Here is a 115,343-nt window from a genome sequence, read left to right on the forward strand (position 1 = left end):
ACAAACGTATTTAGATAAACCATCATTTTGCAGAATCAATTTTTTATTTGATTAATATTAGATTTATACAATTTTAAAGAAAATTGATTTGCCCGAATAATTCCATTATTTTTGCGCATGAATTCCCAAAAAGCTAGGGGAAACGGAAACGACATAAAGACATTAAATTAATTCCAAGATGGTTGAATTAAATGAACAAGAAGCACAAAAAACATTCTCAGCATTCAATACTATAGCTGAAATGGGGCATGAACAAGTGGTTTATTGCTACGACAAACCAACTGGCTTGAAAGCCATTATTGCTATTCACAACACCATTTTAGGGCCTGCGCTAGGAGGAACAAGAATGTGGACTTACCAAAATGATCAAGAAGCTTTGATCGATGTGCTCCGTTTATCAAGAGGGATGACTTATAAAGCTGCTATCTCTGGTTTAAATCTAGGAGGAGGAAAAGCAGTCATCATCGGAGATCCTAAAAAATTAAAGAATGAAGCTTTCTTAAGAAGATTCGGACGATTTGTGGACAGCTTAAGCGGCAGATATATCACTGCTGAAGATATGAACATGAATACTTCCGACATGGTGCACATCTCATACGAGACCAAAAACGTGATGGGCTTGCCTGAATCTATGAAAGGAAGTGGTGACCCATCCCCTGTTACTGCTTTTGGTGTTTACATGGGATTAAAAGCAACTGTTAACAAAGCCTTTGGGATTGACAGCTTGCAAGGGAAGAAAATTGCCGTTCAAGGCGTTGGTCAGGTTGGTCATTATTTAGTTGATCATTTAATTGAAGAAGGTGCAGAAGTTACTATTACCGATATAAATGAAAGCAATATTAAAAGGGTAACTGACAAGCACAACGTTAAAGTGGTGCAACCTGAAATGATTTACGATGTAGATGCTGATATTTATGCACCATGTGCAATGGGTGCAACCATAAATGATGACACCATTCAAAGATTAAAGGCCAAAGTAATTGTGGGTGCTGCCAATAATCAATTAGCTGATGAAACAAGACACGGCAAAATGCTAATGGATAAAGGCATTTATTATGCACCAGATTTCTTGGTAAATGCAGGTGGAATTATCAATATTTTCCCTGAATTGATGAAAAATTACAATAAACCTCTGGCTTTAGAGCAAACTGAAAAAATCTATGACAAATGCTTAGAAATTTTGAATAAAGCTGAAGCAGAAGGTATCTCATCGCACCAAGCAGCTATTGAAATTGCTGACAAGCGAATGGCAGACATGGGAAAAGTTAAATTAGCTTACTAAAATCTGAATTACTAATTTTACAGGGAAGGCAAGAGTTTGCCTTCCCATTTTATTTTATTACCGTTCTTTTTATTACTGAATTATGCTGAACAGAAGGTCCTTAAGAATTAAAGTTATGCAAGCGCTTTATGCCGTTCAAAAGTGCGAAGACGCCAACTTCGAACTGGCAAAAGATTATATAGATGAAATCTTCACTCCTGACCTTAATTCTATGGAAGTGCAAGACAAAGCACTGCTCAAACAAAATGCAAAAACCGCTAAGAAAATCTTTCAAAGCAATTATCGGGCTCATCAAATAAAAGAAGAACAGGACACCAATCCTGAAGTGCGTTCGGCTGTTAGTAATGCCATTGATTATTTTCGAAATAACGTTAAGAAAGACATGTCTTTTATTAAAAAAGATATGCTAGAAGCTGTAAACAAGCTTTTGGAAAATTATTACCTAAGTTTAAAGCTTCTAGTTGAATTTTCTGAGCTCACCAAAGAGGACATCGAGAAAAGACATAAGAGATTAGCCGAAAGCGGGAATCAAATTTTCGAAAGTGAGCTTAATCTTTATAAAAATAAAGCCATCAAAATCATCAATGAAGACGATGCACTACAAAATGAATTTATCCGATTTGGCACTAGCTGGAAGGATGATGAGCTTGATGTTCAAGAGTGGTATAGAGATACACTGAGAAAAGCAGATTTTTATAAAGAATATACGCAGAAGAACAATCCAACTTTTGAAGATGATGTTGCGGTATTAGACCAAATCTGCAGGCAAATAATTTTAAAAAACGAAGCCATTACAAACTTTATGGCTGAGCGTGATTTATATTGGGAAGAAAATAAATCCGCCTTAAAATCAATGCTGAAAAAAACCATCAAATCAATTGATGAAGATACTCAGCATTTGGAATTAATTGAATTATCAGCCAATTGGGAAGATGACAGTGAATTCTTTAAAGACCTCTTCACCAATACGATCAACAATGACGATGAATATGAAAAAATTGTCTCAGATTTTGCAAAAAATTGGGCTTCAGAACGAATAGCCATAGTTGATATGATCATTCTGAAAATGGCGGTTAGCGAAATGTTGAATTTCCCGAGCATCCCTGTTAAAGTGACTATTAATGAGTATATTGAGCTCTCGAAAAACTATAGTACACAAAAAAGTAAGATTTTTGTAAACGGAATGCTAGATAAAATTTCTGCAAAACTTGAAAAGGACGGCAAAATCAAAAAAAGCGGAAGAGGCTTAATTGATAATAAATAACCATGCATTCCATTATTCGTAAGACTAAAAAACTTTTGCAGGACATTTGAATCGTTTTTAATGTACTGTATATTTACAGCTAAAGTAAAAAATCATGAGCAAAGGAAGTAATTTATTCGCATTCATAGCCGGGGCAGCAGCCGGAGCCATTGCAGGTATCTTGTATGCCCCCGATACCGGTGTGAACACTAGAGACAAGCTAACATACCGCTTGGGCAAATACAAAGAAATGCTAGAAGACCTATTGAATGACATTTCAAATGGAGAAGAGATAGGCTTAAGTGCTGCCCGCAGTGATGGAGAAAAGGTAGTCAACTCTGCTAAAGAAAAAGCAGAACAACTCCTAACTGATGTTGACGATCTATTAGGTCAAATTAAGAAAAAAGAAAAATAATAAAATCAGTTTTTAATCTAAATATATAATCAAATTATGAAAAGTGTATTATATGCATTTTCTGCAGCAGCTTTGCTTACATTAGCATCTTGCTCTGGAGATCTTGAAAAAAGAGTTACTGACCTTGAAAGAAGAGTAGCCGCTCTTGAAGGAAATGGAGGGAGTACAGCAAGTAAAAACACTGCATTAGAATCAGCTATTGAAGCAAAACCACAGGCTCAAAACAAAACCCCAAATCAAAAACCTGAGGGTCCTTTACCAAGTATGGAGTTTGAAGAAAAAACACATGACTTCGGCACAATTACTGAAGGTGAGGTAGTTACAAAAGTGTTTAAATTCAAGAATACTGGCGAAGCTCCTTTAATTATTTCAAATGCTACTTCTTCTTGCGGATGTACAGTACCATCTTATCCTAAAGATAAGCCAATAGCACCAGGAGAAGAAGGTGAAATTGAAGTTAAATATAACTCAAGAGGAAAGAAAAACCAGGATAATAAAGTAGTAAGAATTACTGCTAACACTTGGCCAGCAACAAATAACATAACAATCAAAGCGTTTGTTGAGCCGAAGGCCAATGCTTCTGGTTCTGGACCCGTAAAACAATAATAATTAATGATACAATTTATTTTAGCACAAGCTACTACAGGTGATGATAGCGCTTGGATGAGCCAATTACTTTTATTTGGCGGTATAATTTTAGTCTTTTATTTCTTTATGATCCGTCCGCAGCAAAAAAAGCAAAAGGATCAAAAGAAATTTATTGCTGAAATCAAAAAAGGAGATGCCGTAGTTACTATTGGCGGCTTACATGGAAAAGTTTACCAAGTAGAAGAGGACAAAATTATTTTAGAAGTTGATAAAGGCACTAAAATGATTTTTGAAAAGTCTGCAGTATCTTTAGAACAAAGTAAAAAACTTCAAGAAAAATAAGTTATTGAAGCAATTTGAAAAAATATGGGATTGGTTGAGCAATTATCTGTTGCCTCAATCAAATGAAACTATAAAAGTGGTAGTCTTGTGCATAGTCACAGCTACCACTTTTTGGTTTTTCAATGCGCTTAATGACAATTATTCTACAAGAATTACCTATCCCATAAAATTCACATACCCTGATTCTGCTCTAGTACAAGTAAAGGAAACACCTAAAAAGGTGAGTATTAATGTCAGCGGAGGAGGATGGAATTTATTGAGAAAAACGTTCTGGTTTACTATTACTCCTGTTGAAGTTCCCTTAGAAGACCCAGTAGAAACAAAATATATACTAGGCAATTCTCTATACAGCCTCATTGCGGATCAAATGACAGAAATTCAACTGAATTTTGTAGAAAATGACACCCTTAAAATAGATATTGATTCGCTAAAATCTACCAAATCTAAATTAACAGTTGATAGCACAAAGATCAACTTGGCTGAAGGTTATCAATTTACCTCAGAAATCAAACTATCACATGATTCCGCTGGCTTTACTGGCCCAGCTAGATTCATTAAAGACATTCCAAATACTATCGCTTTAGATATTGAAGAGGAGAATATTACAAGTGATTACTCAAAAGAACTATACCTCCCAACCTTTGGCTCTAGCCTTGTAAGCAGAAATCCAGTAGAAGTGGAAATTAGTTTTTCAGTTGCGAAGTTTATCAAACAAGAATTAATGCTTCCTTTCGAAAAAATCAATGCTCCGAATGATTCCAACTTATTCATTTTTAAGGATAGCTTAGCTCGGATTAGTTTTGAAATCAGAGAAGAATTAGCTGGAAACTATGACTTAGATAGTATTAAATTAATTGTTGATTACAATGATATTCAATCTTCCGATTCTACAGTTTTACCAAAAGCTAAAATTCTACCATCTCAATTGAAAAACAGAGAAATTGCTTTTGATAGCATCCATTTTGAGTATTTAGACCGATGAAAAAAGTAGGGATCACAGGTGGGATTGGAGCTGGTAAAAGTCTTATCTGCGAGGTTTTTCAACTCTTAGGCATCCCTAATTATCCAGCGGATTTCAGAGCGAAATGGCTCCAATCAAACGACCCAGACCTTAAAGCTAAAATAGCTCATCACTTTGGAGAAGAAGCCTATTTCGAAAATGGAGACCTCAATAGAGATTATCTGAGCAAAGAAGTCTTTGGTGATGATGAAAAATTAAAATTACTCAATAGCTTAGTGCACCCAGCAGTAGGTGAAGATTTTGAAAATTGGTGTGCCCTGCATGCTGACAAACCCTATACCTTAAAAGAAGCGGCTTTATTGTTTGAAACGGGTTCTTATAAACAATTAGATGCCACTATCAACGTCCATGCCAGTCAAGACCTCAGACTAAAAAGAACATTAGAAAGAGATCCGCAAAGAACTAAAGAAAGTGTTTTGGCTATCATGAAAAAACAATTTTCGGATGAGAAGAGAATGGGTTTGGCGGATTATGTGATTTATAATGATGAGAGTAAGTCTGTTATTAAGCAGGTGATGGCTTTGCATGAGCAATTGGCGGGGTGATTTGTGGGTTCTCTTTGCTTATTAAGCACAAGCGGACGCTTGCGCTATTTGATGGTTACTTAATTTAAAATCTATAATTTTAGCTTCTCTGGATTCTGACGATTGTCCCAAAATATCAAAAGCTCAACCTCATTAGATTGAATTTTATAATACAAACTCACCTGCTTTGTGACAACTGCTCGATATCAATCTTTCTTTTTTGAATAGAAATACAGTTCTGGGTTCTGACTTATAAAGTTTATCACTTCATCAGTTCTATCAATAAACTTTTCAATTTCCTTTGAAGTCCAATTTTCCTCTAAATACTCTAATACTAAAGCATAAGTCAATTCAGCTTCAGGTAACCATTTAACAGTGTAATTCACTTTAGGTATTTTGATTTGATTTCACTCATTACCTCGTCATGTGGACGTCCCTCCCCTTTTTTTGATTGTTCCAAAGCTCTATCTAAAGAAACTTTTAAATTAGGATGCAGTTCATCCCACCAATCACCGCTTTTGTCTGCTTCTATCATGCCAGTGATTAATGTCAAAAATCTATCATCAGCTTGATCTACATATTCATGAATTTTTTTTCTTAGTTGTACTGTATCCATAGGATTCCATTTTCTACAAATTAACAATTTTTAAGGATTATTTGGTTCAGGTTTCTAGAACACCTGTTGTAAATAACTGATGTTAGTTGTTTTTTTATTCTCTAACAAAGCAGAGAGATTAGTTATCACCTTTTAAAAGGTTTTCAAAGACTTCTTTTTCATCAAAGGAAAGTAATAATGTATGAGATTTTTTCATAGGTTTCAAAATTGTAAAATCCCAAATCTGCTTACCTTCAATCTTATCATTACTTTTAAAACTAAGCTCATATTCTATATTACCTAAATAAATAGACTCCTCCCCAAAACTGAACTTATCTGAATCGATTTCAATTTTATGCTTCTTCACATTCTTAGGAAACCTAACAATGGAAAGAACTACTAAGAGTAATAAAAGAAATATCACAAAAATAGAAATTGGATAAGCTATACTTGGTAAATTAAGTCTTTCAATAAAATTAGTTGAAGAATTTTTTGGGTTTAAAGGAAAGCCAAGAGCAATTGCAAATAAAACTATAAGTGCATATCTATTGTATTTTTTTAAACTATATTCTGACCAATTTATTGAAGTTACAATCATTTTGAAATTAAATTTCTCCACTAATCTAAAAACTAAACCTCAATTAGCCTTGTAATTGCTTCAATTTAAGTCAAGATCCGAGCAAGGATGCTCGAACCAAAACGGTAAAATAGCATCACAAAATTATTAAATCATCAACATTCATATCCACAATTCACCTTAACCCACACTACCATTTCATTTTAGCCTAAATCTTACTAAATTAAGTTCAAAATAATTTAGAGAAACAGCTAATTGATATAATATGAGTGATAGAATTCATACCCTTAGTGGGTACATACACGAATACCAAAGAAGTGTGCACCAACCAGAGCAGTTTTGGTCGAGAATTGCCGATTCGTTTCACTGGAAAAAAAGATGGGAAAAGATAGTGGAATGGAATTTTGAGGAACCAAAAATTGAATGGTTTAAAGGTGCCAAACTGAATATCACAGAAAACATCTTGGAAAAACATCTCTTTACGATGGGCGATAAACCTGCTATCATTTGGGAACCCAATGAACCTGGTGATGAAAATCAAACCATCACCTTCCGACAGCTCTACGAAAAAGTAAACCAATTTGCCAATGCCATGAAAGCAAAAGGCATCAAAAAAGGCGATAGAGTCATTATTTATATGCCAATGGTGCCAGAAGCAGCCATTGCCATGCTAGCTTGCGCTAGAATTGGAGCAGTCCATTCCGTGGTTTTTGCAGGCTTTTCCTCAAATGCATTAGCTGATCGAATTAATGACTGTCAAGCTAAAATGGTCTTGACTTCAGATGGAAATTTCAGAGGTGCAAAATCAATTCCTGTGAAAGCAGTGGTGGATGAAGCTTTAGTAAAGACCAAAACCATAGAAAATGTCATCGTTTTTAAAAGAACTGGTGAAGGGGTTGAAATGAAAGCGGGAAGAGATATTTGGTGGGAAGATGCCATTAAAGGTCAATCAACCGAATGCTCGGCAGAAGTAATGGACGCTGAAGATATGCTATTCATTCTCTACACTTCAGGATCAACAGGAAAACCAAAAGGTGTGGTGCATACTTGTGGTGGTTACATGGTATATACCAAATATTCCTTTGAAAATGTATTTCAATACGACCAAGGCGATGTGTATTGGTGTACCGCTGATGTAGGCTGGATTACCGGTCATTCCTACATTGTGTATGGCCCACTTTTAGCGGGAGCCACCACGGTGATGTTTGAAGGTGTTCCTACCTATCCTGATGCTGGTCGCTTTTGGGATGTGGTGGATAAATATAAAGTAAATCAATTTTACACAGCCCCTACTGCAATACGAGCTTTGCAGGCTTACGGCACGGAGCCAGTTGACAAAAGAGATTTAAGCTCGTTAAAAGTATTAGGAACGGTGGGTGAGCCTATCAATGAAGAGGCTTGGCATTGGTATCATTCCCATGTGGGGAAAGGCAAATGCCCTGTAGTAGATACTTGGTGGCAAACAGAAACTGGTGGCATCATGATTTCTCCTTTAGCTGGAATTACGCCTACAAAACCTTCTTATGCTACCCTCCCACTTCCAGGTATTCAGCCTGTGATTGTAGATGCGGATGGGAATGAACTAAAAGGAAATTCAGTAGAAGGAAATCTATGTATGAAATTTCCATGGCCAGGCATGCTGAGAACCACTTATGGCGACCATGAAAGATGCAAAAATACATATTTCGCTACTTATAAAAATATGTATTTCACTGGTGATGGAGTCAAACGGGATGAAGACGGTTATTACAGAATTTTAGGTAGAGTAGATGATGTAATCAATGTTTCCGGACATAGAATGGGAACTGCTGAGGTGGAGAACGCCATTAACGAGCACCCTAAAGTAATTGAATCAGCAGTAGTTGGTTATCCGCATGAAGTAAAAGGACAGGGCATTTATGCTTATGTGATTTGTGATTTAGAAAACAGAACAGAAGAAAACCTAATCAATGAAATAAGTGAAACAGTTCGAAACATAATCGGAGCTATTGCTAAACCAGATAAGATTCAGGTGGTTTCCGGATTGCCTAAAACACGATCTGGTAAAATTATGCGTAGAATATTAAGAAAAATTGCTGAAGGGGACACAAGTAATTTGGGTGATACTTCTACATTATTAAACCCTGAAATAGTGGATGAGATAAAAGCAGGAGCTAAATAAACTAAAATACAGCTCCTGCTTTTTTCAGGAGCTGTATTTCAATTCCCTTTTGAATAGTACTTATTTTATACAAATAAAAGTAATTATTATTATATTGGAGTTTCTATGAAAACTCTAATCCCCCTATTCATATTTCTTATCCTGAGCAATGCTTCATTAGCTCAAAATCCTGATAGTTTAGAGAATTTATTATCAACAGAATTATCTAAAGCTGACAAACAAAATGTATTAATAGCACTTTGTAAAAGCTACCGAAATTCAAACCCCAATGCTATGAGGCTGTACGCTGAAGAACTAATAGCATTATCAGACACTGATACATTAAGTAATAGCTATGGGTGGGGTCAATATTATTTGGGTGATTATTATTATTTAGTAGATGATTTTGCAAATACAGAAAACCATTTACTAACAGCTTATGAAATTTTTAATAATAATGACAATAAGCTGGGAGAGCTTGAATCGTCTACTTCCTTAGCCAATATATATTTTTATCGGGATCGCTATAAAACAGCATTAAGTTTTGCTGAATCTTCATTGGACTTAGCTTATAGCTTAGAGAACAAATCTCAACAAGCAAATCTATTAGCTTTAATTTGTGATATATATACCTATATGGAGCGCTATAATTTAGCTATCCAGCACTGCATTCAGTCCTTAAAAATAAAAGAGGAATTGCAAATTAGTCAAGGTAAAGAAATAACGCTAAATTCAATAGGTCTCATTTATCAAGAAATGGGAACTTATGAAAAATCTAAGGAATATCTCCTAGAAGCATTGGCATTAGCTCAAGAAAATGGAGAGCCTTACAATATTGCTACCACCCACAGTAATATTGGTAATTTCTACCTTGCCACAGGTAAAATTGACAGTGCATTGCAAAGCTTTAAAAGAGCAATGGAAATTGATTCCGCAGCCAATGACAAAACTGGTTTGGCTTATTCTTATTTTGATATAGGGAAAATTTATCAAAGCAAAAATGAATTTGACATGGCAAAACAGTATTTCAGAAATGCCAAAACCCTAGCAAAGGAGCAAAATATGGCTGAATTAGAAGCTCGAATAGGATTAGAAACAGGTGACATTCACATCAATGAAGAAAATTACCAACAAGCTATAGCAGAACTAAAGAACAGTTCCACTATTGCACAAAAAATAAACTCATCAAGCATACTAAAGGATACCTATCAAAAATTGTCTCGCCTATATGATAAAATGGGAGATAAAGATAATGCCTTAATCTACATGAAATTATACATGTTGGAATCTGAAAGAAAATTCAAAGAAGAAAATATTAGGGCAATAGCAGAAATTGAAGCACTCTATAAAATTGAGAAAAAGGAAAAGGAAATTGGGCTATTACAAAGAGACAACAACATCAAAGAATTACAAGCAGAGCAAAGAAGCTTTTTCATTATAGCTCTAAGTGCTGGCTTAGTGCTTCTGATAATTTTAATCCTTATACTTTACAATAGAAACAAACTAAAAAACAGGGCAAACCAAGCATTAAACGAACAAAATATAGCCATACAAGAACAAAAAGAGGAAATCGAATCCCAAAAAGAAGAATTGGCTGAGAAAGGAAATTCACTTGCAGCTAAAAACCAACAAATTACCGATAGTATAACTTACGCAAAACAAATTCAAGATTCTCTTCTGCCTCAAATATCAACAATCAAAGAGGTATTACCTGATTCTTTTATATTGTTTAAGCCTCGAGATATAGTAAGTGGTGATTTTTACTGGTTCACGGAAATAGAAAATAAAATTGCCATTGCCTTAGTAGATTGCACTGGTCATGGAGTTCCAGGTGCTTTTATGACCGTATTGGCCAATTCCCTTTTAAATCAAATAGTTATTGAAACGGGCATTACCTCACCCGATTTAATTGTCTCCTTACTTGACCAAAAAATACAGCAAAATTTACATCAGAAACAATTAGAAAATGCCAATACTGATGGTCTGGACATCAGTTTAGTAATGCTAGATAAAAAGAATAAGAGATTAGAATACACAGGGGCTAAAATCCCACTGTACCTACGCAGAAATGATGAAATTGAAGTCATTAAACCAGATAGATATAGCGTGGGAAGCAGTCAACAAAAAAATAAGGTATTCTTAAAAAAAGAAATTGATTATAAACCTGGCAATACTATTTATCTAAGTTCGGATGGTTTTCAAGATCAATTTGGAGGGTCTAAAAACAAGAAATTCATGAAAAAGAAGTTTCGCGACTTACTCCAAGAAATTGGTGAATTAGGCATTAACGAGCAAAAAGATCATCTTGAGGAATCTTTTATCCGTTGGCGTGGAAGCAATCCGCAAACAGATGACATATTAGTTATTGGATTTAAACTACAATAATGGGTTTTAGAAGTTATAAAAGACTAATTTATTATCTACTCGCCTTTGTTGCAGTATTCCTTTTTTTAGTATTTAATCTACTTGAATTCGAATTGCTTTCAGAAGATGGCAAAATAGATAATTTATCAGATGCCTTCTGGTATTCAATAGTAACCTTAACCACTGTTGGTTATGGCGATTTGGTGCCTACATCGACAGGAGGAAGAGCAATTGGTTACATTCTGATCCTTTTAAGTTTAGGAGTATATGGTTTATTAATAGGTCAGGTATCTTCAATTATTGCGAAAATAAAGGAAAATAAAAAAATTGGTATGTACGGAACAGATTTTAAAAACCACATTGTGGTTATCGGTTGGACAAATTTTGGGAAAACCGTGATTGATCAGCTCATTAAAGCTGGAAGAAAAGTAGCTATTGTTACTAAAAACAGGGAAAATATAGACCTATTAAAAGAGCTTTATCAGGATAAAAACTTATTCATTTTATATAGCGACTATGAAAATTTTGAGTTACTGGAAAAAGTCAATATCAAAAAATCCAGTACTGTTTTTATCAATTTAGATGATGACACAGAGAAATTGGTTTATATTTTAAATCTCAAAAAAGAATATGAGGGCTTAAATTATACTGTTACACTCGAAAATTCTAACTTAAAACAGACCTTTATGAGTGCCGGAGTAACTCATGCGATTTCACGAAATGAAATTGCTAGCCGATTATTAGCCAGCTATATGTTTGAGCCTGATGTAGCATTATTTTCAGAAGAAATTTTAGCCTTCCCCACCACAGATTCTGATTATGACATGAAACAATACAAAGTATTAGAATCAAACCCCTATAACGGACAACAATACGACAAAGCCTTTTACGATTTAAAGAAAAATGAGAATGTAATCCTATTAGGCTTGGTAAGGATTGAAAACGGTAAAAGAATAGTATACAAAAACCCTTCTGATAATTTCAATATCAAAGAAGGTGATTATTTGCTTATGTTAATGAATCAAAAAACTGAAAAAATTATAAGGAAAGTATTCCAATTACATGAAGGGGTTTAGTCTTCTAGGCCATAAAATTCGAAATCCTTGCCTTTCCCGTATGCTGTTAATTCACTTAGATTAAATTCTTCCAGAGTGGTTAAGTCTTTGCATACGAAATCCTTGTGACCTGTGGCTTTGGTTACTCTAAACTCATGGACTTCTCCATAATTAATTAGATAATAATCCTTTCCTACCCTTACCGTTTCTATTGAAATCGACATTAATAATCTTCTTAATTTCTAAACCTCTTTTAAATATTCAGTTCATTGAACTTGCAAAATTATATTAAGTTTCGATAAAATTCAGAAATGCATTTAACTAATCAGATGAATTTGATTTTTTTTAGACCAAAAAAAATAAGATCAGAATTTCAGCGAATGGTAAATCAATCAAAGAGGATATTTTAAGAAAATAACAGATGAGCAGAAAAATTAAATAGGGCTTGCTAAAAAACAGCTAACATAAAAAATATAATGAATATAGTATATTAGAGATGATTATTGGAACATCGTTTTTAAGCAGGCCCTAAATAGAATGTCTACTTGATTTCAACTACCTCAAAAGGTGTTATCATACTATGCATTGGGATATCAAATTCCCCTGCAAAAGCATCACCCTCTAGCAATGGCCCTAAAGTAACCCCTACAAATTGCGTTGTGTCTTTGCAACTTTGCAAAAACCTATCGTAATATCCTTTGCCATAGCCAATCCTATGTCCAGTTTTACTTCCGACCACCATGGGTACTAGTACACAATCAATTTTATTAATAGGATAAGGGGCACTATTTTGTGGCTCTGGAATCCCCCACTTATTTTCTAAAAAAGTAGTGCCTTCTGTGATTTGTACATGATTTAGTATTGGGCTATTCAAATCAGAAATAGCGGTAATGACCTCCACATTGCTTTCGTTACTCCATAAATACTGAATGAAAGGAAAAGTATCGGGCTCCTTGTTTTCTTTGATAGGAATAAAGGTATGGATACAATGAAACTGATGTATTTGCTGAAATTCAATTAGCCGATGGTAGAGCAAGTGATTTCTTCTTTCGTATTCAGATTGACTTAAAAATCTCCTTTTTTCTAGATAAACTTTTCTTAAGGTATTTTTATCCATCCCATCTCATTATATGGAATTGCAAGTTAAAAGGATCAAAAGCTTTTGTCAATTTCTTAATAAACTTATCATCCGCTTTATAAAAGCTTAGAAAATTCTCCTTACGCTCTTGAAGCCCATTCCCTGGAAATAGAAAATCCTTTATCTCATCAATTTGACGCATTTTATCAGAATGTTTCCTTTTCTCTGCAGCCATCATCTTCTTCTCAATCTTATCAAGGGCATTGCTCACTTTCTCTGTTTCGGCCTCTGTCATTTGAGATAAGCTCCCATCTACTTCTCCTGCAAAGTGCTTAATTTTTTCCAAAATCACATTTAGCTCTTGACGCTCTTCATTCAAATTCAACTTTTGGGCAGTGATTCTCTTGGTCACCTGCTTTTTCAACAACTCCCTTTCAGTAAAAAAATCAAGCTCATTTAATTTTAATTTCTTAACCTTATGACGAATCCTATTAGGAATGATCATTCCAAAATTTCGAGGCAGCAAAATTGGGAAAGGGATTTGAAAATCTTCAAAAACAGACTTCAGCTGCATCCAATAAGCTACTTCAGCTGGCCCTCCGGTATAAGCCAAATTGGGTAAAATAGCTTCTTGATATAAGGGTCTTAAAACAACATTAGGACTAAACCTTTCTGGATGATTATCAATTTCTGATTTTATTTCTGCTTCAGTAAATTGAATTTCGGTATTTAATACTGCATACTGACCGTTTTCCTTTACAATTCTTTCCCTTAGATTATCTTTCAAATAAAAGAAATTGATCTCTCGAGGGAAAGACTGGGTCTTATATCCAATTCCATCCAATGATTTAGAGCAGTTTTCTACCAGTTCGTTTGCAGTATTATGAACCACATCCTTATGAATCACATTTTTAAATTCTGCCTTTAAATTAGTATTATCAGCATCTAACACTATCAAGCCATATTTCCCATAAATGGCATTCACATATTCCCTAACTGCATCTGCTAAGTTATCTGCTTGTGAGTAAGCTTTGTAAAAAATGCTGCTTTCTCCAGTAATTTCTTTCGCTAACTCGTCTAAGCCCTCAGTTTTCATCCTTCCAACTGCACCGGTCTGCTCAGTATTCCATTTAAACTTTTTACCCTCAAGTTGAACACTCTTTATCTCCTCCAAATCATGGTCTTCTGATGCCATCCAATAAACGGGTACAAAATTATAATCAGGATATTTCGTCTTTAATTGCTTTGCAGCATTGATTACTGTGATGATTTTAAAATGAAAATAAAGTGGACCCGTAAATATATTAAGCTGATGTCCGGTAGTAAGTGTAAAGGTTTTATCAGCGCCCAAACTCTCCATGTTCCGCTTTACAGCCTCCTCAACCATAGAAACTTCAGCATATTGAGCTTCCAATACCTGAACAAGTCCTGATCGATTAATCTTATGTTGTGATTTCTCCTGAATTTGCTCTTGAAAAGCTTCAAGGCTTGGGTAGCGATGGTAGAATTTTCTGAGTTCTTCTTTTTGTTGAATAAAATCATTAAAAATAGGAGCAAAAAGCCCTGTTTCAGCAAAATCAATACACGCTACCTTCATATTTAATTGTTATTTCAAATTACCGTATAAATCAAACTCAGTGGCATCCGTGATCTCCACATCAACGAAATCACCAATTCTTACATAGTTTTCAGTGGCATCAATAAGTACCTCATTATCCACTTCTGGTGAGTCATGTTCTGTTCTGCCTACAAAAAATCCACCTTCTTTTTTATCGATCAACACCTTAAAAGTTTTGCCAATTTTCTCCTGATTCAACTCGTGAGAAATTTGAGTTTGTAATTCCATTACGGCATCTGCTCTTTCTTGTTTGATTTCTTCTGGCACATCGTCTTCAAAACTGTAGGCATGTGTATTTTCCTCATGGGAATATGGGAAAATCCCTAAGCGATCAAATCTTGTATCCCTTACAAAATCCATCATTTCCTGAAAATCTTCTTCCGTTTCACCAGGATGCCCCGCTATTAAGGTAGTTCGTAAGGCAATTCCAGGAACCTTTTCTCTAATTCTTTTAATTAAAGCGGCTTGCTTTTCATGGGTAGTACCTCTACGCATCATTTTCAACATTTTGGTAGAACCATGTTGAAGCGGCATATCTAGGTAATTGCAAATATTATCTCGCTCTGCCATTACATCCAGAATATCTTCAGGGAAACCCGTAGGGAAAGCATAATGCAATCGAATCCATTCAATACCTTCAACATCGGAAAGTTGCCTTAACAACTCAGCTAGATTTCTTTTTTTGTATATGTCCAAACCATAGTAAGTGGAATCTTGAGCAATAAGCAAAATCTCTTTAGTACCATTTCTAGCCATATTTTTAGCTTCTTTCACTAATTCCTCAATTGGACGTGAAACGTGCTTACCACGCATAATGGGAATCGCACAAAAGGAACACGGACGATCACAACCCTCCGCAATTTTCATGTAAGCAAAATGATTGGCAGTGGTAGTTATTCTCTCCCCTACTAATTCATGCTTATAATCAGCATTAAATTTTTTCAATAACATGGGCAATTCCATAGTACCAAAAAAAGCATCCACCTGTGGAATTTCCTTTTCTAAATCATCTTTATATCGCTGTGAAAGACATCCCGTTACATATAATTTCTCAATTATACCCTCTTCCTTTGCATCAGCATAGCGCAAAATAGTATCAATAGATTCTTGTTTTGCATTATCTATAAAACCGCATGTATTCACCACAATAATGTTAGAATCGTCCTTATCTGATTCATGGGTAACATCAATGCTGTTTCCTCTTAATTGTGTGATCATCACTTCAGAATCCACCAAGTTTTTGGAACATCCCAATGTGACTACATTCACTTTGTCTTTCTTTAATCCTTTCGTCTTCAAAATTTTCTCCTCTTTTAAAAATATATCAGTAACAGACTACACTTCATCGTGCGAATTAATTTATAAATACAATTGAGATTGTTGTTCAAGCATTTACAAATCGCATTAAGCCTGTTTCAAGATGCAAAGTTAATCAAATATTAGAGGAATTGTTTTCTGATGTGATGAATTACAATCAATTCCTTTATAAGTCGTTTAGCTTGTCAGAATATATAATATCTTTGCACCCTCATGGAGTCAATTATCAAAAAAAGCGTAGTTTTGTTGTTAATCACCGTCATCTTTGCTTGCGATGTGGATAGCAACTGTGGAAGTATAAATGTAGATTATGTTACTTTCAGCACAGTAACTCTAAATGCAAATCTTGAAGAAAGACCAAAGGAAGTTAGATTTGACAGTATATTTAGTCCACAGACCGATAGTATTTTCATTCTTAATGACACCGTTACCATTTCTAACTTCAGGCTGCCTTTGAGCCCAGTAGAAAATCAAACAGATTTCTATTTTTATTATTCTATAAATAATGCTGGCGACACTATTAGTTATGGTGATACCATTCAATTCACTTATGAGAAAAGAAATAGAGTTGATTCACCAGAATGTGGAATTGATATGGAATTTTTTGGCATGGATACTGCTTTTCAAACTTTTGATTCACTTGTTATAGTAAATGATACATTAAAAAGGACTGTAAATGCGCCTAATATTAAGTTGTTTATTTTTTAGTCTTATCAGCATTTCGCTATTTGGTCAAGTGCCAGATAGCAGCGAGGAAATCGATTCTGTTGAGCAAAACGTAAAAAGACCTGAAAGTTCTAAGGTACCTAAGTCTTTTTTTATTCCAACTGGAATTCGCTTAGGCACTGATTTAGTTGCCTTAGGAGTGAATGCATTTGGTAATAATAGAATGCGATATGAATTTCAGGCTGACATTGATTTTCATAGAATCTACCTTATCGGGTCTTATGGAATAAATACCTACCAAATAAGCACTGATGAATTTGATTATAAAAATAATGGAAGTTACTATAGAGTAGGCTTAGAAGCAGATTTCCTAAAATTTGATCCTGATCATAATACTTTAACATTTGGCCTCCGATACGCTAGAGCAAATTTTTCCGAATCACTCAATACTACTTTAAACAGTCCAGTTTATGGTCCATATGAAGAATCACTCAATAACGATGCTGTAAGTGCAAGATGGTTTGAAATGACAACAGGCTTGAGGGTAATGGTTTTGAAAAATCTTTATATGGGATATACTTTTAGGATTCAATTAAACAGAAAGATTTTTGATGCAACTGAGTTCCGTACCTATGACATTCCTGGTTTTGGCAGAGCGGAGTTTAAGAACAGGTGGACATTCAATTACTATCTGACCTACAGAATCCCTTGGAAAGAAAAACAAGTTATGGAAAGGTCTAGGTAAAATTAATTTACATGACCTTCCCTATCTTTTTCATTTAACACTAAATCCCTTTACAGCCTCTATAAAATATTTAACATGATCCGGGTTTATATCCGGGTAAACACCATGTCCTAAATTGGCAATATGTCTGCCTGCACCAAATTCTTCAAGCATTTTTTTGGTATGCTTACGAATTGAGGCTTTATCGGCATACAAAACACAAGGATCAAGATTACCTTGCAAAGTCTTATTTGCTCCAACAATATCTCTTACCTCAACAGGGTTCATTGTCCAATCTAATCCGATGGTTTGATAATCAAGCTTGCTTAAATCTGAAAATGCTGCATGTGCATCCTTTGCAAAAACAGTTTTAGGAACATTCTGGATCGCATCAGCAATTTTCTTCAAATATGGAATGGAGAATTCCTTATACTGCTGATGAGATAAAATTCCTGCCCAGCTATCGAAAACTTGCACTAAATCGGCTCCCGCTGCAATTTGAGCTTTCAAATAAGCTATAGTACTATCTGTAATTTTTTGTAACAGTTGGTGTGATAATTCTGGATCGGTATAAAGCATTGCCTTTGCTTTAGAAAATGTTTTGCTTCCTGAACCTTCCACCATGTAAGCAAAAATAGTCCATGGCGCGCCAGCAAAACCAATTAAAGGCACTCTCCCATTTAATTCCTTTTTAGTGATCTGGATGGCTTTAGTCACATAAGAAAGACTTTCTTCAACATTTGCCACCGATAATTTTTCAACATCAGCTTTTGACTTAATCGTTTCCGGAAAGCGTGGCCCTCTTTTTTCTATCATTTCATAAGGCAATCCCATTGCTTCAGGAATGACCAGTATGTCAGAAAATATAATAGCGGCATCCACATCTAGAATATCAACCGGCTGGATGGTAACTTCAGCTGCAAGCTCAGGAGTTTGAGCCAGTTCAATAAATCCACTTACACTTGCTCTTACTTTTCTATATTCAGGAAGTATTCTCCCGGCTTGTCTCATAAGCCAAACAGGGGTTCTTTCTACTTTTTCACCTTTTGCTGCCCGCAGCAGCAGATCATTTTTTAATTCCATGCTGCAAATATACATTGATATTATGCTTCTGAATTATAATAATGCTAAACTTTTATGTTTCTTTGCCGATTAAAGTACTAGGTTAAATCTATACTGCTATGTCAATACTTTTTAGTGCATTTAAGGAATGGAAAGAATACTGTGAAGAGAAAGGTGTTAAACTTTTTGAGCCAGTATTAGAATATGAAAAAGATCAGAAGGGCAAGGATGCTGATTTCGTATGGGAAAACCTTCAAAAGGCATATGATGTGATGCGCGATGCGGTAAAAACCGGATTGGAAGAAGACATGCAGTCTCGCTCAGGAATGATCAATAATGGCGCTAAGAAAGTATATCAAAATCCATTGACTGTTTTAGATCCCAATTTTCAGAAACTGATTGCTCGGGCTTTAGCCGCAAAAGAAGTGAATTCATGTATGGGGCGAGTTGTAGCTGCACCTACTGCAGGAGCAAGTGGAATTTTGCCTGGCACCATGTTCACGCTACAAGAAATTCACGGATTGGAAGACAGAAAGATATTAGAAGGGCTCTTAGTAGGAGCTGGAATCGCTCTAATCATTGAGCAAAAAGCTTCTTTAGCTGGTGCAGTTGGAGGTTGCCAAGCCGAAACAGGAAGTGCTGCAGCCATGGCATCTGGCGCTATAGTTTACTGCCTTGGAGGAGATATTGACCAAGTTTTTAATGCTGTTGCCATTACTATTCAATGCATGCTAGGCTTGGTTTGCGATCCTGTTGCAGGACTTGTGGAGGTGCCCTGTGTGGTTAGAAATGCTAGTGCAGCAGCTATTGCGAATTCTTCGGCTCAAATTGCATTATCAAATGTGAGCGGTGTAATCCCAGTAGATGAATGCGTGGATGCGTTAGGTGAGGTAGGACAAAGCATGGAGACCAAATATAAAGAAACTGCAATGGGTGGTTTAGCAGCTACATTAACTGGGCAAAATATTTCTAAAAGAGTATTAATTCAGGATATAGAAATGCTTCCTGATGAAGAAGAAAATGATTGATTTCTTGATCTAAGATTAGGAGATAACAGAAATAGTGTAGTAGAGGTATATCCCAACTAATATCAAACCTTCATAACGATCAACAATTTTATTTAAAGCCATAAATGGCAATATTATCAAGGTAATTCCCATCATCCATATCATATCTGAATTAATAATTACCTCACTTACCTCTATTTCCGAGATTAAGCTAGTAATTCCTAATATAGATAGGATATTGAAAATATTGGATCCCATTAAATTGCCTAAGGCCATATCGGTTTCCTTCTTAAATGCGGCTACAACAGAGGTTACCAATTCCGGCAAACTAGTCCCTAATGCAACTACTGTAATTCCTACTATTCGCTCACTAACTCCCATATAAATAGCTAAGTCCTTTGCACTATTAACAAACCAATCAGAGCCAAAATAAAGCCCAGCTCCGCCTATTGCTATCAGGGATAAATCTTTTATCATATTCTTTTTAGAGCTTGGGGTTGGGGCTTCCACCTCAATGCCAAGATCTTCCGGACTCATATGATTTTTCCTTGATCTTCTTATTATAAAAAATAAATACAAAGCCAATAGTAAAACAAACCCTATCCCCTCGTAATCATTTACATAACCTTCCTGAACAAGGAAATACAACAATAATGAACAGCCCATTGTCATAGGCCAGTCAATTTTTATAGAATCGGAGTTAACTGGAATGGGTGCAATCAATGAAGTAACTCCCAATACTAGTGCAAGATTGCAAATATTGGAGCCAATCACATTTCCCATAGTAATGTCCGGGCTTCCCGCTAATGCGGCCTGAATGCTAATCAACAACTCCGGAGCAGAGGTACCAAAAGCTACTATGGTAACCCCAACAACTAAAGGGGACATTTTCAATCTCAAAGCAATTCTGGATGCACCTCTAACCAACAACTCTCCACCTAAAATTAGGACAGCCAAACCAACTACGAGCAATATGGTGTTTGTAAGAGGCATATCTTAATGTGTGTGTTTTGGTCCGTAACTTAAGTCTCCAGCATCTCCCAAGCCTGGTAAGATGTAGGCCTTTTCATTCAGCTCTCTATCAAGGGAGCCTAAATATAGCTCATAACTCTGATTAAGATTTTTATCGATATATCCCACACCTTCTGGAGTACCAATTGCAGCAGCAATTATGATCTTTTCTGGTTTTGCAATTTGCGTAATGTGATCAATTGCTTTAACTATGGATTGTCCAGTAGCCAACATAGGATCGGCTAATATTAAACTTCTTCCATCTAAAGGAGGTAGTGCTTCATAGCCCATTTCGATGGTGAAATTATTATCATCTATGTGCTTTCTGTAAGCTCCAATAAAACCAGAATCTGAATGATCGAAGATATTTAGAAACCCCTGGTGAAAAGGTAAACCAGCCCTTAAAACACTCACTATTACTGGAAAATCATGCATTAAAGCTACAGAGGTTTTCTCCAATGGGGTTTGGATTTCTTTATATTGGAAATATAAAGATTTCGAGATTTCATAAGCAAGTATTTCAGCAACTCGCTCAAGATTTCTCCTAAATCTATAGCGATCTTTTTGAATATCGACTTCTCTCAATTCAGCCAAAAAGTGGTTCGCAATGCTATTTTCTTTATCTAAAATATACATTTATGGTAGTAGGTTGACATTAATTGGTGTCAGAACCTAAATATAATTTTATTTTTTAAGAAAAAAATTAAAAAATGGAAATATCCTGAGAGTAATTTCTATTCTCCTCTGAAAAGATTTTAACTTTGCCCCAATGAATAATTACAAACTACTTCAGCAATTGTGCAATATTCATGCTCCTTCAGGAGAAGAATATATGATGAAAAATTTCTTGCTTCAATACATAAAGCAAAATCAGTCGAACTGGAAAGTGCAGCCCAAGCTTCATCATGGTGAAGATTTTCAAGACTGCCTGGTATTGGTTTTCGGTGAGCCTACAACTGCAGTTTTTGCTCATATGGATTCGGTGGGTTTTACCGTCCGTTATGAAAACCAATTAATCCCTATTGGCGGCCCGGAAGCAAAAAATGGTTACAGATTGAAAGGAGAAGACTCTTTAGGGCCAATAGCATGCGAATTGGAATTGAATGAAGAAAATCAAACCTTCTATAAATTCGGAAGAGGAATTGACAGAGGTGCCAGTCTAACTTTTGACTGTGATTTCAGGGAAACGGAAGATTATGTTCAATCTTGCTACCTGGATAACAGGCTAGGAGTTTTTAATTGCCTCAAATTGGCTGAAACCTTAGAAAATGGCATGATTGTGTTTTCAGCTTATGAAGAACATGGTGGTGGCACTGTTCCTTTTTTAGCCAAATTTATGGTTGAACAATACGGCATTCATCAAGCCTTAATTTCAGATATCACTTGGGTGACTGAAGGAGTTCAGCATGGAAAAGGAGTAGCTATTTCAATGCGAGATCGAAATGTTCCCCGTCAATCCTTCGTACAAATGATTCAGAACTTGGCAGAGAATTCAAACATCCCTTATCAATTGGAAGTTGAAGCAAGTGGTGGAAGTGATGGCCGGGAATTACAAGAATCGCCTTACCCCATTGATTGGTGCTTTATTGGTGCTCCAGAAGATAATGTACATTCCCCTGATGAAAAAGTGCATAAGAAAGATATTGAGGCTATGATAGCCATGTATGAATTCTTAATGAAGGAATTATAAGATGATCAAAATTATTGATAAGGATTTCACGCCCTATATTTCTGCTGAAGAAATAAGCAAAAGGATTAATGAGCTTGGCGCTGAAATCAGTAAAGTTTATGAAGGTGAAAAACCGCTTTTAGTAAGTGTATTAAATGGCTCATTTATTTTCACAGCTGATTTGATAAGAACAATTGATACTCCCATAGAGGTAACTTTTATTAGAGTAGCTTCCTACGACGCTTTAAAATCAAGCGGGAAAGTAAGAGAAATTTTAGGTCTGAAAGAAAACGTTTTCGGAAGAGATATTTTAATCTTAGAAGATATTGTAGATACAGGAACCACTTTGGAGCATCTGATGGAAGCTTTTCAAGATTTGGGAACAAAGTCCATAAAAGTGGCTACATTATTACATAAACCGGAGGCTCAGGAAAAAGCAAGTAAGCCTGATTTTGTAGGTTTCGAAATTCCCAATAAATTCGTTGTCGGTTTTGGTCTAGATTACGAAGGCTTTGGAAGAGAATTAAAAGAAATTTATCAATTAGTGTGAGCTAGACCATATCAGCCCATTAAAAAAGAGTTGGTTATCTTGGTAACGATTGAGCTGAATTAATTTTTCTATCAAAATAAAATTATCCGCGATCTCTTTCTTAGAAGTTAAGAGAGATAGAAGATAAATTTGACAATTTTAAACATAAAACTTTTATATTTGATTTTCTATTAAACAGAAACTAATCATTAATTTCACAAAAATTGATGACAAAGTACTGAAAATAAAATAGTTGTAGATTTTACTCATGTAATAGCTCAAGAGGCTTTATTTAAATTACAATCATGTTAAATATTATATTATTTGGCCCTCCCGGAGCGGGAAAAGGCACACAAAGCGAAAAAATAATTGATCAATATAAATTAACCCATATTGCCACGGGCGATTTATTCAGAAAGCATTTGGGTGAAGGAACAGATTTAGGGAAATTAGCTCAAAAATACATGGATGAAGGCAATTTAGTGCCTGATGAAGTGGTAATTGGCATGGTAGATGAAAAAATCAAAGAAACTAAAGCCAATAGCAGCGGCTATATTTTTGATGGTTTCCCAAGGACAGTACCGCAGGCAAAAGCTTTAGACACCTTGCTTAAAGAAAAAGGAGAAAAAATTGCTGGAATGATTGCTTTGGATGTCCCTGAAGAAGAATTGAAAAAGCGTATCAAAGAAAGAGGCAAGACTTCAGGTAGAACGGATGATCAGGATGAAGCCAAAATTGAAAATAGAATTAAGGTATACCAAGAAGAAACTTTACCTGTAGCCAACTATTACGATGGCGAGGGTAAATTGGTAAAAATCCATGGAGTAGGCTCAATAGATGAGATTTTCGGAAAAATTTCCAGCGAAATTGACAAATTAAAATAGATTAAAATCATTTCTACAGAAGCCGGCCTATTCAAAATAGGTCGGCTTTTTTATTTCCTGCTTAAATTAAACTAAATTTGCGCCTTAAAATTTAGTCTCATGGCCAATCCCAATTTTATTGATTATGTTAAATTCTGCTCTCGTTCCGGTAAAGGTGGCGCAGGTGCTGTTTCCATGCGCAGAGAAAAGCACGTTCCTAAAGGCGGACCCGATGGAGGAAATGGTGGCCGTGGTGGAAATATTATTCTAAAAGGCAGTACACAGCTCTGGACCCTTTTACATTTGAAATACAAAAAACATGTGATTGCGGATGGAGGAGAAAATGGTAGTGGTGCCAGAAGCTCAGGAGCTGATGGTAAAGACATCATTCTAGAAGTACCTTTAGGAACAGTTGCCAAAGATGCAGAAACTGGAGAAATCAGATTTGAAATAACCGAAGAAGGTGAAGAGAAGATATTAACGGAAGGTGGCCGAGGCGGACTGGGGAATGCCAATTTCAAAACAGCCACTAATCAGACTCCGCGTTACGCTCAACCCGGTGAAGATGGAAAAGAAGAATGGATTATTCTAGAACTAAAGCTATTGGCTGATGTAGGTTTAGTAGGATTTCCAAATGCAGGTAAAAGCACCTTGCTTTCTGTGGTTTCAGCCGCCAAACCTGAAATTGCCGATTATGCCTTTACCACTCTAACCCCAAACCTAGGCGTGATTCCCTACCGAGATCATAGGTCTTTTGTAATGGCAGATATCCCTGGAATAATTGAAGGCGCTGCTGCTGGAAAAGGATTAGGCACCCGTTTTTTAAGGCACATCGAGAGAAATTCTATTTTGCTATTTATGATCCCCGCTGATAGCAAAGATGTTAAGAAGGAATATCAGATTTTAATTAATGAACTGAAGGAATACAATCCTGAATTACTGGATAAAAACCGATTGTTGGCAATTACAAAATCAGATCTTTTGGATGAAGAGCTCATGCAAGAATTGAAAAAAGAATTGCCCAATGATTTACAGCATATTTTCATTTCATCTTTAACACAATACAATATAAACGAACTTAAAGACATGATTTGGAAGGCTTTGAATGCCTAAGCAGTGTCAAATGTCATCTTGTCAGTGAACTATCATTTGGCAAACTCCTTGTTCCCCTATGCTGAAAATTAGATAGAATAACATCATACAGTTATGGCTAAAGAAGAATTAGACGAAAAAGATTTGAATAAAGAAGCAGAAACTGCTGAAGATATAAAAGACGAGCATAATCCTGAAGAGGAAGCACAGGACAATAGATCGGAAGAGGAAAAGCAAGCCGAGGCAGAAGCTCAAGCTAAAGATGAAGAATTGTCAGATTTCGAGAAATTGGAGATAGAACTGGCAGAGTCAAAAGATAAATTCTTGAGGTTATATTCTGAATTTGAAAATTTCAGAAGACGAAACGCCAAAGAGCGATTGGAATTAGTAAAAACTGCTTCCGAAGAAGTAATTTCTGATCTTTTGCCTGTTATGGATGATTTCGAAAGGGCAGAAAAGTCTTTCGAGGATCAAACTGACAATGAAGGTTTTAAAGAAGGTTTCAGCTTGATAAAAAATAAATTTGAAAAGACCTTAATTAATAAGGGATTGAAGGCTATGGACAGTGAAGCAGGAATCGAATTTGATCCTGAAATTCACGAAGCCATTACTAAAATACCGGCCCCAGATGAGAAATTGAAAGGCAAAGTGGTGGATGTAGTGGAAAAAGGATACTTATTAAACGATAAGGTTATTCGTTTTGCAAAAGTAGTTATAGGAGAATAACTATAGCCTTAGAGGCAATAAATTAAATTCAATAACTATTTGATATTCAGCATAAAACAAAAGCATTTGTGTTTTTAACTATAAGATTATAGATAAGATGGCTAAAAGAGATTATTACGACATATTAGGTATAAGCAAAGGAGCTTCGGATGCAGAGATAAAGAAGGCTTACCGAAAAGTAGCCATCAAATATCATCCCGACAAAAACCCAGACAACCCAGAAGCAGAAGATAAATTTAAGGAAGCAGCGGAAGCTTACGAAGTTCTTCGTGACCCGCAAAAACGCCAGCGTTATGATCAGTTTGGTCATGAAGGCATGAAAGGCGGAGCTGGTGGCTTCGGTGGAGGAGGTATGAACATGGAAGATATCTTCTCTCAATTTGGCGACATCTTCGGAGGTGGCGGAGGTGGCGGCTTCGAAAGTTTCTTTGGCGGAGGCGGTGGAGGCCGAAGAAGCAGAGGAAGAAGAGGCTCAAACCTTAGAATCAAACTAAAGCTTGACTTGAAAGAAATTGCCCACGGCAGTGAAAAGAAAATCAAGGTCAACCGATTGGTATCTGCAGACGGGGTAACTTATAAAACATGTGATACTTGTGGTGGGTCTGGTCAAGTAAGACGCGTGACCAATACCATGTTAGGGCAAATGGTTTCAGCCAGCACCTGTCCTACTTGCCATGGATCTGGTAAATTTATTGACAAAAAACCACCTCATGTTGATAACACTGGTTTACAATCCAAAGAAGAAGTTATCAGTGTTAAAATTCCAGCTGGCGTAACGGATGGCATGCAATTATCCATGTCTGGAAAAGGAAATGAGGCTCCCATGGGAGGTCCTGCAGGAGATTTAATCATTTTGATTGAAGAAATCGAACATGATGTATTGAAGCGTGATGGCAACAATATTATTTATGATCTTTATGTAAACTTCGTGGATGCCGTTTTAGGAACTACAGTGGAAGTTCCGACCATAGACGGAAAAGTGAAAATTAAAATCGAGACTGGTACGCAATCAGGTAAGATTTTGAGGTTGAGAGGAAAAGGAGTTGGCGATGTAAACGGATATGGTAGAGGAGACCAGTTAATACATGTGAATGTTTGGACTCCAAAGAAAGTATCCGATGACGAAAAAGAAATGCTGGAAAGCATGAGGGCTTCGGACAACTTTAAACCGAATCCAACAAAAGCTGATAAAGGCTTTTTTGATAGAGTGAAAGAGTTTTTTAATTAAAGCTTCATTCTAAATAAAGCACAAGCTGAAGCTTGCGAAATCTGACATTACCATTAATCTAAACCACTATTCTAGAGAGAGTAGTGGTTTTTTTATATAAAGCAACAACCTATTGAACTATGTGATCGTAATAGGGTCATTATGGCTAAGGCTTTACATCAAATACTACTTTTCACATCATTATCTTTAATTGCTTCGCCCTTAGTTGGGCAAGAATTACATAAGCATTTTGAACTTACGGAATCGAAGGGTATCGATAAAATTGAATTAAAAGTTTCCACTAAAGCTGGTAAGTCTTTTTTAAATGCGGTTGATGAAGATGAGCCCTTATTAATATTAGGAGCATCAGAAAATGATGTAGCAGCCAGCACATTCAAAATAGAGAAAACAAGTAACACACAAAAGGTTGATGCTGAGCTAACCTGCAAAAGCCATATGGGTTTAAATTTCACAGAATCAGTAGCCAATAACTTTTTTTCAACATCGGATCAGGTTCATGATATCTGGCAAATCAATTTATCGGAACATCAAGCATTTAACCTGAATTTAAACTATTTGATGGGTGAAGCCAATGTGGACTTGAGTAGACTAGCAATAGAAAGGCTAAAAATCAATTCAGCAAGTGCCGATGTTAAATTAACCTATAAAGAGGGCATCATGAATAGTGTTGCCATGGATACTTTTTTCGTGAAAGTGAATTTTGGCAATATTGAAGTAATAGATTTAAATTATGCTTTGGCAAAAGAAATTATAGCAGAGGTTGGCTTTGGCACTTTATCCATTGATTGCGGCTCTGATTGGAAAATGAACAGCAGAGTTTCGGCCTCAGTTGGGGCAGGCACCTTAAATGTTGTACTTCCTCCTGCAGAGATACCTGTCCTTATCAGAATAAATAACTCTCCACTTTGCAACATAAAAATGGCCAAGGATTTCGAAAAAATAGGGCATAATACTTTCGGTAATCAAGCATACATCAATAACCCTGATGAAAGTATGGAATTCTTGTTGGATGTGGGGATGGGAAGTATAGCTTTTAAGAATCGATAGGTGTCTATTTGTTTAACCGCATATTGGTAAAGTGTCTGCTCAGGCCAATCTAGAATTGCAAAATTTAAGCTGAATTCATGTAAGCTTGCCACTGCACTAAAACAAAACGGTGAAGTTTTTTTCTTTTATCAAATTTCCTCAAGAAACCATATTCATAACAAAACAGATACACATCCCCTTTCTCATTTTTCCAATAGTTGGTAAAATATTTAGGATTGAAGCCTTCATCCAAAAGTGATTCTTCCCTCACTGTAGTAACTCCAATTTTGTTATGTTGCTTTAATATTTTCCTGTTCAGTTTTAATTGTTTGTCTACCTTTTCAAACAATGATTTAGGCTTTTCTTTCCTTTTTAGATATTGGAAGGCACTTTTGCAATAAGGGTCACAAAATATCTTATCAGCACGACCACTTAATGGTTCATTACAGTATTTGCAATTTAAAGTTGTTGTCATAACAGAATATTATACGAATAATATACATATAAATATACTAATAATATTGATTAAAGTAAATTTTAAATCCTTTTTAGCATTTGATAAAACGCTAAAAAAGATGGAATTACAGAAACAAATAACACTTAAGCATTTATTAATCGACAACCAAAAGAAAATCGGTATCCAATTCTATCCTGACAAAGTTATTCAAGCTTTGATTAAATCCCTATCAGGTGTTAAATGGAGTGAGAAATTTCAAATGGTATATCTACCAAATAATCAACAGAATTTCTATACCATATTGAAGACATTTAAAGGGGTTGCATGGGTAAACATGAAGTATTTCGCTCGAAATAAACCAGTAAACACTTATGGAGAAGAGTTAAAGATTGATGATTTAAGAAAGAAATACCCTAAGATTCCTGAGGCTTACTTTCAGAAACTGGAATTAAAGCGGTATGCCCTAAAAACAGCAGAAAATTATACAGCTTGCTTTGACCGCTTTAAAAGGCACTTTCCAACAAGAAAATTAATGAGTATAGACGAAACTGACATTAAAAATTACCTAAAAGGACTAGCGCAAAGAAAATACTCTGATTCTTTCGTCAATCTATCCATAAACAGTATCAAATTTTATTATGAAGTGGTGGAAGGAATGCCAAATCGATTTTATGATATTGAGCGTCCAATGAAAACCGAGCGTTTACCTGAAATTTTGAGCAAAGAGGAAGTCATAGCAATGATTAACAAAACCTTTAATATTAAACACCAATGCATAATTAGTATATTGTATTCTTCAGGACTAAGGAGAGGTGAATTATTAAATTTAAAATTGAGTGATATAGATGGTAAGCGGATGACGATAAGAGTAGAACAAGGAAAAGGAAAAAAAGACAGATACAGTATATTGAGTGAAAAACTTCTTTTAAAATTACGATTATACTACAAACAGTATAAGCCAACTCATTACCTATTTGAAGGAAAAAAAGGACAGCCATATAGTGGCAGTAGCGTGAGGCAAATAGTTGCTAAAGCTGCAAAAAATGCCAATATAAACAAACCGGTAAGACCTCATATGCTCCGACATTCCTTTGCTACTCATTTACTTGAGGCTGGCACTGACTTACGCCACATTCAACTGCTCTTGGGACATAATTCAACAAAAACCACAGAGATTTACACTCACGTTGCAACTGACACTTTTAAAACAATTAAAAATCCACTAGATTGCCCATAAAACTATAAAAGATATAGTGACAACTTTTATGTCACTATCGAAATGTTATCTTCAATAGAGTTCAAATGAAACTAGTTCTGTTAATAACCTTACTTATACCTCTGCACTTAAAAGCACAGTATGATTTTGAGCCTGATAGTATTAATCAGTTTAGAGCGAGTAAGTTAGGTCAACCTAACACAGATAGTATCAAATTCGAATTTAGACTTTGGAATAGCGGCACACATTTTTCAATATTTTCTCAGTTAACTTTAAACAAAACCGACAAATGGAACTATCGAACTGGATTTGAAAATCATGATGGGGAATTCGTTTTCTTTGAAAATAATCCTGAAATCAATGTTAAGAAGATTTGGACTACCCTAGATTCGCTTGGAATTAGAAACTTGCCAAACCAATTTGATATCACAGCAAGTTTTGAAAAGAATGGATATGTTCATAAGCTATCAATTGAACAATTCGAGAAAATGATTGGAACAGATGGGTCTGCAATAACAATTGAGTTATTTAATGAGGGAAATTTCAGGACATATTCCTACATTAATCCCCTTTCTTTATCGGAGTCCTTTAAGAATTCGAAAGATAAATGGATAGCACCCGAACATCATGCAATTGCAGAAATTGTCTATGTGGTTAACAGCAGGCTAAAAACTTTTGATGATTTCAATCAATATCTAGTTGACCAAAGAGATAAAAGAAGATAACACTCTGTATAAATCATGGCTGGTTAGTGCTTAACGAAACTTTGGCTCTACGTAGAAAGCCCGGCAATCCGCAGGATTGACTTATTTGTGAAAATTAATTTAATAAGCCAATACTGCAGATTGCCTCGGTAATTAACTGAAAATTTTATACTTTTAATCAGCCACGAATTTATACAGTGGCGTTGGGCACAATAAACGCTACTCATAGTCTGTAGACTTATAGTCTTCTAAACTTGATCTTTGAGAAAAAAAGATTTGTCACCTGAAGAAAAGTTTGGAGCAACATTAAAAGCAATAAGGCTTTCAAAAGGGCTTTCGCAAGAAGAATTAGCATTTAGTGCTAATCTCCATAGAACTTATGTTGGAAGTGTAGAAAGAGGCGAACGAAATGTATCAATTCGAAACATTTTTGTCTTATGCGAAGCTCTCGATATAAAGCCAAGTGATTTTTTCAGGGAAATCGAAAAAATCAAAGGCTCAAAATGAAATATTGCGGTAAATCAATTCCTAGTAGGTCAAAATATGACAAAATCCAACCAAGAAAATGTCACCTTCCCGAAAACCATAAAGGAAAATGTGAAGAATTTCCATTTCTAAAAGACTTAACGAAATCACATAAGAGAGTCTCAGACAAAATAAAAAGGGACTCCACTATGACCACAGGTGCTGCTTGGAAAAGTGATGATGCAGGTCCCAACAGAATCCTTAGATGGGTAATGCTCTTAAATGATGAAGAGCTTCTCAAATATGGAATTGACATTAGTGCTTTAAAACCTCAAGTTGTTTCTAAAATCAAAGAAAAGGGTGCTGATTATGATTCTTGTATACAAGTAGCCATCAAATTAACATGGCTTGCTTATCAAATGCCAGGTGCTCCAGATTGCAGTCAAGCCATCAAAGAATATTTGATAGAACATTTTGGGGAGTTGAAAAATGAAACTGTATGTTCAATATGCCTTGATAACTTGCCATTTGATCTATTTCATTCTGCACAAAGAGGAAAAGCTAACATAGAAACTTGTCACTTAAACCCAAGAATTCACAATTCGGAAAATGTTGGATTTGCCCACAGAGAATGCAATATTGCACAAGGAAACAAAACACTCGAAGAATTTTATGAGTGGATAGCAGGTATTCTTGATCGAGCCAATAAATCCTGATTAATCTATTTCATCAAATGTGAAATTGTGAAGCTTTTGAAGGAGCCTATTTCTTTCAATTAGAGTTTGCTTAAACTCATTAATTCTTTCATTCCACTGCTGGTTTTTTAATGGAACAGGTAGTACAAGCTCGTTTAATCTATTCCCTACACTACCAAGCGTGGATTGAATAAAGATCAACCTTTTTATTTCATCAATAACTTCCTTTTGATTTAGTAAGTATAACAGTTCAAAAGCATTAAGGTAATTGTTATCAAGGGTTCGTATTATTTTTAGATGACTTTGTACAACACATTTCGTCATTCCGTTTAAGATCATTGATGTTTTTCCAATTCTAAACCTACCATCTGCAACCATTAATATGTCAAATTCCTCAATTCGTTGAAGTTTCCTATATTTTTGATAAACCTCTTCACTTACTGATTTAGTCGGATCATAATTGATTTCAAGGTTTATTATATCTGATGTTCTGACGAATGGAATCTGACCAGTACCGTATGCTTCTGAACCTACTTCGTTTCCCTTTTTAATAACAAGTTTTTTCTGGTCTACTAACTCCTTAATACTGATGTGCCCGGCTATTTCAAATTCATATGATTTATTCAGTTGATCGCGGCTTATGCAATATCTAGGTACTAAATAATAAGGATCTTGAACTGTCGCGTGTTTCCAGATTTGATTATCATCATTAAAAGAATTTTCTCCAATAAGAGTAAAATCGTCATCAATTTTTTTCCCAGAGTTGTCCAGTTGGCGACCTCTTTTATCATGTCCGCAAGTCTCTGCAATTGCAACTTTAAATTTTGTAGAAGTATTAGAAGACTTCTCGAAAAAGAGAATATTGGTTTTAACGTCTGTGCTAGGTTGAAATAATGTTCGGGGGCAATCAATCATACCCAATATTTTTCCATTGTTTCTTATATAGTCCCATACATACCCTAAACTTTTATTTCCAAAAATCCCTTCTGGAAGAACAATCCCACACTTACCTCCTTTTTTCAGAAGCTTAAAACATAATTCAAGGAACAGAAGCTGAGGTGATTGCTCCTTTAGAATTTGACTAGTCTTTATCCACTGACTTTCCGTTTTTGAAAACATCCAGCTATGACCAAAATCGTATTGCTTCAAAATCTTCTTCTCTTTAACACCGATTTTTGCACCAAATGGTGGATTGGTAACAACCAAATCAATTTGACCCAATAGCTTTTTAAGTTTATCATTTTCTATGTCTAAGGAGTTCGAATTGATGACCTCAAAATTTGATTTTGAATAGATTTCCAAAATGGCATTTGCTGTATTGGCAAGAAAATCATCTTTCTCAATTCCGATTAACCTTCCATTAAAACTAATATTCTTGGAAATCTGCGTGATACTTTCAATTAAAAATCCTGCGGTACCGCATGCTGGGTCACAAATTGTATGATTTGCCTTTGGGCTCAATAATTTTACCATTGAACTTACAACTGATTTTGGAGTAAAGAACTGACCTTTATCCCCTCGTAAGTTTGGCCCAACCAGTGTTTGAAATGCGTCTCCAATAATATGTGCTGGAGAATTAGATATATCTATTTCTTGAAATTTATTCAAAGCATATAAAACGCTTATGTCATCAAGTTGAAATGAGCCGAAATGATCCTTTATATTGGGGTGCTGCTTGATTAAGCTCTCAAGGATTTTAGAAGGACTAACCTTTGTACCTCCACTATTTTCCGACAAACAATACAGTAGTATTTTGCTTAAATCCTTAATCAAATCCTCGGCTCTACTAATGTTGCCGTTTGAATATAAGTGGTAATAAACATCTTTAAAAACTCTTAAATGCTCATCCTTACTTGTCACTGGAAATGCTAAATCTGCCTGCATAATTAGAATACTTTAAGTATCGTTTCACATCATGACAAAGATAAAAAAAATACTGTGCCCAACAAATGATATGAACGCATGCCTTAATCTGCTATCTTGTAAGTCATGTGCAAATCCGATACTTTAGAGGAAATTTGATAAGTATACAGGCACGCGTCATATCTGGCCGTTGTGGGCAATTGAAGACACGATACTGCAAACATAAAATTACATCATGAAAAAACTGATTTTTATAATTGTGTTAATAATAAATTCAGGATTATTACTCGCTACAGAACAAGAACCTGATTTTGTCCACTACAACGGAAAAAAATTGACCCTATCAACAGGATGGGGACACCCTTCTCCGCTTGAGACTTATTATTCTCAAAATAATATTGAATATCCTTTTACAATGTTGCATACAGCCAATTATCGTGGACATGTAGCCATTTGGGAGATTTCCGATGATAAATTATTCTTGAATGAAATACAAATCGAAAAAGCAAAATATAAACCTGAGAAATTTGATGTAAAATCTCAATCAGATTCTTTATCGTCTAAAGATAAAGTATTCGCTGATTGGTTTACTGGTGTTATTATTGGAGAAGAACGAAGTAAGAAAAACTATTGGGAAGTTGAAAAGTCCTATTATTTCTATGTCAAGTATGGTAAAGTAGTTGATACACAAGAGTTGACAGAAAAAGATTTTAAGCAAATTGAAAAAATTTCAGATAGAGATACTTCGGACCATGATTTAATGGCAAAATATTCAATGCTATTTCTGAACAATAATTATATCTCATACTACTTTCGGATACATGGAAATGACACGATAAAATTTGATACTAAAGGTGGATATTTAAGTGGCAACTCTGATTTGAGTCCTATTTTGTCATATTTCGATAACGACCACCTGAAATGGCCATACAATTGGGAAAACTTTGAGAAAAGTGGAGCACCTTTCTGTACATGGATTATTAACAACGATAGTTTAATGCTTTCAGATATAGAGTTACACACCGGTACAGGTTTTTACTCAATTGATAAATTCTCGGTTGATTTAGTGGATATTTTCCCAAACAAATTAAATGACAATAAAGTATTTGGTGATTGGATTTCTGGGATTTTTGTTGTTCGTCATGGTAAAAATGAGGAAGATGAAAATTTACCAGGATATTTCGAATTTAAAGTATCCGAACTAACATATTTGAGACTGAAAGATGGAATTGTATTAGAGAAATATACTGTTCCTGCAGATTTTGACTTTAAAAATATACCTGCAAATACTGATGAAGGATTAAAGAAAATATTAGAGGAACTAAAGTAACAACTGCCCACAACAATGTATATACAAAATAGGCGAAATAGTAGTAAATTCAACGGTTGCAGCCCGCTTCAACTTCATCTCGGTTTGATAAGTTTGAAGCCCGCAATCGCCTACTTTGCATATACTAAACGTTAGTAGCAATTCCAGAACTTGCAAATGAAATTCTTAACGGACAGATATATTAGATCCTTATTTTTGATCGGGTTGGGTATTTACTTTATCGTTGAACACGAGATACGGGAAAGACCGCAATCAACGGAAGACCTAATCGACCTTCATGGGACAATTACTGATTATTCATTTAAGGATAATACAGGTTGGAGAGGAAACGGACGTCAGTATTATATATATTTGGACGGTTATCCAACTAAATTTCAAGTAAAAGCAGACTATCTAAGATTTTTTAATAAACAACAATTTGAGTACAACTTTAAACGTGATAGTCGAGTAAAACTGAGCATCCCTAGGTATCAAGAGAGCTTAGTAGGAACAGACGAGAATGTTTTTTTGACATCAATTTCAGTTAACGGATTTGAATTTCTTTCAAAGGATGAGACAATTAGTAGAGAAATTACCATGGCAACTTCAAATTCGGATTACATTTTGGGTGGCGTTTCTATTGTAATAGGAATATTGATTTTCCTATTCTATGACAAAATTAAAAAAAGCTACTAACATCACCTATGAATGAATGGGGTTTCATCAGTCAGGAAATTTTGGCGGTACTTGGAAAGTCAGCCACAATGTGTAAATTTATTAATTGCTGTGGCTGTGTGCAGATGGCAAGCTTAGTAGTTTCAAAGCCCCACTCATCATAGCTAGGCGTTGGCAATAATATAAAAGTAGAAAATCTCAATCAAAGTATTATCAAAAAATGAAAAAATTCACCTTAATTCTATTGACTTTAATTACACTATCTTGCAGTGACGATGCTACCAATATCGAGCCTTCTACTATTTATGAAGGCAATTATGAAATCCGTTCAGAAACCGATTTAATATCTTTCTCGGAATCAGGATATACAGAAATTAATGGCAACCTTGTTATTAACTACACCGAAGATATAGAAGACCTGAAAGGCTTAGAAACATTAAAAAAAGTCAATGGTATTCTCATAAGATACAACGATGAGTTAAAATCACTTGAAGGTCTTGAGGGCCTATCTCAAATTGAGTTTTTCACTCTTTCATATAATTTAAACCTTAATTCATTAAAAGGTCTTGATAATTTGACAAAAATAACGTCAAGCATTATCATCGAGCAAAATGCAGATTTAAAAAATTTAAACGGCCTTGATCAACTAACAGAAGTAGGTGGCGATTTTTTTATTTCACATAATGACAGATTAGAAAATTTCAATGGTATAGAAAGTTTACAGAATGTCTCAAGGTTTTTAGTTTTAAATAATATCAACTTGATAGATTTGACTGGACTTAGAAATATTGTTTCCACTAATCGACTTCAATTTGACTCAAACGACTTATTAAATGATTTTTGTATTTTAAGTAATTTTTTAGAACAAAATCCAGACCCTGAATTATTTGGAGCAAGACAAAATGATTATAACCCAACAGTCGAGGATATTTTGAATGGAAACTGCACTGAATAAAATACTATTGCCAACAATGTATAACCGCAATTACGGCGGATTCGACTACGTCCGAATCCACTCGGAATTGCAAAGTCAGTGCTAAACCGAAAATTAACGCATATTAACCCGTAACTGACGGTTATACGAGACCGTTGTAGGTAATCCTGTATATAGCCAAGCGATTTACTTTGAAAGTTACAGTTAGAGCCGAGACATTTAGAAAATTCATGAAAATCAGTTGAATGCAAATTATTGATATTCCAAACCTTATTCAGAATTATCACAGTAAGACAGAGTCAATTATGTCTATAGCATAAGATTTCCAAACACTATGGGTTCACTTGATAAAAGATATTATGAGATTGGTCGAAAATATGAGAAAGTATCTGAGAATTACAGAAGACCGTATATTTTGGGTGTCGATATCAATGAGACTGAAAAACCATTTATAATGGTAGCAGGAGACCATCATTCAGACATTGGTGTAAAAGTAGTCTCGTTGGAGGAATTATTTTCAGGTAAATTGGATACTCATATAGCAAAAGCAGGTTGTATAGATTTTGTAAATAGATTAAAGAATTCTATTTCAGCAGGAGAATCATTCCCGCCAAGATTTTTAAAGAATTTAGTCAGTGTTGAAGAATAAACTACCTACAACATTCTGTCATAAATCATGGCTGTTCAGTAGGTTATTGTAGCTTCGGCTCTTTGTAGATAGCCCGTCAATCCGCATGATTGACTTATTAGTCAAAATTAATTTAATAAGCCAATCCTGCGGATTGCCTCGGTAGTTAACTGAAAATTTTATACTTTTAATCAGCCACGAATTTATACAGTGGCGTTGTGCTTAATTACTTCACTATGAAGAAACTACTACTCATAATTTTCACTTTATCTTTTTTGACCAACTGTCAATCCATTGATCAATACGAACAAGAAGAATCTCGAGCTATTGAAGATTTTGCAAATGATTTTCTAACTCACTATCCAAAATTAGCTCCATCAGGTCCAAATTATGACAGTTCCACTGATACTACGAATGATCATAAAATGAAGGTATATATTTCAGACGCACTGTTACCAATAGCTCAAATAAAAGAGGATAACGAATGGATGTTTGATGACAATTACTTTGGAACAGAAAATTCCTCTATTTTCAGAGAGATAGTTACTTCCAGAAAATTTGACGAGCTTGAATATAGGGAGTTTGACAAAGAGAAAATAAAACTTCTACAGCCATTCAAACAAATGCCAAATTCCAATACTGAATTAAAATCCGGAGAACAATATTCAATTATTAGCTTTTCTCGTGTATGCTTTGATGAGCCTAAAGAAAACGGAATAGTTGTTATTGACTACAGAATTGGTTCCAATGTCGGGACAATGGGTGGCTATAACATGGCTTTACTGATAAAGAAAGAAAATGGAAAATGGAGATACATTCCAAGATAAAACTAAGCACAACATTCTGTAATAAATCATGGCTGTGAGCAGGTTATTGTTCCTTTTGCTCTTTGTAGATAGTCCGGCAATCCGCAGGATTGCCTTATTGGTGAAAATTAAATTAATAAGCCAATCCTGCGGATTGCCTCGGTAGTTAACGCAAATTTTTATACTTTTAATCAGCCACGAATTTATACAGTGGCGTTGTAGCTCATAACCATGCAAAGTCTACTTGTAATTATAGCATTCATTATTTTAATAACTCTTCTTGTCTGGAGCTATGTAAATCCGTGGTTGCAATTCAAGAAAGTCGGTGTTTCACTGACTTTCAAGGAATTAATGAATCCTGCAATCAAAAAGGATTTGCCGCTTCATAGACAAACAAAGAGACTTATAAAATCTATGTCAATTGCACAGGACAATAACCTACCGATAAGACTCAAAGACCTGCTTGATGCAGAGATTGCAGGTGCAGATTCTCATTTACTTGTTGACGCTCAGCTTCTAATTTCGGAACACGGACTGCACATTGACAATGAAGACCTGCATACATTGATTTTAGCTGACATTGATTTTACCGATGTAGTTAAAAATAAAGTGCGAGGACAGAAAATATCTGCTGTTGAGGAACTTTCTAAATGAGTAAAGACGAGCTACAACATTGTATAAAAACCCATTTGCTCACCACCTTGTAGCCAAGCGACTGCTAAATAGCCCGTAATTTATGCTTGCTTTTCTTAGCTGGCAACCAAAGATAGTGCGCTGGGCAAGTATGGTGCTTAATTATTCTAGGCTTTTGCAATTAATGAAGTGTATCAGTTTGTGGAGAAAGCATAAATTACTACTTTCAGTATTTTATAGCCTAGTGTAACAAACGGGTTTTATACAGGCGTTAGGCTTCATGCAGTTTATCATGTAGCCATTTATCAAAGTCCATTTCATCTACCTCGCACCATTTTTGCCAAACTTCTTGAAAGCACGAAAGCCTAACACGGGCTATATTCAATGCTCCATTTGCTGCATAAAAACCAGCTTTAAAATCCTCTGTGGTGCTTTCTTCTTCGATGGTTCCTTTTATCCCATGAGCTTCCATGTACTCATTTAGTTTGTATTTAAATTCTTTCATTTTATTTAATTTATAGTTAATAATCCGCACTGAAATATAGCCGTAACCGTTGTGTGTAATTACGGGAATGACAAATAAGTATCGGAAATATCTCGACCAATTCTTTGAGAATCTTCTCTATAACCGACATATAAGCGGACGAATCACCAAAGTATTTCAAAAAGACATAAAGGAATACACTTCCGAAAAAGCCAAAATACATTTTGCCTCAGCTTTGGTCATCAGTGATTGGACTGGCCCGACTGACAATGGGTGGGAAATCAATTTTCATACTGGCATTGTTGCTGAAACCACAAAGGACAATTACGAAACAGAAATTAATAGAATTTTATCAAGACAACTTTGTCTTCTCTATTCTCAATCTTTTGAGTCATTTGAAAGATTCTTAAAGGATTCTCTCTTTGAAAGAATGAGTCATGATGAAATTTTACGAGAATACACTATCTCACTTCTTCCAAAAAAACAAAAATCATCATTCTCAAGAACGAAAATGCCAGGAGGTGCCAATCTTTTCAAAGTGCTCAAAAAAGCTGGTGGAGAATCCTTTAAAACTTTTACTTCGGAAAATAACTTGAAAATCAAATTCAGTGAATTGTGGACAATCTTATCTGAAGTAAGGCATTCAATAACTCATAAAGAATCATTAATTGAATCAGAATTAATTAATAAATCAGAGCACCACTCTGGAATATTTAAATTTTTATTCAATTCAAAACCCGTATTCGATGATTTATTGTTAATAGAACTGGATTACAAGAAGTTTGAAAAGCTTATTAAAAGATTTTCGGAATTTGCTTTTCAAATTTTTAAGATTTTATCAATTGAAGAAAACTTAGGGTGGAAGAATTAAAAGCTCATGAACTTATTCTCGTCTGAACATCAACTTGAATCCAAGGAAAAATTTAGTGAGAAGATCCGCGAACATTTTCTCGAACTGACTGATGGAAAACTTCCGAACCTCTTATTTAATGATTTATGTGAACTGATAACCAATTATCAGTATGATCAGAACAAAAGATTTTGGAAGCAATACCCTAAGTCAAGAAAAAGATACTCACAACTCAAAATTGAAGATTTGAATCACCCTTTCATTCAATATCTAATTATTGACTACCTCAAGCCAATGGCAGATTATCGAACTTTTGCGAAGATTCTACTTAATATGAACGATGAGGAGTTAAGCGCTCTGGAGGTAAGTAAGCACCAATACGAAACGAAGTAAAAAAACTACACACAACAACTAAGCATTCGTGTGGTCGGTACGACCCAACATGAATGTAATGTTGAGCGAATCTTAGGCTGGCAAGAACTGCAAGCCCCTATGGGAAAACCGAAGTAGTGTTGGTGGATTTCAAGGCTCAAAAGCAGGTGCTTTTGAGCTGGAGAAAAGATCAAATCAGGTTTTTCATTACTGTCGATTTGATCTTTTTGGTTTTGTAAGGTTAAAAAAGGCCATTTTTCGGGTCATTTGGTGCTTTTTGGGCATAGCTTTCCTGTGACGCCCACAGCCGTTTGGTTTTTTAATGTGACTTTAATCGAGTGAGCCAGTGCTTTGGTGGCCCTCTTTGGTCGAATACGGCCACCGTCTGCAGCCTTCCTTTTTTACAGGATGGACAGATACCTAGACATGTGTCCTTAAACTCGATGGCTACAATTTCCAGTTTGCCTATCTGTGCATCAATGATGGCTTTGCATTCCTTTTTGCATCCGCCCGATAAAATACCATAGTGCCTGATCCTGGTAAAGCCTTTGGGAAGGATATGCATGGCAAACCTTCTGATAAATTCCTTTGGCTGTAAGGTCACTACATGCTTTTTGCCCCCTTTTCGGTAATCTTTGGCAGAGAAGCTGATCCCGTCCTTGTCCACATCGATCAACCGGTGGTTACTAATAGCAATCTTATGGGTATACCTGGCTAGGTATTCCACCACTTGGGCAGGTCCAAAAAATGGTTGCTTGCAATAGATCACCCAGTTCTTCTTGAACAGCTTTTGGCCTTCCTGCTTGGTCAGCAATTCTTCTTTTCTTAATGAGGCCACCATCTTTGCCCGGAATACCTTGCTCATGGCCTTTACAGGGAAAAGGAATTTGCCCTTTCCTTTGCCTTCTTTCCATTTTCCAGATTTGCCCAGTCCCCCGGCTGGAATAATGCAGTGCAAATGGGGATGCAGGCTCAAGTTCTGTCCCCAAGTATGCAGCACGGCAATCATGCCGTTGTGGGCTCCCATAAATTTAGGGTTGGCCGCAAAATCTCTAACCACTTGCCAAGCTGTTTTGAACAATAGTGCATATAGCAATCTGGGCTCTCCCAAGGCTATTGGGTTAAGTGTGTCAGGTAAGGTGAATACAGTATGGAAATAAGAAGTGTTGAGCAGGTCCTTTTCCCTTTCCCGTACCCACTTTTGTTGCAGGTGACCCTGGCATTTTGGGCAGTGCCTGTTGCGGCAGCTGTTGTAGCTAAGGTGAAGTTTCTTGCATTTTGGATTGTCGCAACGGTCGATATGCCCTCCCATTGCAGAGGTCCGGCATTTTGCCAGGGCATACAACGTCCTTCGCTTCCAGCTGTTGTCAATCAGTACGGGCAGTTCGTGCAGCTGTTGTTGCAGGATTTGCTGTACTTCAAAAGCAGGCCTCATGACTGGTACAATTTCTCTAAAGGAGAAAAGGGCAATGCCCTGCCCACTCTTGCTACATGCAGGTAACCTAAGGTAGTCTGAATATCCCCGTGACCGAGCAAATCCTTGAGCGTCATGATATCGGTGCCCATTTCCAACAAATGGGTCGCATAACTGTGCCGCAGGGTATGGGCGGTAATTTGCTTCTTGATGCCCGATTGTTGCCTAGCTTGCCGCATGACCCATTGCACTCCCCGTGTGGATAGTTGGGTATGTCCCCCATCTTCATCAGGTTGTCCGTTGAAAAGGTATTCCGTGGGTTTTTCAGCTTGGAGGTAAGTGTTCACGCCACGAACCAGCAAATCGCAAAGCGGAACATACCGATCTTTCCTTCCTTTGCCCTGTTGGACATGAAGCTGTTTCCTTTCCAAGTCTAAGTGGACAATTTTAAGGTTGCAAAGCTCAAAATTCCTCAATCCGCAACCATAAAGCAGGGCCATCATTAACCGATGCTTGAGCAGTTTGGGCGTCTTCAGAAGCAAGCGCACTTCCTGTTGGCTTAATACAACGGGTAGAGCCTTCTGTCTTTCAATGGAAGGCAATATCACCCTACTTTCCCTTTGCTCGAATATCCTATAGAGATAGCGGAGTCCGTAAACGGTATGCATGAAAAAGCTATCGGAAGGGGTCTTCCTTTTAGACTTCAGCATATACAAATAATCGAGGATCTGCTCGTCATCGAGTTCCAGCAAATCACATTCAAAATACAGGCCCATGTGCGCCAAACATCTCCCATAGTTGGTCAAGGTACTTTGGCTCTTTCCAGCAATATCGATACTTCTTCTCAGCCTTTTGTACTGCAGGCCAAAGCCCGGCACGTTTTCACAGGCTTTTTCAATAAGGGTTTTACTTTTTTTTCATAACTTAGAATTTAATGAATGAATAACTCAACCTAAGTTACGGAAGTCTGAACAATACGGCAGGCTTCCGCCCTTAGGCGGGTTCGTTCAACAAGTGCTATGAATGAATGGGGTTTTATAGGTCAGGACAGTTTTGTGGCGCTTGGAAAGTCCGCCACAAGTTTTAAATTTAAATCAAGGCGTAGCTATGTGCGAGACGGAAGGTTAGTGCTTTCTAATCCCCACTCATCATAGCTGGCCGTTGTGGTTAATTAGAGCATATGAAAATCAGGCTGATAGCATTGGTAATTATTGGATTCCTATTCATATTAGCGGAGAGGTGCTATTTTGGCCCGTCAGCCCGTGACCGAAAATTCTCGAACATCGAGTTACCAGAAGAACATGGCTTTAAAATAGCGCCAGAGAATCTTACTGCTGTTCAGACTGACTCCCTCGAGTCAATTCAAGCAAAGGACAGCAAAATTGAAATTATTGGTTCCGGCTACACTGGTTATGACTTCTACATGTGGCATCAACCGACAGAAAAAGGAGAGTTATACATTAAAGCCTTTGAAGTTACTACCAATGAGAGACTCTCTTCAGACGAACTTACCGAGAGGACAATGCATTCCATCAATGAATTTTCATCAAAGTATAAATTGTACAATGGACAATCAGTTATTTATGAGGGGACATTTGAAAAATATTATCCTGCAAGATTTGAGCTCTGGTTCAAATCTTCTGAGAATGGTAAAGAACAAAAACTGACCGAAAAGACATATCTAATTGATGGCTGGGATAGATAAATAAACCACAACATCCTGTCATAAATCATGGCTGTTTGTAGGTTATTGTTCCTTTGGCTCTTCGTAGATAGTCCAGCAATCCGCAGGATTGCCTTATTGGTGAAAAGATAATTTAATAAGCCAATCCTGCGGATTGCCTCGGTAGTTAACGCAAATTTTTATACTTTTAATCAGCCACGAATTTATACAGTGGCGTTACCCATAATAACTACTATATAATTTGAGACTAATAATCACATTTATTCTATTCGTGCTTTTGGGCTGTCAGACTAAAACAAGTTCTGAGGAAAACGAGACGAAAGCTGTTATTAAAGACTATGATTCGTTAGAAAATAAAAACACTGTAGCTAATCTAGACTCTGTTAAATCCAATCAAGACAAAAAATCAAAGTCTCAAAAATCTAAACTTCCTGTAACCTTATTAACACTCACAAACTTCGAACAGAATGGTGATAACCGCTCTTCCAAGATAAATGATAGTTTATTTGCTGAATTTTTGAAATCTTTCACGGCCTATCAAGACAATATGAATACACTTCTATTTGATAATCCTAAATATGACACATACAACACTTTAATTTATGCAGATAAAGACCAAATTGATACAGAGGCGAAAGAATTTAAAGATAGCATTCAAAATATAGGTTTTTATATATCAATTTCCGAGGGAATGATTTTTCTAGAAAAAGACCCTGAGTTTTTGAAAAAATTCTCCCCTTACCTGAGCGAACGGATGAATACATTTAGGATTCAATATTCAAAAGAAATTAAAAATCCACTAGCAGAAGATGGCGGAATTATTATATCCACCTCCGAACTAATTCAGAGAATGCTGTTTTGGGAACAATTCGCTAGTAATCATAAAGGTTTTGAGCTACCAAATTATGCGAATGACCAATTTAAAATGCATTTATTTTATTTGATGTTTGGAATGGACAATACCCCAATTCATAATTGGAGCGACTCCTTAAATATCAGACCAGAATTAATAAAAGCATACAAAGATATTATTGATAAACATCCAAATTCTAAATCTGCTATCTATCTGTCAGACTACCTATCCTACCTCGAAAAGAAGAACTATCAATATGATAACTCATTCCATAAATACGGAAGAGATAAGTTTCCTGACATGTATAATAACTAAACTATGGGTAACACTAGCTATGAATGAATGGGGTTTCATCAGTCAGGAAACTTTGATGGTGCTTGGAAAGTCAGCCACAATTTGTAATTTTATTAAATGCTGTGGCTGTGTGCAGATGGCAAGCTTAGTGGTTTTTAAGCCCCACTCATCATAGCCTTAGCGTTAGGTTTAATTTCTCCCTGCTCAAAATGATCTTTATAACTTATAATTACGAAATTCAAAACTATGCGAACAAAGGATTTGGATATAAGTAAGTTTACAAGCCTAACTGACGTTCACAGTTATTTGGATGAAAACGCATCAAAACTGAGCAGTAATTGGGATATCACAGATCTTTTCGTCAAATATCGAGATCAGACTGTAATCAGTAAGGAAAAACAAAAAGCTCAATGGGAATTGGAGTGCTTCCTTTTTGAATTTAGAGGCTTAGAGTTAATGGTATTCTCGTATTCTTTCAATGAGGAAAAAGATGAATTTCCAAAATATCCAAACTTGGATGAATTCCAGTCTGAAGCTTTTGAATACATCAAAAAACGTGCACAAGAAGCTAAGAATGCTTTACTTATCGCTAGGTACAACCACATTCTTTGGAAGGGGCCAAAAGGAATTAAGAATAAGAAATATGCTCAAGTTGCAATAGTCAACTATTTAAATGCTGTTAGGAATTTCATCGAATTATCCAAGCAAAAACCTGATGGGAAGTATCTCTATCAAGCAGTTACAAAATATGAACTGACTTGTAGCCTTATTTCTGAATGTAAGGAGGAAGTCAAATCACTTAAGTTGCTAACCTCCGAACTTTTGAATGACTCTGAAGTCTCATTTTGGGCGAAGCATTCGATATTGGATGATATGATCAAACATCCCAAGATATTCAAAGCTGAAGATTTTAAAGGGTCTCTTAATTTATTTAAAAAAGAACTAGATGGAGCAAATAAACGGACTGACCATTTTCTACTGGTCAATAATTATTTACCAACAGCATTAAGAATTGCTTCGAAAACAAAATCTGACAATAAGTATTGGTATGATCAAATTGGTGAGTGCTATGTGCAGATGGCAAATGATGAAGAAAGTCCTGACCGATTATGGATAAAACAAGATAATTATGCCAATGCAATTGATGCTTTCGGGAATTCAGGAAACATTCAAAGGCGAAAGGAAATAGAACAAGCCTATTATGAACTAAAACCAAATGTAAAACTCCCTTCTCATAGAATAGAGGTTAAGTTATCAGAAGAAGAATCAAAGCTTTTTAAAGCATATGAGGAGGAAACTAGGCAAAAAATAGAATGGCTTCTGACCTTAGATCCATCTAAAATTTACATGTACTTGAGCAGTAGTGTCTATTTTCCAAAGTTTGCCACCATCAAAGAAGCTGTTAGCAATCAGAAGGAAAAATGGATGGACATGTCAAGAACCATTGAATTTGATTCAAACAAGAACATACGAAGTTTTCAAGGAGGAGGATCGGATAAAATGTATCAAGAATACACCCTTAGAATTCAATTAAGTGTTCTACCATTCTTGAGACAGATTTTTGCAAAAGGAATCAAAGAACGAGTTTTAACATTTGAAAATTATTTGGAGTTTTTGAAAAATTCTTGGTTAGGGAAACCTTATACGGAAATTGACCTTGGCGGAGATTTGGTTGAAACCAATTGGATAGGTCTTATAGCCCCTTCTGTAGTCGAATACTTTGTTCAAAGTGAAAGCTCATTAAATGCAAAATACTACAAACCGAATTATGTTCTATGCATAGATAGTTTGACCTTGAAGTTTGAAGGATTATTAAGAGACTTCAGCAGTAGGTTGAACATTTCAACAAGCACTAGAGGAAAGAAAGGAATGCAAGAAAACTATGCACATGACATTTTAGGAAATGAGATTATAAAAAAGTACTTCGATGAAGATGACAGACTACTTTTCGAATACCTATTTCTAAATGAAGGGCTAAACATTAGGAATAATGTGGCGCATTGTTTTTACAACGAAAAGGAATACGACTTGAACAAGATCAATCTTTTACTTGTGACTTTATTGAGGATTTCCAAATATGATTTTACGTTAAATAAAAATGACTAAACCTAACACTAAATATAGATCATTGGGCAAGTAGTGCTAAAGTTGAAAATGATTACATTTAAGAAAATATGTAGGGAATTGGTAGTTTTGAGCCTTGAATTCCCCAACGCCCCATATTCTTAACGTTAGGAGCAACAAATGGTAGGAGAGTATTATATCGATCAAAATAAAGTTCGTGACTATTACAAAAAAGGATTAATCTCATTTTCACTGATTCACGTCTATGCATCATTATTTTTAATTTCTGTTTTCTTTATCCAAATTCGGTCATTTACACTGATTGGTGCAGGTATAGTGATCGCTGTATCATTAGTACGAATTGGAGTATGGATGGCAAGAACGGGCGAGAAAACTTATGAAAAGACACAAATCATTATCGAAAATAATAGAATTATTAGAAAAGGAGAAGGCCTTATTACTGTAAGAATTCCGTTTTCCCAAATAGGCAGAATTAAATCTCATAGAAATGCAATAGTGGTTGTAAGAAAGGGAGTATTACCAGTAATACAGTATTATTTTGATAGATTTTGTTTTATATCCAATCAGGATATTTTATATATACCTAGTATGTTAGAGAACTTTAATGAAATAAAAAAACATTTAAAGTATCAAAAATGATTGAAAGAATATACGCATTTATACCACTAGTAATTTCGCTAAGTTTCCTTTATTCTGCTTTAAGATTGAGTAGAATCATTAAACATCCCGATAAAGAAAGGCAGGCTGATTATGAGGAATACCATCAATCAAATAATAATTCATTAAGAATAATTGGAAGTGTTTTAGGTGGAATTATTTTCTTTTTATACTTTCTAATGAGTTACTAGAACAGCTCCTAACAAGGTATAAAACCCATTTGCTAACCACCTTGTAGCAAATTAACTGCTAAATAGCCCGTAATTTATGCTTGCTTTTCATAGCTGGCAACCAAGGATATTGCTTTACTCAAGTATGGTGCTTAATTATTCTAAGCTTTGGCAATTAATGAAGTGTATCAGTTTGCGGAGAAAGCATAAATTACTACTTTCAGTATTTCATAGCCTAGTATAGCAAACGGGTTTTATACAGGCGTTAGCGGTAATTCCACATATAGGTAAGCCATCGACTTTGCGAGCTAACGGTAGAGCATAGAAATGGAAAGAATTAATAAAAATATAATGATTGTAAAATAATCGATTTTCAATACATTAATTAAATCCTAGTCAAAATTAGAGATGATCAAAAATTTTTTAACCTTTTTTATATAAAACTTTACTCAACCTTAAAGCAAAAAATACCGAGTGCCTTAGGAGTTGAAGGCTCAGCCTCAGCATTTATATCATCATTACTTTTCTTCTTCAATTTTATAGTAATCTATTATGTTGTATTCTTCCTGATGTTCAATTTTAATCTTTCCTCCATAAACTGGCTCCCTTTATTAACCTATTTCATAGTTCCAGTATCATATTTCACAATCATAATTTTCGGTTTCTTTTATTTCAAAGAGCATCATCAGAAATTATACTCTCAGTATAAGAACCAAAAAATTAGCATTAGCTTTCCCCCTGTTTTATATATAATCTACTGTTTAGCTACCTTGGGGGTATTCATGCTCTCAACTTATTACTTCTTTTCATCTTTGAAATAAAAAAAACCGCCAACATTCCATAAAACCTATTTTCTCAGCAACTTATAGTAAACATGCTGTGAATAAGCCAGCAATTTATTCTTTCACTTTGTAACAACTGTTCTGTTTTCAAGGGGACTCTACGGTAATCAATAGTGAGCCTTGGTAGAAACCGCATAAATTGCTTAGTTTAGCTTTTCATAGCTTACATTAGCGGTAATGTGAGTGCAAAATGGAAGTAAATTTAAACATTTAAGAAAAATCGTTTTCAATAATTTAGACTTTGAAAATACCGATGAATATGACAAATATTAATTACGTAGACATCATGATAATACTTTGCTGTATTTCTATTTTTGTTCTAGCTATTGTGAAAACTATTAAAATATCAAAGACTGATAAACCTGATACTGTTGGACTATTTAGTATATGGTTATTTGGATTATTTGCTTTCTTGCTTGGTCTGATTGAACAGACACTCAATATGATATCAGTATTTGATGCTGTGGCAGCTTCTGGCGACATAAATCCATCAATAATTGCTGAAGGTGCTAGCGATTCTACAAAAGGAGCGGTTACAGGAATTTGGATTCTGATAGTCTCTCTAATCCTTTGGGGTACAGTTAAAGGATTAAAAAATTGGAAAATTAGAAAGTCAAAGTCAGCACACTAGAGAAACTCACAGTTAAGACCAAGATTTATATAATAGAAAATACCGCTAACATTACCTAAAAATGCATTTGCTCACTGCTTCTAGCAAATTGAGCTGGTAATTCTCCACAAAGCCAAACATTTATTTTCATTTATAGAGAAGAGAGATAAACTGCTCCGCTCTTTTTACTGCTCCGCAATTGTAGTTATGGTTTGGCTTTGCTACTTTAGTGCTTCGTCAGCGAAGTGTAGCAAACGCATTTTAGCTAGGCGTTACCTGTAATGAACGTTAAATTCAAATGATAATCAATAGAAAGAAGGGTAAAAGTATAGCCATGTTTATTTTTTTGGTTCCTGTTTTACTGATGTTCTTTTTCGGGGGCATTTATGCAGTTTTTGAAGGAGAAATAGCTATAGGCATTATTTTCATTGTAATAACAGTAGTTGGTCTTTCAGGTGTTCCAAAATCTATGATGAAAATCATTTCAGCTAATCCAGAATTTGAAATAACGGATAATGATTTATTTATTTATGACAATCCTCAATACGAATGCATTTCTATCCAAGACATGGTAGAATGCAACATTTATAGTGGTTTATACAACGATTATCTATTAGGAATTTCTTTAAAAAAAGATTCGCAGATAAGGAGTAATTTAAAAGAATGGAAGAAAACGTTTTTAAATATTCCAGAGGAAAAATCTAAAATAGTATTCATTAATTTAGAGCATTCAGATATCAAACCTACCGAATTGGCTAATATTCTAAATAAGAAAATCTCAAAAATTAACTCTCATTCTAAAAATACAGGTAACAACACATAAAACCAATTTGCTCACCACCTTGTAGCAAAGTCAGTAGTAAAAGCCAGCAATTTATGCTTGCACTTTGTGGCAGCATTCCTGAGCTAACAGGTACTCGTCACTAATCAATAGGGAGCCTTGGTGAAAATAGCATAAATTGCTTAGTTTAGCTTTTCATAGCTTACACTGGCAAACAGGTTTTATGTAGGCGTTGTGTGTAATTTTCGGTACAATTAGGATTGGTTTACAAAGCCAATTCAAGAAGTTTTTACTCATACAAAGAAGTAAAAGATTACAGCTACCTGTGATTTATATTCTTTAAAAAATATTGAAAGATATATAAAATGAAAAAGCTACTCAAAATAGTATTTATCATAACGAGTATATTCATTGTATTAAAAATCTTTTTTCAAATATCATTTTCATATGACTTAATAAATGAAATCATACTCACTGCATTTGGACTATCTGGGGCAGTTTATTTGACAATATTATTTCCTGAAACTTGGGTTAAAATATTATTTGTGTGCGTCATTGCAGGAGTAGTTATAATTGGCTGGTATAGTAATTTGATCTTCGGGTATGAATCTCAAATACATAAAAAATGGAACTTTGACAATTATAATATTCAGCTGGAAAACCGAATTCAAATAGCTGGACCAGGTTGCTTTTGGTTTTTAGTAAATAAGAAAATCCTGGGTGGCGTATTGGAGAGAAGAATTGAAACTAGAAAATACCAAGCAGTACTACCTGATCCTCCCCAAATATTTGAGTTTGCAACCAAAAATGATCCACTGAAAGTCGAATGCTGTAAAAACAATTTAATAATATTACCTGACAGTATGTCTTTGGAAGAAAAGTTAGATTACATCAAATAAATGAATAATTGAAACCACACACAACATTCTGTATGAAATCATGGCTGGACGGTAGGTAATTGACACTTTGGCTCTTCGTAGGAAGCCCGTCAACCCGCAGGATTGACTTACTGTGTTGAAATAATTTAGTAAGCAATCCTGCGGATTGCCTAGTTAGTAACTTGAAACTTTTGTACATTTAAATCAGCCACGCTTCATACAGTGTCGTTAGGCATAATAAAGCTTTATATTTCTAATTATTTAACTTTGTATCTATGACATTTATGAGTCACATGAAGAAGGAATCAACCAGAAAAGCCTTCGATAAACAATCAAAGGTTAATGGTACTAGTAGATATGAAGGTTATGATCCTAGCAAAGTAAAAACGGATTTTGAAGAACTAAAAAGACTTAGAAATAAAAAGAAAAACAGAACCTGGAATCTTTTAAAGGCTATATTTTTAAGCTTAGCTTTTATTTTAGTTATATTTATGCTCCTCAACTTATTTATTGGCATACTTTAAATACGAGTATCAGAACATATACAAACAATGCCTAACAATGAACTGTGCTAAAATCCAACCTTTCGTAGTGAATTTTTCTTTTGGACAGCCCGTAATTTATGCTTGCTTTTCATAGCTAGCAACCAAAGATAGTGCTTTGGTCAAGTGTAGGGCTTAATTATTCTAAGCTTTTGCAATTAATGAAGGTCATCAGTTTGTGGAGAAAGCATAAATTACTACTTTCAGTATTTCATAGCCTAGCATAGCAAACGGGGTTTATACAGGCGTTGTGGGTAATAGTTTGTGCCGTTCAGATTGGCATTAATTTGTATATTTGTTTCGAATGAAAAAACCATACGTCATAGCTGGATGCAATGGTGCAGGTAAAACAACTGCTTCTTATACAATTCTGCCAGAAATACTTGATTGCAAGGAGTTTGTCAATGCAGATGAAATTGCTAAGGGCATTTCACCTTTTCAGCCAGAAAAAGTGGGGATAGAAGCAGGTAGAATGATGTTGAAAAGAATTAAAAGCCTCTTGGAAGCAGGTGAAAGTTTCGCATTCGAAACTACATTATCGACCAGAAGCTATGTTGCATTTATTGAGAAAGCTAAGCAATTAGGTTATCAAGTAACCTGTTTGTTCTTTCTGCTGGACTCGGAAGAATTGGCTATATCCAGAGTAGCTACTAGAGTAAAAGAAGGAGGGCATCATATTCCAGAGGAAGTGATAAGAAGAAGATATAAAAGTGGATTAAAGAACTTCTTTAATCTATTTCTTCCAAGAGTGGACAATTGGCTATTTGTAAATAACTCTGGAGATAGCTATGAAATTATTGCAGAAGGGTCGATGAATGAAATTACAGTCAACAATGTTTTGCAATGGAAGGAGTTAAAAGAAAAATATTATGGGAACTAAAGAGCAATTAAAAGAAGAACGCGACAAAATTGTAAAAGGACTTGAAGAGACTTACAGAAAGCTAGTTCGCTTCAAAAGAGAAAAGAATAGTCCGATGATTGTATTGAGAGAAGGGAAAATTACTGAAGTAGACCCGAACGATATACTACCCACAACATTGTATAAGCGTAATGCGGGTTAAACAGTAAAATTGAGCATTTTTGCTACTAAGAAACTTAGCGCTAGGCGAAAAATGAATCGCTCTAAAAGCCGCGCTTCGCTTATACTAATCGTGACAAAATCTGCAATTTGAAATACCCCCATTAAGTTATACTCTTACTACTCTGTATTTCGTGAACATACGAAGCTAATTGTATTCAATTCAGTTTTCAAAAAATGTACTGCTTCTCAAAATCCTTTAATAAAAAGTTCTCTTTTTAAGAACTAAATTTATATCTTTGTTGTAATTTTGAAGCTTTTACATGGATAGAATATTTGCTAAAAGAATCTTAAGAGAATTTTGGGAAAAACATGCTGACTCTGAACAATATCTCAAAACATGGTATGATACAGCTATTAACAGTCAGTGGAAAACCCCGAATGACGTGAAAAACACTTATGCAAATGCTAGTATACTAAAAGACGAACGAGTTGTATTTAACATCAAAGGAAATTCATACCGACTTGTAGTAAAGTTCAATTTTGAAAAGCAGTGGATATTTATCCGCTTTATTCGGACGCATGCCGAATACGATAAAATTGATGCCAACAACATTTAAATAAATAATTATGACACTAAAGCTTATAAAAACAGATGTCGAATATCAAGAGGCCCTCAACAGACTTGAAGAAATCTTTGATGCTAAAATTGGAACTCCAGAAAGTGATGAAGCTGATATTCTAGGACTTCTTATTGATGAATACGAAAAAGAGCATTACCCGATAGATGCCCCAGACCCCATTGAAGCAATTAAAATTAGAATGGAGGAGATGGATTTGAAACAGAAGGATTTAGTCGGTGTAATTGGTGGCAAAAGTAGGGTGTCTGAAATTCTTAATCGAAAGAAAAAGTTGACTGTTGGTATGGTTCGCAGCTTGGCTTTAAGATTAAATCTATCAGCGCAAATTCTAATAAACGACTACAAGCTATTAAAATAATAAAGTTGGCAAGATTAGCTAAAAACAATGGCGGTTAGCTGGTAATTTAAATATTCTCAATATTTGCTACCTTTATCTGAGATTGAATGTGAGTGCTTTTATTCCGACAAAGTTTTTTAGCCATATCTTTGACGGACATAGGCGAACGAAGAAATAAGAAATTTCGTACCTTTAAATATGGAATGGAGAAAACACATAATAGCTGATGAAACTGTACTACTTGGAAAACCTACAGTAAAAGGAACTCGTGTATCTGTTGAGCATATCATTGGGCTACTTGCTCAAGGGTGGACAGAACAACAGATTCTTGAAAATTATCCTCGAGTGAATCAGGAATCACTACAAGCTGTTTTCTCTTACATCCAAGAATGCTTAAAGGACGGACTTTTATACACTAATTCTTAAATTCAACCACCTTGAAGTATCTAGCTAATGAGAATGTACCATTCTCCAGTATCACCTATCTCAAATCAAAAGCTTACGACATTAAGGCGATTGGAGTTGACGACCCTAGTATTACGGATGAACAGGTTATGCAGATTGCTATTGATGAGAACAGGACTATTATAACTTATGACAGCGATTATGGCGAATTAATATTCAAGCATGGATACAAACCGCAAGCAGGTGTCATTTTCATCAGGACTCAGCCAACTGAACCATTAGAGACAGCAAAGATTTTAGAAGAGCTCCTTACTAAAAAAGCTATTTCATTTGAACACAATTTGACTGTTATCGATTCCAACACGATTAGACAGAAAAATAATTAACGCTTACCATCATTTGCTAAAAATGCATTTGCTTATTGCATCTAGCAAAGTGAAGAGGTAATCTGCCACAAAGCCAAACCGATGATTTCATTTAGATTTAGGCTAAGTATTCGGCAAGGTTCCCTTATTTGTGAAAAAAGCAGTATAAATTTATTCAAAGCACTAAAGAATAACGAGTCCCTTAAACCGAATATTTGGGTTAAGACAAATACGATTCAATTAATTTTCATAATACGATAGGGTTTTGAACTTGCAACGACTTTTCCGGAAGGACTCGACTATGTTTGAGAGATGATGACTTGTGGAAATGTTATTCTCATGTTTCAAACATTCGAGAGTTTGGGTACAGAACTAAATGAAATAGCTAGAAAATTGGGAGCTTCGCTATTGGCGAATAGCCAACTAAATGAACCAAAAAAATAAGTAGAAAGCAACAATCCAAATCAAATTAAACCAGACTTATTATTAATTGAGCTCATAATTTTCACTAAATTGACTGATAAATTACCTTTGGGGGGAGGTATATTATGGAAAATTTTGCAACAATTAACATTCGAGAAACAAATGAATCAAAAAAAGTAAAAATTGCTTCTGATTCAAAACCTGAGCTTGTTGATGCAACACTCAAAAAATGGCAGGTATTAATTGACACACTCGCTAGCATTGTAAATGTCCCTTCTGCTTTGATCATGCGATTAAATAAGGACAATATCGAAGTATTTCTTAAGAGTAATACAAAGGGCAATCCCTATAAAGAAAATGAAAAGGTTGACTTGGTATATGGATTATATTGCGAGAATGTTATCGGAAAACAGGAGCAATTAATTGTACCGAATGCCAAGAAAAGCAAGGTATGGAGAAAGAATAACCCCGATGTTGATATTAATATGATTTCCTACCTGGGAGTACCGATAAACTGGCCTGATGGAGAGTGCTTTGGAACAGTCTGTGTTCTAGATAATAAAGAGAATAAATACAGTAAGGATTTTGCAGATTTAATAAATCAAATGAAGCTTCATATTGAGCTTGATTTGCAGACGCTTTTACAGAATCTGGAGCTCCATGAACTAAATGAAGTCAAATCAAAGTTTTTATCATTGATTTCTCACGATATCAGAGGGAGCATAAGCAGTTCAGATGAATTTTTAAAGCTACTCATTAAGCAGCCCAAAAATAAAGATTACGATGATATGCTCAAGATGTTAGATCATCTGAGTGTCAATTTATCGCAATCAAGGATAGCATTGGACAACCTATTAGGATGGTCGAAAAGTGTGGTGAAAAACATCAAACCTGAAAAAAGTAGCTTTGATTTAGTTATTGTAATGGATGAGTTGATAAAATTTTTCTCTTTGCCAGTAAAAATAAAAGAATTAAAGATAGAGAAGAGCTATTCTGCTAATCCGTGCCAAATTTTTTCAGATAAAAATATGCTCACCATGAGCATTCGTAACATTTTGTCAAATGCTATCAAATACTCTTTTAAAGGTGGTTTAGTAAAAATTAATATAAGTAAATCCAACGAAGATAGAGTGATTATCGAAATAATAGACTCAGGTATAGGGATGAATAATAAAACAAAAAATAGATTGTTTCATTATGCCGATTCTCATCAACAGCAAGGAACTGAGGGAGAGTCTAGTGCAGGAATTGGCTTAATGTTAACCAAAGAATTTTTGGATAAAATAGGAGCTAATGTAAGCGTTGATAGCGAAATTGACAAGGGGAGCACATTTACAGTTTGTATTTAATTTTCATATTAGATTTGGAACTAAGCTTGTGAAATTTTAAAGTAGGTCCAAAGACGGGGAAGTTCAATACGGTATTCAGATCAACACTCAAAAAACACTACTCTTATGTTAGTTAAAACTTTAGAATAAGATTGCTGTTTTACTTTTACCAATTCCTTGTGCAATGATTCTATAAAATCAACAAATCAAGCTAAATTGGCAATCTCGAATAAAATATTTCATGAACGCAATTATTATAGGAGCTGGAATTGGGGGCATAGCCACCTCTATTCGTTTGGCGAAGAATGGTTACAAAGTAGATGTGTACGAGCAGAATAGTTACCCAGGTGGGAAACTTTCTCTTATAGAGCAAGATGGATTTAGGTTCGATGCAGGCCCTTCCTTATTTACTTTACCAGAATTGGTGGATGATTTGGTCAAGTTGCAAAATGAAAACAGTAATATTGAATTCCCCTATAAAAAATTAGATGAATCTTGTCGCTATTTCTGGGAAGACGGAAAAAGAATAACTGCTTATACCGAACCTAAGAAATTTGGGGCTGAAGTGGAAAAAGTTTTCAAAGTTCCAGCAAAAACTATAACCGATTACATCAAAAATGCCGAATTCAAATATGAAAAATCTGCTCGGATATTTTTGGAAAAATCGCTTCACAAAACCTCCACTTTTCTATCGAAAGAAATACTTCCTGCCTTATTGAATATCTATAAGTTTGGCTTGTTTGAAAGCATGAACCAAGTCAATCAAAGGAAGTTAAAAGACCCAAAATTGGTACAGCTTTTTAACCGATTCGCCACGTATAATGGTTCTGATCCTTATCAAGCGCCAGGAATTTTGACCTCAATTGCTAATCTAGAATTAAACAAAGGCACTTTTTATCCTAAAAACGGGATGTACCAGATTACGGACACGCTGGTGAAAGTAGCGGAAAGTTTAGGCGTGAAATTTCATTATAATGCTGCTGTAGAAAATATTAAAGTAGAAGATAAAGAGGCCAAGGGCGTGGTGGCAAATGGTGAATTTATCTCTGCAGATTTAGTGGTGAGCAATATGGATATCTACCCTACCTATAAGAAATTACTAAGTAAAGAAAAGCAACCCGAGCCTATTCTAAATCAGGAAAGAAGCAGTTCTGCCTTGATTTTTTATTGGGGTATTGCTAGAGAATTTGAGGAGTTGGGATTGCACAATATTTTCTTCAGTGAAGATTATCGCAAAGAATTCGATCACATTTTCAAAAAGAAAGCAGTAGCTCCAGATCCTACAGTCTACGTAAATATCACTTCTAAGCATTCCCCTGAAGATGCGCCAGAGGGAATGGAAAACTGGTTTGTGATGGTGAATGTGCCAGCCAATAATGGACAAGATTGGGACAAGTTAATTCCAGAAATTAAAGAATCGGTACTGCAGAAATTAGAGCGGATGCTGAAAACTGATATCAGCAGACATATCAAAACAGAAAGCATTTTGGAACCCCGGACGATTGAAAGCAAAACCTCCTCTTACCAAGGAGCTCTTTATGGAAGCAGTTCGAATAATCGATATGCTGCTTTTTTGCGTCATCCTAATTTCCATCAAAAGATAAAAAATCTGTACTTTTCAGGCGGAAGTGTTCATCCTGGTGGCGGAATTCCATTATGTTTGTTGTCAGCCAAGATTATTGATGATTTAAGTCCTTCGGCAAAATGAACAAAACACATGCGTTGACTATTATTCAAAAGATAAAATCCCGTCCGCTCATTGGTGGAATAATCATTACGGCCTTTTATTTTTTCGGAATACTCGGGATTCTTTCAGAAAGTAAAGATTGGTTTATTGAAAAAACAGCTTTCAACCTGTCCTTATCATTCTTAATCTTGGTTTTCTATCAAAAAAACTATAGCCTAAGCTTACTTTGGGGATTCCTGTTTTGCTACTTGATTGGTTTTACGGCAGAATATCTAGGGGTAAATTTTGGATTGATTTTCGGTGATTATATCTATCCTGAAACACTAGGGCTGCAACTTGGAGGAGTTCCGATGATTATTGGTATCAATTGGTTTTTGATCACCTTCTGCGTTGCTGCTATCATTTTTCCTCTTAAGCTGAATATCATGCTAAAAATATTTATAGCTACGCTTTTAACTGTTCTAATTGATTTTTTGATTGAACCAGTGGCCATGGAATTGAATTTCTGGAATTGGGAAACCAATGAAATCCCCATTCAAAATTATGTGGGCTGGGCTATTATTTCTTTTTTAATTTACAGCTTCTATGCCATCATTAAATTACCGCTGGAAAATAAGATTTCATTAGTTCTATTAATTTGGCAAATAATATTCTTTGCTTGTTTGAATTTATTTTTGGTAAGTTAATTTAACTTTTAGATCAATTAAATCAAAATCAGACACTATTAATGAATTGCCATAAACACCCCTATGATCCCCTCAAGGGGATAGTTCTCGCAGATTTGCTGTTTCAGAAAACAAAAAGTTTTATTAGTATTTTGCTCAATAATCCAGGTGGCTAGGGAATCTTTAATCTACCAAAAACTTCTTACTTACCACTTGCCTCCCATTTCTTAACTGTAAAAAGTAAAGCCCTTCGGACAGACTTTGAACATTAATCAAGGACTGCTGATTTTCAAATTGACCTTCCAATTTGACTCTCCCTTTAACATCCAAAATTTTATAACTGACTATTTCAGCTGTTTGATCTTCCCATTTTATAAAAATGCTTTCCTGGGCAGGATTAGGATAAATTTGAAATTCATTTCTAGGATTGAAGGCTGAATCAATAGCTGTAATTGGACTACCCAACTGATTATAAGTGTTTAAAACTTGATTCTCACCTTCCTTCAATCGGTAAGTGCGAAGTTTATCACTATTTGGAAATTCTTCTCTTCCATTCTCAACTTCATTAATACCAAACTTAAACTCAATGGCTGAACCAATAGTAATATCTGCTAAAGAACTTGTATAAATTCCATCCCCATTTTCATCATTTAAAGACTGTTCTTCAGCTCCCGTTTCGTTTTCACTTGAAATCAAAATCACCGATTCTGAATCAGGATCAAAGCCTCCATCTTCAATTAAATCATTCATATCTACCATTAATTCAACTGATGTGGTGGTTTCCTCGGCTGTCATCAACTTATAAATATGAGTTGAATGAGCTTCCATTTCAGCTATATCCAAGTTGAAACTACCACCAGAATTAATGGTCAAATCCACTTGATTTCCACTGAGCAAATCCACTAATTGGTAACTTCCCGCAATTAAGCTGGAACTGTTTAAATTTATCGCAATATTGCTTTTGCTACTACTTGTTAAATTAGCCACCACAATAATTTGCTCTTCATTTTCTTGTCTGATAAAGCTGAATATAGAATTGTCAGATGAAGAAATAGAGCTGTAATTTCCTGTTCTCAAAGCTTGCTGGCTATTTCTTGTTGAAATCGCATCTTGATAGACTCGCCAGAGCGATTCGGGTGCTGTCTGTTGCTCAGCTACATTTTTATCTGGATAATCTGATTCTGGTGCTCTCCATGGGCTTCCAGTAGTGAATCCAGCATTAGAAGCATCACTCCATTGCATGGGCAATCGGATATCTTCATCAGGTTTTTGCCCTAACATCCCGATTTCTTCTCCATAGTAAAGATACGGTATACCTGGCAAGGTCATTAATAATTCAGCTACTTGCTTGGCTTTGGCTTTATCGCTTCCTAAAACATTCATCACCCGATCCATATCATGATTGGTTAGGAAGGTGCCAAACTGAAGATAAGGATAGCTGCCCATCACTTCCTGTGATTTTGCCACTAAACCATCTGCATTTCCATTGATTACAGCACCAATAATAGCATTGGCTAAATCAAATTCAAATACATAATCTAAGCCATCCTTACCAACATACTCTCTTGCTTTATTTGTCGAAGTCCATGCTTCACCAACTGAAAATGAATTTGGATTTATGGACTTATAATGCGTTCGGAAATCTTTCCAAAACTGAAAGGTTTCTTCCACGTCTTCCAAGCCTTCCTCTGTTTCATAAATATATTTTACTGCATCCAATCGGAACCCATCAACATTCATTTCTTCTAGCCAGAAAGTAGAAATATCAAACATTTCTTCTTTTACGCCTGGCGTTTCATAATTAATGTCAGGCATTCCTCCCCAAAAAAGACCGTAATAATAATCTCCATTGCTTTGATGCCAAACATTTTGTCCCCAAGGACCACTTCCTCCTGGATTGCTGTCTTCCCAAACGTACCAATCTCTTTTTTCATCAGCAGGATTTTTGGAATCTCGGAACCATGGATGTTCACTGGAACTATGGTTCATCACATAATCAATGATAACTTTTATACCGCGTTCGTGAGCTGCAGCTATAAATTCCTTAAAATCTTCATTAGTACCGTAATCACTTTCTAGCTCACGATAATCGGTTACATCATAGCCATGATAGCTGGGTGACTGATGAATGGGCATTAACCAAATGCCTTTAACGCCCAAATCATGATGCGTTGCAGGATTCCCATCATTAAGGTAATCTAATTTTTGAATGAGCCCTTGAAAATCCCCAATTCCATCGCCATCAGAATCGTAAAAACTGCGAACAAATATTTCATAAAATACCGTTTCATTCCACCAGTAAGTATCGGTGTTTCCTATGGTGACAAAATTTTCAAAGACTTTAGTCTCACTTTCCCCATCTGCATTTTGAATGCTTAGACTCACATCAAAACTTCCTTCATTGGCATAACTGACAACTGGATATTGTTCTGCACTAGAACTGGGTGTTCCACCAGCAAAGCTCCATTCCCAGCTGGCAGGGTTTCCATTTGATAAATCTGTAAACTGAATCACTTCTCCAGGGATAGCAAAATTTGAAGAGGCAGAAATATTGACTTGGAGGACATCATTTGGGACTTCATCATTATACCAAAATGCTATCACATCATTTTCTTCAATCGTGAAACTACGATTAGCTCCACCTCCAGGGAACTCTTCAGTTCCATCCCAGCTGCCATTGATTCGGGCTTTTAATTCAATTTGTTGTCCAATATTAAATGTTTCTTCAGCTACATAAATCCCATCTGAATTATCATCACTTAAAACTAAAGCAGGGCTTCCCCAATCGTTGAATGAACCTGCTATATCAACAAAATCAGCATTGGGATTAAAATTTCCTTGAGTGATTTGCTCCTTCATATTCACCTGAAATTCGACAGTAGTGGACTGAGACAACGCAGCCGAAGGAAGAATGACTAAAAAGAATAATAGAGTAGATTTTAAAAATGTCATAACTCAAATTTACTAAAATATAGTGAGATTGATTATTGATTAAATCAAAATAGTGGGAACGCACCGCCTCTTCTAAAGGCAGAAGTATCTAGCTGAATCTTTTGACCGCCTTTCATATATTTCTTCTTAGCCATATGAAAGAGTTGATTGATCATATCAGCTTCAGCGCCATTCCCTCTCATTCTATGCCCCCAATTGGAATCATTTACTTTTCCTTGATGAAGGTTTTCAATTTGATGCCAGACTTTTTCAAATCGATCAGGAAAATAATTTTCTAGCCATTTCTTAAAAATTTCAGCTATTCTGCCGTTCAATCGAACAACTGTATAACCTGCGTCCGCAGCTCCATTTTCAGCTGCTTTTTTTATGATTTCAGGAATCTCACTATGGTTTAAGCCGGGAATGATTGGGGCATTCATAATGGAAACAGGAATTCCTTTTTCACCCAAAATTTTGATGGCTTGTAGCTTTTTTATAGAAGAAGCAGTTCTGGGTTCCAAAACTGACCTTAACTTTTCATCCAAGCTGGTGATGGATAAAATAACTCGAACTAAGTTATCTTTTGCCAAATCTTCCAGAATATCCATATCCTCCAAAAAGCCTGTGTTTTTGGTGATGATTCCCACGGGATGTCGATATTTCGCCATTACCTTTAATAGACTTCTAGTAATTCTGAGCTTTCTTTCCAGTGGTTGATAACAATCTGTATTCCCGGAAAGCACAATAGGCTTAACTTTCCATTTAGGGTTTAAAAGCTCTTTTTCAAGTAGTTCAGCAGCATTCTTTTTGACAATAATTTTGGATTCAAAATCTAGGCCTGCATCCCAGCCCCAATATTCGTGGGAATTTCGAGCATAACAATAAACACAACCATGTTCGCATCCTTGGTAGGGGTTTATAGAGTAATCCATACCAACATCCGGACTGCTCACTTTATTAATGATTTTTTTCGGGTGTTCGTAAAATATTTGAGTGCTTGGCTTATCTAAATGCGTATATTCATCAATCCCCTCGTCCCACTCTGTGCTAAATTCTTGTTTGGAAAATGAGTTGGACAATCGTTGCTGCGCGCCTCTTCCTTTTATGTTTTGCGATGGATTCACTTAGCAAAAATACTAATATTTTTAGCTTTATACTAAATATTGAATCATTAAATTTATAGGAAATATTATCTAAAACAATTCATCAATTGTAACTTAGAGGCTCTAAATTCAGTAAACTTACAGCATGAAAAATATTTACCTAATCTTTGTAGCGCTATTTATTTCCACTTCGGTTTTTGCACAGGATGAAATCCCGCCAAGACCCAATCCTCCGAAGTTGGTGAATGATTTAACAAATACCTTGAGCAAAGGGGAACAACAACAATTAGAACGTAAACTTGTAGCTTATAACGACAGTACTTCAACTCAAGTGGTGATTTTGATTGTTCCGACTTATGGCCAATACGATCCTAATCAATTTGGAGTGGCCGTATTTGATAAATGGAAGATCGGTCAGGCTGACAAAGACAATGGCTTACTGATTACTGTTGCGATGCAAGATCGCAAAATGTTTATCAACACAGGCTATGGATTGGAAGATGTGGTTCCTGATGGCGCAGCAAGTACTATTATCAACGAATACATGAAACCAGCTTTCCGAAATAATAATTATTACAAAGGGTTGGATGATGCTACCAGTATTGTTTTTGATTTAGCTTCTGGAAAATATACCGCAGACAAATTAGCAGATAATGATGCCGGTAAAGGCATTGGCCTTGGGGCATTTTTAATATTTTTCTTTATTATCATCACCATTATCTCCCGAATAAGAAGAGTTAGAAAACATCACATGGGCGGAGGAAGTTTAGATATGATCACCTTAATGATGCTATTAGGTAATAGTGGAAGAAGTCATGGTGGAACTTTTGGAGATTTTAACTCAGGTGGAGGAGGCTTCGGTGGAGGCGGTGGTTTTGGCGGCTTCGGTGGCGGAATGACCGGAGGTGGTGGTGCTGGAGGAAGCTGGTAAATTAGCTCTTATAAACCCTTTTCTTTTGGCACTGTTATAGTATAATCACAGCCTATACTTCAATTTTTTATGTACAGATTCTTAATTTTTCTCATCTGTTTTTGTGCCCTTATGGGTTCAGTTCATGCACAAGAAATCAGAAACGACTCCATCCTAGAAGTGGTAACAGTAACGGGTTTTAGTAAAGGAGAGCAAATCAATAAACAATCTGCCCCGATTGCTTACTTAAGTCCAAAGGAATTGGATAACTTTTCTCCACACAATCCAGTGATGGCCTGGAATACATTGCCTGGGGTTAATTTAGAGCAAAGAGCTATTTCAAGTTACCGAGTCAGCATAAGAGGAAGTTCTATTCGTTCGCCCTTTGGTGTTCGAGACGTGAAAGTCTATTGGAATGGCTTACCTTTTACTGAAGCTAATGGATCAACGGCATTAAACTTATTTAGCAACACCCAAATGCAAGAGTTAGAAGTAGTGAAAGGTCCTGCAGGAAGTTTATTTGGCGCAGGTTTGGGAGGCGTCATGCAAATAAACAATTTTCCTTCTCAGCAAGAAAGCCCGCTCCAAATTCAAGTTTCAGGAGGAAGTTTTAATCAATTGAATGCTGGTGTAAAAGGACAAATTGAATCTGGAAAATGGTCGACTTTTTATGCGGTAGACCACCAACAAAATGATGGATATAGGGATCATAATGCTTTGGATCGGCAAAATTATCAAATTTCTTCTCGCTATCAAATCAATGACAATCACCAACTGGATTTCCATCTTTTGTATAATGATTTGTTTTATGAAATACCAGGAGGTTTAACAGCTGAGCAGTTTGCAGAGGATCCCTCGCAAGCCAGAGCGGGCAGTGCACCTCAAAATTCTTCAATTGATCAAAGAACCGTTTTTTATGGAGTGGGCTATACCAGTTTTTTTGGTGACAATTTAAGTCAATCTACTCATATTGCTGGAACTTACACCTCGTTTCAAAATCCATTTATTTTGGATTATAAAGAAGACCAAAACAGAGAAGTTGCTTTGCGCCATCAGTGGACTTATGATATGAATTTCCAGAATGTAGATTGGAAGTGGGATGCTGGTTTAGAATGGCAATATGCCGATAATTCGGCCAATAATTACGGAAATGTAAACGGTAGAAAAGATACCATTCGCTTTGCAGATGATTTGAATATCGACAGGAAATTATTTTTCCTGCAAACTCAGATTGGCTTTGAAAAATGGCAATTAACTTTAGGCTTGAGTAGTAATTTATTGGAATATAAAGTTGATAGAAAGGTAAATGCTTTTGCCGAACCATTCGAATTCAATAGAAATTTTGATAATGAAGTTATTCCAAGAGTAGCATTACAATATCAATGGACAACCCAAAACATGACCTTTGCTTCCTTAAGCGAAGGCTTTTCAAGTCCGACTTTGGATGAAATAAGGACTAATGAAGGTAGTATCAACAGAAATTTGCAGGCAGAAAGAGGAAGGACGTATGAATTGGGACATAAATATTATGGGAACAGGATACAACTAGACGCTACAGTTTTCTATTCGGCCTTAAGAGAAACGATCACAACTTATACCAATCAAGACGGAGTGGTGCTTTTTCAAAATGCAGGCGCCACCAATCAATTGGGCACGGAATGGGGCTTGAATGTGAATTGGCTTGATAATCAAGCAGGTGTCCTCAATCAAATAAATAGCAGAACGAGCTATAATTTTTACGAATTTACATTTGATGATTACCAAAAAAGAGAAGAAGATTTTTCAGGTAATTTATTGACGGGTGTTCCCCAGCACACTTTCAATCAGACAGTAGCAATTGGATTGTTGAAAAGCGTAAAGCTCAATTTGCACTTCCGCTATGTAAGCGAAACTCCCCTCACTGATGATAATGAAATATTGGCCGATCCCTATCATTTGCTAAACGCCAACATTGATTATCAACTACCTATTGAGCAAAAAGTCAATTTATTTGGTGGGATGGAGAATATTTTCAATACTACCTACAGTTTAGGCAATGATCTCAATGCTTTTGGCGGAAGATTTTATCAGCCAGCTCCTGGACGGAATTTTTATATGGGGGTGAAATGGAAGTTGTGAACCAGAATTTATTCTCTACTTAACTCCCAAAGCTTCAAAACCGTCTTCCAATTTCTTGTGGTGGCTTTTACTTTTAGTTTCTTTTCGAAAAAGGCATTGGTCAGTTTGGATTTATGATAGCTGCCTTCGCAATAAATGAAGACATTTTTCCCCATTATTTTAAATTGGTCAGGCTTATAATTTACAGTTTCCAGTTGCTCCTGTTTGTCTTGTTCGGGTATTTTATTTAAAAAAGTAAGGTGCAATTTATTGATATCAGCATCTGCAGTATAAAATGGATTGTTGGCTATAGCACTTTCAATTTCATTTTTTGACAGTACAATTACTGGCACTTGAAAATCAAATTGTTTTAAAATAGCAGACTCAATATTTTCAGCTAATTGGTCATTTTGCTGCCTTTCACCTGCTTCGAAAATCAAATTTCCACTTTGGATATAAGTTTGGATATTTTCATAGCCCAGATTCTGCATCAATGTTTTCAAATCTGCCATGAGGATTTTTCTTTTACCGCCAACATTTATTCCTCTCAGAATTGCAATTTTTGTTTCCATATTTGCGAACTTAAACATTATAATAGTGACATGCATGCTTCTGTAGGAAGATTTAGACAATGCTCACATAAGTAAGTAAATCTCATTTCTTGCTATTGTTTTTATTAAGAAATCCTTACCTTCTAAAAAATAAATGAAAGACTATGCACTTTTCCTATTTTGTCCAACAAAAACTTAAATTAGCCTCAGCTTTAGCCATCATTTTAATCATTGTCTTGGTTAACAACAGATTGCAAAATAATAATCTTACAGAGTTAGGAGAGACATTTGGCTCCGTGTATAAAGACCGTCTGCTTGTGGAGAATTACATTTTTAAGATGGCAAATGCCACCCATGAAAAAAAGTATTTGCTAACACAAATTGATAGAAGAAAGGATCAAGCCATTAAAGAGGAAATCAATTCCATTAACCAAAAAATGGATTCCATAATTTCCGATTACCAAAAAACCTACCTTACAATTAATGAAAACAAGATTTTCAAAGATTATCTCAAAAACAATACTCGACTTAGGGTATTGGAGCAAAATCCAGAATCTCAAATTTTTCAACTGAATGATTTGTATAATAGAAATGTGGCAATGTTGACAGAATTATCCAAAATTCAGATGATAGAAGGAGAAGCATTGTACAATAATTCTCAATCAATAGTCACGAGCAATGCCAGCATTTCCTATTTGGAATTGGGTTTATTAATCATATTGGGCCTTATATCACAAGCATTGATTTTTAATTCAAAATCCCTCAATAATAGGTTGAGAAAAGATCAAAATAACCTGCCTTTAAATTAACTCTTCATAAAGTTTTTGATAGCATTCCAACCCTTTCTGTAGTTTGGTTGTCTTTGATATAGAAGGTTTTGGTTGAAATCTTTCTGTGGATGGCTGGTTACCGTTCATAGTTTTATGGTTGTAGGCGAAAAGGGTAGTAGCAATACTGCCCTTTTCTATTTTTCCAACTATTTGCTTTTACCATTCCATTGGAACTTCCATCAGCAGCATTTCAGAATCTTCGTTTGCTTTTATATTTACTTCGTCCAGATTTAACAAACCGATTCCATCGCGCTTTTCAAGCTTTTCACCTTCAATTTCAATTTCGCCCTCAAGCAAGAATACAAACAATCCGTTATCCTTTTTTTTCAATTCATAGCTTTTTTCAAATCCCTTTTCAAAATCAGCTAAGTGAAACCACGCATCTTGTTGAATCCAAGTATCTAATCCTGCTTCTTTTGGTGAAACCACCATTTGGAAACTGTTTTTTCTCTCTGCCACAGCATAGTGCACTTGGCCATATCTAGGTTCGATATTTTCTTTATTTGGGAAAACCCAGATTTGCAAAAATTCCGTTCCAATATCTTTATTCGGATTAAATTCTGAATGTGTGACTCCAGTACCGGCTGACATTACCTGCACATCCCCTTGCTTAATAGTCGCCTGATTTCCCATACTATCTTCATGAGCCAAATCACCTCTTAATGGGATAGAAATAATTTCCATATTTTCGTGTGGGTGCTTTGGAAAACCTGTTCCACTTGTAATTTTATCATCATTCAATACCCGTAGTGCCCCAAAATGAATTCTATCCGGATTGTAATAGGATGCAAAACTGAAGGTATGATGCGTATCTAGCCATCCATGATTAGCGTGGCCTCTTGAATCTGATTTATACAGTATTTTTTTCATTGTTTTAAAATTATATGTAGATACATGTAATTACGAGACAACAGAAAAGTTGTGTCATTTTTGAGGGAAATAATTTTTTAATTATCATTCCGACTTAAAGTTCGTAGAAATGAATCTGAAATTAAGGAATAAATACAAAAGCGTTAGGCTGGCAATTTTTTCAGGTACTATAACCAGAATTGAATACCCATATTGCTTGGATTTTGACGGTCATGAACCGATTCAATATGCTGGTTTTAATAGTCCCAATAATATTGTATTCCATTTACAAGCAAAAGACGATACTTTAAAAGAATTTCAATTTCATAATTCCTGCTTCGATTTTAGAGAAGGTCATAGTATTAGTGTCATTACATCGGTCAAAACTTCTCTTCACAGGCTTGTAATTAACCATAATACGCAAAGATATTGGTTAACAAATACCGAATCTTTATCATCTGAATTGCTGTGGGAAAAATATGTTCTTGCTTTCACACTGCTTTTCTTCTACTTAGCATTTTTCGTTTCAGCATATTTCATAATTATTCCATTTTTTGACAAGACCAATGTTGCATTAATGGTATTGACAGGAGTTGCAGTGCTAACTGCTACATTTATTCTACCTAAAATTTACCGACTTATTAAAATCAGTAGAAATCAATTTTTATTTGAAAAGAGGTTTCGTCCGCAGTTGCAGACCATTGCAAGAAATCTTTTAAATGATGAACAATAAATTTTTAGCTACATCAAAAACATTCACTTTGGTAAGTTTTCAGGTTCAAATTAGAAATAACACACTTATTGGACTTTAATTAGTATCTTCAAAAGGCCTAATATTGCTGCCTTATATCAAATTTTAAAAATCCACTTAGCAAAACTATATTATTTATTCATATTATTTTATAATTTTAATCATTCGCACAAAAACCATAAATAATGAAAATGTATTTAAGATCGATAGTATTTGTAGCCTTATTGGCAGTTGTGGCATGTAGCCCACAAAAAAAAGAAAAAGAAAGCAGTAATTCAGAAGCATTTGAAAAAGCTCAAGAGGAAGTAAAAGAGCAAATTTCTGGTGTGGTGAAAGAAATGCCAGCTCCTTCTGAAATCCCTTACTTATTAATGGAAACAGGCGCAGACTTCAATGAAAGTTTACTTCACAATGTAAAAAGCGTTGGAAATTACAGTCAGAATAATGAAGCTGCTGTTAACTTAGGCGTTTATGCAACTGATGTGGCTTATTTAAGTGCCTATGAGAAATCACAAAAGGCATTAAACTATATCACCGAAATAAGACCATTAGCAGATCAATTAGCACTATCAGGTTCGTTTGATCCCAAAACTGTTGAGCGATTTGAAGCTAATCTATCTAACACCGATTCATTGGCAATGATTGTAAATGAAGCTATTAACAATGCAGATGATCATTTAAGAAAAACAGATCGTCCTAAGGTTGCCGCTTTATTATTGGCAGGTTCATTTATTGAAGGCTTATACATTGCTACTGCATTAGTTGAAAATTATCCTAATGAACTTCCTGATGAGGCAAGATCATTAATTTTGATTCCTTTGGTTGACGTTATTATCAAGCAAGAAGAGCCATTGATTGATTTAATTGAATTGTTAAAAGGCGTAGATCAGGATGACTATATTTCAACCTTAATTACAGATTTGGAAGTACTTAAAGCTGAATACAAAAAATTAAACGTTCAGAAGTTGATGGATGAAGGCAGAGGAAACGAACTATTAAAAGATGAAGCTTTAGACAATATAACCAATCAAATGGGTAAAATCAGAGATGATGTAACCGGATGATAACTATTTAAAACAAAAAATTAAGAAGGGCTGATTATCAGAGGCATTGCCTTTAAAATCGCCCTTCTTTTGTTTAATTCGATCCTTACATTCTCATAAATTACACTAATATTCTTAGCTAAGCCATGAGTGAAAATCTACTAAAAGCCTTACTCGAGTTATTTGCCATCATTGCCAAGGAGGGCACTGTTACCGAAGATGAGCGAAATAATGTGAAGAAGTTTCTTACTGATACCCTTTCAGAAGAATCTGCAGCACATCATCTTACAATGTTTGATCAATATGCACAATCAATTGAAGGCAATGATAAGAATGAAAAAATCGCTCGTATCTGTAAAAAAATTAATGAAGAGTTTACCTACCCTCAAAAAATCATATTGGCTCTCCAATTGATTGAACTGATTCTAGCTGATGGCGAAATTGCTGAAGAAGAAACCAAAATACTTGACGATGTCAGTGGAAAAATCAGGCTCTCTCCTGAACTTATTGCATACATTCAAGCCTTTGCGCTAGCCAAAAACATTGAAGACTTTGAGTCTGACAAATTTCTAATAGTAGCAGAAAATAATCATAAAGTTCCCGCCCCTACTTATTTTATCCAAGAAGATCATTTGGATGGCTTTTTGGCAGTGTTGAAGCTTTCAGGAACTGAAATGTACTTTGTAAAATATCTGGGGAATACTCAACTCAGCATGAACGGTATTCCACTTAGAAAAAATGCCATTACCCTCTTCCCTTCTGGGAGCACAATAAAAGGTGAAAAATCACAAACCGTATTCTATAGCGATGTAGCGAGCCATTATAAAACCGATAGCAGTTCGTCAAACATATCGTTTGTGGCTGAAAATATTAGTTTCACATTTCCAAATGGGCATAAAGGTCTTCATAATGTAAACATTGCAGAGGATACAGGTAGATTAGTAGGACTAATGGGTGCATCAGGTTCAGGTAAATCTACTTTGTTGAATGTCCTGAACGGAAATGAAAAGCCTACGGAAGGCAAAGTAGAAATCAATGGAATTAACATCCATGAAAATCCAGATGCTATTAAAGGAACAATCGGTTATGTACCCCAAGATGATCTATTGATAGAGGAGTTAACCGTTTATGAAAACCTGTACTACGCTTCTAAACTGTGCTTTGACGATAAAACAGAAGCTGAAATTGAAGAATTAGTATCCAATACTTTAGCTTCATTGGGACTATCAGAAACCAAACATTTGAAAGTTGGATCCCCTTTGGACAAAACCATCAGTGGTGGACAAAGAAAAAGACTGAATATTGGACTTGAATTATTGAGAGAACCATCCGTTCTTTTTGTAGATGAACCCACCTCTGGATTATCTTCCAGAGATTCAGAAAATATCATGGATTTGCTGAAAGAGCTAAGCTTGAAAGGCAAAATGGTTTTTGTGGTAATCCATCAACCTTCTTCTGATATTTTCCGCATGTTTGATAAGCTCGTGATTTTAGATGTTGGAGGCTTCCAAATCTATTATGGTAATCCGGTTGAAGCCGTTTTATATTTCAAAAACCAGATCAATACCATTGATAAAGATCAGGCGGCATGTATTGAATGTGGAAATGTAAATCCTGAGCAGATTTTCAATATCATTGAAACCAAGGTGGTGAATGAATATGGAAAAGCTACCGATGAAAGAAAAATCAGTCCAAAAAAGTGGTTTAGCCTGTTTGAAAATCAACTTAACATCCCAAAAGTTGAGAATCCAGATCCATTGCCAGAACCCGAACTAAGAATACCAAGTTGGGCAAAACAAGTTGGCCTATTTTTCCGAAGAGATTTTAAATCCAAATTAGCCAATAAACAATATTTGCTAATTAACTTATTGGAAGCTCCAATTTTAGCAATGCTATTGGCGTACATCATTCGATACTATCCTGAGAATGAAAATAATGAGTATTTATTTATAGACAATCTAAATATTCCAGCCTTTTTCTTCATGAGCATAATTGTAGCCTTATTTATGGGGCTAACTGTCAGTGCGGAAGAAATTATCAAGGACCGAAAAATATTAAAGCGAGAATCCTTTTTGCACTTGAGTAGAAGCAGCTATTTATTCTCTAAAATTGGGATTTTATTTCTTTTTTCTGCTGTTCAAACTTTCACCTACGTAATAATAGGAGACCTAATATTGGAGGTTGATGGCATGAGTTTAACGTATTGGGCGATTCTATTCTCTACTGCTTGCTTTGCTAATATGTTAGGATTGAATATTTCTGCAGCCTTTAATTCAGCCATTACAATTTATATTTTAATCCCCATTTTGCTGATTCCACAACTAATTTTGAGTGGTGTGGTGGTGAAATTTGATAATCTTAATCCACAAATCACCACCCCCGATCAAGTGCCGCTAGTTGGTGAACTGATGGCTTCTCGATGGGCATTTGAAGCTTCAATGGTAGCTCAGTTTAAATCAAATGAATATACCAAGCCTTTTTTCGAATTAGAAAAGCAAATGGCTCAATCGGAATATAAAACGGTTTACTACTTGCCAAAACTGAAATCAAAATTAGATTTCCTGAAAAATAATATTGAAAAGCGGGATAACCCTGAATTTGAAAATGCATTAAACCTTTTAAGACGAGAAATCGGTTTAGAACTCGAAATTGTTGGAGAAGATAAATTCGATGCCTTCCATAAATTGACGATTGAAAAATTTGATAGCTGGACAGCTGATAAGACAGAAGTATTTTTAAATACTTTAGGTAGATTTTACAATAACTTCTTTAACGAAGCGAATACCAAAAAAGAGAAAGCAATTTTTATGCTTACTCAAAGCCCAGAAAAGAAAAAGCAATTCGAATATCTAAGGGATAATTACTACAATAAAACAGTTGCCAATTTGGTGAAAAACACAAATGACCCTAATAGAATTATAGAATATGATGGCAGATTAATTCAGAAGATCTATCCTGTATTTATGGAGCCACAGCCTGACCATGCACTGGATTTCAGAACACAGTTCTACGCAGGGGAAAAATATTTCGGAGGTTATATTTTCAATACTTTGCAATTTAACTTGGCTGTCATTTGGCTGATGAGTATTATTTTATTTGTAATGCTTTACTATGATGTGCTTAGGAAAATAGTGGCTTTTAAAAAGCCATTTTGATTTAACCACAAAGTTAGACTAAGATTTCACTAAGTTTCACAAAGGAGAATTAAAACAATTTAGTTTAAAATCAATTTACAGATTATGAAAAATATACTACTGCTTAACGCATTAATCCTTACAATTCTTGCTTGTCAGCCAACCGAAAAAACGGCAGAACAGCAAGAAACAAAAAAAGAAGATTCTGCTTCTTTCGATGAAAGTAATTCAGATCGAAAGGCAGTTGAGCTTGCTGATAAGGTCATAGCTGCTCATGGAGGAGAAGAAAATTGGAATAATACTCGTTATATTTCATGGAATTTTCTGGGTGCCCGTGATTTGGTTTGGGATAAATATACAGGCAATGTTCGAATTGATTTTCCTTCTGAGAGATCTACTTATTTGATTAATATCAATCAGGATACAGGAAGAGTTAAAATCAGTGATAGAGAATTAACAAAAGCTGATTCTTTAGACAAATACATTGAAAGAGGAAAGCAAATTTGGGTAAATGATTCTTATTGGTTGGTATTCCCTTTTAAGTTGAAAGATCCGGGTGTACAATTAAAATATGTGGGACAAGACACTACCAAAAATGGCGAAGAAGCTGAAGTGATCAGCTTAACTTTTGAAAAAGTAGGATTTACACCACAGAATAAATACAAAGCTTATATTGATCCTCAATCTCATTTGATCCTGCAATGGGATTTTTACAGAAATGCATCAGACAGTGCTGCTAGTTTTCAAAATGTATGGACTGATTATCAACAATATGACCAGATCATGCTTTCTTCTGGAAGGGATGAAAGAGAATTGGGAAATATTAAAGTAGCGCAGGAATGGGATGACAGCGCTTTTGAAGAGTTTTAAAGTAGTCCCGTCATTCTATAGAAATCATACAAGCTAACACGAAAAGCTTCCTTTTGATCTGCATCCGGAAATAGAGGGAGCTTTTTATCTCTGTAGATCATATACATTTCTACCTCCTCAGTCATCTTGTTGTAGAGTTTGGTTGTAAAAATCATTTCATCCCTACGCTTTTCGCCTTTCATAGCAATGCTGCCTGTTTCATTAGATTCAATTGCTTCCCAATACACTTTGAAATTTTCTTTTTCAATACGTTTAGTCATTTCTACCATTGGATAGACCTTATTTGCCCTCCAATTGACTACTAATGAAATATTGAAATAAAAATCGGTGCTATCTTTTTTTCGATCTTCATGACGGTAAATGCGCCAACCACCTTCTTCCATCACCTCAAGGTCATAATTAGTTTGACGCATATTTCGAAAAAAGATATAGGCATCATCAGTATAACTGAACTTTAGCTTTTCCAGCTCCACTTTTTTGGAAGTGTTAACCGAGCAAGCGAAGATTGCTAAGACAAAAAGTAAAAGAAAATTCTTCATGCTTATTAAAACTGAAAAGGACTCTTCAAGTTTGAATTTTGATCATTTCTTAGCCCGATAGCCTTTAGGTACCATAGGTTGCCCCTGGTCATAAGCATTAATATATAAGGTATCCGCCTCTTCTTTTTTGCCTTTAGGATAAACAATCCATACATCCAACAGTCCGAATTTTTGATCGGCCCCTATGGTTTTGCTGTTTAATGTCTTAAACGGACAACAACTTCTTACTCTTTCATATTCTACCGGAGTACCGTCCTCCATTTCAAGAGCATTTAAAAATCTCATTCGGTTTTTACCGCCTTCATGGTGATTGGTAACGCCTACAAAAATGGGGTTTTTCTCGCTTCTTCCGTAGGATTTATCATTTGTAGAAATTCCCAAATAGATGGTAGAGTCATTCAGCATTTCATAGCTTTCCACTGTGTTTTTCTTCTCAGTATATTCAGGATAATCACGATCAAATTTGCTTGGAGGTGGTTTGCAAGCAAAAGCTAAAATCCATAAAAATAAAATGGAGGCAGTTCTATTGTTCTGTAAATAGCTCATCTATAGAATTGTTTTTGGTTAAATCGTTTAACATTTTTTGATTGATCGGATTAACAGGCATGGAATTAACATCATCAAAAGTAATCCCTAACCTTTTGGTAGGTTCAAGCTCATATATATCATAATCATGTGCAGCACCATCTCGCCAACTGATTTTTTCATAATCCTTGTTTTCAATGACATACCATTCGTTGACTTGTTTGACAAAGCCAGTTTTTCCTCCTGTGTCATACATCTCTTTCATATTTGCAACCCCAAAGATCCGACTGGCATTATTGCCAACCGCTGCATCACGAATATACTGAACATAATATTTTCCATCATTGGGATTTTGTTTCCATTGAATCAGATAATGTGAGCGAATGCCCTCGCTGACTGTTTGCCCTGTGAAAATGTTTCTTTCTTTTCCCTCCACTAATTCCTGAATCTTTTCAAACTGTACTATTGCATAATCATCTTTACAAATGACCATTTTTGCAACTGGTTTGATTTGCTGCCATAAATATAATCGTGATGTATCTTCGATTATGGTTTTGATTTCCACATAATCTTTCCCTTCGCTTTTATATTGATTTATGATTTCAAAATAATTCTCTTGTATAAATCCATCATAAAGTAATCTTTGAGGGTGCTCTCTTCTTTCATCTGAGATAGCATTGCATAATAGATAATCATTTAAATCAGAATTTTTGGTTCCTTTTGGTTTTGTAGGATTTGCTTTATTAACTATGTAAGGCCCTAAATCCTGGTAAAGCCAGTTTTGAAGGGATCGATGCCAGCTAATATTTCTATTGTCCTTGGTCTGACGTTTTCTTAAGATTTCGTAGCGTGTATCTTCGGATTTTCTATTAATGCCCCGCTCGCTCAAGAACACAATAGCATCCAACATTCGGGCATAAGTAGTATCTCGAATAGTTGCTTCTCTATAAAAAGCAATTTGGGAGTGTTTTCTTCTAGGATAATTCTTTCGAATATTCTTAATCGCTTTTTCTACATACCAGCTAGCAGAATCAAAAGTGCCTTTCACTAAAACTTCATCCATTGAAATTTTACTACTCTTCAAAATGAAGGTCTGCATCCCATCAAAATTCAATTCTTGTATGCTTATGCTCTTGCTTTCATAGCCAATCGAGCTAATGTTTAAATTTTTATACCCTTTTTTAATTTTTAGATGAAAAAATCCAGAATCATTCGTGATGGTGCCATAAGAACTATTGTCTAATTGTATATGAGCATAGGGAATGGGTTCTTGATTTTCATTTAACAGCCTACCCGATAAATTTTGAGCTGAAATGGCATAAGTGTTGATGAAAAACAACAGACAGAAAAATAATTTGTGGTTCATTTTAAGATTGATTTAGAACCCAAACATATTGTTAATTTCTTAAGGTGACAAAAATCTTTAAGTCATTTCCTTAATCAACTCCCATGCCCGTTCCAAATGATCTTTTTTCAACTCAGGATGTCCGCCTACTAACCTCAAGGTATATTTTCCATCTAGTTTGGTGTGGGTGATGAAGATTTTGCCTGTTGCATTAATGCTTTTTAATAATTTTTCATTGAAGGCATTTAGTTCTTGCTCATTCATTTTGCCATCATTATATCGGAAGCAAAGCAAATTAACGGATACTGGGGCCAACATTTCAAAATCTTCAGATGCTTCAATTTCACTTTTCAACCATTGCGCCCATTCGCAATGGTTTCGGATTATAGTCCTTAAGTTTTCCGCTCCAAAGCTTCGCAACATAAACCATAATTTCAAGGCTCTGAATCTTCTACCTAATTGAATATGCCAGTCACGATAGTTATTGACTTCATGATCGGTATCCGTTTTTAAATATTCTGGAGTTATGCTGTAAGCCTGAGTTAAGGATTTTGGATCTTTAACATAATAGAGGCTACAATCAAAATTTACAAATAACCATTTATGCGGATTGAATACCATACTATCAGCCAACTCCATTCCCTTACTCATCCATCGCATTTCAGGGCAAATCAATGCGGCACCTGAATAGGCAGCATCAACATGAAACCAAATTTTATGCTTTTGGGCAATTGTCCCAATTTCATCTAATGGATCTACAGCAGTTGTACCTGTAGTGCCCATAGCTCCTAAAATAAATAAAGGCTTATAGCCAGCTGCAAGATCACTTTCAATGGCTTTTTCCAGTTCTGAAGATATCATGGCAAAATTTTTATCCACAGGGATTTTAACCAGGTTTTCATAGCCAAAGCCCGCTATTTTCACATTCTTATCTATAGAACTATGCGCTTGCTCAGAAGCATAAATCCGATATCGCGGCATTCCTGCAAATCCTTTTTCATTGATCTGAAAATCAGAAGCTTTTTCTCTGGCAGTTATTAGCGCATTGAAAGTACCAGTGGAGGCAGTATCTTGAATGGAGCCAGTCCAGTCCGTTGATAAACCTAACAAATCACGCATCCATTCCATCATTCGATCTTCAAGTTCAGTAGCCGCTGGAGAGGTAAGCCAAACCATTCCTTGTGTGCCTAAAGCACTCATCAGCATTTCTCCTAAAATGGAAGGCTTGCTTTTAGATGCAGGGAAATAGGCAAAGAAATTTGGGCTCTCCCAATGAGTTATGCCTGGCATGATTTTATTCTCAAAGTCTTTAAAAATAGCTTCGAATGCTTCAGGTTTTTCAGAAAAGCTTTTGGGTATTTGAGCTTTAATTTCTCCTGGCTTTACCTGAGCCATCACTGGATATTTTTCTACATTATCTAAATAATCCGCCATCCAATCAACCATGGAATGCGCATGCTTTCTAAATTCTTCTGAGGTCATAATGAAACTTGCTGTTAACGGGCTAAATTTAAAGAAAAACGAACTTGCTTAAGCCACTCATCCTCAAAAATAAGCTCATTATTCAAATTCTTTCCTCTATTTATATTTATGATTAACTTAAGCCGTTAAATTTGTTCTATGAGTTTATTCAAAAGTATTATTCTGTCAATTGTAGTATCAATTTTATTTTTAGCCTGTGAAGCGGATTATTATCCTAAACCCAATGGCTTCAACAGAATTGATTTGCCCGATCATGAATATAAAGCCTTACCCGATTCTTTTCCTTATAGTTTTGAATATTCTACTCATGCAAAAATATTACCTGATTCCTCTTATATCCGAGAGCGATATTGGTTTGCTTTGTTCTATCCAAAATTTGTCGCTGAGGTTCACATCACTTACAAATCATTGAATAATAATCGCGATAGTTTAAGAGCCAATATTGACGATGCTTATAAATTAACAACAAAACATCAAATAAAAGCCAGTTCAATCCAAGAAACTATTTTGATGACCCCTACTGGAAAAAAAGTATCAATAGCCGAATTAAAAGGAGATGTTCCGAGTCAGTTTCAATTTTACACTACGGATTCCACCGAGCATTTTTTAAGAGGAGCGCTTTATTTCCGAACCGCTACAGAAAATGATTCTCTGGCACCTGTAATTGAATATGTCAAAAAGGATATCATTCATAGTTTGAATACTCTAGAGTGGGATTAAAATGACCTCCTTTTTTAAAACACCCATAGAATTTCTGAAAGGATTGGGGCCACAAAAGGCAGCCCACATCAATAAAGAGCTAGGAATCTTCACTTATGCCGATTTATTACAGCATTATCCTTTTCGGTACGAGGACCGAACTAAATTTTATAAAGTAAGAGAGCTGAACGCAGAAATGTCCAATGTGCAAGTGAAAGGACAAATCCGTTCGAAGCAACTGATTGGTGCTGGTCGAAAACAGCGATTAGCCGTGCAATTCGCTGATGAAACGGGCATTATGGAATTAGTTTGGTTCAGTGGCATTAATTGGATCAGTCCAAAATTAAGAACTGGGGTGGATTATGTGGTTTATGGTCAGCCCAAGCGTTTCGGAAGCAAATACACCATGGCGCATCCGGAATTGGAAATTTTAACTCCTGCTGTCTCACAAAATGAATTTCTACAACCAGTTTATTCTACTACTGAAACTTTAAGAAAAAGATATTTAGACAGCAAAGCGATTTTCAAGTTTCAAAAAACATTGCTGAAAGAAGCTTACAATCGAATACCTGAAACACTTCCCCCTCATATTTTGCAGCAATATGGCTTTTTGGCAAAGAGAGATGCCGTGGTTCAAATTCATGTACCCAAAAATCAGCAACTGCTTCAAAAAGCACGCTTCAGAATGAAGTTTGATGAATTCTTTTTTATGCAGCTTCGATTGTTGATGCAAAAGAAAGTCAGACTTGAAAAATTCAAAGGGCAACTGCTTCAAAAAACAGACCTGCTTACTGAATTTTACCAATCGCATTTGCCATTTGATTTAACTGGGGCTCAAAAAAAAGTAATCAAAGAGATCTTCAGTGATTTTAAGAGTGGCAAACAAATGAATCGCCTCCTGCAAGGCGATGTAGGAAGTGGAAAAACCATTGTAGCTTTTATTTCTGCACTTATTGCTATTGACAGTGGCGCTCAAGTTGCTTTAATGGCCCCCACTCAAATTTTAGCTAATCAACATTATGAAGGTTTAAAAGAATTTGCGGACAAAATTGGGGTGACCATTGCTTTACTAACAGGATCTACAAAAACCAAAGCCAGAAGAGAAATTCATGAAAATTTGAAATCTGGAGAATTGAAAATTTTGGTAGGAACCCATGCGCTACTAGAAGAAGTGGTGCAGTTTCAAAATTTAGGTTTAGCCATTGTGGACGAACAACACCGCTATGGGGTGGCTCAAAGGGCTCGTTTATGGAAAAAGAATGAAAATTTCGTGCCTCATGTATTAATTATGACGGCAACACCTATTCCCCGAACCTTGTCCATGTCTGTCTATGGAGATTTAGATATTTCGATAATAGATGAATTGCCAAAAGGTCGGAAACCCATTAAAACTATTCATCAATACGATGCGAATCGACTGAAGTTAAATGGCTTTTTAAAAAAGGAAATAGAAAAAGGTCGGCAAGTTTATGTAGTTTATCCACTGATTGAAGAATCTGAAAAGTTGGATTTGAAAGATTTGATGGATGGCTATGAAAGTATTGCAAGGTCATTTCCAGAATATCCGATCAGCATTGTACATGGCAAAATGAAGGCAGCCGATAAGGATTTTGAAATGGCTCGATTCGTAAAAGGTGAGACTAAATTAATGGTGGCTACTACTGTGATTGAAGTAGGCGTTAATGTGCCAAATGCCTCAGTAATGGTAATAGAAAATGCTGAGCGTTTTGGTTTGGCGCAGTTGCATCAGCTGCGAGGAAGAGTTGGACGTGGAGCTGAGCAATCCTACTGCGTTTTAGTAACGAGTTATAAATTAAGTAAAGAAGCCCGCACAAGAGTTGAGACCATGGTTCGTACCACTGATGGTTTTGAAATAGCGCAAGTGGATATGAATTTGAGAGGTCCAGGAGATATGATGGGCACTCAACAAAGCGGCCAATTGGATTTATTAATTGGAGATTTGAGAGAAGATGAACCCATTTTATCTATTGCACGGCAAAGTGCACAAGCTATTATAGCTAAAGATCCCAATCTTGAATCAGAAGAAAATGCCCTCATTAGACGACAAGTGGAAAACCAGAAAAAGAAAAATCTTAATTGGAGCAGGATATCATGAAATGAACATAGATTTTCGAGAAGCAAAAGGAAAGCCTAAGGCTTTTTCTATTAACCACAAAGAACAAAGAATTCGCAAAGAACACAAGGCAACAGCTAAAGCTGTTTTTTGATTCTTTTCGTACCAAATTGTCCAATCAAAATCATTTGAATCATTAATATCTATGAAAATAAAAAATCAAAAACTTTATTTGATTTTGCTTTCCCGATGAATACGGGACAAGTTGTGAAGCTTAGTGTAAGCCTCTGTGCAACTCAGTGGTTAAAGCAATAGTAGCCTTTGGCTACTGGAAAGCCTAAGGTTTTTTCCTTTAACCACAAAACTGCTCTAAGCATTTCACAGAGGAACACTAAGGAATAGATATAGCTGTTGTTAAGCACTCAAAGAATACCAAATTGCTTAATTAAACATTATTAAAATATGTTTGATTCCTTTTTAGATAGGAAGTCATGGTAAAGAAATTCAGCTTTTTCTGATTATACCTTTGTGTTACTTTGTGAAAGCCTCTGTGCAACTTCGTGGTTAAAATACAAGTAGCCTTTGGCTACCTAATGTTTTCTCCTGAACTTTTGTGGTCGAAAGTGATCAGTTTATCTTTTTATATTGAATTTCCTGATTTTTAATTACATTTGCATCCCAAAGAATGAAAAGAAAAAATAACATACAATCAGTTAAGCGATCAGGCAGTCTAATTTTTGGACTGGCTATGGCTGTTTTGTTGTTTTTTCAGCAACCTTACGTAACTGATATTTCTGATAAGGTTGAGAAAACGGAGCAAAGCGAAAAAGAAAAGCCTCAAGCTGAATACAGGATGCTGGCTTATGATGTGCTTTTACCTGTTATGCAATTCAATTTATTTCATTCTTTTGATCTATTGTTAGAAATTCCAAATCTCAACACAGAGGATTTTACAATACTTGAATCTGTAGAAAAAGCTTATCATAATTACTTTCACACACTATTTAGGCTTATTATATCACCAAATGCGCCCTAATAGCATAGACTAGTCAATTCAAGATATTGATCTAAGCAGATCATTTCATACAACAATTCGATAACTAATTTCTAATTAATCAAAATATAAAACTGTGAAATTCCATGGTTTTATAAAATCATTTCAAATAATATACACATGAAAAACAGAGGATTTATCGTGTTCATGACCGTTATAGTTACATTATTATGTATCTATTATTTGTCATTTACATTTGTTTCGAACGGCATAAAAGATGATGCTACTGCCTACGCTACAGATCAGGCAGGAAATATTGATTATTCAAAAAGACAGAATTACCTAGATTCAGTTTACAATATTCCTGTTTATAACCTTTTAGGTGTTGAGTTTACTTATAAGGAAGTTCAAGACATGGAATTGAACCTAGGACTTGATTTACAAGGTGGTATGCATGTTACTTTAGAAGTATCACCAGTGGATATCATCAAAGGACTTAGTGGAAATAATGAAGATGAAGCGTTGATTAATGCTTTAGAGACTGCAAGAGAAAGACAGAAAACTAGTCAAGGCTCTTTTGTGGATCTCTTTTACCAAGCTTTTAAGGAACAAAATCCTGATAAAAAATTAAGTGAATTCTTTGCTACCTCTGCTAACAGAGATAGAATAAGTTTTGAAACAGAAGATAGCGAAGTATTAAGAATCATTCGAACTGAAGTGGATGATGCAATAGATCGTTCTTTCAATATCCTAAGAACGAGAATTGACCGTTTTGGTACTTCTCAGCCAAATATTCAGAAATTGGAGAACACAGGTAGAATTCAAATTGAATTGCCAGGTGTTGACAATCCTGAAAGAGTGAGAAAATTATTGCAGGGTGTTGCAAAGTTAGAATTCTTGCAAGTTGTAGCGATCAATGAAGTATCTGATGCACTTGCAGCAGCAAACGAGATTTTAGTTGCAGAACAAAAAGCCAATCAGAAAAATGAACTAGGCTCTGATGATTCTACTGAAACATCAGAAGAAAGTGGCAATCTAGCAGATTTATTGCAAGACGAAGAAGCTGACACTACAGCAACTGAAGGACAAGAAGCCGATTCTGCGGATGCAAATCTAGATTCTTTAGAAAATGCTCAGAATGTATCACCACTATTCAGCTTGACTAGAAGTCAATATGGATTAGTTTATGAAGTTACAGATACTGCAAAGATCAATGATATCATACAAAGAGAAGATATTCAAGCGTTGTTCCCTAGAAACACAAGACTTTTATGGGATGTGAAGCCAAGAAAATTGGATGATGGAACAGAGCTTTTAGAGCTTTATGTAGTGAGGACTCAAAGAGGTAACCAAGCTTTATTAACTGGTGAAGTGGTTAATGATGCAAGACAAACATTTGATGAAGTTGGACAACCTGCTGTTGACATGAGCATGGATCCTACAGGAGCCAGAAAATGGGCGAAAATCACTAGAGAAAATATCAACAACAGAATTGCAATTGTTTTAGATAACTATGTGTATTCTGCACCGAATGTAACGCAAGAAATTCCTAATGGTAAATCAATCATTTCGGGTAATTTCACCATGGAAGAGGCTAAAGATTTAGCCAATATCCTAAAAGCGGGTTCTTTGCCAGCCCCAACCAGAATTGTGGAAGAAGCCATCATTGGTCCAACTTTGGGTAAAGAAGCTAGAGCACAAGGTATTATTTCTATTGTAGCTGGTTTGGCTATGGTATTGATTTTCATGGTTGGTTATTACTCTAAAGGTGGTTTTATTGCCAACATCGCTTTAGTATTTAATATATTCTTTATTTTAGGAATTTTAGCGCAGTTGAATGCAGCACTGACCTTACCTGGTATTGCAGGTATCGTATTGACAATTGGTATGTCCATTGATGCCAACGTACTAATTTTTGAACGTATCAGGGAGGAAATGCGAGCTGGTTCGCCATTATTGAAAGCCATTTCATCTGGTTATTCTAAAGCTTACAGCTCAATTGTAGATGCTAACGTAACCACTTTCTTAACTGGTGCTATTTTATATTGGTTAGGCCAAGGTCCTGTTAAAGGTTTTGCTATTACTTTAATGATAGGTATTGCATGTTCCTTCTTCTCAGCGGTATTTATCACTAGAGTTATTGTAAGTTGGATGAGCAAAAAAGGCGATCAAAGCAAAATTTCTTTTGCTACGCCATTCTCTAAGAACTTATTGAACAATATTAGTTTCAATTTTATGAGCAAAAGAAAAATGGCTTATATCGGTTCAGGAATCGTTATTGTAATTGGTATTGTACTAATGGTGACTAAAGGATTAACTTTAGGTGTTGATTTCACGGGTGGTCGTTCTTATGTAGTGAGGTTTGCTGAGCAAGTTGAAACTACTAGCCTTAAAGTTGCTTTAGATGGCAAATTAGAAGATGCTGGAACTGAAGTAAAGACTTATGGTGCTAATAACATCCTTAAAGTCACGACTTCATACTTAGTAAATGAAGAATCAACAGAAGCAGATAATACGGTTAAGACTAAAATCATTGATGGTATTGCGGAAGCAACTGGAATGAGCTATGTGGAAACGGAATCTGCCATGGGAGATAATGATTTCACAATCAGTGGTTCTTCGAAAGTGGGAGCCACCATTGCCGATGATATCAGAAACTCATCTCAGGAATCTGTGATATTTGCTTTGATTGCAATTTTCATCTATATCTTAATCCGATTTAGAAGATGGCAGTTTGGTTTAGGTGCAGTTGTGGCCTTGTTCCACGATACTCTATTTGTATTGTCAGCATTTGCGATAGCCAAATTACTAGGTTTCTCATTCGAAATAGATCAGGTATTTATTGCGGCAATCTTAACAGTAATTGGTTATTCCATTAACGATACTGTGGTTGTGTTTGATAGAATCAGAGAAACTTTAGGTATTAAATCAAAAGCAACTAATGAAGAAACCTTCAATACTGCGATTAATAATACTATAAGTAGAACTGTAATGACCTCATTAACTACTTTACTGGTTATCTTAATTCTATTTATTTTCGGTGGAGAAGTATTGAGAGGATTCTCTTTTGCTTTATTGGTTGGTATCTTAGTGGGTACCTATTCTTCAATCTTTATTGCAACTCCAGTAGTATTGGATTTAGCGAAGAGAAAAAAGAAAGCAGTAGAAGCTTAAAATTAAATTACACATCATAAAAAAGCCTTTCAGAATCTAATCTGAAAGGCTTTTTTGATTTTAACACTAGAGCCAGAATATATCGTCACTACGAGCAAAGCGAAGTACTCTAAAGCTTGCTTGTTTCTGCCATAATAGTTTCGGAATTACGGTAGTTGTATTTCCATCGCAAGGATGCACAGGTTGAGAAGGTATGCTTTATAGTGGACAGCGTATAATTACAGTATATTGCAAAAAAAATAGCACCAGATGACTATCTGATGCTATCTATTCTCTAAACAGAAATTCTATTTCTAAGCCATAGCCTCTTCCGGTTTATCTTCGTATTCAGATACCGGAATACAGCTGCACATTAAGTTTCTATCACCATAAGCACTGTCAATTCGGCTCACACTTGGCCAGAATTTGCTTTGACGAACTGATTCTAATGGGAAAACTGCTTTCTCTCTTGAGTAAGGTAACTCCCATTTCTCAGCTAAAGCTACCGACATAGTATGCGGTGCATTTTTCAACACGTTTTGCTGCGTATCTGCTTTTCCATCAGCTATTTCTTGTATTTCTTTTCTAATTGAAATCATAGCTGTGCAAAATTTATCCAACTCCATTTTACTCTCACTTTCAGTAGGCTCAATCATCATTGTGCCTGGCACCGGAAATGAAACGGTAGGAGAATGATATCCATAATCCATTAGTCTTTTAGCGATATCTTCTACTTCCACACCAAATTCTTTAAACGCTCGGCAATCGATGATCATTTCATGAGCAGCACGTCCTTTCTGATTAGTGTAAAGTACAGGATAGCTTCCCGCTAATTTCTCTTTAATGTAATTAGCATTTAAAATCGCTAGCTGGGTAGCTTTTTTAAGGCCTTGGCTTCCCATCATAGAGATATAAGCGTAACTTATAGCCAAGATGCTTGCACTGCCCCAAGGAGCAGCTGAAATAGCTGTAATAGCCTGATTCCCTCCTGTTGGCACCAACGGATTGCCCGGTAAGAAATCTTCTAAGTGTTCTGCCACACAAATTGGTCCCATCCCTGGTCCGCCACCACCATGTGGAATACAAAACGTTTTATGTAAATTCAAATGGCAAACATCAGCTCCAATATTAGCTGGAGATGTTAAACCTACTTGAGCATTCATGTTGGCACCGTCCATATAAACTTGACCGCCATTATCATGAACTATTTGACAGATTTCTTGAATACTTTCTTCAAATACTCCGTGGGTAGAAGGATAAGTTACCATTAAAGCAGCCAAATTATTTTTATACTCTTCAGCCTTTTCCTTTAGGTCCTCTAGATCAATATTCCCTTGATCATCACATTTTGTGATCACCACTTTCATTCCAGCCATTACCGCACTTGCAGGATTAGTACCATGCGCTGATGAAGGAACTATGGTTACGTTTCTGTGTTCATCTCCTCTACTTTGGTGATATGCTCTGATCACCATTAAACCGGCATACTCACCTTGAGCACCTGAATTAGGCTGCAATGAAGTAGCGGCAAATCCAGTGATTTCAGTTAGCATATTCTCCAACTTGATGAACATTTCTCTATATCCTAAAGCTTGTTCTTTTGGTGCATAAGGATGGATATGTGCCATTTCAGGCCAAGTGATTGGAATCATTTCAGCCGTTGCATTCAATTTCATAGTGCATGATCCTAAAGAAATCATAGAATGAACCAATGATAGATCTTTATTCTCCAGCCTTTTGATATATCGCAACATTTCATGCTCAGCATGGAACTGATTGAAAATTGGGTGCTCCATGAATCTGCTTTCACGAATCAACTGTTTTGGCCAGTCCAACTCTAATGAATCAACTTTATCCTCTACCGAATATTTATTAGCATCTTCATCTACTACCAAAGCGAAGATTTCAATTAATTCTTTTATATCATGAATACGAGTAGTCTCATTTAAAGCAATCGATACAGTATGAGTACCCGTTAAATTTAGATTGATCTTTCTTTCATATAAAATTGAATGAAGTTTCTCTCTCAATTTTTCAGATTCAAGTTGAACTGTAATCGTATCGAAGAAATTTTTATTAGTCACTTCATACCCTAAAGTAGTAAGACCATTCGCTAATAACTTTGTCAGGGAATGAGTTCTTACTGCAATTTTTTTCAAGCCAACAGGGCCGTGATAAACACCGAACATACCTGACATAATTGCCAACAAGACTTGAGCAGTACAAATATTAGAAGTTGCTTTCTCCTTTTTAATATGTTGCTCTCTAGTTTGAAGTGCCATTCTGTAGGCTTTATTTCCTTCTTTGTCTACAGATACGCCTATTATTCTTCCCGGAACTTGTCTTTTATAAGCCTCTTTAGTTGCAAAATAAGCAGCATGTGGGCCGCCATATCCCATAGGAATACCAAAACGTTGAGAGGTACCCACTACACAATCCGCTCCCATTTCTCCTGGAGGAGTTAATAAAGTCAATGCTAATAAATCAGCGCCAATAGTAGAATGGATATTATTTTCAGTTGCAGCCTCAATGATTGGCTTAAGGTCGATCACCTCACCTTTTAAGTTTATTTGTTGAGCGTAAAATCCAAAAATATCAGGATCGGTAACATCTAACTGAGATAAATCCGCAAATCTTAATTCAATTCCCATAGGATTAGCCCTAGTCTTAAGGATATCAACTGTTTGTGGGAAAGTATTTTCATCTACAAAGAAAACAGTGGCTGATTTCTTCTTGCCTTTTCTTAAGCCATAGAACATGCTCATTGCTTCGGCAGCAGCAGTACCTTCATCCAATAAAGAGGCATTAGCAATTTCCATTCCTGTCAAATCAATCACCATGGTCTGGAAATTAATTAAGGCTTCTAATCTACCTTGAGCAATTTCAGCTTGATAAGGTGTGTAAGCCGTATACCAACCCGGATTTTCTAATATATTTCTTTGAATTACACCTGGTGTATGCGTATTGTAATAGCCTAATCCTATATAAGATCTAAAGATTTGATTTTTTTGAGCGATTTCTTTAAACGACTCTAAAAATTCAAATTCAGTTTGCGCTTCAGGAAGGTTCAAATCCTTCTTAAGTTGGATAGCTTTTGGGATCGTTTCATCAATAAGATGTTCCAAAGAATCGGCTTTCACCATTTTCAGCATCTCCGATATTTGCTGATTATCCGGTGCATTATGCCTCACATCAAATCTTTCTTGGTACAGAGGGTTTAATTTCATAATATTTGAAAGTATCTTTAATAAAAATTTTAGATATTCACGGACTGTTTCGTGCCACAAAAGTACAATATATTATTTAGGATTTTTGTTCACTTTACAGTAAAAAATTTAAATAAATTTACCTTTAACCCCTTAATTATGAAGACTTTTTTCTCTACTCTTATGATGAGTTTCTTGGCTGTTAGTTTGCTGTCAGCTCAAGTCATGGAAAAGCAAGCAAGAAAATATGCTAAAACTATTTCAAATGATGACTTAACCAGACATTTAACAATACTGGCTTCCGATTCCTTAGAAGGAAGAGAAACAGGTAAAAAAGGCCAGAAAATGGCAGCAGAATATATTAAGAATCATTTTGAATCTCTAGGCTTGAAAGCGCCTGTTGACAATTCATATTTCCAAAAGTTTAATTTATATCAAACTTTTCGAGGGGACGCTGCAATGGTTGTCAATGAAAAAACTATTTCAAATCTTGGGGAAATGGTCTATTGGGCAAATGTTCCTTTCGAAAAGAAGGAAATCGACATTGTATATGTTAATAAAGCCCAAGAAGAAGATTTACAAGATATAGAGGCTGAAGGAAAGTTTTTGGCTTTTCAAGCTGAAGGACAGTTTACTCCTACATTAAAAATTATCGAAGACCTTGGAGCACAAGGAGCAATAGTTTTTGCAGAAGATAGTAGTAGAATGAATATGGTTTTACGTTATGGCCAATATTATGCTACTCATGGTGCATTATCTAGAACTAAGCCTTCAACTGAAGGGCTTGCAAGCTTAGTGATGTACAAAGAATTGGCGCAAGAAGTTTTTGGCAAACCTATTTCAGAATTGAAAATTGGAGATACTGCCTCTGCCGAGCTATTTGCTGAAATCAATACTGAAATAATGGAAACTGAAAATGTATTGGGCTACTTAGAGGGTACTGAAAAGCCAGATGAAATCCTTGTTTTAACTGCGCACTATGATCATGTTGGGGTTCAAGATGGAAAAGTGTATAATGGAGCTGATGACGATGCCTCTGGTACAACTGCAGTCTTGGAAATAGCCGAAGCTTTTGTAAAAGCAAAGAACGCTGGTCATGGACCCAAACGAAGCATTTTATTTATGCCTGTAACTGGAGAAGAAAAAGGTTTGTTAGGTTCTGCTCATTATGCAGAAAATCCTGTATTCCCATTAGAAAATACGGTTACCAATTTAAATATTGATATGATCGGACGAGTAGATTCTATCCATATGGATGACAGGGAATTTGTATACCTAATTGGTTCCAACAGAATTTCAACTGAATTGCATGAAATCAGTGAAAACATGAATAATAATTACACAAAACTGGAACTAGATTATACTTATAATGCTGAAGATCATCCAGATAGGATTTATTACCGTTCAGATCATTGGAATTTTGCAAAAAATGGCGTTCCAATCATTTTCTATTTTAATGGTACTCATCCTGATTATCATCAGCATACTGATACAGTCGATAAGATTGAATTTGATTTGTTAAAGAAGAGAACCGATTTGGTATTCTATACTGCTTGGGAAATTGCAAACAGAGACGAGCGACCTGCAATTGATCCTAAAGAAGAAAAAGAAGAAGAGGAAGAATAAATATAAGAGTTATGAAAAATAGACTATCAACCCTAGCATTAATACTTTTAATAAGTTCATGTGGATTAGTGGAAGTATGTACTACTTGTACAGAACAAAACACTCAAGTCAGTGATGAATTTTGTGGATCCCCTACTGAAGTGCAAGAACATGAAGATGAATTAAAAGAGCAAGGCCAAGCCTATAATCAAGATTGGGTTTGCACTGGAAGTTGATATTGATTGCCAAACAAAAAGATAAGCTGAAGTTTTCAGCTTATCTTTTTAATAAATTTTCGACTTCTATTCCTTTTTGAGCTGCAACAGCTTCAATAGCTCTTTTCAATTCAATTGAGGTCTCTTTACGAGTTTTATAAGGAAAGTATTGTAAACCAGTTTTATCTTTTATTCCAATTTTATAATAGCCCAATTCCACTTTTTTAACCTCATCCCAATTTATGAACTCAGGTTTTTTTAAAACACCAATTTTAATTTTTAAACCGTTTTGTGTAATAAGGAAATGAGGAGCATACTTTGAGGAAGGTGATAGTTCAAATTGAGCTCTAAACAAAAACATAATAGCAGATACAAAAAATAAAATACCAGAAATTATTTTAAAACTATCCTCAGCACCAGCATTGATAAAGCTGATAATATAGTAGAGAGAAGAAATCATCATCAATCCACCTGCAATGTAATTCAACTTTCTAACAGTGCTTTCAGACATACTACTATCGCCTGATCCTAAGGTTATTCTCTGACTTTTCTCTATTGATTGTGTTTCCATTGGTTCCGGAGTACGGTTAATAGTTCTTCGTAAACTTCTGACGAGCAAGATACTATTTCTCTTCCAAAAATGAAATCATCATCACCATTGAAGCGAGAAACTTTGCCACCTGCTTGTTGCACGATAAAAGCTCCTGCTGCCACATCCCAGGCGTTGAGATTGTATTCGAAATAAGCTTCATATCTTCCGCAAGCCACATAAGCTAAATCCACTGCTGCACTTCCAAATCTTCTTAATCCATGGGTGTTTTGCATCAAATGCTTGAGAATGGATAAATAGTCATCCATTTTGTCAAAATCATTATAGGGGAAACCGGTAGCAATCAAACTTTGAGATAAATCTAACCCTTGAGATACTGAGATTGGCTTTCCATTTAATCTTGAATTTTCACCCTTTACAGCTTCAAAGCATTCATCTCTATTGATCTCTAATACAATCCCCGAAACCAGCTCATTATTTTGTTGTAAGGCAACGCTTATGGAGTAGACCGGCAGACCATGAACAAAATTTGTAGTGCCATCCAAAGGATCAATTATCCAATTATAAGTGTCTCCTTTTTTATTGGAAGTACCTTCTTCCGCTATAAAACCTGATTCAGGTAGAATTTTTCCTAAACCTTCCACTAAGCGTTTTTCGGCTTCTTTATCTACATAACTGACCAGATCATTAAAACCCTTATGCTCTACCTTGTTAGTATTGAAGTTTTCTGATTCATGCTTTATGAATTCTCCTACTTCTTTAACTAGTTTTATGGCTTGATGATGGATAGTATTCAAATTCATTAGGTATTCATTTTTTTGGTCCTATACAATAAATTAAAAGACTTAAAGGCAAAATATAAAACAATAGGCAACACGGCTACATGCATGGCTTGTGGTAAAGTATAGAAAAAACCTAAAACCATAAATTGAAAAATCCCGAATATAGCATAAAATGCCGTATGCCACTTTTTGGCTGGTTTTTTGAACAATAAAAAAGCAAGAACTACATTTAGGGGAAACGCCCATATCATGTTCCAGTTATTAACCGTAGCCATATGATCTGATAAAAACCATAAAAAGAAGATTAGACAGCCCACAAGGCCAGTAATGATAAATAATAATCTATTAAACCAAACATCACTTAGTTTAGATTTATGGTGCCTTACACTTAAGAAAATCCCAAATAGACAAAGAAACCAAGTAACATATTCAGGTAGAATTTGAAAGCCCACACTAGCTTGCTCTTCTTCTGCCTCGTAAATAATAATTTTATCCTCCACTATTGGTTTCCCATTATAAGTAGCCTCATCAAAATGCATCATTAACATATCAGGCAAAAACATTTCATTTCTTTTATCTGCAATTTCATCGGTGGGTTGACCCAAAACCAGATCAATTCCGAAGTCTTGCCATGGTTTATTGGCTAAATAAATGTCCAGATATTCTCTAAAAGTAAGTCCTTCTGCATCTCTCTCCCAAACTAGTCCCTCCCCCAAAACATCTTCTAACAAATCACGGAAGCGGGTTGAACAATTATCAAAGAAAAAGTCATATTGATAAAATCTATTTTCTGGCTTTATATTATTTAAGAGGAAATTATAAATTTCATTTTTCTGAGCTATGCTCAAACTGAGCTTTTGTTGAATAACAGTTCTTTTTTCTGCTTTAGCTGAATTAACAAGATAGGATAATCTGCCAGCTGAGAGCATGTAATCTAGTTTTCCTCTCACAAACTTCATGTAGAAGCCAGGAGTGTCAAAATCAAAAGTACCGTAATTAAAAACAACACTTAATCCTGTACTTTCATCTTCTATCCAAAGTGCAGAATGTCCAAATCCTGAATAAAGCTCATCACCCGGAGCTACTGTAATCAAGCTCATTTCAGCCATTTCAGAAAGTCTAGTTTGACCAAAAGCTCCAACTGAGGCAAACATCAGTAATCCTAATAATAGTTCTTTAATCATGATTTAGCATTTAATACCAATACAATTTCTCCTTTAGGGGCAGTCTTTTCAAAATGTTCAATTAAGCCCTTAAGTGTATCCGTTAGCGTCTCTTCATATAGCTTTGTAAGTTCTCTGGAAACAGAAGCCATACGGTTCTCTCCCATTACTTCAGCCAATTGCTTTAAAGTTTTGAGTAAACGGTGAGGGGATTCGTAAAAAATAATAGTCCTATCTTCCTCCTGCAAATTTTCAATTCTAGTCTTTCTGCCTTTTTTGTGAGGCAAAAAACCTTCAAATATAAATCGATCGTTAGGAAAGCCTGATTTGATGAGGGCAGGAATTAAAGCAGTAGCTCCAGGGAGAGATTCTAACTTTATATCATTTTTCAAGGCTTCTCTGGCCAATAAAAAACCCGGATCAGAGATTCCGGGTGTTCCGGCATCGGATATTAATGCCATTACTCTTCCAGCTTTTAATTCTTCAATTACTTGTTCTACTTTTTTATGCTCATTATGAATATGAAAGCTCTGCAGCGGCTTTTTAATATCATAATGCTTGAGCAGTTTCCCAGAAGTTCTTGTGTCTTCTGCTAGTATTACATCTACACTATTGAGGATATTAACTGCTCTATAAGTCATATCCGCCAAATTGCCAATTGGGGTGGGCACCAAGTACAATTGAGTTTCTGATTGCTCCATCCCCAAAATTAAAGATTTTATTAAACTAAATTATCAATTTCGTCAGCTAGCTTCTTATCTTTTTCTGTAATCTTGTTCCCTTCATCATGCGTAGTCAATTCAAAGCTAACTTTATTGTAGACGTTTGACCAATTAGGATGATGTCCCATTTTCTCAGCAACTATTGCTACTTTGGTCATAAAACCGAAAGCTTCAGTAAAGTCTTTAAATTCAATTGTTCTTTTTAACGTATTGTTTTCTTCTTTCCACATATCATTTTCCTTTTGTATTTCTAACCACTATGAAAAAGATTTGTTACAGTCCTGCAGATTATAAAGCAATCACTCCTTCAACTTTATTAGTTTCTAAATACTTCTCAATAATCTGCTCTGCGGAACTGGCCAACATCTTAATAGTTAAACTAACATATTTCCCCTTACTTGAAGGCTTTACAATCACTTCATGATTCTCAAATATATCTTTAATCTCTTCTTGTTTTTCAGCTTCTACAATAAACTTGAACATATAAAGACTAGGCCATTCCGAAACAGCTTCCAATTTTTCCCTGAATGATTGAATATCTTTTTCTGTACTCATACTTGTAAACTTTTAATCATAAAAAAAGGGGCTAAAAAGCCCCTTAAAATATTAAATACATAATAAATTAATAGAACTTATATCTTTCATCTACTATTTCTGCTTTTTCTTCAATCGCAGATTTAATAGCAAATGATACATTATTACTTCTGTTTTGTGCTAATTGATCCTTATAAGAAGTATAATCAGCAATTTCAGGTGCTGGAGTTCTATTCAACACTTTTACGATTACTATACCATTATTTGCTTCCAAAGGTTGCGATTGAGTGTTCAATTCCATTCCAAAAATAGTACCTATAACTTTAGGAGCTTGCCCCACATTTGGCAATGAATTGGAAGAAATATTTACATCGTTAGAAGTATACACATTTGCATCTGCACCGTAAGCGCTGGCCATTTCATTTAGTGTACCTGATAATCCCGATAATTTCTCTTTGATAATCTCTCCTTTTTGTTTCTCCTTCACTGCTCTAGAAACCAAGGCTTTCACTTCTTTGAAATCAGAAGTCCCTTTTTCGGTTTCACTAGTTAAAACAGCCACAACAAAGTGAGTATTTGTTTCAAAAACATCAGACACTTTTCCTTCAGAAGCATCAGTAAATGCCCATCTAACAATTTCTCTAGCCGAACCTAATGTCCCAATACTTCTTTGATTAGGAGACATTTTACCCGAACTTCTGACACTATAATTATTTTCCTCGGCAGCTGCAGTGAATTCGGCATAATTTTTATTTGACGCAGCAAACAAATCCGCTTTTCTGTATAATCTATCTCTAGTAGTTTCAGTAGGAATAATGTCTCTGTGAATAGTTGCTATCTCGTAAGTTTTAGCTGTTTTCTCTTCCGTTACTTTAATAATATGATAGCCATATTGCGTTTTGATGACCTCATTAATAACACCAGTTCCTGATTTAGCAAAAACGGCCTCATTAAACTCATCTACCATTTGTCCTTCTCTGAACCAACCTAAATCACCACCTCTTGTAGCAGATGGTCCATCGCTAAAGTCTTTAGCAAGTTCTGCAAAGTCTTGACCACTTTGAGCCTTTTGCAATACTTCCCGCGCTTCCTTCCTTGCCTGTGCATCAGCCTCATCGCTATCATCTTCTGCTTCAATCAAAATATGACTTGCTTTTACGGAAGAAACGGTATCTTCAAAAATCTTAGATGCTTTATAAAGCACGTAAGCTCCTTCATCAATAAATGGCCCTAAAACATCGCCTTCCTTAATGATATTAGTGTTAGAAGCTAATATTTTTGGGAGCTGAGCAATCGGATAGGTTCTGTACGAATTACTTCTATCAGAATTTAAACGAGCAAATGCCGAATCGTCATCAACCTTCTGGAATTCAGTCTTAAGCTCTTCAATTTCCTCTCTCATCATGGTAGAATCTTCACCGGAAGGAAGTAATTCAATACTGATATAGCTAATTGTTCTAGAAGCATCTGTTTTATACTGATCTTTATGCTCATTGTAGTAGCTTTTTAATTCTGAATCTGTTGGCGTAACCAATGAATCCACTACTGAATAAAAAGGCACATATAAATACTCTACCTCAGCATTCTCTGTCTCTTTCTTATAGGCTCTTTCAGCTTCTGCTTTAGTGATATATGTAGAACCTCCTAATAACTCATCATATTTTGCTCTTGCTCTTGCAGGAACTAATGATGATTCAAAAGAGTACCACTGAGCTTGTTGTTCAGCTGGAGCCTGCGCAATATTTCTAATCATATTGACAACTTGCTCTTTATTGAACTCCCCTGTTTCAGGATTTGTAAAGTTTCGTTTCACTATAGGGCTGATGTTATCGCCTTGAACCATGTCTACCAATTCTTCATTGGTAACTTCCAAGCCTAGTTCATCATACTGCTCTTGAAATGCCTTCTCGATAATTAGAAAATCCCATGCTTGCTGACGGATAGAGTTCATTTCCTGATCGGAAGGTGCTCTACCGTTTCCAGCCCTGAAATTATTTCTGAATTCTTCCACTTTACGCTGATATTCAGGTAAATTGATAGTTTTACCAGCGATTTCTCCAACATCATTGGATCTTCCGCCACCTAATAGCATTGAGTCTGGCCCAAGCAAATCAGTTAGCAAGAAAGCTAAAATGGATAATCCTATTAGGGCGATCAATACCGACCCCATCTTTACTCTTAATGTATTAAATACTCCCATGTTTGTTTATTTCAAAGATTCGCAAAATAATAGTATAAATGATTAATATCAAAGTGATTCCATTTATTACTTTGAGCTTAATTCGAGTTTGTGATAATTAATTTTACAAGATTGATCCTGTTTTCTTCCATACTTTCAATCACAAATCGGAAAGGAGGCCTGCTCACCTCTTCATTTAGCTGTGGGAAATTTTCCGTTATGGATAAAATAAAACCTCCTAAAGTATCGTAATCCCCTTCTGGTAGATTTAAAAAATATTTATCATTTATATAGTCTATTTCCAACCTGGCGCTAAAAACATAGGTGTTGGCGGAAATCTTCTCCTCTACCAAATCTTCATCATCATGCTCATCTTGGATTTCACCAAAAATTTCTTCTATAATATCTTCCAAACTCACAATCCCAGAAGTCCCACCAAATTCATCTACCACCAATGCTAAACTTTTATGCTCTTGTATAAATTGAATCATTAATTCATTGGCTGGCATGGTTTCCGGCACTATTATGATAGGTGTGAGTATTTCCTTGATCGTTAAAGGTTTTTTAAATAAGGCAAGTGAATGACAATAGCCAATCACATCATCAATAGTATCTTTATAAATCAAAACCTTAGAATGGCCACTATCATTAAAAGCATCCTTCAACTCTTCTATGGTGTCTTCAATATCTACTGCAACCACTTCGGTACGTGGAATCATACACTCTCGAACCTTTATAGTTTTAAATTCCAGCGCATTATTAAATATTTTCTTATCTAATTCCACTTTGCTTTCTTGATGATCAAGCTGAACAGTGTTTTTCACAAAGTGATCTAAATCGGTTAAGCCAAACACCGGCTTGTCTTCCTCATACTTTAATCTCAACACATATTTTATAAAGAGTTTTGATAAACTGACTATAAAAAAAACAATTGGGTAAGTGATATAATAAATAAGCCATAACGGTAGAGCGAAGAAAGACAACAAGCCGTTAGGGTTTAGCAAAAAAATACTTTTAGGAGTGAATTCAGCTACAAACAATACAAAAATGGTTGATATAAAAGTCTGAGCCAATAGAATAAAGACATCATTTTGAAAGAACAAGGGTAAATTTCCAATCAAAATAGGTTCTATCATTTTTGCCATGTAAATACCATAAACCACTAAAGAAATGGTATTTCCGATCAATGTGGTTCCTATAAATGAAGAAGGCCTTTCTAGAAATTTCGAAAGAATTTTACCTGAAATAACTCCTTGCTGGCTTTGTAGTTCAATATGCAGCTTATTAGATGATACGAAAGCAATTTCTATTCCTGAGAAGAATGCGGAAAATAGTAGAGATATAATGATATAGATTAAATAACTGCTTTCCATTATTTTTTAAAATCCTGTTTTTGCTGCTTCTTTTGTTTGAGATATCTATGTAAAAGTAACAGACTTATGGATAACATAAAAATCCAGTAAGAATATTCAAACCCCACTGTGATGGATTGATGTATACCTATTACAAAGAAAGCAAAAGCCAAGCCTATAATAATAAAATTCGGTTTGGTGCTCTCAGGGCTGCTGTTTTTATTTTTCTTTTTAGGAGGCATTTTTAATATACTCAATTAGCGGGTTCAATCTTCTTTTGGGTTGCTTCCTTATCAACTTGCTTTTTCGGTTGCTCCTGTGCGCTTGTGTCTTCATCCAAATAGATGGTTCCACTTGGATTTAATATCCTATAGCTCGAAAAATCCTGCTTTGCTACTAAACCAGTTCCAGTAGATATTTGATCCTCAGACTGAATACGTACAAATTTATCAGTGTAAATCTCCTCTTTTTTTGGTTCCCAGAACAATTCTTCAGAATTCATTTTGCGAGGCTCTATATAACCTATAACCTCTACATCACCTTCAGCTTTATAAAGATCCTCTTCTTTAGTATAATAAGCGGAATTTGCTTCTAAAGTGGAGGACATGGTTCCGTCAGGCTCATAAAATTCTATAAATATATCATTTGGAAATTCCCTATCGCCATTTTCATATTCATATTGCTTAGTAGCTTTCACTATAACACGTACCACTGCTGAGTCCGAATATATTATTTCTACGGTATCCGCTTCCATTATTGGGCCAGTATATTCTTCAAATTTTTGTTTAGACTCTAAACCAGAAGAACAAGATTGAATGATTAATATAATTAATGAAAGATAAAAATATTTCATGTTACCAGTTTATTCTCAATGACCAACCAATTTCAGAAGAATCTGAATATTTCTGCTTAAGTACATAATGTGGGATCATGCTTAGCTTCATTTTACAAAAATAAAAAAGCGGTCAAGATAATATATAATCAAGACCGCTTTAATTTCCTATGCTTTTTATTAGTCCCTAATTTGAACTTGGACTGTTTCTCCAATCCAACATCCAACTGAAACTTCATCACCTACTTCATAATCGTAGTTAAAGATGTCTTCATTTGAAGGAAATTGCTCCTTGGCAACGCTCATTCTATTGGTTGCCCCTCCTTTTTGATACATCTGATAAGCGGCTATATAAACTGCTCTATCTTTCACAACATCTTCTCCTGCTTTACACTCTTGGTAGCTTTTCAAATATAAATCTCCAATTATTGTATAAGCCTCTTTTCTTGAAGGATCAGCATCCAAAGCATCATAAGCATAGCTTCTGGATTGCGTTTTATTTCCAAGTTTTGAGGCAACATCAGCAAGTTCAACATAAACATCTGCGGTTTTAATGTTATCTTCTGTGTAGTTCAAGGCCTCTTTAAAGTACTTCTCAGCCGCTTCCAGATTATTATTTGCTTTTGATCTCAAAGCAATCATTCTAGCTAATCCAAATTCAGGAGCATTTTTCTGCACCACTTTAGCAGCATCCAAAAATGAATCTGAGCCAGTACATCCGCCTGCCAGAGCAAATTTCACAATTTGTTCAGCATCTTCTAACTTTCTTCCCTCTTCAACAAACTTTGGATAAAGCTTTTGATCAATGATATTACAATCGATAGTGACTGATGCAGTAAATAATTTTTCAATGAAATCTCTAGCCTTTTGAATATTCTGTTGGCTCTCACCATTAGCTAACATCTCATCTAAAATATCTTGAACTTGATCGTATATTTCAATTACTTGCAAATCTGTAACTGGACCACCAGTCAATTTATACCTTCTGGCTGCATCCATGTAATGCACAGTATTTGAAATGTAACCTTTAGCTCCCAACATCTCAATAGCTTCTTTATGCAATTCAAATAAGTCCTTATATTTATCCTTCCTATTTTTCCAGACATTATAAGCATCATTTGCTTTCCTGTTAGTCACATTTTCTACATCATTAAAATATTTCATTCTCAGGTCGTACAAAAGCACAACTGAATCTTGCAGGTTTTCTTGCTTCTTTCCTGATGTAGTTTCTGCTAAATTTTCATACACTTTCACTCCTTGTATGTAAATAGAAGGGTTAAGGTCTGGAGTTTCTTTCAATAACCAATCCAATGGTGGTTTTGCGGCTTCATATCTTTCAGCAGTAAGCATATCAGAATAAAGTGCATTTTTCTCCATTGCCAATGCTTTCTTGTCCGGATCTTCCGGCCAGTTCCAACCATCTTGCCCAAACATTGCAGCCTGAACACCTATTACTAATGCTAGTGTTAATAGAATTCTTTTCATCTTTCTTATAATTTAATCAAACTGTCTTCGTAAAAACCATCTATCGTTAAAAGTAAAACTTAAATTAAAATTTAAATAATTTTCTTGTACTAAACTGTTTAACAAGGTTCCTCTTTGCCCCACTTCAAATGCTAAATTAATATTTGAAATTCTCGTTATTGGTAAAGTAGTACCAAAAGTAATGCCAAAAGAATTTATCTCATTGTTATTTATAACCAATGGACCATTGGAAATGTTAATACCAGCTCTGTAAGTGACTTTTTCGAAATATCGCGTACCCGACTGCATATTAGGAGTATACTCACCTCCAATATTAATTTTGGTCTGTTCCACATAATTACTTTCTGCACTTCCAAAACTACGATATTGCCTCCAGTCCTGGTAAGAAAAATCTGCCATAATAGCCCATTTATTTGGACTCATATAGGATAAGCCCGCACTAATTTTTTGTGGCATAGTGGTAGTTCCTTCATCTCCAGCCACTATAAAAGTGGAAGAATCAGTTAATTGGCTAATCGGAACTTCAGTGGGAGAAAGCAACTGTAAATAAGTATTTCTAGTCGTGTTCAAGTTGGCTTGTAAATCATAGGTTACTCCTAATGAAAGGTAATTTTTCCCTACTTGTTTTGTCAATTTTGTACCGAACACAAAAGAGAAGTCAGAAAAATTATCTTTATTTTCTGCAGAAATTAAGTACGGAATTGCTACAGTATCCTCCCCATTAATGACATTCTCAAATATTGTTTTATCAGTTAAATTCCCGAAATTATAATTAGCTTCAAGTCCAATGGCAATATTGTCTGTTATATTCCATCCGTTTGATAAACTAAATTGGGAAATTGTGCCACTTCCTTCAAAACGAGCCCTTTCAGCCTGAGGATCGAACGCCTCTGACCTTCTTCTCTGTACGATTTCATAATTCTTAGAACTCAATGGCTTTAATGATATGGACAAGCCATATTTACCAGGAACAATTGGGAATGCCAATGAGATATATTTCAATCCGCCATTGACTTGTCTAAATCTTGTAACTTCATCACTAATATTATTCTGAGTGATACTCAGACCTGCCTCAAAAGAACTAAAACGCTGTCCTCCTAATAAAGCAGGATTCAAAGCTGGAATAAACCAGGTGCTTTGATAAGCTAAGCCTGCATTTCCCATTCCATTATTTGCAACAAAGCCTTTTTCAGACATCATACCCATTCCGTAAGCTGAATATGGAGAGTTCAACTCTTGAGCAAAAGATGATGAAATAAAAATGATAGATATTATACTGGCTACTAAGCCCGTTCTAAATTGGTACATTATATCGTAAAATCGCATTTAAACCCATTAAAACTAATTCAGGGATTGCAAAGATGGTAGCTTTTATTTTAGATTCAAAGAATTTTGCATCTCCACCTGTGATTATTACCGTGAGCGGTGCATTTTTCCTTTCAACTTCCTGAATATAAGCATCAATCTCAGCCTTGATCCCATGGACTACACCGCTTAGCATAGCCCCTTCAGTGGATTTGGATATCCATCCATCCACTGACTCCGGTTCTACCAACGGTAAACGAGCCGTAAAATTATGCATTGCTTTAAAACGCATACTCATTCCTGGTGATATAGCTCCTCCATGATAGACTTTTCCTTGCTCAATAAATTCATAGGTAATGCAAGTGCCTAAGTCAACCACCAAGCTATTTTTATTGGGATATAACATTTGAGCACCTGCCACAGCTGCTAACCTATCCAGCCCTATAGTCTTGGATTTATATTGATTATCGAAAGGAAGCGCGGTTTCAATACTTAATAATATAGGATTGCTAAGGACCTTCAATTCTTGTAATATCTCATCGTAACTAGTATTTACACTAGATATAATAGCTGATTCTATTTCTTTTGAAGCAATAAACTGATTGAGTTCAGATAATGAATCAAAAGTTTTAAAATATTCTAATCGGTCCTCCTTAAAAAACCCTATTTTAGTTTTAGTATTGCCTACATCTATGGCTAAGTTCATATTTCCTAATTTCAGATTTAAAATTAATTAAATTTATGCAAAAGCTCACCTATAATGCTATTGGCTTAATGTCTGGAACTTCACTTGACGGACTTGATATTGCCTTTTGTAAATTTCAAATGTTGCCAGATCAGAAGTGGAGCTGGGAAATAATCGAATGCGCAACAAAACAATATCCCGATGACATCAAGATTAGATTAACTAAGGCAATACATCTAAGTGGGTTAGATCTACATAGTCTAGATGTTGATTTAGGAAGGTGGATGGGGTCGTCAGTTAAGGAATTTATTACTAAGAAAAATTTAACAGTAGATTTTATTGCTTCTCATGGACATACTGTTTTTCATGAACCCGAAAACCAACTCACCTTACAAATAGGGAATCCTAATTTCCTTCACGCTGTTACCGAACTGCCAGTCATTTCAGATTTCAGAACTTTAGATATAGCGAAAGGTGGACAGGGAGCTCCATTAGTGCCAATTGGTGATGCTCTATTATTCCATGAATATGACTTTTGTATCAATCTGGGGGGCATAGCTAACTTATCGTATGAAAATAAAGAAAATAAACGAATAGCTTATGATATATGCGCCTGCAATATCTTATTGAATACTTTGGCGAATTCAAAAGGTTTGGAATATGATGATAAAGGTAGTTTAGCGAAGTCAGGAAATATAATTAAATCACTTTTAAACGAATGGGATGATTTTCCCTACTTAAAAAAGAAGCCACCAAAAAGCTTAGGAATCGAACAAATTGAACCTGAAATCTTAGTCAAAATAGATGAAAATAAATTTAAGGTTGAAGACATGATGGCAACTGCCGTAGAGCATATTGCATCTCAAATTAGCAAAACATTAATTTCAGCTAAGAATGAAGGCAAAGCACTATTTACTGGTGGTGGAGCTTTTAATAGTTTCTTGATTGATAGAATTCAATCTAAATTAGATCATAAATACGAGTTAGTGTTGGGCGATGAAAAAACTGTAAATTATAAAGAAGCCTTGATTTTTGCATTTTTAGGAGTTTTAACTGTCAGAAACGAATGGAACACTTTGGCTTCAGTTACCGGTGCTCATTCCAATAGCATATCTGGTCAAAAGCTAGGCGATATTTGAAATATATTTTTGTAGTTTTGGCGCTTTGGAAACATAGATGAAGTATTTCATCATATTTTTTTTACGAACCGACTAAACTGAATAAAAATGAAAGAACTCTTAGAGAAATTTGAGAACAAACGACCCGAAATAGTATTTGAATGGAAAGATTCCGAAACAGAAGCAGAAGGATGGGTAGTTATTAATTCACTAAGAGGCGGTGCAGCAGGAGGCGGTACTCGTATGAGACCAGGCCTTGACAAACACGAGGTTGAATCCTTGGCTAAAACAATGGAAGTGAAATTCACTGTTTCAGGCCCAGAAATTGGTGGGGCTAAGTCAGGAATTAATTTTGATCCAAATGATCCAAGAAAAAAAGGAGTATTGGAAAGATGGTATAAAGCAGTAATTCCTTTACTAAAAAATTATTATGGCACTGGGGGTGATTTGAATGTAGATGAGATCCACGAAGTAATTCCCATCACAGAGCAGTATGGTTTGTGGCATCCTCAAGAAGGAGTTGTAAATGGACACTACAATGCAACTGAGCCAGAAAAAATCAAAAAACTTGGTCAATTAAGACAAGGAGTGATCAAAGTAATTGAAGCCCCTAATTATAGTCCAGACATTAAAAGGAAGTATACAATTGCAGATATGATTACAGGCTACGGAGTAGCTAAGTCTGTGGAACATTATTATCATATTTGGGGCGGTAATTTAAATGAAAAAAGAGCTATTGTTCAAGGCTGGGGAAATGTAGGGGCTTCGGCTGCTTATTTCTTGGCTCAAGCTGGAATTAAAATCGTAGGAATAATTGATAGAAATGGTGGCTTAATCAATAAAAAAGGCTTTAGCCTTGAGGAGCTCACTGAATTATTCTTAAATAGGAAAGGAAATGAATTAATCTCTGATGATTTAATCCCTTTTGATGAAATAAATGAAAAAATTTGGTCGCTAGAAGCGGAGGTATTTATTCCTGCGGCTGCTTCAAGATTGATCACAAAGCAGCACCTAGAAGAAATGATCGCTTCAAAATTGGAGGTGATTTCAGCTGGAGCAAATGTTCCTTTTGCAGATAAAGGAATATTTTTCGGTCCTATCGCTGATTTTGCAGACAATAGAGTAGCTGTAATCCCAGATTTCATTGCAAACTGTGGCATGGCAAGAGTTTTTGCCTATTTGATGACCACAAATGCAGAAATTACGGATGAAGCTATATTTGAGGATACTTCCAGAACAATTGAAAGGGCGCTCCGTAAAACATTTGAGGCTAGTAACTCTGATGTTAATATTTCAAAGACTTCTTTTGAAATCGCCTTAAGTCAATTAATTTAACGTATAATTAATCATTTCCTCATAAGATTATTCATAGGAATCTTCCTAAATTGAGGACACTTGAAAAATCATTTGCATGAGAACATCATTATTTTCTATTTCAGCAATATTTTTAACCCTAGTATTTACCACTATTTTTGTTCCCAAGTCTTTTTCAGCGGAACCTATTTCTGCTGCCGAATTGGTGGAAAATGGTAATCAGGATGAAGTTTCTGAAGGAGTAGAAAATGAAGAAGCAGGGCATCATTCAGCTCCTGCATGGACGGTAATCCCTTTTGTGCTACTACTGCTCATGATTGCTACAGGGCCGCTGTTCTACGAACATTTCTGGCATAAAAATTATCCTAAAATTGCCGTTATTTTGGCGGTTTTAGTAGTGAGTTACTACTTGTTTGTGATTCACAATGTGCATAGTCCAGTCCATGCTGCTTTCGAGTATTTTCAATTTATCTCTTTGTTGGCTTCCTTATATATTGCTTCGGGCGGTATAGTAATCAAGGTCAATAAAAAGTCAACTCCCATGGTGAATATCATCATGCTTTTGATAGGATCAGTAGTAGCTAATCTAATTGGAACTACAGGCGCCTCAATGCTTTTAATACGTCCTTTTATTCGTCTTAATAAAAACAGGATTAAAGCTTATCATATCATATTCTTCATTTTTATGGTAAGTAACATTGGGGGGTCTTTAACGCCAATTGGTGATCCACCGCTATTCTTAGGTTTCTTAAAAGGAGTACCTTTCTTCTGGACGCTTGAACACAATTGGCCTGCCTGGATATTTGCATTGATCATCCTTTCTGCAGCCTTTTACTTCCTCGATAGAAGAAATAAATCAGGAGTAGAAGAGGACGAGAGTGAAGTTTTTGATAACAAAATCACTATCACTGGTAAAAGAAATTTTATATGGTTGGCCGTTATTATTGTTTCTGTTTTTATTGATCCAAATGTTTTCTCTTGGGTTCCGGGCATAACCTACGATGGTCAGCAGTTCTCATACATACGGGAGGTAATTATGCTAAGCGTCACCTACCTTTCTTATAAATTCGCTAAGGATAAAGTTCACGAGCTTAATGAATTCAGTTTTGAACCTATTAGAGAAGTGGCCTTTATCTTTATTGGAATATTTGGTACGATGATGCCTGCATTAGATTTGGTAGGCGATTTCGCTAAATCTGAAACAGGAGCTGCCCTAATCACTCATAATACGCTTTATTGGGGAACAGGAGTACTTTCAGGTTTCTTAGACAATGCTCCTACATACTTGAACTTTTTAGCAGCCGCTATGGCTTCACAAGGTGGTAGTATTTCAGTATTGACAGAAGTAACGCAATTTGCAAATGGCGGTGTCTATCATGACTCAGTTGCTGATTTAACAGCCATTTCAATTGCAGCCGTTTTCTTTGGTGCTATGACTTACATAGGGAATGGCCCCAATTTCATGGTAAAATCTATAGCAGAGCAGGTAGGTATTAAAATGCCTTCTTTCTTTGGTTACATTATTAGATTTTCAATTCCTTTCTTACTGCCTTTACTCTTCTTGGTTTGGCTTTTATTTATCAGATAGAAATAGGGCAAATGTGCAATTCTAATTAGGGGGGCACCCTTCTGCTTATGGATTTATCAAAACCTTAAGGACAGGAGGCGGTCAACTATTGCACACCAATAGACAGTAACAAACGCAGACATAAATCTATTTTTTTAGTTTCAAGCGTCCTAATAATACAAATGCAACTTATTTTCCTGTGATATGAAATTATATTTATGTTATGGCCATCCTATTTACAAGCTACGGTGTCTATTATCTAGTAAAACACGACTTCAATGAAACATTTTCTAGTACTTCTCCTACCATTATTTCTTCTCAATTGTTCATAAGTTGAAAACCAAGGCATTAAAGGTGACTTTAAATCACTATTGAATATTCCACAATAGTCACCGTTGGAGGCATTGCTGGTATTAGAGAAAGAACCTTTCAAATTGGGGAAATTTACAAAGGCTTAGATGAGGGGAAAGATTCTATTTCCATAAGAATCGCGGAACACACCTGTTTAAACAACGATTGTCCTAATCCTTCGTGCTATCAAGAATTTTTAGATGTCCCTCGTGAATTTCTGAAATTGGTGAAGTAAAGCCAATCAAGACCTGTCTTATCAGATAGCTTTTTTTAAACTCTCTTAAAGAAAGAGTCTACAAATTCCATTTTGTTGAAAACTTGGAGGTCTTCTACTTTTTCGCCTACCCCAATATATTTCACCGGGATTTTAAATTCTTCTGAAATTCCAATAACTACTCCGCCTTTGGCAGTCCCATCCAATTTTGTGATGGCTAAAGCGGTCACTTCAGTGGCTTTTGTAAATTCTCTGGCTTGAATCATTGCATTTTGGCCTGTAGATCCATCCAAAACTAACAAAACTTCGTGAGGCGCCTCACTAACAAACTTCTGAATCACCCTTTTAATTTTGGATAGCTCATTCATCAAATTCACTTTGGTATGCAATCTGCCGGCAGTATCGATGATGACAATATCCGCTTCTTCTTGAACACCCTGTTTTACAGCATCAAATGCAACCGAAGCAGGATCTGTATTCATTCCATGGGAAACCACTGGAACCTCTATACGCTCTCCCCACATCTTCAACTGGTCCACAGCCGCAGCACGGAAAGTATCGGCAGCACCTAAAATTACTTTTTTACCTTGTTTTTTATATTGAGCAGCCAGTTTACCAATAGTAGTAGTTTTACCTACTCCATTTACACCCACCACTAATAAAACATAAGGCTTTTTAATATTCTCAGGTAGGGAGAAATCTTTCAAATCCTCTGTATTATTCTCAGATAAGAGTGCTGCGATTTCTTCTCTTAGTATCTTATCCAGTTCGCTAGTGCCCAAGTATTTATCTCGCGCTACTCTTTCCTCTATTCTATCAATAATTTTGACGGTAGTATTTACTCCTAAATCAGAACTAATTAAAATCTCCTCCAATTCATCTAAAACATCCTCATCCACTTGGGATTTCCCTACTACGGTTCGTCCAAGTTTGGAGAAAAAACTTTCTTTAGTTTTTTCAAGACCCTTGTCTAGTGATTCTTTTTTTTCTTTAGAGAAAATCTTAAAAATACTCATTATATCGTGGTTTAAAGGTAATGATGGTTAGAGGCTTATAATGATACGAAATTAAAACACTAAAGTAACTGAGAAATGTAAAAAGCAGAAGTGTATAAACAAAAAAAGTCCCTAAAGAGGGACTTAAATCAATTTAAACCTTAAAAACTATAATTATTTTTTAAGTGCCTCTTTGGCCATATCCAAAGGTACCATTTCCTCACGGAAAGTATAACCTCCGTTTTTTGACTTTACTGCCTTGATTACTTTAGCGTAACCTTTAGCATCTTTATCTTTTAAACTTGCTACTACTTTCTTAGCCATGATTACTTAATTTCTTTGTGAACAGTATTTTTATTCAAAATTGGGTTGTATTTTTTCAACTCCAATCTTTCTGTAGTGTTTTTCCTGTTTTTAGTAGTGATGTAACGAGAAGTACCCGGAGCACCACTTTCTTTATGTTCAGTACATTCTAAAATTACCTGAACTCTATTTCCTTTCTTAGCCATTGTGCTTTATATTTTTGAGCAATAGAAACTTATACTAATATATTACCGTTTTCACGTGCCTTCTTCAAAACTGAAGTGATACCATTTTTGTTGATGGTTCTGATTGCGCTAGCAGATACTTTTAATGTAATCCACTTATCCTCTTCAGGAAGGTAAAACCTCTTCTTTTGCAAATTTGGCAAAAACCTTCTTCTGGTTTTGTTATTTGAGTGAGAAACATTGTTCCCCACTTGAGGTCTTTTTCCGGTTATTTGACAAACTCGTGCCATATCTATCTAAATTATTTTTGTTGTCGATTTCAAATTGGTCTGCAAATATCGGCAATATTTTGATAATCACAAACCTTAGCGGAAAAATACATCCTAATTTTTTTGGTTTTCCAAGGGATTGCCGTCCTGTTTTGTTAGATTTACATTTTAAGAGAGTGCAATTTACGAATTTTTAAACATTAAAGCTATGATTGAAGAAATCAAGAACAGTCAACAGGCCATTGACATGGAAAACAAGCACGGAGCTCATAATTATCACCCCCTACCTGCTGTATTAGCCAAGGGAGATGGTGTTTTCCTTTGGGATGTAGAAGGAAAAAAATATTATGACTTTTTATCTTCATACAGTGCAGTTAATCAAGGACACAGCCATCCGAGAATTTTAGAAACCCTTAAAAAGCAAGCAGAGACTTTGACTTTAACCTCAAGGGCTTTTCATAACAATATATTAGGTCCATTTGAAAAATATATTACGGAGTATTTCGGTTTCGATAAGGTATTAGCCATGAATTCTGGTGCTGAAGCAGTGGAGTCAGCATTGAAAATTGCCAGAAAATGGGCGACTGAAAAAAATGGAGTGGCTGCAAATGCAGGGAAAGTAATAGTTGCTGAACAAAATTTCCACGGAAGAACTACTACCGTTATTTCATTTTCCAGTGATGAAACTGCCAAAAAGAACTTTGGGCCTTATACTCCTGGCTTTATAAAAATACCTTATAACGACACTGAAGCTTTAGATAAGATTCTACAAGGAGAAGATAATATCGTTGGATTCTTGGTTGAGCCAATTCAAGGCGAGGCAGGCGTTTATAGACCTGACACTGACTATTTAAAGAAATGCAAAGAAATCTGTAAAAAACACAATGTTTTATTCATAGCTGATGAAATCCAAACTGGAATTGCCAGAACTGGTAGCTTATTGGCTGTTTGTGGTGATTGTACTTGCGAAGGACATTGTGAAAAGCAATCTACTTATGTGGAACCTGATATTTTGATATTGGGAAAAGCACTTTCTGGAGGTTTCTATCCTGTTTCTGCAGTTTTAGCCAATGATCACATCATGGAAGTATTAACTCCAGGAACTCACGGTTCCACCTTTGGAGGAAATCCATTAGGTGCTGCCGTTGCATTAACTGCTTTGGAAGTAGTAAAAGACGAGAAATTAGCTCAAAATGCTCGTAAATTAGGACAGCTTTTCAGAGACAGAATGCAGAAGTTTGTTGACAAATCTGAATTTGTGAGCTTAGTAAGAGGAAAAGGTCTATTAAATGCCATAGTAGTTAATGATTCTCCGGACAGCTCAACTGCCTGGGATATTTGTATGGCTTTAAAAGAAAATGGCTTGTTGGCAAAACCAACCCACGGCAACATCATACGGTTTGCTCCACCATTAGTGATCACTGAAGAGCAAATCAATGAATGTTGCGATATTATTGAGAAAACAATAAGTGAGTTTAAAAAGAAATAAACCCATTTAGATCAATCTTAAAAAGAGAGGGTGTCCGAAAAGTCGAGACACCCTTTTTACCCAATAAGTAATTGAAAATATTATCTTCTTTTACCTTTTGACGGCCTAATATCATTTACAGGGCCAAAATGCTTAAATTCTAATACCTTCTTCTTTCCTTTTATTAATTTTATTTCAGCAGGAGCTAGCTTTAGATCAGAAGTCTTGACAACAGCTCCATCAAAAAAAGTTTTGGCCTGTTGAAATTCTCCCTTGTCAAAATCATGGCGCTCCTTGTTAGATTTCACAGGTACCCCAGGGATAACGTGATACAAATCTACTTCAACAGCATATGTTGGCTTTAATGAAGTAATAAAACCTTGAACACTTTTCTTAATACTTTTGATCATACACTTAATAATTTAAAAGCTTTGAAATAGCTTAAAAATATTGGCTTATGCAAGTTTGAAAGCTATTGCTTTAATTACATATGAAGTAATTTAAAAGGAGAAATTTTGTATTAAAACACTCATTTCTGTACGAAAATCATCATTCCAAAATAATGTTTGGATTGCTGCTATGTATGTTATATTCGAAAATTGCCGAATACGTCATTCAATTAATAGCTTAATTCTAGACCTTAGAAAGTTAAACCGCTGCAACATAAATGGGAATCTGTTAACTTTATCATAACGGTTTTATAACTCGTTTCAAAAAACTGTCTATTTATAGCATAGTACTAATTATATATTAAAATAAATTCATTTTTCATCTCGCACTGTTATTTGCCTTTGCTTTTTCACTAACCATTTTGTTGGTTGTGTGTAAAGAGGATGTCGAACCTTGATAATGATCTGGACGATCTTAGTTTAAATTTTGAAGCAAGCGAACCGTCAATTGAAATCCCATCAGGTTTGGCACAAAATACCAAACAATATGCTTTTAAAGATAAGGGTTTGGCTTTAGCGCTGCTTTTCCTCCTTTCAAAATCGTGCTGACTGAGCTAAAAAGTGATGAGACATATTCTTATGACCAAAAATTAGTTTACTTTCTCCAATCCCCTTAATTTTGAGCAAAATTTAGAATCATGTCCGATAGATATAACCAACGCGGAGTTTCTGCCTCCAAAGAAGATGTTCACAATGCGATCAAAAACCTTGACAAAGGACTTTTTCCGCAGGCCTTTTGCAAAATCGTGCCTGATCACCTAACGGGTGATGAGGAGTTTTGTACCATTATGCATGCGGATGGAGCCGGTACTAAATCTTCATTGGCTTATATGTATTGGAAAGAAACTGGCGATATTTCTGTTTGGAAAGGCATAGCGCAAGATGCTATCATCATGAATATTGATGACTTACTTTGTGTGGGCTGTACCGATAAAATTTTGCTTTCATCTACTATTGGTAGGAATAAAAACTTGATTCCGGGTGAAGTGATTTCTGCTATTATTAATGGTACGGAAGAAGTCTTGCAAATGCTGAGAGATAATGGCGTGAACATCATCAGTACGGGTGGTGAAACAGCTGATGTGGGTGATTTGGTAAGGACCATCATCGTAGATAGTACCGTTACTGCTCGAATGAAGAGATCAGAAGTGATTTCAAATGATAATATTAAAGCCGGACATGTGGTAGTAGGTTTGGCTTCTTATGGACAAGCTACTTATGAAAATGAGTACAATGGCGGAATGGGAAGCAACGGCTTAACTTCAGCACGTCATGATGTATTCAGCAAGGAATTGATGGCAAAATATCCAGAAAGCTTTGATCCTTCTGTTCCGGATAATTTAATCTATACCGGTTCTAAAAAATTAACCGATAAAGTAGCAGAAGTAGATTTGGATGCTGGTAAATTGGTTTTATCCCCTACCCGGACTTATGCTCCCGTTATCAAAAAAGTATTGGAAGAATTACCTGGAAAAGTAGCCGGAATGGTGCATTGCAGTGGCGGGGCCCAAACCAAAGTGCTTCATTTTGTGGAAGGATTGCATATTATAAAAGATAATTTATTTCCAACACCTCCTCTTTTCAGAATGATCCAAGAAGAGTCAGGAACAGACTGGAAAGAAATGTATAAAGTTTTCAATATGGGGCATCGAATGGAGCTTTATGTGGAAGAAAAGGATGCTCTATCTATCATCGACATCTCTAAATCATTTAATATAGATGCTCAGATCATCGGTAGAGTCGAAGCTTCAGAACAAAAGCAGGTTACGGTGAAAAGTGAGCATGGGGAGTTTGAATACAAAGATTAGTCATATCAGTTTTACCGAATGATCTGATTTAACTGATATGAAAAAGCTTAATTTCCTTTAGCTAATTCTTCGTCAATGTGTGAAATAAGCTTTTGAGCCCGCTCCACATTCACAGCATATTCTTCGATTAGTAATTTCAACAATCCTATTCGGTTATGCAAATAATTTTGATAATATAGATCTGACTGTAAATCCTTATAATTTTCAGGAATCATTTTGGGCAAATACCTGTATTCGGATTTACTGAATTTTTCACGATAAATAGTATTATAATCTTCAATGGAAGTGTCCCATTCTGAATCAGCAAGTCTTTTCAAGAACACATAATGATTTTCGTAAAGCTCAGTAAGCTGGCCTCTAAGGCTGTCATTTTCAAGAATTCGTACCCCTACATCAACAAGGTTATTGTATGCTGACTTAGTGGGTAAAAATTGTGGGGTTACAATTACCTTCCCAAAATGGAAATACATGCTATCACTTACCGGAATTTTTTCATCAAATGCCTTTAATATTACTTCAGCTGAATTGATAGCACGCTGATGAATTTCCTCGTTAGCACTCATATCTTCTATATCCTCCTTGAGATTCAATTGCATCTCTTCCAATATACTATCTCTTAATTCGGCTTGCTTTTGTTCTTCATTCAGATTATTAATTTTTACAGCGATTAGTATCCCTAAGACCACTAAAACAATCTCACCAATTGCATAGAAGATATAGTTTCTGATTTTATTGTTACCGATAATTTGTCTTCTGAATTTGTTAAAAAGCTTCATACAATCAGAGTTAACCCCAGATGTTTTTTGATTCCTGTCTCCAAACAATTTAATACTATCTCAAGAAATTGCAAAAACAACTGCTGGCGAATATTCAGCAAGGAGAATCTAATTACCATTAACGTAAAGTTTCAGGATTAACAATTTAAATCAACTTGCTGTCTGACCACTTTTTCTTTGTAAGTAATTCTATTGCTAAGTTCTCATATAATTTCTGTGGACTGGAGCTAAAAAAGAGTCGGCCAGAAAGTATATTTCTTTTCGGTAAGCTCTACTGGGAAATCTTCGCTATTGATGACGGTTGAGCTAATTTTATACACCTTTTGGTCTCTTGTCTTAATTTTAATATAGGAATAATTTGACCAAGGAGTGATGATTCTAAATTTGCCATCCTCATTACGTTTCTTTGAAAGTGCTAAATGTTCTGTACATTCTAATGAAGCAAGATCATATTGAAGCTTCTGCTCTTGATCTATAGTAATGAGCCCATTATCCTCATCTATATAAAGCTTAAGGTTTTTATTTCTCCAGTAGTGTGAGCTATGTATAATCAAGGTTGGGATACAGCCCAAAAGCACAAAAGCACCTAAATTGAACAAGGGACCCACTTTTACAGACATCTCTAAACTAAATCCTTTAACATAATAAGCTATTGGGATAGAAAAAAGCATTAAAAAAGGCAAAAGGAAGAGATTTCTTTTTAAGTACTTCAGAGATTGAAGCGTGCAGATTTTATTTCGAACGTGTAAATTTCCCAAAGTGAAGAAGAGTCTTAAGAATGAATGATTCTGGTGCAAATGTACGCTTCATCTTTTGAAATAGAATTATTAAAAAAGGAATTTTAGTACTTCTTATAAGCTCTACTTTTATTTTATTTTCTTTATTATTTCGAGTTTATCAAAATATAAAACGAATATGCTACCGACTGATGAGAGAAAATCAAAAGTCGCTAAATATGGTTACCTTACTTTAAAAAAAATGCTAACATGGCTAAGCAACATCACTATCAATTAAGCAGCACTACGGGAAAATGGACCCTCGCTGCTTGTATCATTGCAAGTTCAATGGCATTCATCGATACCTCTGCACTTAATGTAGTGTTGCCTTCTCTCCAAGAAGATTTGGAAGCTACAGGCACTGACTTATTCTGGGTACTAAACAGTTACTTAGTAATGCTTTCATCCTTGATTATTGTTGGTGGTAGCTTAGGCGACAAATTAGGTAGGGTAAAGATATTTCAATGGGGTATTATACTTTTTATAGCGGCCTCCATTTTATGTGGACTTGCCACCACAATTAACCAGCTGATTTGGTTTAGGATACTGCAAGGAACTGGTGGTGCTTTGATGATTCCCGGCAGTTTGGCTATTATATCGGCTACTTTTTCAGATCAAGAAAAAGGAAAGGCCATCGGCACTTGGTCAGCCGCAACTGTATTAGTCACTATGGGTGGCCCAATATTGGGTGGGGCACTTGCCGATATCGGTTTATGGCGACTAATATTTTTTATTAACGTTCCGCTAGGTATCATCACTGTGATAATGCTGTTTCTGAAGGTGCCAGAAAGCAAGGCGCCAGAAAACAAACATCGCATTGATTGGAAAGGAGCATTTTTTCTAGCTTTTAGCTTAGCAACCTTCACTTTTGGGTTTCTCAATATTCCTGAATTAGGTATTTCAAATATTCGGTCATACCTGCCACTATTAATAGGTATAGTTTCATTTGGCGCATTCCTTTATGTGGAAAAGAAAGTAGAGGCTCCGATGATGCCGCTTGAAATTTTCAAAAATTTGACTTTTTCGGGAGTAAATCTCCTAACCTTTTTTCTCTATGCGGGACTTAGTGCAGTGATGCTTTTTCTGTCCCTCAATATGATTCAGATACAAGGCTATACACAAATGCAAGCTGGCCTTACTTTTCTCCCCTTTACACTATTGATGGCTTTAATTGCAAGAAAAGTTGGTGCACTTTCTGACAAATGGGGCTCTCGTAATTTCTTGATTGTTGGCCCACTTGTGACTGCGATAGGTTTTGTAATGCTGGGTTTAGTGGGGAAAACCAGCGGTATCGAAGATTTCTGGACTAGTTTTTTCCCGGGTATTTTGCTTTTTGGGTTAGGAATGTCAATTACAGTAGTTCCACTGACTTCAACCGTAATGCTATCCATAGGAAATGATCAGGCTGGAATTGCGTCTGGAGTCAATAACAGTATAACCAGAATTTCTGGAACCGTAATTAATGCTATTTTAGGTGCTGGGGCTGTGTTCATTTTCACTGTCTTAGTAAGTAATCAAGTTGAAACGCTTCAACTTTCTAGTCCACTATCAAACAGCATTATTCAAGAGTCTATCAATTTTGGAGAAGCGCAGGTGCCGTCCAATGTTCCTTCCGAACATATTAGAGATGTTCAACAAATCTACACTACTAGTTTCATTTCCACCTATAGATGGGTATGCTATATTTCAGCCGCAATGGCTATTCTTGCAGCAGCATTTGCTGTTTTTATGTTAAAGAGCCGTTCTAAATAGAATTTCAATCACTTATAAATTCTAATTTTTTACAATATCTTTTGCTATAGAAAATTCAGTTATCACCAAGAAGATTAATACAATTGCTTCTGCAATAAAATAGAGTCTGCCAAGTAGTTCTAACTGTGAAAAGAAGATGAAAACCAGTATAGAGGTCAATATTGTGTAAAAAAGATTACCAAAAGCAATAACTCGTAGAAAAGTACTTTTGGGTGCCTTTAAAAATAGGTGACATCCTAATGAGTAAACAAAAAACACTACAGCAAGTAAAGACAAGGCCATTAATATTTCAGTAGGCATTCCAATGAATTCCTGAAATTTTACGAAAACTGCAAGAGTTGTAGCCGTCAATAATGCACCTATGGCATCAATAATAAATATTTTCCTAGGAGGAATAAGTTTCTTGCTGATCATTTCCGTCTAGTCTAAGTTTCATCAATTACTACAGATTTCCAGGCATTTAAAGCCAACATATTCATCCACAGTACCTGTGCTTATTCAGTTCAACCTCAACCTTTTGCATCATCCGAAAAGTTATTCCAAGCTTCCTTTTAGTCACTACAAGTCCGTCAAATTCTTACTAAAGATAATTTAATTGATGAATAAAATTGCAAAATTACACTTCATAAAAACTGAAACTGATAGCAGTATCTGAACCTTAAGAAAGAAAATCGCCAGGATCGATAATTTGCGAAAAAGAATAGTGAATCACTAAGATTTCCAACACACTACGACTGCTTTTTCATCCATTCAAAAATAGGCTCATACAGCTCCTCAATTTTCGGTTTACCTTTGCTTTTATATAGCCTAATTAACTCTTCGTTAAATTCTCTGAATCGTATGAATTTACGTGTATCGGTGATGAAGTCAGTTTGATACTTAATGATTTCCTCAACATTTTCCTCGCTGTAGGTATCTAACGCATATAAATTAAATATGCCCCAAGTCATATATTCATTAAAAGTCTTATACTTCGATTGATAAGACCCACCGTTTTGACCATTCCAATCTTTGTAATTGGTCATGTCCGATTCTAACTCTTCTAAAAATTGGTCAGTAACAGGATTGACATAATTATGATCGATTTCTGTGAAAACTACTCTTGAAGAACGGCTGGATACAATTTCAAATTCTTCTGAAGACAAGCTATCAATATTTTCCCTCGGAGCACTTACAAACATTAAAGTTTGATTCGTACGTTTGAATCTACTAGTACTATGGAATCCACCAGTTAATGGCGAAAAAATAATCCGATAGGACTGATACTTAGATGAAAACTTATTTTCTAACCAAGTTTTCATACCTTGAAAATCGCAAAACTCAAAATAGTTATTAATTAGCTTCTCGTAGTAGCTATTATGCTTTTCATAAAAATCTTTAAAATCTGATTGTCTTGCAAAATCCTCAATTAAATCTATATGATTCGATATTATAAATTTTTTATCAGGATCTCGATTCGAAAGCGGAATAACAAACTTCTTTAAATTCACAATATAATTACTGTCTAAAGTATAGTTTAAAGAATTTAAACGTATAGCGTGTTGACTTCTTGCTATTCCATATTTTGTAAAGTAATCATTGATGGTGAGCACTAACTGATGATTTTCAAAATTTTTGAAATACTTGTAAACATCACCGTAGTAGTCACTATTTTTTCTAAGTAAATTAGAATCATCCTGAAACGATCCCGTTAAACTACAAGCTATCTGCAAAAGCTCATAAACTTCAGGAACCTCCACCACAATTTTACCTCTATATTTCTCACTTATTTCTATTGGAGGGTAAAATAAGTTGAAAGCCTTATCTTTAACATATTTTGGATTCACCAAATAAGCTATACCCATTATAACTGCTATCAATAAAAGCCCTAGCAACAACCAGCCTGTATATGTTTGTACCTTTTTGTTCATTTTTGTTTTTGAAATCAATAAACCTAATAACTCAAAATAGTTAAAAACACCATACCAATTA

115 protein-coding genes (1 of these 115 only partly in view) are annotated in these 115,343 nt (G+C 35.5%); 69 read left to right on the forward strand and 46 right to left on the reverse strand.

What is annotated here, in order from left to right:
- The first annotated feature begins 178 nt into the window (after nt 1-178).
- From FTRAC_RS09590 to coaE, 7 genes are all read left to right on the forward strand, one after another.
- Entirely contained in the window at nt 179-1,282 is a 1,104-nt protein-coding gene (locus tag FTRAC_RS09590) for a Glu/Leu/Phe/Val family dehydrogenase (protein WP_013454042.1), read from the forward strand.
- A 115-nt stretch (nt 1,283-1,397) separates the two neighbouring features.
- A complete protein-coding gene (gene nusB, locus FTRAC_RS09595) occupies nt 1,398-2,546 on the forward strand; it encodes a transcription antitermination factor NusB (RefSeq protein WP_013454043.1) in 1,149 nt (382 codons plus the stop codon).
- 94 nt (nt 2,547-2,640) lie between these two features.
- The gene (locus tag FTRAC_RS09600; protein WP_013454044.1) at nt 2,641-2,940 is read left to right on the forward strand and encodes a YtxH domain-containing protein; all 300 of its coding nucleotides are present in this window, start codon (nt 2,641-2,643) and stop codon (nt 2,938-2,940) included.
- Nucleotides 2,941-2,976: 36 nt separating this feature from the next.
- Nucleotides 2,977-3,546, forward strand: a complete 570-nt coding sequence (locus FTRAC_RS09605) for a DUF1573 domain-containing protein (RefSeq protein ID WP_013454045.1) — start codon at nt 2,977-2,979, stop codon at nt 3,544-3,546.
- Between the two features lie 6 nt (nt 3,547-3,552).
- Complete coding sequence (gene yajC / locus FTRAC_RS09610) at nt 3,553-3,870, forward strand: preprotein translocase subunit YajC (protein WP_013454046.1); 318 nt, start codon at nt 3,553-3,555, stop codon at nt 3,868-3,870.
- A 4-nt stretch (nt 3,871-3,874) separates the two neighbouring features.
- A complete protein-coding gene (locus tag FTRAC_RS09615; RefSeq protein ID WP_013454047.1) occupies nt 3,875-4,852 on the forward strand; it encodes a YbbR-like domain-containing protein in 978 nt (325 codons plus the stop codon).
- Nucleotides 4,849-5,436, forward strand: coding sequence for a dephospho-CoA kinase (coaE, locus tag FTRAC_RS09620; RefSeq protein ID WP_013454048.1), 588 nt, complete (start codon nt 4,849-4,851; stop codon nt 5,434-5,436). The genes FTRAC_RS09615 and coaE overlap by 4 nt, the downstream gene beginning before the upstream one ends.
- Before the next feature lie 185 nt (nt 5,437-5,621).
- Here coaE and FTRAC_RS09625 read toward each other — a convergent pair whose 3' ends face one another.
- The 3 genes from FTRAC_RS09625 to FTRAC_RS09635 all read right to left on the reverse strand — a co-directional run bounded on the left by FTRAC_RS09625 (nt 5,622) and on the right by FTRAC_RS09635 (nt 6,608).
- Nucleotides 5,622-5,801, reverse strand: a complete 180-nt coding sequence (locus FTRAC_RS09625) for a hypothetical protein (RefSeq protein WP_041649685.1) — start codon at nt 5,799-5,801, stop codon at nt 5,622-5,624.
- Nucleotides 5,798-6,031, reverse strand: a complete 234-nt coding sequence (locus tag FTRAC_RS09630; protein ID WP_013454049.1) for a hypothetical protein — start codon at nt 6,029-6,031, stop codon at nt 5,798-5,800. Before FTRAC_RS09630 ends, FTRAC_RS09625 begins: the two co-directional genes overlap by 4 nt.
- A gap of 118 nt (nt 6,032-6,149) precedes the next feature.
- Nucleotides 6,150-6,608 (reverse strand): hypothetical protein, encoded by a 459-nt coding sequence (locus tag FTRAC_RS09635; protein WP_013454050.1) that lies wholly within the window; start codon nt 6,606-6,608, stop codon nt 6,150-6,152.
- A gap of 244 nt (nt 6,609-6,852) precedes the next feature.
- Between FTRAC_RS09635 and acs the strand changes: the two genes are divergently transcribed.
- The 3 genes from acs to FTRAC_RS09650 all read left to right on the forward strand — a co-directional run bounded on the left by acs (nt 6,853) and on the right by FTRAC_RS09650 (nt 12,167).
- Nucleotides 6,853-8,748 (forward strand): acetate--CoA ligase, encoded by a 1,896-nt coding sequence (gene acs / locus FTRAC_RS09640; protein WP_013454051.1) that lies wholly within the window; start codon nt 6,853-6,855, stop codon nt 8,746-8,748.
- A gap of 105 nt (nt 8,749-8,853) precedes the next feature.
- Entirely contained in the window at nt 8,854-11,112 is a 2,259-nt protein-coding gene (locus FTRAC_RS09645) for a tetratricopeptide repeat protein (RefSeq protein WP_013454052.1), read from the forward strand.
- Nucleotides 11,112-12,167 (forward strand): potassium channel family protein, encoded by a 1,056-nt coding sequence (locus FTRAC_RS09650; protein ID WP_013454053.1) that lies wholly within the window; start codon nt 11,112-11,114, stop codon nt 12,165-12,167. Before FTRAC_RS09645 ends, FTRAC_RS09650 begins: the two co-directional genes overlap by 1 nt.
- On the opposite strand, the gene FTRAC_RS09655 is transcribed toward FTRAC_RS09650, so the two are convergent.
- The 4 genes from FTRAC_RS09655 to rimO all read right to left on the reverse strand — a co-directional run bounded on the left by FTRAC_RS09655 (nt 12,164) and on the right by rimO (nt 16,141).
- Nucleotides 12,164-12,370 (reverse strand): hypothetical protein, encoded by a 207-nt coding sequence (locus tag FTRAC_RS09655; RefSeq protein WP_013454054.1) that lies wholly within the window; start codon nt 12,368-12,370, stop codon nt 12,164-12,166. The two genes, FTRAC_RS09650 and FTRAC_RS09655, sit on opposite strands and share 4 nt — an antisense overlap.
- 317 nt (nt 12,371-12,687) lie before the next feature.
- Nucleotides 12,688-13,263: a 5-formyltetrahydrofolate cyclo-ligase gene (locus tag FTRAC_RS09660; protein WP_013454055.1), complete on the reverse strand. Its 576-nt coding sequence runs from the start codon at nt 13,261-13,263 to the stop codon at nt 12,688-12,690.
- Nucleotides 13,256-14,821: a bacillithiol biosynthesis cysteine-adding enzyme BshC gene (bshC, locus tag FTRAC_RS09665; protein WP_013454056.1), complete on the reverse strand. Its 1,566-nt coding sequence runs from the start codon at nt 14,819-14,821 to the stop codon at nt 13,256-13,258. Before bshC ends, FTRAC_RS09660 begins: the two co-directional genes overlap by 8 nt.
- A gap of 9 nt (nt 14,822-14,830) precedes the next feature.
- The gene (rimO, locus tag FTRAC_RS09670; RefSeq protein WP_013454057.1) at nt 14,831-16,141 is read right to left on the reverse strand and encodes a 30S ribosomal protein S12 methylthiotransferase RimO; all 1,311 of its coding nucleotides are present in this window, start codon (nt 16,139-16,141) and stop codon (nt 14,831-14,833) included.
- Between the two features lie 231 nt (nt 16,142-16,372).
- Between rimO and FTRAC_RS09675 the strand changes: the two genes are divergently transcribed.
- Together FTRAC_RS09675 and FTRAC_RS09680 are read left to right on the forward strand one after the other, a co-directional pair.
- Nucleotides 16,373-16,867, forward strand: coding sequence for a DUF6452 family protein (locus FTRAC_RS09675; RefSeq protein ID WP_013454058.1), 495 nt, complete (start codon nt 16,373-16,375; stop codon nt 16,865-16,867).
- On the forward strand, nt 16,836-17,570 hold the full coding sequence (locus tag FTRAC_RS09680; RefSeq protein ID WP_013454059.1) for a DUF6048 family protein: 735 nt from the start codon (nt 16,836-16,838) through the stop codon (nt 17,568-17,570). Before FTRAC_RS09675 ends, FTRAC_RS09680 begins: the two co-directional genes overlap by 32 nt.
- Before the next feature lie 30 nt (nt 17,571-17,600).
- On the opposite strand, the gene hemE is transcribed toward FTRAC_RS09680, so the two are convergent.
- Nucleotides 17,601-18,632: a uroporphyrinogen decarboxylase gene (hemE, locus tag FTRAC_RS09685; protein WP_041649688.1), complete on the reverse strand. Its 1,032-nt coding sequence runs from the start codon at nt 18,630-18,632 to the stop codon at nt 17,601-17,603.
- 98 nt (nt 18,633-18,730) lie between these two features.
- On the opposite strand from hemE, the gene sdaAA reads away from it, so the two are divergent.
- Nucleotides 18,731-19,639, forward strand: coding sequence for an L-serine ammonia-lyase, iron-sulfur-dependent, subunit alpha (sdaAA, locus tag FTRAC_RS09690; protein ID WP_013454061.1), 909 nt, complete (start codon nt 18,731-18,733; stop codon nt 19,637-19,639).
- Nucleotides 19,640-19,654: 15 nt separating this feature from the next.
- Here the strand turns inward: sdaAA and FTRAC_RS09695 are convergent, their stop codons facing one another.
- Both FTRAC_RS09695 and upp read right to left on the reverse strand, forming a co-directional pair.
- Entirely contained in the window at nt 19,655-20,611 is a 957-nt protein-coding gene (locus tag FTRAC_RS09695; RefSeq protein ID WP_013454062.1) for a calcium/sodium antiporter, read from the reverse strand.
- 3 nt (nt 20,612-20,614) lie between these two features.
- Nucleotides 20,615-21,265 carry a uracil phosphoribosyltransferase gene (gene upp, locus FTRAC_RS09700; RefSeq protein WP_013454063.1) on the reverse strand — a complete coding sequence of 217 codons (651 nt, stop codon included), beginning with the start codon at nt 21,263-21,265 and terminating at the stop codon, nt 20,615-20,617.
- A 133-nt stretch (nt 21,266-21,398) separates the two neighbouring features.
- On the opposite strand from upp, the gene FTRAC_RS09705 reads away from it, so the two are divergent.
- From FTRAC_RS09705 to FTRAC_RS09735, 7 genes are all read left to right on the forward strand, one after another.
- Nucleotides 21,399-22,319: a M20/M25/M40 family metallo-hydrolase gene (locus FTRAC_RS09705; RefSeq protein WP_013454064.1), complete on the forward strand. Its 921-nt coding sequence runs from the start codon at nt 21,399-21,401 to the stop codon at nt 22,317-22,319.
- Nucleotide 22,320: 1 nt separating this feature from the next.
- Nucleotides 22,321-22,848 carry a hypoxanthine phosphoribosyltransferase gene (gene hpt / locus FTRAC_RS09710; protein ID WP_013454065.1) on the forward strand — a complete coding sequence of 176 codons (528 nt, stop codon included), beginning with the start codon at nt 22,321-22,323 and terminating at the stop codon, nt 22,846-22,848.
- A gap of 284 nt (nt 22,849-23,132) precedes the next feature.
- Nucleotides 23,133-23,711, forward strand: a complete 579-nt coding sequence (locus FTRAC_RS09715; protein WP_013454066.1) for an adenylate kinase — start codon at nt 23,133-23,135, stop codon at nt 23,709-23,711.
- 99 nt (nt 23,712-23,810) lie between these two features.
- Nucleotides 23,811-24,803: a GTPase ObgE gene (obgE, locus tag FTRAC_RS09720; RefSeq protein ID WP_013454067.1), complete on the forward strand. Its 993-nt coding sequence runs from the start codon at nt 23,811-23,813 to the stop codon at nt 24,801-24,803.
- Between the two features lie 93 nt (nt 24,804-24,896).
- Complete coding sequence (locus FTRAC_RS09725) at nt 24,897-25,508, forward strand: nucleotide exchange factor GrpE (RefSeq protein ID WP_013454068.1); 612 nt, start codon at nt 24,897-24,899, stop codon at nt 25,506-25,508.
- Nucleotides 25,509-25,605: 97 nt separating this feature from the next.
- The gene (gene dnaJ, locus FTRAC_RS09730; RefSeq protein WP_013454069.1) at nt 25,606-26,736 is read left to right on the forward strand and encodes a molecular chaperone DnaJ; all 1,131 of its coding nucleotides are present in this window, start codon (nt 25,606-25,608) and stop codon (nt 26,734-26,736) included.
- A gap of 141 nt (nt 26,737-26,877) precedes the next feature.
- On the forward strand, nt 26,878-27,783 hold the full coding sequence (locus FTRAC_RS09735) for a hypothetical protein (RefSeq protein WP_013454070.1): 906 nt from the start codon (nt 26,878-26,880) through the stop codon (nt 27,781-27,783).
- A 64-nt stretch (nt 27,784-27,847) separates the two neighbouring features.
- Here FTRAC_RS09735 and FTRAC_RS09740 read toward each other — a convergent pair whose 3' ends face one another.
- Nucleotides 27,848-28,237 carry a hypothetical protein gene (locus FTRAC_RS09740; RefSeq protein ID WP_013454071.1) on the reverse strand — a complete coding sequence of 130 codons (390 nt, stop codon included), beginning with the start codon at nt 28,235-28,237 and terminating at the stop codon, nt 27,848-27,850.
- A 100-nt stretch (nt 28,238-28,337) separates the two neighbouring features.
- Between FTRAC_RS09740 and xerA the strand changes: the two genes are divergently transcribed.
- The 4 genes from xerA to FTRAC_RS09760 all read left to right on the forward strand — a co-directional run bounded on the left by xerA (nt 28,338) and on the right by FTRAC_RS09760 (nt 31,320).
- Entirely contained in the window at nt 28,338-29,456 is a 1,119-nt protein-coding gene (xerA, locus tag FTRAC_RS09745; protein WP_013454072.1) for a site-specific tyrosine recombinase/integron integrase, read from the forward strand.
- A 65-nt stretch (nt 29,457-29,521) separates the two neighbouring features.
- Entirely contained in the window at nt 29,522-30,160 is a 639-nt protein-coding gene (locus FTRAC_RS09750) for a hypothetical protein (RefSeq protein WP_013454073.1), read from the forward strand.
- A gap of 240 nt (nt 30,161-30,400) precedes the next feature.
- Nucleotides 30,401-30,646, forward strand: coding sequence for a helix-turn-helix domain-containing protein (locus FTRAC_RS09755; RefSeq protein WP_013454074.1), 246 nt, complete (start codon nt 30,401-30,403; stop codon nt 30,644-30,646).
- Entirely contained in the window at nt 30,643-31,320 is a 678-nt protein-coding gene (locus FTRAC_RS09760) for a hypothetical protein (protein WP_013454075.1), read from the forward strand. The genes FTRAC_RS09755 and FTRAC_RS09760 overlap by 4 nt, the downstream gene beginning before the upstream one ends.
- Here the strand turns inward: FTRAC_RS09760 and FTRAC_RS09765 are convergent, their stop codons facing one another.
- Nucleotides 31,321-33,183: an N-6 DNA methylase gene (locus FTRAC_RS09765; protein WP_013454076.1), complete on the reverse strand. Its 1,863-nt coding sequence runs from the start codon at nt 33,181-33,183 to the stop codon at nt 31,321-31,323. It abuts the gene before it with no gap.
- Between the two features lie 214 nt (nt 33,184-33,397).
- Between FTRAC_RS09765 and FTRAC_RS09770 the strand changes: the two genes are divergently transcribed.
- The 6 genes from FTRAC_RS09770 to FTRAC_RS09795 all read left to right on the forward strand — a co-directional run bounded on the left by FTRAC_RS09770 (nt 33,398) and on the right by FTRAC_RS09795 (nt 38,168).
- Complete coding sequence (locus FTRAC_RS09770) at nt 33,398-34,492, forward strand: hypothetical protein (RefSeq protein ID WP_013454077.1); 1,095 nt, start codon at nt 33,398-33,400, stop codon at nt 34,490-34,492.
- Nucleotides 34,493-34,648: 156 nt separating this feature from the next.
- Entirely contained in the window at nt 34,649-35,167 is a 519-nt protein-coding gene (locus FTRAC_RS09775; protein ID WP_013454078.1) for a hypothetical protein, read from the forward strand.
- Nucleotides 35,168-35,366: 199 nt separating this feature from the next.
- Nucleotides 35,367-36,101: an epidermal growth-factor receptor (egfr) l domain gene (locus tag FTRAC_RS09780; RefSeq protein WP_013454079.1), complete on the forward strand. Its 735-nt coding sequence runs from the start codon at nt 35,367-35,369 to the stop codon at nt 36,099-36,101.
- A 313-nt stretch (nt 36,102-36,414) separates the two neighbouring features.
- Nucleotides 36,415-36,729, forward strand: coding sequence for a hypothetical protein (locus tag FTRAC_RS09785; protein WP_013454080.1), 315 nt, complete (start codon nt 36,415-36,417; stop codon nt 36,727-36,729).
- Nucleotides 36,730-36,944: 215 nt separating this feature from the next.
- Nucleotides 36,945-37,535 carry a hypothetical protein gene (locus tag FTRAC_RS09790; protein ID WP_013454081.1) on the forward strand — a complete coding sequence of 197 codons (591 nt, stop codon included), beginning with the start codon at nt 36,945-36,947 and terminating at the stop codon, nt 37,533-37,535.
- 210 nt (nt 37,536-37,745) lie between these two features.
- Nucleotides 37,746-38,168: a hypothetical protein gene (locus tag FTRAC_RS09795; protein ID WP_041649691.1), complete on the forward strand. Its 423-nt coding sequence runs from the start codon at nt 37,746-37,748 to the stop codon at nt 38,166-38,168.
- 250 nt (nt 38,169-38,418) lie between these two features.
- Here the strand turns inward: FTRAC_RS09795 and FTRAC_RS09800 are convergent, their stop codons facing one another.
- Complete coding sequence (locus FTRAC_RS09800; protein ID WP_013454083.1) at nt 38,419-38,652, reverse strand: hypothetical protein; 234 nt, start codon at nt 38,650-38,652, stop codon at nt 38,419-38,421.
- 67 nt (nt 38,653-38,719) lie between these two features.
- Here FTRAC_RS09800 and FTRAC_RS09805 point away from each other — a divergent pair, with 67 nt between their 5' ends.
- Nucleotides 38,720-39,502 carry a hypothetical protein gene (locus tag FTRAC_RS09805; protein WP_013454084.1) on the forward strand — a complete coding sequence of 261 codons (783 nt, stop codon included), beginning with the start codon at nt 38,720-38,722 and terminating at the stop codon, nt 39,500-39,502.
- Nucleotides 39,503-39,508: 6 nt separating this feature from the next.
- Nucleotides 39,509-39,874: a hypothetical protein gene (locus tag FTRAC_RS09810; RefSeq protein ID WP_013454085.1), complete on the forward strand. Its 366-nt coding sequence runs from the start codon at nt 39,509-39,511 to the stop codon at nt 39,872-39,874.
- A 298-nt stretch (nt 39,875-40,172) separates the two neighbouring features.
- Here the strand turns inward: FTRAC_RS09810 and FTRAC_RS09815 are convergent, their stop codons facing one another.
- Together FTRAC_RS09815 and FTRAC_RS09820 are read right to left on the reverse strand one after the other, a co-directional pair.
- Nucleotides 40,173-41,288, reverse strand: coding sequence for an IS91 family transposase (locus FTRAC_RS09815; protein ID WP_013454086.1), 1,116 nt, complete (start codon nt 41,286-41,288; stop codon nt 40,173-40,175).
- The gene (locus FTRAC_RS09820) at nt 41,285-42,145 is read right to left on the reverse strand and encodes a tyrosine-type recombinase/integrase (protein WP_013454087.1); all 861 of its coding nucleotides are present in this window, start codon (nt 42,143-42,145) and stop codon (nt 41,285-41,287) included. Before FTRAC_RS09820 ends, FTRAC_RS09815 begins: the two co-directional genes overlap by 4 nt.
- Nucleotides 42,146-42,447: 302 nt before the next feature.
- Here FTRAC_RS09820 and FTRAC_RS09825 point away from each other — a divergent pair, with 302 nt between their 5' ends.
- From FTRAC_RS09825 to FTRAC_RS09910, 18 genes are all read left to right on the forward strand, one after another.
- Nucleotides 42,448-42,972, forward strand: coding sequence for a hypothetical protein (locus tag FTRAC_RS09825; protein ID WP_013454088.1), 525 nt, complete (start codon nt 42,448-42,450; stop codon nt 42,970-42,972).
- A gap of 220 nt (nt 42,973-43,192) precedes the next feature.
- Nucleotides 43,193-44,119: a hypothetical protein gene (locus FTRAC_RS09830; RefSeq protein WP_013454089.1), complete on the forward strand. Its 927-nt coding sequence runs from the start codon at nt 43,193-43,195 to the stop codon at nt 44,117-44,119.
- A gap of 225 nt (nt 44,120-44,344) precedes the next feature.
- Nucleotides 44,345-46,204 (forward strand): DUF4209 domain-containing protein, encoded by a 1,860-nt coding sequence (locus tag FTRAC_RS09835; protein WP_013454090.1) that lies wholly within the window; start codon nt 44,345-44,347, stop codon nt 46,202-46,204.
- Between the two features lie 138 nt (nt 46,205-46,342).
- Entirely contained in the window at nt 46,343-46,822 is a 480-nt protein-coding gene (locus FTRAC_RS09840) for a hypothetical protein (protein ID WP_013454091.1), read from the forward strand.
- Nucleotides 46,819-47,031 (forward strand): hypothetical protein, encoded by a 213-nt coding sequence (locus FTRAC_RS09845; protein ID WP_013454092.1) that lies wholly within the window; start codon nt 46,819-46,821, stop codon nt 47,029-47,031. The genes FTRAC_RS09840 and FTRAC_RS09845 overlap by 4 nt, the downstream gene beginning before the upstream one ends.
- A gap of 1,080 nt (nt 47,032-48,111) precedes the next feature.
- Nucleotides 48,112-48,483, forward strand: coding sequence for a hypothetical protein (locus FTRAC_RS09850; RefSeq protein WP_148230067.1), 372 nt, complete (start codon nt 48,112-48,114; stop codon nt 48,481-48,483).
- Nucleotides 48,484-48,760: 277 nt separating this feature from the next.
- Nucleotides 48,761-49,285 (forward strand): hypothetical protein, encoded by a 525-nt coding sequence (locus tag FTRAC_RS09855; RefSeq protein ID WP_013454094.1) that lies wholly within the window; start codon nt 48,761-48,763, stop codon nt 49,283-49,285.
- Between the two features lie 323 nt (nt 49,286-49,608).
- Nucleotides 49,609-50,142: a hypothetical protein gene (locus FTRAC_RS09860; protein WP_013454095.1), complete on the forward strand. Its 534-nt coding sequence runs from the start codon at nt 49,609-49,611 to the stop codon at nt 50,140-50,142.
- Between the two features lie 254 nt (nt 50,143-50,396).
- Complete coding sequence (locus FTRAC_RS09865; protein WP_013454096.1) at nt 50,397-50,645, forward strand: hypothetical protein; 249 nt, start codon at nt 50,397-50,399, stop codon at nt 50,643-50,645.
- 322 nt (nt 50,646-50,967) lie between these two features.
- Complete coding sequence (locus FTRAC_RS09870; RefSeq protein WP_013454097.1) at nt 50,968-51,543, forward strand: zeta toxin family protein; 576 nt, start codon at nt 50,968-50,970, stop codon at nt 51,541-51,543.
- A complete protein-coding gene (locus tag FTRAC_RS09875; protein ID WP_013454098.1) occupies nt 51,533-51,724 on the forward strand; it encodes a hypothetical protein in 192 nt (63 codons plus the stop codon). Before FTRAC_RS09870 ends, FTRAC_RS09875 begins: the two co-directional genes overlap by 11 nt.
- 280 nt (nt 51,725-52,004) lie before the next feature.
- Nucleotides 52,005-52,301, forward strand: coding sequence for a type II toxin-antitoxin system HigB family toxin (locus FTRAC_RS09880; RefSeq protein WP_013454099.1), 297 nt, complete (start codon nt 52,005-52,007; stop codon nt 52,299-52,301).
- Nucleotides 52,302-52,311: 10 nt separating this feature from the next.
- The gene (locus FTRAC_RS09885; RefSeq protein WP_013454100.1) at nt 52,312-52,680 is read left to right on the forward strand and encodes a helix-turn-helix domain-containing protein; all 369 of its coding nucleotides are present in this window, start codon (nt 52,312-52,314) and stop codon (nt 52,678-52,680) included.
- Nucleotides 52,681-52,857: 177 nt separating this feature from the next.
- Nucleotides 52,858-53,085: a DUF433 domain-containing protein gene (locus FTRAC_RS09890; protein ID WP_013454101.1), complete on the forward strand. Its 228-nt coding sequence runs from the start codon at nt 52,858-52,860 to the stop codon at nt 53,083-53,085.
- Between the two features lie 11 nt (nt 53,086-53,096).
- On the forward strand, nt 53,097-53,450 hold the full coding sequence (locus FTRAC_RS09895; RefSeq protein ID WP_013454102.1) for a DUF5615 family PIN-like protein: 354 nt from the start codon (nt 53,097-53,099) through the stop codon (nt 53,448-53,450).
- A 527-nt stretch (nt 53,451-53,977) separates the two neighbouring features.
- A complete protein-coding gene (locus FTRAC_RS09900) occupies nt 53,978-55,201 on the forward strand; it encodes a GAF domain-containing sensor histidine kinase (protein WP_013454103.1) in 1,224 nt (407 codons plus the stop codon).
- Nucleotides 55,202-55,421: 220 nt separating this feature from the next.
- Entirely contained in the window at nt 55,422-56,888 is a 1,467-nt protein-coding gene (crtD, locus tag FTRAC_RS09905; protein ID WP_013454104.1) for a 1-hydroxycarotenoid 3,4-desaturase CrtD, read from the forward strand.
- Complete coding sequence (locus FTRAC_RS09910; RefSeq protein ID WP_013454105.1) at nt 56,885-57,553, forward strand: carotenoid biosynthesis protein; 669 nt, start codon at nt 56,885-56,887, stop codon at nt 57,551-57,553. The genes crtD and FTRAC_RS09910 overlap by 4 nt, the downstream gene beginning before the upstream one ends.
- Nucleotides 57,554-57,715: 162 nt before the next feature.
- Here the strand turns inward: FTRAC_RS09910 and FTRAC_RS19285 are convergent, their stop codons facing one another.
- Nucleotides 57,716-60,484 carry an alpha-amylase family glycosyl hydrolase gene (locus FTRAC_RS19285; protein WP_013454106.1) on the reverse strand — a complete coding sequence of 923 codons (2,769 nt, stop codon included), beginning with the start codon at nt 60,482-60,484 and terminating at the stop codon, nt 57,716-57,718.
- Nucleotides 60,485-60,528: 44 nt separating this feature from the next.
- Nucleotides 60,529-61,587: a PA0069 family radical SAM protein gene (locus FTRAC_RS09920; protein WP_013454107.1), complete on the reverse strand. Its 1,059-nt coding sequence runs from the start codon at nt 61,585-61,587 to the stop codon at nt 60,529-60,531.
- Nucleotides 61,588-61,711: 124 nt separating this feature from the next.
- On the opposite strand from FTRAC_RS09920, the gene FTRAC_RS09925 reads away from it, so the two are divergent.
- Nucleotides 61,712-62,497 (forward strand): TPM domain-containing protein, encoded by a 786-nt coding sequence (locus tag FTRAC_RS09925; protein WP_013454108.1) that lies wholly within the window; start codon nt 61,712-61,714, stop codon nt 62,495-62,497.
- A 69-nt stretch (nt 62,498-62,566) separates the two neighbouring features.
- Nucleotides 62,567-64,594 carry a TonB-dependent receptor family protein gene (locus FTRAC_RS09930; protein ID WP_081457023.1) on the forward strand — a complete coding sequence of 676 codons (2,028 nt, stop codon included), beginning with the start codon at nt 62,567-62,569 and terminating at the stop codon, nt 64,592-64,594.
- Nucleotides 64,595-64,602: 8 nt separating this feature from the next.
- On the opposite strand, the gene FTRAC_RS09935 is transcribed toward FTRAC_RS09930, so the two are convergent.
- Nucleotides 64,603-65,145 (reverse strand): DUF1697 domain-containing protein, encoded by a 543-nt coding sequence (locus FTRAC_RS09935; protein WP_041649705.1) that lies wholly within the window; start codon nt 65,143-65,145, stop codon nt 64,603-64,605.
- A 143-nt stretch (nt 65,146-65,288) separates the two neighbouring features.
- Here FTRAC_RS09935 and FTRAC_RS09940 point away from each other — a divergent pair, with 143 nt between their 5' ends.
- Nucleotides 65,289-65,933 (forward strand): MCP four helix bundle domain-containing protein, encoded by a 645-nt coding sequence (locus FTRAC_RS09940; protein WP_013454111.1) that lies wholly within the window; start codon nt 65,289-65,291, stop codon nt 65,931-65,933.
- 177 nt (nt 65,934-66,110) lie between these two features.
- Here FTRAC_RS09940 and FTRAC_RS09945 read toward each other — a convergent pair whose 3' ends face one another.
- Entirely contained in the window at nt 66,111-66,824 is a 714-nt protein-coding gene (locus FTRAC_RS09945; protein WP_013454112.1) for a pirin family protein, read from the reverse strand.
- Between the two features lie 109 nt (nt 66,825-66,933).
- Here FTRAC_RS09945 and FTRAC_RS09950 point away from each other — a divergent pair, with 109 nt between their 5' ends.
- From FTRAC_RS09950 to FTRAC_RS09965, 4 genes are all read left to right on the forward strand, one after another.
- A complete protein-coding gene (locus FTRAC_RS09950) occupies nt 66,934-67,536 on the forward strand; it encodes a hypothetical protein (protein ID WP_013454113.1) in 603 nt (200 codons plus the stop codon).
- 203 nt (nt 67,537-67,739) lie between these two features.
- Nucleotides 67,740-68,618 (forward strand): hypothetical protein, encoded by an 879-nt coding sequence (locus tag FTRAC_RS09955; RefSeq protein WP_041649708.1) that lies wholly within the window; start codon nt 67,740-67,742, stop codon nt 68,616-68,618.
- Between the two features lie 125 nt (nt 68,619-68,743).
- Nucleotides 68,744-71,752 (forward strand): ATP-binding cassette domain-containing protein, encoded by a 3,009-nt coding sequence (locus FTRAC_RS09960; RefSeq protein ID WP_013454115.1) that lies wholly within the window; start codon nt 68,744-68,746, stop codon nt 71,750-71,752.
- Nucleotides 71,753-71,836: 84 nt separating this feature from the next.
- Nucleotides 71,837-72,601, forward strand: coding sequence for a hypothetical protein (locus tag FTRAC_RS09965; RefSeq protein WP_013454116.1), 765 nt, complete (start codon nt 71,837-71,839; stop codon nt 72,599-72,601).
- Here FTRAC_RS09965 and FTRAC_RS09970 read toward each other — a convergent pair.
- The 4 genes from FTRAC_RS09970 to FTRAC_RS09985 are packed head-to-tail and all read right to left on the reverse strand — an operon-like array spanning nt 72,598 to nt 76,492.
- Entirely contained in the window at nt 72,598-73,140 is a 543-nt protein-coding gene (locus tag FTRAC_RS09970) for a hypothetical protein (RefSeq protein ID WP_013454117.1), read from the reverse strand. The two genes, FTRAC_RS09965 and FTRAC_RS09970, sit on opposite strands and share 4 nt — an antisense overlap.
- Nucleotides 73,141-73,182: 42 nt before the next feature.
- Nucleotides 73,183-73,686, reverse strand: coding sequence for a hypothetical protein (locus tag FTRAC_RS09975; protein WP_013454118.1), 504 nt, complete (start codon nt 73,684-73,686; stop codon nt 73,183-73,185).
- Complete coding sequence (locus tag FTRAC_RS09980) at nt 73,664-75,031, reverse strand: carboxypeptidase-like regulatory domain-containing protein (RefSeq protein WP_013454119.1); 1,368 nt, start codon at nt 75,029-75,031, stop codon at nt 73,664-73,666. Before FTRAC_RS09980 ends, FTRAC_RS09975 begins: the two co-directional genes overlap by 23 nt.
- A 57-nt stretch (nt 75,032-75,088) precedes the next feature.
- On the reverse strand, nt 75,089-76,492 hold the full coding sequence (locus tag FTRAC_RS09985) for a pyridoxal phosphate-dependent decarboxylase family protein (RefSeq protein WP_013454120.1): 1,404 nt from the start codon (nt 76,490-76,492) through the stop codon (nt 75,089-75,091).
- A 138-nt stretch (nt 76,493-76,630) separates the two neighbouring features.
- On the opposite strand from FTRAC_RS09985, the gene gldD reads away from it, so the two are divergent.
- The 4 genes from gldD to secDF all read left to right on the forward strand — a co-directional run bounded on the left by gldD (nt 76,631) and on the right by secDF (nt 83,433).
- Nucleotides 76,631-77,212 carry a gliding motility lipoprotein GldD gene (gene gldD, locus FTRAC_RS09990; RefSeq protein WP_013454121.1) on the forward strand — a complete coding sequence of 194 codons (582 nt, stop codon included), beginning with the start codon at nt 76,631-76,633 and terminating at the stop codon, nt 77,210-77,212.
- Between the two features lies 1 nt (nt 77,213).
- The gene (gene recG, locus FTRAC_RS09995; protein WP_013454122.1) at nt 77,214-79,307 is read left to right on the forward strand and encodes an ATP-dependent DNA helicase RecG; all 2,094 of its coding nucleotides are present in this window, start codon (nt 77,214-77,216) and stop codon (nt 79,305-79,307) included.
- A gap of 643 nt (nt 79,308-79,950) precedes the next feature.
- Complete coding sequence (locus tag FTRAC_RS10000; protein WP_013454123.1) at nt 79,951-80,301, forward strand: hypothetical protein; 351 nt, start codon at nt 79,951-79,953, stop codon at nt 80,299-80,301.
- 138 nt (nt 80,302-80,439) lie between these two features.
- Nucleotides 80,440-83,433, forward strand: coding sequence for a protein translocase subunit SecDF (gene secDF / locus FTRAC_RS10005; RefSeq protein ID WP_013454124.1), 2,994 nt, complete (start codon nt 80,440-80,442; stop codon nt 83,431-83,433).
- Between the two features lie 293 nt (nt 83,434-83,726).
- Here secDF and gcvP read toward each other — a convergent pair whose 3' ends face one another.
- Nucleotides 83,727-86,639 carry an aminomethyl-transferring glycine dehydrogenase gene (gcvP, locus tag FTRAC_RS10010; RefSeq protein ID WP_041649712.1) on the reverse strand — a complete coding sequence of 971 codons (2,913 nt, stop codon included), beginning with the start codon at nt 86,637-86,639 and terminating at the stop codon, nt 83,727-83,729.
- A gap of 138 nt (nt 86,640-86,777) precedes the next feature.
- Between gcvP and FTRAC_RS10015 the strand changes: the two genes are divergently transcribed.
- Nucleotides 86,778-88,244, forward strand: a complete 1,467-nt coding sequence (locus tag FTRAC_RS10015; RefSeq protein ID WP_013454126.1) for a M28 family peptidase — start codon at nt 86,778-86,780, stop codon at nt 88,242-88,244.
- Between the two features lie 11 nt (nt 88,245-88,255).
- Nucleotides 88,256-88,459, forward strand: a complete 204-nt coding sequence (locus tag FTRAC_RS19695; protein WP_013454127.1) for a hypothetical protein — start codon at nt 88,256-88,258, stop codon at nt 88,457-88,459.
- Between the two features lie 40 nt (nt 88,460-88,499).
- Here the strand turns inward: FTRAC_RS19695 and FTRAC_RS10020 are convergent, their stop codons facing one another.
- The 12 genes from FTRAC_RS10020 to FTRAC_RS10080 form a co-directional block, all read right to left on the reverse strand.
- Complete coding sequence (locus tag FTRAC_RS10020) at nt 88,500-89,009, reverse strand: hypothetical protein (protein ID WP_013454128.1); 510 nt, start codon at nt 89,007-89,009, stop codon at nt 88,500-88,502.
- On the reverse strand, nt 88,991-89,791 hold the full coding sequence (locus tag FTRAC_RS10025; RefSeq protein ID WP_013454129.1) for an inositol monophosphatase family protein: 801 nt from the start codon (nt 89,789-89,791) through the stop codon (nt 88,991-88,993). Before FTRAC_RS10025 ends, FTRAC_RS10020 begins: the two co-directional genes overlap by 19 nt.
- Complete coding sequence (locus FTRAC_RS10030; RefSeq protein WP_013454130.1) at nt 89,791-90,954, reverse strand: lipoprotein N-acyltransferase Lnb domain-containing protein; 1,164 nt, start codon at nt 90,952-90,954, stop codon at nt 89,791-89,793. Before FTRAC_RS10030 ends, FTRAC_RS10025 begins: the two co-directional genes overlap by 1 nt.
- A complete protein-coding gene (gene rsmI, locus FTRAC_RS10035) occupies nt 90,951-91,634 on the reverse strand; it encodes a 16S rRNA (cytidine(1402)-2'-O)-methyltransferase (RefSeq protein WP_013454131.1) in 684 nt (227 codons plus the stop codon). Before rsmI ends, FTRAC_RS10030 begins: the two co-directional genes overlap by 4 nt.
- A 20-nt stretch (nt 91,635-91,654) precedes the next feature.
- Complete coding sequence (locus tag FTRAC_RS10040; RefSeq protein ID WP_013454132.1) at nt 91,655-91,885, reverse strand: 4a-hydroxytetrahydrobiopterin dehydratase; 231 nt, start codon at nt 91,883-91,885, stop codon at nt 91,655-91,657.
- A gap of 58 nt (nt 91,886-91,943) precedes the next feature.
- Entirely contained in the window at nt 91,944-92,210 is a 267-nt protein-coding gene (locus FTRAC_RS10045; protein ID WP_013454133.1) for a DUF493 domain-containing protein, read from the reverse strand.
- A gap of 67 nt (nt 92,211-92,277) precedes the next feature.
- Nucleotides 92,278-94,389: a peptidylprolyl isomerase gene (locus FTRAC_RS10050; RefSeq protein ID WP_013454134.1), complete on the reverse strand. Its 2,112-nt coding sequence runs from the start codon at nt 94,387-94,389 to the stop codon at nt 92,278-92,280.
- Between the two features lie 77 nt (nt 94,390-94,466).
- Nucleotides 94,467-95,741, reverse strand: coding sequence for a hemolysin family protein (locus FTRAC_RS10055; protein WP_013454135.1), 1,275 nt, complete (start codon nt 95,739-95,741; stop codon nt 94,467-94,469).
- A gap of 232 nt (nt 95,742-95,973) precedes the next feature.
- The gene (gene lptC / locus FTRAC_RS10065; protein WP_013454136.1) at nt 95,974-96,573 is read right to left on the reverse strand and encodes an LPS export ABC transporter periplasmic protein LptC; all 600 of its coding nucleotides are present in this window, start codon (nt 96,571-96,573) and stop codon (nt 95,974-95,976) included.
- A 159-nt stretch (nt 96,574-96,732) separates the two neighbouring features.
- A complete protein-coding gene (locus tag FTRAC_RS10070; protein ID WP_013454137.1) occupies nt 96,733-98,037 on the reverse strand; it encodes a tetratricopeptide repeat protein in 1,305 nt (434 codons plus the stop codon).
- A 12-nt stretch (nt 98,038-98,049) separates the two neighbouring features.
- Complete coding sequence (locus tag FTRAC_RS10075) at nt 98,050-99,363, reverse strand: hypothetical protein (protein WP_013454138.1); 1,314 nt, start codon at nt 99,361-99,363, stop codon at nt 98,050-98,052.
- A complete protein-coding gene (locus FTRAC_RS10080; protein WP_013454139.1) occupies nt 99,332-100,048 on the reverse strand; it encodes a type III pantothenate kinase in 717 nt (238 codons plus the stop codon). Before FTRAC_RS10080 ends, FTRAC_RS10075 begins: the two co-directional genes overlap by 32 nt.
- A 35-nt stretch (nt 100,049-100,083) precedes the next feature.
- Between FTRAC_RS10080 and FTRAC_RS10085 the strand changes: the two genes are divergently transcribed.
- The 3 genes from FTRAC_RS10085 (at nt 100,084) to FTRAC_RS10095 (ending at nt 104,047) form a co-directional block, all read left to right on the forward strand.
- Nucleotides 100,084-101,166 (forward strand): anhydro-N-acetylmuramic acid kinase, encoded by a 1,083-nt coding sequence (locus FTRAC_RS10085; protein WP_013454140.1) that lies wholly within the window; start codon nt 100,084-100,086, stop codon nt 101,164-101,166.
- Between the two features lie 87 nt (nt 101,167-101,253).
- Nucleotides 101,254-102,480 (forward strand): Glu/Leu/Phe/Val dehydrogenase dimerization domain-containing protein, encoded by a 1,227-nt coding sequence (locus tag FTRAC_RS10090; protein ID WP_013454141.1) that lies wholly within the window; start codon nt 101,254-101,256, stop codon nt 102,478-102,480.
- Between the two features lie 76 nt (nt 102,481-102,556).
- Complete coding sequence (locus FTRAC_RS10095) at nt 102,557-104,047, forward strand: sodium:proton antiporter (RefSeq protein ID WP_013454142.1); 1,491 nt, start codon at nt 102,557-102,559, stop codon at nt 104,045-104,047.
- A gap of 600 nt (nt 104,048-104,647) precedes the next feature.
- On the opposite strand, the gene ftsY is transcribed toward FTRAC_RS10095, so the two are convergent.
- From ftsY to rpmB, 4 genes are all read right to left on the reverse strand, one after another.
- Complete coding sequence (ftsY, locus tag FTRAC_RS10100) at nt 104,648-105,607, reverse strand: signal recognition particle-docking protein FtsY (RefSeq protein WP_013454143.1); 960 nt, start codon at nt 105,605-105,607, stop codon at nt 104,648-104,650.
- 153 nt (nt 105,608-105,760) lie between these two features.
- The gene (locus tag FTRAC_RS19605) at nt 105,761-105,910 is read right to left on the reverse strand and encodes a DUF4295 domain-containing protein (protein WP_013454144.1); all 150 of its coding nucleotides are present in this window, start codon (nt 105,908-105,910) and stop codon (nt 105,761-105,763) included.
- Nucleotides 105,911-105,912: 2 nt separating this feature from the next.
- Nucleotides 105,913-106,095, reverse strand: a complete 183-nt coding sequence (gene rpmG, locus FTRAC_RS10105) for a 50S ribosomal protein L33 (protein WP_013454145.1) — start codon at nt 106,093-106,095, stop codon at nt 105,913-105,915.
- A gap of 29 nt (nt 106,096-106,124) precedes the next feature.
- On the reverse strand, nt 106,125-106,364 hold the full coding sequence (gene rpmB, locus FTRAC_RS10110; RefSeq protein ID WP_013454146.1) for a 50S ribosomal protein L28: 240 nt from the start codon (nt 106,362-106,364) through the stop codon (nt 106,125-106,127).
- Between the two features lie 187 nt (nt 106,365-106,551).
- Here rpmB and rocD point away from each other — a divergent pair, with 187 nt between their 5' ends.
- Nucleotides 106,552-107,832 carry an ornithine--oxo-acid transaminase gene (rocD, locus tag FTRAC_RS10115; RefSeq protein ID WP_013454147.1) on the forward strand — a complete coding sequence of 427 codons (1,281 nt, stop codon included), beginning with the start codon at nt 106,552-106,554 and terminating at the stop codon, nt 107,830-107,832.
- 80 nt (nt 107,833-107,912) lie between these two features.
- Here rocD and FTRAC_RS10120 read toward each other — a convergent pair whose 3' ends face one another.
- A complete protein-coding gene (locus tag FTRAC_RS10120; protein ID WP_013454148.1) occupies nt 107,913-108,221 on the reverse strand; it encodes a hypothetical protein in 309 nt (102 codons plus the stop codon).
- Between the two features lie 677 nt (nt 108,222-108,898).
- On the opposite strand from FTRAC_RS10120, the gene FTRAC_RS10125 reads away from it, so the two are divergent.
- Entirely contained in the window at nt 108,899-110,068 is a 1,170-nt protein-coding gene (locus FTRAC_RS10125) for an AIR synthase related protein (protein WP_013454149.1), read from the forward strand.
- A 47-nt stretch (nt 110,069-110,115) separates the two neighbouring features.
- On the opposite strand, the gene FTRAC_RS10130 is transcribed toward FTRAC_RS10125, so the two are convergent.
- Nucleotides 110,116-110,844, reverse strand: a complete 729-nt coding sequence (locus tag FTRAC_RS10130) for a DUF6090 family protein (protein ID WP_013454150.1) — start codon at nt 110,842-110,844, stop codon at nt 110,116-110,118.
- Nucleotides 110,845-111,071: 227 nt separating this feature from the next.
- Entirely contained in the window at nt 111,072-111,515 is a 444-nt protein-coding gene (locus FTRAC_RS10135; RefSeq protein WP_013454151.1) for a hypothetical protein, read from the reverse strand.
- A gap of 315 nt (nt 111,516-111,830) precedes the next feature.
- Between FTRAC_RS10135 and FTRAC_RS10140 the strand changes: the two genes are divergently transcribed.
- Nucleotides 111,831-113,372, forward strand: coding sequence for an MFS transporter (locus FTRAC_RS10140; protein ID WP_013454153.1), 1,542 nt, complete (start codon nt 111,831-111,833; stop codon nt 113,370-113,372).
- 21 nt (nt 113,373-113,393) lie between these two features.
- Here the strand turns inward: FTRAC_RS10140 and FTRAC_RS10145 are convergent, their stop codons facing one another.
- The 3 genes from FTRAC_RS10145 to FTRAC_RS10155 form a co-directional block, all read right to left on the reverse strand.
- A complete protein-coding gene (locus FTRAC_RS10145) occupies nt 113,394-113,786 on the reverse strand; it encodes a hypothetical protein (protein WP_013454154.1) in 393 nt (130 codons plus the stop codon).
- Nucleotides 113,787-114,100: 314 nt separating this feature from the next.
- The gene (locus FTRAC_RS10150) at nt 114,101-115,282 is read right to left on the reverse strand and encodes a DUF4932 domain-containing protein (protein ID WP_013454155.1); all 1,182 of its coding nucleotides are present in this window, start codon (nt 115,280-115,282) and stop codon (nt 114,101-114,103) included.
- A gap of 23 nt (nt 115,283-115,305) precedes the next feature.
- Nucleotides 115,306-115,343, reverse strand: the 3' portion of a protein-coding gene (locus tag FTRAC_RS10155) for a YfcC family protein (RefSeq protein WP_013454156.1). Its footprint extends 1,447 nt past the window's final position; only the last 38 of its 1,485 coding nucleotides appear in the window; its start codon lies beyond the right edge, outside the window; the stop codon is at nt 115,306-115,308.

This window comes from Marivirga tractuosa DSM 4126 (assembly GCF_000183425.1).
Lineage (GTDB): Bacteria > Bacteroidota > Bacteroidia > Cytophagales > Cyclobacteriaceae > Marivirga > Marivirga tractuosa.

Coding starts and splice junctions, on each gene's coding strand:
- FTRAC_RS09635 (WP_013454050.1), bottom strand. CDS start 6,608: ATGATTGTAACTTCAATAAATTGGTCAGAATATAGTTTAAAAAAATAC.
- FTRAC_RS09970 (WP_013454117.1), bottom strand. CDS start 73,140: ATGAAGAATTTTCTTTTACTTTTTGTCTTAGCAATCTTCGCTTGCTCG.
- FTRAC_RS09850 (WP_148230067.1), top strand. CDS start 48,112: ATGACAAATATTAATTACGTAGACATCATGATAATACTTTGCTGTATT.
- FTRAC_RS09855 (WP_013454094.1), top strand. CDS start 48,761: ATGATAATCAATAGAAAGAAGGGTAAAAGTATAGCCATGTTTATTTTT.
- gldD (WP_013454121.1), top strand. CDS start 76,631: ATGAGTTTATTCAAAAGTATTATTCTGTCAATTGTAGTATCAATTTTA.
- FTRAC_RS10140 (WP_013454153.1), top strand. CDS start 111,831: ATGGCTAAGCAACATCACTATCAATTAAGCAGCACTACGGGAAAATGG.
- obgE (WP_013454067.1), top strand. CDS start 23,811: ATGGCCAATCCCAATTTTATTGATTATGTTAAATTCTGCTCTCGTTCC.
- FTRAC_RS19285 (WP_013454106.1), bottom strand. CDS start 60,484: ATGACATTTTTAAAATCTACTCTATTATTCTTTTTAGTCATTCTTCCT.
- FTRAC_RS09880 (WP_013454099.1), top strand. CDS start 52,005: ATGGATAGAATATTTGCTAAAAGAATCTTAAGAGAATTTTGGGAAAAA.
- FTRAC_RS09780 (WP_013454079.1), top strand. CDS start 35,367: ATGAAAAAATTCACCTTAATTCTATTGACTTTAATTACACTATCTTGC.
- FTRAC_RS09960 (WP_013454115.1), top strand. CDS start 68,744: ATGAGTGAAAATCTACTAAAAGCCTTACTCGAGTTATTTGCCATCATT.
- nusB (WP_013454043.1), top strand. CDS start 1,398: ATGCAAGCGCTTTATGCCGTTCAAAAGTGCGAAGACGCCAACTTCGAA.
- FTRAC_RS09950 (WP_013454113.1), top strand. CDS start 66,934: ATGAATCTGAAATTAAGGAATAAATACAAAAGCGTTAGGCTGGCAATT.
- FTRAC_RS09980 (WP_013454119.1), bottom strand. CDS start 75,031: ATGAACCACAAATTATTTTTCTGTCTGTTGTTTTTCATCAACACTTAT.
- FTRAC_RS09885 (WP_013454100.1), top strand. CDS start 52,312: ATGACACTAAAGCTTATAAAAACAGATGTCGAATATCAAGAGGCCCTC.
- gcvP (WP_041649712.1), bottom strand. CDS start 86,639: ATGAAATTAAACCCTCTGTACCAAGAAAGATTTGATGTGAGGCATAAT.
- FTRAC_RS19605 (WP_013454144.1), bottom strand. CDS start 105,910: ATGGCTAAGAAAGTAGTAGCAAGTTTAAAAGATAAAGATGCTAAAGGT.
- FTRAC_RS10045 (WP_013454133.1), bottom strand. CDS start 92,210: ATGAGTACAGAAAAAGATATTCAATCATTCAGGGAAAAATTGGAAGCT.
- FTRAC_RS09680 (WP_013454059.1), top strand. CDS start 16,836: ATGCGCCTAATATTAAGTTGTTTATTTTTTAGTCTTATCAGCATTTCG.
- FTRAC_RS19695 (WP_013454127.1), top strand. CDS start 88,256: ATGAAAAATAGACTATCAACCCTAGCATTAATACTTTTAATAAGTTCA.
- FTRAC_RS09985 (WP_013454120.1), bottom strand. CDS start 76,492: ATGACCTCAGAAGAATTTAGAAAGCATGCGCATTCCATGGTTGATTGG.
- FTRAC_RS09890 (WP_013454101.1), top strand. CDS start 52,858: ATGGAATGGAGAAAACACATAATAGCTGATGAAACTGTACTACTTGGA.
- rpmB (WP_013454146.1), bottom strand. CDS start 106,364: ATGGCACGAGTTTGTCAAATAACCGGAAAAAGACCTCAAGTGGGGAAC.
- FTRAC_RS09945 (WP_013454112.1), bottom strand. CDS start 66,824: ATGAAAAAAATACTGTATAAATCAGATTCAAGAGGCCACGCTAATCAT.
- FTRAC_RS09760 (WP_013454075.1), top strand. CDS start 30,643: ATGAAATATTGCGGTAAATCAATTCCTAGTAGGTCAAAATATGACAAA.
- FTRAC_RS10075 (WP_013454138.1), bottom strand. CDS start 99,363: ATGCGATTTTACGATATAATGTACCAATTTAGAACGGGCTTAGTAGCC.
- coaE (WP_013454048.1), top strand. CDS start 4,849: ATGAAAAAAGTAGGGATCACAGGTGGGATTGGAGCTGGTAAAAGTCTT.
- FTRAC_RS09955 (WP_041649708.1), top strand. CDS start 67,740: ATGAAAATGTATTTAAGATCGATAGTATTTGTAGCCTTATTGGCAGTT.
- rsmI (WP_013454131.1), bottom strand. CDS start 91,634: ATGGAGCAATCAGAAACTCAATTGTACTTGGTGCCCACCCCAATTGGC.
- FTRAC_RS09765 (WP_013454076.1), bottom strand. CDS start 33,183: ATGCAGGCAGATTTAGCATTTCCAGTGACAAGTAAGGATGAGCATTTA.
- hemE (WP_041649688.1), bottom strand. CDS start 18,632: ATGGAATTAAAAAATGATCTGCTGCTGCGGGCAGCAAAAGGTGAAAAA.
- dnaJ (WP_013454069.1), top strand. CDS start 25,606: ATGGCTAAAAGAGATTATTACGACATATTAGGTATAAGCAAAGGAGCT.
- FTRAC_RS09645 (WP_013454052.1), top strand. CDS start 8,854: ATGAAAACTCTAATCCCCCTATTCATATTTCTTATCCTGAGCAATGCT.
- crtD (WP_013454104.1), top strand. CDS start 55,422: ATGAACGCAATTATTATAGGAGCTGGAATTGGGGGCATAGCCACCTCT.
- FTRAC_RS10090 (WP_013454141.1), top strand. CDS start 101,254: ATGAAAGAACTCTTAGAGAAATTTGAGAACAAACGACCCGAAATAGTA.
- FTRAC_RS09875 (WP_013454098.1), top strand. CDS start 51,533: ATGGGAACTAAAGAGCAATTAAAAGAAGAACGCGACAAAATTGTAAAA.
- FTRAC_RS09795 (WP_041649691.1), top strand. CDS start 37,746: ATGCAAAGTCTACTTGTAATTATAGCATTCATTATTTTAATAACTCTT.
- FTRAC_RS10135 (WP_013454151.1), bottom strand. CDS start 111,515: ATGCTTTTTTCTATCCCAATAGCTTATTATGTTAAAGGATTTAGTTTA.
- FTRAC_RS10125 (WP_013454149.1), top strand. CDS start 108,899: ATGTCCGATAGATATAACCAACGCGGAGTTTCTGCCTCCAAAGAAGAT.
- FTRAC_RS10070 (WP_013454137.1), bottom strand. CDS start 98,037: ATGAAAAGAATTCTATTAACACTAGCATTAGTAATAGGTGTTCAGGCT.
- FTRAC_RS09750 (WP_013454073.1), top strand. CDS start 29,522: ATGAAACTAGTTCTGTTAATAACCTTACTTATACCTCTGCACTTAAAA.
- FTRAC_RS10145 (WP_013454154.1), bottom strand. CDS start 113,786: ATGATCAGCAAGAAACTTATTCCTCCTAGGAAAATATTTATTATTGAT.
- FTRAC_RS09965 (WP_013454116.1), top strand. CDS start 71,837: ATGAAAAATATACTACTGCTTAACGCATTAATCCTTACAATTCTTGCT.
- FTRAC_RS09865 (WP_013454096.1), top strand. CDS start 50,397: ATGACATTTATGAGTCACATGAAGAAGGAATCAACCAGAAAAGCCTTC.
- rocD (WP_013454147.1), top strand. CDS start 106,552: ATGATTGAAGAAATCAAGAACAGTCAACAGGCCATTGACATGGAAAAC.
- FTRAC_RS09675 (WP_013454058.1), top strand. CDS start 16,373: ATGGAGTCAATTATCAAAAAAAGCGTAGTTTTGTTGTTAATCACCGTC.
- FTRAC_RS10085 (WP_013454140.1), top strand. CDS start 100,084: ATGCAAAAGCTCACCTATAATGCTATTGGCTTAATGTCTGGAACTTCA.
- FTRAC_RS09790 (WP_013454081.1), top strand. CDS start 36,945: ATGAAGAAACTACTACTCATAATTTTCACTTTATCTTTTTTGACCAAC.
- FTRAC_RS10120 (WP_013454148.1), bottom strand. CDS start 108,221: ATGATCAAAAGTATTAAGAAAAGTGTTCAAGGTTTTATTACTTCATTA.
- FTRAC_RS10015 (WP_013454126.1), top strand. CDS start 86,778: ATGAAGACTTTTTTCTCTACTCTTATGATGAGTTTCTTGGCTGTTAGT.
- FTRAC_RS10095 (WP_013454142.1), top strand. CDS start 102,557: ATGAGAACATCATTATTTTCTATTTCAGCAATATTTTTAACCCTAGTA.
- FTRAC_RS09695 (WP_013454062.1), bottom strand. CDS start 20,611: ATGCCTCTTACAAACACCATATTGCTCGTAGTTGGTTTGGCTGTCCTA.
- FTRAC_RS10055 (WP_013454135.1), bottom strand. CDS start 95,741: ATGGAAAGCAGTTATTTAATCTATATCATTATATCTCTACTATTTTCC.
- FTRAC_RS09630 (WP_013454049.1), bottom strand. CDS start 6,031: ATGGATACAGTACAACTAAGAAAAAAAATTCATGAATATGTAGATCAA.
- FTRAC_RS09655 (WP_013454054.1), bottom strand. CDS start 12,370: ATGTCGATTTCAATAGAAACGGTAAGGGTAGGAAAGGATTATTATCTA.
- FTRAC_RS09770 (WP_013454077.1), top strand. CDS start 33,398: ATGAAAAAACTGATTTTTATAATTGTGTTAATAATAAATTCAGGATTA.
- FTRAC_RS09800 (WP_013454083.1), bottom strand. CDS start 38,652: ATGAAAGAATTTAAATACAAACTAAATGAGTACATGGAAGCTCATGGG.
- FTRAC_RS09975 (WP_013454118.1), bottom strand. CDS start 73,686: ATGAGCTATTTACAGAACAATAGAACTGCCTCCATTTTATTTTTATGG.
- FTRAC_RS09810 (WP_013454085.1), top strand. CDS start 39,509: ATGAACTTATTCTCGTCTGAACATCAACTTGAATCCAAGGAAAAATTT.
- ftsY (WP_013454143.1), bottom strand. CDS start 105,607: ATGAGTATTTTTAAGATTTTCTCTAAAGAAAAAAAAGAATCACTAGAC.
- FTRAC_RS09785 (WP_013454080.1), top strand. CDS start 36,415: ATGGGTTCACTTGATAAAAGATATTATGAGATTGGTCGAAAATATGAG.
- FTRAC_RS09925 (WP_013454108.1), top strand. CDS start 61,712: ATGAAAAATATTTACCTAATCTTTGTAGCGCTATTTATTTCCACTTCG.
- FTRAC_RS09735 (WP_013454070.1), top strand. CDS start 26,878: ATGGCTAAGGCTTTACATCAAATACTACTTTTCACATCATTATCTTTA.
- FTRAC_RS09725 (WP_013454068.1), top strand. CDS start 24,897: ATGGCTAAAGAAGAATTAGACGAAAAAGATTTGAATAAAGAAGCAGAA.
- lptC (WP_013454136.1), bottom strand. CDS start 96,573: ATGAAATATTTTTATCTTTCATTAATTATATTAATCATTCAATCTTGT.
- FTRAC_RS09605 (WP_013454045.1), top strand. CDS start 2,977: ATGAAAAGTGTATTATATGCATTTTCTGCAGCAGCTTTGCTTACATTA.
- FTRAC_RS09815 (WP_013454086.1), bottom strand. CDS start 41,288: ATGAGGCCTGCTTTTGAAGTACAGCAAATCCTGCAACAACAGCTGCAC.
- FTRAC_RS10025 (WP_013454129.1), bottom strand. CDS start 89,791: ATGAATTTGAATACTATCCATCATCAAGCCATAAAACTAGTTAAAGAA.
- FTRAC_RS10030 (WP_013454130.1), bottom strand. CDS start 90,954: ATGATTAAAGAACTATTATTAGGATTACTGATGTTTGCCTCAGTTGGA.
- FTRAC_RS09940 (WP_013454111.1), top strand. CDS start 65,289: ATGCACTTTTCCTATTTTGTCCAACAAAAACTTAAATTAGCCTCAGCT.
- FTRAC_RS10020 (WP_013454128.1), bottom strand. CDS start 89,009: ATGGAAACACAATCAATAGAGAAAAGTCAGAGAATAACCTTAGGATCA.
- xerA (WP_013454072.1), top strand. CDS start 28,338: ATGGAATTACAGAAACAAATAACACTTAAGCATTTATTAATCGACAAC.
- FTRAC_RS09835 (WP_013454090.1), top strand. CDS start 44,345: ATGCGAACAAAGGATTTGGATATAAGTAAGTTTACAAGCCTAACTGAC.
- FTRAC_RS10080 (WP_013454139.1), bottom strand. CDS start 100,048: ATGAACTTAGCCATAGATGTAGGCAATACTAAAACTAAAATAGGGTTT.
- FTRAC_RS09590 (WP_013454042.1), top strand. CDS start 179: ATGGTTGAATTAAATGAACAAGAAGCACAAAAAACATTCTCAGCATTC.
- FTRAC_RS09650 (WP_013454053.1), top strand. CDS start 11,112: ATGGGTTTTAGAAGTTATAAAAGACTAATTTATTATCTACTCGCCTTT.
- FTRAC_RS10130 (WP_013454150.1), bottom strand. CDS start 110,844: ATGAAGCTTTTTAACAAATTCAGAAGACAAATTATCGGTAACAATAAA.
- FTRAC_RS09825 (WP_013454088.1), top strand. CDS start 42,448: ATGAAAATCAGGCTGATAGCATTGGTAATTATTGGATTCCTATTCATA.
- FTRAC_RS09930 (WP_081457023.1), top strand. CDS start 62,567: ATGTACAGATTCTTAATTTTTCTCATCTGTTTTTGTGCCCTTATGGGT.
- FTRAC_RS10000 (WP_013454123.1), top strand. CDS start 79,951: ATGAAAAGAAAAAATAACATACAATCAGTTAAGCGATCAGGCAGTCTA.
- FTRAC_RS09715 (WP_013454066.1), top strand. CDS start 23,133: ATGTTAAATATTATATTATTTGGCCCTCCCGGAGCGGGAAAAGGCACA.
- yajC (WP_013454046.1), top strand. CDS start 3,553: ATGATACAATTTATTTTAGCACAAGCTACTACAGGTGATGATAGCGCT.
- FTRAC_RS09660 (WP_013454055.1), bottom strand. CDS start 13,263: ATGGATAAAAATACCTTAAGAAAAGTTTATCTAGAAAAAAGGAGATTT.
- FTRAC_RS09705 (WP_013454064.1), top strand. CDS start 21,399: ATGAATAATTACAAACTACTTCAGCAATTGTGCAATATTCATGCTCCT.
- hpt (WP_013454065.1), top strand. CDS start 22,321: ATGATCAAAATTATTGATAAGGATTTCACGCCCTATATTTCTGCTGAA.
- FTRAC_RS09775 (WP_013454078.1), top strand. CDS start 34,649: ATGAAATTCTTAACGGACAGATATATTAGATCCTTATTTTTGATCGGG.
- FTRAC_RS09910 (WP_013454105.1), top strand. CDS start 56,885: ATGAACAAAACACATGCGTTGACTATTATTCAAAAGATAAAATCCCGT.
- FTRAC_RS09860 (WP_013454095.1), top strand. CDS start 49,609: ATGAAAAAGCTACTCAAAATAGTATTTATCATAACGAGTATATTCATT.
- upp (WP_013454063.1), bottom strand. CDS start 21,265: ATGTATATTTTAGATAAAGAAAATAGCATTGCGAACCACTTTTTGGCT.
- bshC (WP_013454056.1), bottom strand. CDS start 14,821: ATGAAGGTAGCGTGTATTGATTTTGCTGAAACAGGGCTTTTTGCTCCT.
- FTRAC_RS09840 (WP_013454091.1), top strand. CDS start 46,343: ATGGTAGGAGAGTATTATATCGATCAAAATAAAGTTCGTGACTATTAC.
- FTRAC_RS09870 (WP_013454097.1), top strand. CDS start 50,968: ATGAAAAAACCATACGTCATAGCTGGATGCAATGGTGCAGGTAAAACA.
- sdaAA (WP_013454061.1), top strand. CDS start 18,731: ATGTCAATACTTTTTAGTGCATTTAAGGAATGGAAAGAATACTGTGAA.
- FTRAC_RS09740 (WP_013454071.1), bottom strand. CDS start 28,237: ATGACAACAACTTTAAATTGCAAATACTGTAATGAACCATTAAGTGGT.
- secDF (WP_013454124.1), top strand. CDS start 80,440: ATGAAAAACAGAGGATTTATCGTGTTCATGACCGTTATAGTTACATTA.
- FTRAC_RS09805 (WP_013454084.1), top strand. CDS start 38,720: ATGACAAATAAGTATCGGAAATATCTCGACCAATTCTTTGAGAATCTT.
- FTRAC_RS09845 (WP_013454092.1), top strand. CDS start 46,819: ATGATTGAAAGAATATACGCATTTATACCACTAGTAATTTCGCTAAGT.
- FTRAC_RS10040 (WP_013454132.1), bottom strand. CDS start 91,885: ATGTGGAAAGAAGAAAACAATACGTTAAAAAGAACAATTGAATTTAAA.
- FTRAC_RS09900 (WP_013454103.1), top strand. CDS start 53,978: ATGGAAAATTTTGCAACAATTAACATTCGAGAAACAAATGAATCAAAA.
- FTRAC_RS09935 (WP_041649705.1), bottom strand. CDS start 65,145: ATGGAAACAAAAATTGCAATTCTGAGAGGAATAAATGTTGGCGGTAAA.
- FTRAC_RS10050 (WP_013454134.1), bottom strand. CDS start 94,389: ATGGGAGTATTTAATACATTAAGAGTAAAGATGGGGTCGGTATTGATC.
- recG (WP_013454122.1), top strand. CDS start 77,214: ATGACCTCCTTTTTTAAAACACCCATAGAATTTCTGAAAGGATTGGGG.
- acs (WP_013454051.1), top strand. CDS start 6,853: ATGAGTGATAGAATTCATACCCTTAGTGGGTACATACACGAATACCAA.
- FTRAC_RS09600 (WP_013454044.1), top strand. CDS start 2,641: ATGAGCAAAGGAAGTAATTTATTCGCATTCATAGCCGGGGCAGCAGCC.
- FTRAC_RS10150 (WP_013454155.1), bottom strand. CDS start 115,282: ATGAACAAAAAGGTACAAACATATACAGGCTGGTTGTTGCTAGGGCTT.
- rpmG (WP_013454145.1), bottom strand. CDS start 106,095: ATGGCTAAGAAAGGAAATAGAGTTCAGGTAATTTTAGAATGTACTGAA.